We start from the raw sequence: 115343 nt of genomic DNA, 5'->3' as shown, positions 1-115343 counted from the left end.
CTAATTCCCTTATTGTTAACTTGCTGCGCATTATATCCCGCCTCACATGACTCACCAGAATACAAACGATTCCACTCTGATATTGGTGATTTTTTCTAAGTACTCATCATCAGACAATGCAGGGTATTTATAATCACTGAAATGCATATTGCATGCATAAAAACTGGATGACGAAGAAATATCTACGTTAGGATCTGATGTCAACGCCCTGGTTATTGAGGCACCCTCAAATTTAACAACTGGAGCAGAGACCATAGCGAAGGCGTTTACACAAAGAAAAACTGTTATCAATGATTTCATTTAGGCATGGAACTGGCAAAGTTATTTAATATCTATTCATTCATCCAGTTGTCTAAACCTATTTCAATAATTTCAAGGGTCTTTAGCACGCAAGGGATCTAACTGCTATTTAAAGTAAGACTACCAGAACCAAAAAGCGCACTATAAGTAGAGTCTTAAATTAAGCAAAGCTAATCAGTTCCTCTGCATTTTTATAGGTATCCTTAGTAAGCCTCCCATCAAAAGCCACCTATCCTTTAGCATTCTTTTCTTTATTTCTGAAATAACTACAGCCAACGAAAAACTGCATAAAAAGAGCATCTAAAACAAGGTGTTTCCCTTTACCTCCATTAACTCCGAAAAAAATCATTTCGTATCGATAAGTTCCCCACCTAACTCGCTCAGGGTCTTATCTCCCGAAAAAAGTTCTTTGCATTTACTTTCAATAATTTCATCATCCTTACCTTCTGGGAATATCACCTTCTTTTTTTGGGCTATATCCCACACACCGGAAAAGAATTTACAGAGCAATCAAGATCGTTAGGAGCAACATACATCCCATTCGCTGATATTTTTCCAATATAAAAGTCATCACTCACAGGAAATGCATCATTCGTTGCATTTACTTTTTTAACCACATCACTCCAAAAGCCCTTTCCTGTAAGAAGGTTATTTTTATCTCCGAAGTACGCCACTTTAGCTTGATAAATGCTTGAATCAACGTCTATTAGATAGAGGGATAAATATATTTTCTTCTCAAAATTAACATCGATAACGCTATCAATGTTCCCATCAAAATCTGGTATGCTATATAAGTTTATTGGGTTGCTGTCGCAATGCAATACTTCAGATGTCTTAAGATAATTTTTGCCGGGATACAAAAGTAAGCCTATTTCATCACTAGTCAATGAAATCATACCTGCACCTTTAGAAAGGCGCTTGCTCCAGTTACTTATTTTGCACCTTGATACCTTTCCTGATGCCATATCATCGACTGTGATATAACCTATCTTGTCATTGCTCAATTTAACAATGTGATCGTTTATTTTCACTGAATTATAACTCCCAGCAAAAACCATAGACGCGCCACTAATTAATATAGTAAAAACAATATAATTATTAAACTTGATCATCAATTAATACCTTTGCCTTTTTGGTTGATATTTTACGTTCTTTGATACCTTTATTTGCACCGTTAATACCTTTGGTTACATTTTCTATTATTTCATCGTCACCTGTGTTTTCCGGGAGGTCTGAATCCATTATTTTCAACACTTTCCCTTTAAAGCATGCAATAAAAAAACCACCTGTATCAATACAGTTATATGGACTCTCAGTGACTTTCTGTGGAAACTCAATGTCAGGAGGTCTTTTTTCATTTTTGATTTATGGTGCTTAATATACTCAGGATCCGTCCACCAAGAGCTATCGAAATCAATTTTCTTTAACCATCCTCTATAAACCCAATAACTAGAATATGTGTCCAATCCGGTGAGCATTTTAAATCCTCTACCACGAAACTTCTGGGCATCTACATCTCCACAATTACCGTTTTTCCAGCTGTATGATCCAGCTATCACAGTCCCTTTTGAGTTATATTTCTTACCAGAGAAATAGTCATCTTGCTCTTCACTAATAGCTCCATACCAATGACCAAGATCTGTATTTTCGTCGCGCTTGGAATCACCTACGATCCCACCACCAACGTGGACTCCATTTTTAATAAATTGTTCCTGGCTTAACTCTTGCATTACTAATAAATAACCTGACTCGACAGCGCCTTGCCCCAGAAAATGATATTTTCTCTTCGCACTATAAAGATTGTATTTATTCATGATCATATTTATAGCAAAGTAATACTCTGTAGCCTTCTCTTTTATTTTGGCGAGTTGAGATTTAATCGTTGACTTAGTGTTTGCCGCCATTACCTTTTCAATTACGTCACAATCAAGCCAACCACACTTCCGGAAGTGTCTAATAAATGTTTTTGGCTCGAAATGCCATAGCCTTTCGCTGCTAAAATCCCCAGAATCAAAGCATAACATTTCTGTATGAGCCTTGAATTTTGCATACTCTTCTTTCGTCATCGGATGATGTTCGTCACTTCCTGTTTCCAGCCATGAAAAACGGGTGTCGATCGTATTTTTTTCCCATTCGAACGGGAAATAACATATTAGCTTACCGCACTGGTTATCGAACTCACCCTTTTCCTGCAGTTTCTTGATAACGGCTGAATTACACTGGCTGTCACTGTCACTATCGTCATCAACTATCTGCCAGCCCGTCCAGTGAGGAAAATCAGCGTCACTAAACTTTTTAATATTGCAATCAGCAAGATTGACTACCCCTTTTCCACCGGGGTAATTGACCGTCATCCACAATGGCGCATCTGCCGGCACCAGTGTTTCATGGTCCGTATTGATCACCCGCCCAAAGCGAAGTAATTCGAACCCGGCGCTCGGGCTCTCCTTATAATTCCGCATAGCGGTTTTATAGAGATTGTATTCGTAGTCTTTGCCATCCGCATTTACCAGTGGTCTACCCAGCAGATCATATTTTCCGTCAATCTGTGAGTTCTTCTGCCGAGTAACCATCGTACAATTACCCTCTGCCAGAGTCATGCTGACATACAGAGGCACATTGCTGGTATAAGCTTCAGCAATCCCATCTATTGAAGCACTGTTATTTGCAGGCGCCCGGGCGTAAAACTTCGTTTGCAGTGGCAGATAAAAATGGATATCACCGTAAACCGCATCAGTGCGGCCATCTGTCGAAATATCCAGCTCCCCGTTCTTCTGCCCGTCAGCCTGCTGATATTGTCGTCATCGCAGAAAATTTGGAAATGGAACGCATTCACCCCATCCACCATACCGGGAAGGCCTAAAGGATCCTTCCGGTAGACTTTCTCACCGATTACAACGGTTGCAGCCAGCGATTTCAGGTGCATGTAAAGGGAGTAGAAAACCACTTTTGCTTCATCACCGCTGCCGATTTCGGTTTCATGCTTTATCAGCACATAACCATCATCACTCCCCTTCGCATTGGGCTTATCGGCGTTAATGTTAAAGGGTGCCAGATCGCGTTTGTCTGAGCTTTTACGGAGTGAAACGATAGTACCATCAGCTATCGCCCGCACGCTCTCAGCAGGTCTTCCTTCGTCAGTCTGACGAATGTGGATCCCCCATGCCACGATCCATGACCGTTAACGGGGTACCCACGGCGATCAACTACGGTCATGACTCTTTCAATCCAGGCCGCATCAGTTTCACGGGCTTCTTTCGCTTTCAGAAGGGGTGGGCTGATAATCATAAACTGACTCCTTGTCAGGAAAAGCTGAATTTACTGGAAGGTTCTGTGGTTTCAGGCGCCACATTCGGAAAGTCTTCTGGCTTGTTGGCCTTTTCTTTCCGCCCGTAGTGCCCGGCTTTAGTCCGGTATTCCCCCTGGGTGGCAGATTCAATGCCATTGGCATGAAGGGTGATATAGCTTCCCCCTCCGTTGATCGTGACCTGTTTCCTGGCAATAATTTCGATACGATCTTCGGTACTGACTACGCTGATTTCCCCACGAGCGATGAGTTCCATCAAATCATTCTGTGCCTGAATCCTCACCGGACCCTGGTTCGCGATGAGCTTGATCCCCAGCTTACGAACAAACACGCTCAGCGCATTGCCTACCCCGATGAAAAGATTTTTCACCACACTGACGTCAGCATTTTTACCGGCTGTGGCAATCAGGTTCTGACCGGCCGATACCTGCAGATGTTTCCCGCTGGTCATCGCCATACCATCCGGCGCACTGAGCAGCAGCACCGATTTTTTGAGGTCCGTCAGGTGCTGTTCCAGCAGTTTGATTTGCGCCTGAAGATCGGCCGGGTTCGCGGTCGCCTTCTGCGCGTCATCGGAGATGGATGTCATCTGCTCCCGGGCATCACCCAGATTGCTGACAGCCGGATGCATTTCCAGCACCTGGCCCTGTGCTTTCTTCTGGCCATCAGCGGCTGATAAATATCCCTTTCTGCGCCCGGATAGCGCCCCAGCTGTCGGTTCTGAGTTCAAAACCCTCACCGCGCTTCTGCTTGTCGGCATCAACTAAATGTCCGAGATTCAGCTGACTCTTGCCGCCGTACTCGGTGGAGACCTTGATATGCTCCTGGTCACGGCTGTCATCAAGGCGAATTTTGTTGTTCGCAGGCGTGCGCAGGACGTTGCGTTTGTAGTTTCGAATGGTGACATGGTCACCGTGCGCCGAGTCATGCAGCACGCCGGAGATGTACGGTCTGTCCGGGTTACCGACTTCAAAGCCAATAGCCACTTCGGTTCCCGCCAGGAGTGGCAGGTGCAGGCCGTAAGTGTCTCCGGCATACGTGCGGGACTGACGCACCCACAGGCTTTCGAATCCGGTCTCCCAGTTATCACGGTCAAACAGCATTTTGACGCGATAGCGACCCTCTTTATCGATATGGCCATAGGTGTCATTTTCGGTGGTACTGGTGACGCGGGCCGGTAATGTGCCAGCCATAACCGGGCGTGAGCCGCGCTCAGGACGGAAACTAACATCTGTGCTGTCCGGGATACCGTCAAACCTGACACCTAAGTCCTCATTACGCCGCGCATGGCTGTGCATTGCTGTGACGACCACACCCTGAGCAAACACGTCTGCCACTTCATGACCACCGGTGACTTTTAGCACCACGCCTGGAGAGAGCGTCGGGCAACTGGTAATGGCATGGGTCTGCGTCTGGCCAGTCAGGTAGCGTTCATGACGAATGCGGGCATAAAATGCTCCGGACTCCGGCGCCGGATTGCGGTCATAGGTACTGCCTGGTGTCAGATAGTTATCAGCATAATGATAGGCATCACCGTAAGTGGTGGCATCACCGCAGGTTGCGTCAACCTGGGTATCCATGTCTTCGGTGGCCTGACGGTAGTTGTAATCACGGGTGCTGACCTGTTTCTGCACCACGTTATGATGACTCTCCATTCCCCACACCGAATCCACACCTTCCGAGTGCTGCCCTGACGGTGGCACCGACGGCAAGATCAGGCCTTTTTCGTAACCCTGCTGACTGTCATAAAATTCCACCACGTCGATGTTCAGGCGTGTATCGGTGGTAAAGCGGAACCAGATGCCGATCTCACCCAGCAGGCGGGTGATAAAGTGCAGATCGTTCTCTCCGTACTGCATCACCTGCTCACGGCGCGGGTACTCTTTTGAAAGCGAGAACAGAAAATCCTGACCGCGCATGTTGTGGCGCTCACGCAAGATTTTTTCCACGATTTGTGGGGCTGACATGTCCTGGTAAATGGCGTTCTGGTGCGAACGTTCAAGCAGCGCCAGGCGTGGCCGGAGCGTCAGGGCGTAATGGGTTTGATCCTTTGACGTGCTGAGGCGCTCAAAACCGCTCACCACCCCTGAAGGGTACGCAGGGCCTGCTGCATTTTGATGCCGTAACCCTGGTCAACCGGGGCCTGCAGCGTCAGGGAGGCAGCTTTCATCAGCATCATTTCTTTGCAGATGGCATGGTCACCGCTAGTGAATTCAATACGGTAGCTGAACGGCGTGCTCAGGGCTTCATCGCCTTCAAATGCCAGCACATCAAGCTCTGCTTCACATCCCTTCACCGCCAGCAGGTGATGGTTGTGGCTGAATCTTATCGGCAGGCTGATGCTCATACGTTCACTCCTTGTATCCGGTTAAATTCCAGCACAATCCCTTCTTTCTCACTCCAGCTAAGGCGTAATGACAGTGGTTTCTGTCTGGCGGCCATTTGGGCCAGCAGCTGCTGGCTCAGTACCGGCAGGATTTGCTGGTTGAGTATGCTGTCGACGTTGCGCGCACCGGTATCCGGCAGCAGACAGGCGGAAGTGAGTGCGTCATACAGACTTTCACCAATATTCGTAGCCAGGCCATAATGGCGGTGCAGACGCTTGCTGACCTGCGCCAGTTTCATCTTCACAATCGTGCGCATGGCAGGTTCCGCTAACGGTCGGTAGATGACAGTCTGGAAGCGGGCCAGCAATGCAGGCTGAAAGTGGTCACGCAGGATCGGCCGCAGCAGTTCGTGCAGGTCTGCTTCGGTGGCGTCCGGCTGCTCATCAAGCAGTTGCATCAGAGGGTCGCTGCCGAGGTTGGAGGTCATCAGGATAACCGTGTTACGAAAGTCAATTTCCCGACCTTCTCCATCACGCATAAAACCGCGATCGAAGACCTGATAGAACAGGTTCATCACGTCACGGTGCGCCTTTTCCACTTCATCGAGCAACACCACGCTGTACGGACATTTGCGTACCGCTTCGGTCAGAATACCGCCCTGACCATAACCCACGTAGCCCGGCGGCGAGCCTTTCAACTGCGAGACGGTATGCGGCTCCTGATATTCCGACAAATTGATGGTGATGAGGGACTTCTCGCCGCCGTACAGCACATCCGCCAGTGCCAGCGCGGTTTCGGTTTTACCCACACCGCTCGGACCGACCAGCAGAAACACGCCCTGGGGCCATTCTCGGACGTGAGTCCGGTTTTGGCCGCGCGCAGACGCTGCGCGATGGCGTTGAGGGCAACATCCTGACCGACCACGCGCTTGCCGATTTCATTTTCAAGGCTCAGCAATTCGGTCTGCTCGTCCTTCATCAGCGAGGAGAGCGGCACGCCCGTCCAGTCGGCAATCACGTTGGCGACGGTGCGTACATCCACATCCACGGAGAGTAACGGGTTACTGTGCTGCATGCTGCTCAGTTCCTGTCGCAGCTTATGAGCCTCACTCTGGCGGGAGATATCCTGGCGGCTTTCCAGTACCTGTCTGGTGAGCGTGAGTTCCTGATCGTACTGGGTCTTCAGCTCTGCCAGTGCAACAATAAGGCTGTTCTCTTCCTGCTCAATGACAGTCATACGTTCACCGTGGATCTGATTACCCACAGTGATATCTTCCAGCAGCGCCTGCTTCTCCATTTCCAGAGAGGTCATTTGCGAGCGGATGCGGGTCAGCTGTTCCGGTACGGTGTCGAGGCTCATGCGCACGCGGGCGCTCGCGGTATCCAGTAAATCCACCGCCTTGTCCGGCAGCTGGCGGCCTGTTAAATAGCGGCGGGACAGCGTGACGGCGGCGCGCACGGCCTCGTCAGTGATATGCACGACGTGGTGTTCGGCGTAGCGGGATTTCAGGCCACGCAGCATCAGACACGCCAAGTCATCATCCGGCTCATCCACTTTGACCCTCTGGAAGCGGCGCTCCAGTGCGGCATCGCGTTCGAAGTACTGCTTATATTCGGACCAGGTGGTGGCAGCGATGGTGCGCAGTTCGCCACGGGCGAGTGCCGGTTTCAGCAGGTTAGCCGCATCCGTACCCCCGCCTGGTTGCCCGCGCCAATGATGGTGTGGGCTTCATCGATAAACAGCAGGATCGGCACTGGCGACTGCTGCACGGCGTCGATGACATTTTTCAGGCGCTGTTCAAATTCACCTTTCACGCCAGCGCCTGCCTGTAACAGGCCGAGGTCAAGGGCGCGCAGGATAACCGGTTTGAGGGATTCAGGTACGTTGCCTTCAGCAATACGCAGCGCCAGGCCCTCCACCAGCGCGGTTTTGCCGACACCGGGTTCCCCAACCAGAATCGGGTTGTTTTTGCGGCGACGTGAGAGAATATCCACCATCTGGCGAATTTCGGTGTCACGGCCGAACACCGGATCAATCTTGCCTTCTCTGGCTTTGGCGGTGACGTCGAGGGTGAATTTATCCAGCGCGTTCTGAAGAGCCGGGGTCAGTTCACCCTCTTTCAGTTCTGCTCCGATGGGACGTCCGACAAACGCCACTTCACCGCCGTAGCTCTGCGCCAGTTCCGCTTCCTGCTGCATCTCAGGACGCTCATCTGACTGCGCATCGAGCAGCGGGCGCAGACGTTCCAGTTGACTCTGGCCCAGGGTCAGCAATGGCCACAGACCATCACAGCAGGCCAGTCGTGGGTTGTCCGTCAGCGCCATCAGCAGGTGAACACTGCGGATATTCTCCTCCCCGGCAAGCGAGGCCAGCAGCCAGGCTTCCTGCATCAGTTTCTGGATATCGGCGGATAACTGCGGGCGGCTGCGTACCGAGCGCGGTTGATTATCCAGCCAGCCGAGCAAATCCTGCCACAGCGCATCCATATCCCACTCATAACGGCGCGCCAGCACCATCAGGTCACCTTCCCCCTGCTCAAGCAATTTCAGCAGCCAGTGCTCAGGCAAAATTTCCGCATGCGCGCGGGTCTGGCAAAGCGAGGCCGCCCCTTCCATCGCTCGGGCACAGTAAGGGTTCAGACGTCGCAACAGGATGGCTGGATTTTCCATGAATCTCTCTCTTTGTCGGTTGCTGGACACGCTACCGCCCATCGCTGTTTCCCGTGATGGGGACCAAAGCGCATACGGTCAGGCTGGCAGTTTGTGGGTTCTTTGCTGAATGTCCGCGCAGACAGGCATTCAGCAAAAAAAAAAGCGGACAGAGAAGCTCTGTCCGCTCGTGACTTACGCGGTGGCGCGTTCGTTCCAGGAATCGGAATGAATGATGTTGCCGTCTTTGTAGGTCCAGGTGATTTTTTCGTAGCGCAGTTCGATCTGCTCGAGGTGGTTATGCTTCTCGTAAGCAGGATCCTTGATGTCATGCATTACAGGCGCTACTTTCACCACTTTCACGTTCTCGAGTTTGGTGTTGAAGTACTCCACTTCCTGACCCGCGTCGTTGATTTTGTACCACTTGAATTCAGCAGACTTCAGGGTCTGACCGGTGGTCACTGCCTTGAACAGATATGGGCTGGAGGAGTCGATTTCCTTGGTAAATTTGAACGGCGTGTGGATACGGGTGCCGGTCAGCTTACCGGTGTTGTTGTCGGTCGGGATGTACAGGTTATGCGCCTGTGCCACCACCTCAATGCTGCCGTCACGATCCTGAACGTCCACAGACCCTTTGATGTCTGCGCCACCGTCGTCTTTCAGCCAAAGATAAACAGGAATTGCCATCGGATTTACTCTCCATTGTGTTGAGAAACGTCATCATCCTGCGATGACGCCGGGGTTTTGCCGGGTATCTGACAGGCGTTAGCCTGCGGTACCAGACTGATTTCGACACGGCGGTTAAGCGCACGCCCTTCCGGGGTGTCGTTGGTTGCGATCGGACGGCTTTCACCATAGCCCTGCACCGCAAAACAGCTTTCCGGCACCTCACCGGTGTCACGCATCCAGTCGCGCACCGCTGCGGCACGTTTCAGGGAGAGCGTCTGGTTCAGCTGCGGATTGCCGGTGTGATCGGTATGGCCGGACACGACAATCAGCCAGCCCGGTTTGGCCTTAACACCCACCAAAGAATTGACCAGCATTTTGGTGGAGCCGGCTTTCAGCGCCGATTTGCCGGAATCGAACAGCGACATGCTGTCGAGGCGGATAATTTTCGGGATTGGTTTGGGTTTTGGTGGCGGTTTTGGCGGTGGAGGGGGCACCCAGGAGCGGATCGCATCCAGCACCGGCATTCGCAGACGCTCTCCCTGATACAGACCGAGGCTCATCCGCGCCGGTACGCCATTGCGCGCCTGGTCATCAAGCTCTGCCGCATCGTCACGCAGGACGGCAACGGCGTCGGCTTTTGGTCCGAAATCATGCATCGGAATACGGTCATAGCGGACAATATCGAAGCTCACACGCTGCAGCAGCTGGCGATTGTTCCAGCCACTGCTGAGCAGCGCAGCAATGGCCGCCAGCGTGAAGATCCCGAGTGCACAACGCCAGGTGCGCCCACGCGGCGTCAGGCCTCGCCCTTCCGGCAACAGCGGCAGGATAAAATCCGGGAATGGGGAAATTACCGTACTGTCCGTTCCCACCGGCTGCCAGCCAGTCACTTGCTGCATCGCAGTATGACGGGAAAGCCACCTCGTCCAGGCCGATGTGACCAGGCTTCCGGCAAGGATCGGTCCCATTCCCCACAGCACCACAACAGGTGCAATGACAGGAACATCGGGGTTCTCATCCATAAAGACAGCTTTGACATGCTGATGGAACCAGCTCATCAGGCTGTTCATCAGCACCTGTTGCTGCATCGCAGGCGCCCCACCGGTGGTGACCCATGCAGCGATTGAGTCCGATGCTGAAGACTCACGCCAGACCCTCACCCCTTCTCCCGGGATAGCCGCCTGCCAGAGCATGCCATTCATCATTGCGCTGCCAACCTGACCATTCAGAACCAGCGGCACAGAATGACCCGTTTCTTTACGCAGCTGGCTGATTTGCCAGCGCAGGGCCAGCAGGCGACTGGTCAGGGCTTCGCTGTTGGCGTGTGTCTGCGGGCAGACACTGACCATTACCGACAGCTGACGACCCCAGTCAGGGCGCAGCCACAGTACCTGACGGGCTGCCTGCTCCGGATCCTGATGCTCCTCCACGCGGATCCAGCATCCCTGTGTGACAGTGAGCACCGATGACTGCTGCGGCCAGGCCAGCGGCAGATCGCCACAGACCAGCACCACGGGCTGACGGTAAGTGGCTTCAGGCAGATCATCCAGACGCAGAGTGACGTCATACTGCACACGATGACTGGCGACATACCAGAACGCCAGGATAAGCCCCAGCATCGTCAGCAGAGCGAGCACAGAAACCAGTCGGGATACTGGCAGGAAACTCAGACAGACCACTGCACTCAGCAGGGCGGCCCACAGCGCAAGCCCGCGCTGTTGTGCAGGACTCATTTCACGGCTCCCGGCAACAGGGTCAGCAGCGTCCGATCCAGCCAGTTGCTTAGTCCCCACCAGAGCGCGGCAACCACCACCACGCTCAGGCCAATACGCACGGGCCATGACGCCAGCCAGCCTCCTATTCCTCGTCCGGCACGGCTTTCCGTCAGTACCGGATGGGTTTGTGGATAGCTGAACGGCGTGACATGCTCACTGAGTGCGTTGACGAGTTTCTGGCGATCCGGGTCGTTCAGGGAGCGGAAACTGCCGAGGAATCCCAACATCATGACTCGCTGGAAGCAGGTCACAACGGCATTATCAGGATCCGGTTCATGCAGCACACCACGCATCCGGGCGCACAGCGTATCACCGGCGTCCATGGTGCCGAGGAAGTGCCCCTGCAGGGGAATGTCATACCACTGCACACAGGCGTCATCCTCCACACCGCGACCTTTGACCGCCTCATCAAGCAGCGCACACTGTGCGGTAAGAATATGCTGACAGCTGACTTCATCGAGTTCGCTGGCTTTCAGCTCATGCTGCACACGTTCGACATCAGCAATGCAGCACTCCCACAGCGTACGCCCTTCTCCATCCTGAAATTTCGGGCCGTGACGCAGGCTGATAACCTGCAGCCAGGTGTCCTGCAGCAGGGCATCAATATCAATGGACGCGGCAGCGCCACGTTTACACTCACTCATGTTCTCAGTACCGCAAAGAGTTCAAGTTCAGGCTCGCCAAGCATTCCCGGAACGTAAAACATACAGGTTCCGCTCTGGAGCATTTCGGTGGCCAGAGAATGAGAAACATCAAGGCTGAAGTACTGGTTTTCCAGGCGCAGTGGAATGGCTGCCGGCACATGACGCAGTGGCGTCAGAGGTACGCCCACCCGCGATGAATTGACGATACTCCTGACATGATCGGGGCTGCCGACTTTGCACTGGCGCGGGAACTGTTCCTGCAGCTGTGCCACCGGCATCGGGGAGCGCACGGAGAGATAGTAATCAGCCCCTTCACGCAAACGTGGGTCATGCAGGCGGGCCTGCCAGAAGTGAAGCCGGGCATTATGCTCAAGCTTAATCACCACCACCCGCGACGGCAGGCTGGCTTCCAGCAGGTCGCCCAGTAAATCAAACAGCGGCGGGAAGACGTTATTCAGTTGCTCATGCTGCCAGACCGGGATTGCACTTACCTGGTGTTCCAGCGAGAAGGTCAGCAGGCTGCCCGCAAGCCGAGCCAGTTCCGGATACAAACGTTCAGGCGGGCTTTGCGAGTGGCGCTGAAAATGTCCGAGCACCGGCTCGGCACTGTTCAGGGCATTGAGCAACCAGAACAGAGACACGTCGGCCACGGCAAAATCGGCCATCCGCTCGTTACTTTCCCGGCGCATATCCATCAGGCGACTCAGACGTGCGCGTAGCTGGGTCATCAGTTGCCCGAGCTGGGTCACCAGCCAACGGCTGCCCTGCAGAGCCAGCAGTGGCGGAAGATAATTTTCATCGAATGCCCAGCTCCCCTGCGAATCCTGCTGTAGTCGGACGACCGGACAGGTCAGGTAATCGCTGTTGTTCTGATGGGCAAACCGCAGCGTCAGCTCTGGTTGCATAACCGCAATCTGGCGGGTATCGCCTCCGAAAGTATTACGGACATCCCGCCAGCACTGGCGATAACGCACTGGTCGATCAGCCACTTCATCGGGTTTAAGGCAGTTACCGCCATTCGCCCGCAACAGAGGAAGGGCCAGAAGTACCACCACCTTATGCAAAACGCTTTCAAGCGACAGCACTGGTGGCAGGGCATCTGCATTGTCTGTATCAATCAGCGTGCCGTCCTGAAAACGGACATGCAGATGACGGGCCTGCAGGCGGCCCAGCTTCAGTGTTTCCGGTTCGAAAGCGACATTTATCACGCCCCAGGGCTGTGCTAACCCCATCCGGGCGATACTTTCGGCAGACCAGGCCGCATACGCGACCTGTTGCTGGAAGTGCTGGGGAGAGACCATAACGCCCCTGCCCCATAACGGTTGTTCCGTTTTCATCGGCTTCCTGCCTTAAGTTACGATTTCGCCTTCGGCATCTGAGAAACCAGTGACAGGTTGACGTCCATGCCTTCCACCTGGAAATGCGGTACGGCATAGAGTTTCACGCGGAAAAAGCCCGGGTTGTCCTCAATATCTTCCACCACAACTTTCGCATCACGCAGCGGGTGAGATGCCTGCAGTTCGTCGCCCGGATCGGTCATTTCCGTCACCAGACTGCGAACCCAGGTGTTCAGCTCCAGTTCGAGCAGACGGCGATCCTTGGTGGTACCGATGTTTTCACGCTGGATAAGCTTCAGGTAATGCGCGATACGTGACAGCAGGAAAATATACGGCAGACGGGCGTTGATGCGGCTGTTGGCGGTCGCATCGGCGGTATCGTACAGTGCAGGTTTCTGGGTGGAATTAGCAGAGAAAAAGCACGCATAATCGCGGTTCTTGTAGTAGCTGAGCGGAATAAAGCCCAGGTTCGCAAATTCGAATTCACGGGTTTCAGGGATCATCACCTCACTTGGGATTTTGACCTGATTACCGGTACCCAGATCGTACAGATGGATTGGCAGATCCTGAACAGCACCCCCAGCCTGCGGGCCACGGATCTGCACACACCAGCCGTTGTTGATGAAACTGCGCACCATGTTGGCCGCAAACGCGAAAGAGGCATTGGTCCACAGGTATTTATCGTGTTCGGGGCCTTTGACCTCTTCCACATAGTTGAAGCTGCGTACCGGTACGGTATCAGGGCCATACGGCAGACGCCCCAGTACACGCGGCATCACCAGACCGATATAACGGGCATCATCCGTCTCACGGAAAGATTTCCACTTGATGTACTCGGCACGGTCAAAGTAGTTACCGATATCTTTGATGGCCGCCACCTGTTCCATTGACGCTTTGAGGAAGAATTTCGGGCCTGCAGAGCCGATAAATGGCATATGCGCTGCGGCAGAGACTTTAGAAATATTGCGCAACAGGGCAACATCCTGCGCAGAGGCATCGAACTCGTAGGCGGAAATCAGCGCAGCAATCGGCTCGCCACCCGGCGTGTCGTACTCATCAATGTATGTATGCTTATACAATCCGCTCTGGATGATTTCCGGACTGTCTTCAAAGTCCTGTCGCAGATCCTCTTTAGCGATATCCAGCAGCTCAATTTTTACGTTCTGGCGAAAATCCGTTTTATCCACCAGCGATGTTAACCCGCGCCAGAGACTTTCTGTTCGCTGAAACGCTTCGTGATGCATCACCTCGTCGAGCTGGCGACTAATCTGGTAGTCCAGTTCTGCGATATGCTGATCAATCAGATTTTTATCGAGTTTTTCAACTTTTGAGCCTGCTTTAGTCAGGCATTCCAGAAACACCTGCATTCCGGCAGTCAGACGCTCATCGGCGGTCGCATCCGACATCGCCTGCGCATCCTGCCAGATATCCAGTGCACTGAGTTCAGAAACAGGGTTGAGATTGATTTTTTCAAACAGGGATGCGTAAACCCCGCCAGCAGGGGTATGCGCCGACACTACACTCTCGCGACCCGCAACATTCTCATTTTTTACAGACATCAGCATTCCTCAATTAATCCGTTAATCATCGTGGCCGTTTATGGCTGTTTCGGGGCCAGAACTGAGAGTTCGGCTCTGAGTTCTGCGCTTAATGCCGGGTCAAGGAGAATTTTTTCCAGCTCTTTTCGAAAATCCTGGTTATCCAGCAGATTTGCCTTGAGGTCACGGAGAAGATTGCGCATGGCAAGCATGGCTTTAAGCTGGGGTATCTGGCGGGCCACCTGCTCTGGTGTAAAATCTTTCATAGCCCGGAAAGTCAGGCTGATATTTTCCTCACTACCGTCACAGGCAAGCATATTTTTTACGGTGAGATTAATGCCTGGAGAATATTCTGAAAGAACACTGTCGATGTTATTTTTGTTAATATTGACTTTGTTGCGTTCGGATAATGCTGCGGTTTGCTGCCCATGACTAAAATCACCTGCAACCAGTAATTTCAACGGCAACTCTGTTTTCTTACTCGCCCCACCGGTATGCAGATCAAGCTTTAAATTAATACGTGCTTTCGGCACCTCACTCTGGAAACTATCAGCCATCTAAATATCCCTCTTTTTATCGCTTTGTGTTATTTAAACTTATAATGGATAGTAAGGCTGCCGACAGAAAAAACGAGAATTTTTAGATTACAAATCTCGCAATATAGATTTATTAAGAACTCACATCGCGCTATTAATGCTATTCCCTCAAGCACGAAAATTAACTTCCACCTTTTTTCTTTTTAAGATGGAAGCATACCCACAAGCCCAAATTAATAAAAATTATCAATTAGAACAAAAGCTTAAAATACGATACCCGCCATTTCTCACTCAGCATGCAGACATGCCTGAATACCTTAACTTTAGCCGCCGACGGGTAATAAGAAACAAAAAAACAGCTTAATAAAAACAAAAACATTAAGAATAATATTTTCTCTGGTTTATTCGCTTAATTTTATCTGAGTAAGCCTGAGATATCCCTGATGAAAAGATATTTTAATTTTTCTCATTATTTATGGCAGACATTCACACCAGCCACCGCCAGTAACCTTTTCAGATAGCGAGGTAGCGCCTGTGAACGTCTATGATAAAACCTGTTCAGAAAATCTGCAGACCTGAACTCTTGCCCGGTTTCAGACCACGATTTTAAGCGCCATAAACACCAGAGTATTAATTACCACAAGCGCAGCTGAATACATGCTTTGCCTCAGACCTAATAACGCCTGCCCGGCATGGTTAAACGCTTTTTTTCTGAGGTTATCCCAAAGGCGTTACGCCGTTGGCCTGACGAAAGCGATGGCTGAAAGGACCTGAAGAATGAACACCACAGCGTAAGGCGATCTCAGCGCCATCCCCTGGCTTATTGATGATTTTGCTGGGCAATTTAGTGAGGTTTACCCGCTGGTCGCTGATGCGTTATCGCGCTATCGTCTGACAGGAAAACGGGCTGCAGCCCGCTTTCTCAAGGGCATCGTGCCCTTTTTTGCTGATTAAAATTGACGGCTTGTGGCTGGTTGATTGCTTTACGCGCAATCCAGTAGAGCAGAACACGAGCATCATCTTCGTCACGATCGGCCATCGACAGCAGCTTTAATGCCAGCGTCGATTTTGTCACCGGTTGTTGCTCTACGCTCAGCTCCATTACAGCCTGACCAATAATGCAGTAAACTTCATTCTCACTGGTAACGGATTCATATGTCCGATCTTTCATATTTCCTCCTGTAAAGTGAACCTTTAGCCTGGCAAAAAAACTGCAAAGCTGCTGTAACAAAGCGGCTAAGGAAACATTAACTTACGGCTAATTACCCTTACTTAAGCATCTGCCTCCTTGGTTACTTATGGATCAATGCCGTTCATACCCGCTGAATGGCATTTCATGCCGCGCTTCGTTCCGTTCATGCCGTTATTTCTCGCCCGCGCGTAACCGTGCATTACTCTGCTTACAGTTTCCGCATTCCCGAACGGGAGAGAAAAATATGAATCAGTCTCAACTTACGTCTTACCCGCGTACCCGCTGGCTTACCCTGACTGGCACGGTCATTACGCAGTTCGCTCTGGGTTCGGTTTACACGTGGAGTTTGTTTAATGGACAACTGTCTCAAAAGCTGGATGCTCCCGTCAGTCAGGTTGCCTTTTCATTTGGTTTGTTGAGTTTAGGTCTCGCTATCGCCTCGTCGCTGGCGGGTAAGCTACAGGAGCGTTTTGGTGTACGTAACGTGACCATTGGCGCAGGCATATTAATGGCGCTGGGCTTTTGGCTTACTGCCCACGCTGATAATTTAATGATGCTTTACCTTAGCGCAGGTGTATTAGTCGGCCTGGCTGATGGCGCTGGTTATCTGATGACGCTGTCAAACTGCGTTAAGTGGTTCCCGGAACGCAAAGGCATGATTTCCGCCTGTGCAATAGGCGCCTACGGTTTAGGCAGCCTGGGTTTTAAATTTATTTGCGGCGCACTGCTGGCTAATTTCGGCTTAGAGCAGACGTTTGTCATTTGGGGATTGCTGGCGATGTCGATGATTATCGTCGGCGCACTGTTAATGCGGGATGCTCCGCAACAAACGGCAATCAACTCAGCGCGTGAATGTACCGACTACACGCTGGCACAATCGGTACGTCTGCCGCAGTACTGGATGCTGGCGCTGATGTTCCTGACTGCCTGTATGAGCGGACTGTATGTTATCGGCGTGGCGAAGGATATTGGTGAAGGGCTGGTACATCTGACAACACAAACTGCAGCAAATGCGGTGACGGTTATTGCGATTGCTAACCTGAGTGGCCGCCTGATCCTTGGCATCTTGTCAGACAAAATGGCACGTATTCGGGTAATTTCACTGGCACAGCTTATTTCACTGACGGGCATGGCGGTATTGCTGTTTACCCACATGAATGAGACGTCGTTCTTCTTCTCGCTGGCTTGTGTGGCGTTTAGCTTTGGCGGCACGATCACCGTCTTCCCGTCGTTAGTCAGTGACTTCTTTGGACTAAACAATCTCACCAAAAACTACGGCCTGATTTATCTCGGCTTTGGTATTGGGAGCGTGATGGGATCGTTAGTGGCCTCGCTGTTTGGTGGGTTTACCGTCACCTTTAGTTTGATTATGACACTGCTGGTGATTTCCCTCTTCCTGTCGCTGACGATTCGGCTGCCGCTGCGTCAGGCCCTGAGCCAGCCACTGTTACAGCAACGCAATTAAAACATTATGGGCCGCAATCTGTGCGGCCCATTAGCATTAGCCGCGGAACAGCGGCTCAGCCATACCGGCCACCTCAACATCTACCGCTAAGATATCCCCCGATTGGGGATAACGCGCCAGCTCTTCCTCTGTACGATTTTCCCGCGAGCTGGTGATATAAAGCGTTTTCAAATCTGCGCCACCAAATGCCACCATGGTTGGCCATTTCACCGGCAGTGTTATCTCATCAACGATCTCTGCGCTTTGCGGATCGATACGCACTACTCGCCCGCCGTCAAATTGTGCTGACCAGTAAAAACCCTCGCTGTCCAGCGCCGCGCCGTCAGGCAGGCCGCCACTGGCGTCAAAGCGACGGAAGATTTCGCGCTCGCCCGGCTCACCGCCGCGGTCTAACGGATAACGATACAGCACTTCATTTGGCGTATCGCTCTGGTACATCCAGCGGCGGTCGGCCGAAAAAGCGAGTCCGTTAGAAATTTTCACATCGCGCGCTTTCACTTCCAGTTTAAGGTCAGGCGTGACGCGGCACAGTAAGCCACCATTTTTGTCCTGCGGTTCCCACAAACTGCCACACCAGAAGTTGCCCCACGGATCGACACGTCCATCATTGAAGCGACTTTGTTCAGCGATACCGGGATTATCCGCCACTTTACGCTGCGGTTTGCCTTGTGCATTTAAGAGCCAAACGCCGCTACGTAACGCCGCAATAACCCCCCTGTTCGCGCAGCCCGATACAACCGACCTCTTCAGCCTGAGGAAACGTCTGCAGCTCACCGCTACGCGGATCGAAACGGTGTATAGCAGGGGCCAGAATATCGACGCACCATAAAACCTGTTCCTGTACTGACCACAGGGGACACTCACCTAACTCCGCTTGTAATGCCAGAACATTTTTAACGTCGTGTGACATTGTTAACTCCTCATAAACAGCCCTGTTAATAATGTAGCGGCAAACGGATATTAAATGAGAATTATTTTAGGCGGTTTTTTCAGAGGGTTCCTGGCGAGGTTATTTAATATTCGGTCAATTCTGATATAAATAAATCCACAAAACAGAAAATCGATATTTAAGAAACATTACGAAATATTTATATAAATAAATCTACATTTACTGCATCGTCACTTCACTTTTCCGGCGTAATGTTGCACCCATCGGAAAAGAGGAGGACTTTCCATGAAAAAAATAATTAAAGTCGCGTCGGTGTGTGCGCTTATTACCTTGCTGAGCGGTTGTATCATCGGACCCAGACATGGCGGTGGCTGGCACCACGGGGGAGGCTATCACGGCGGGCATCATGGCGGTTATCACGGTGGACATCATCACCGCTAATGGGCAAAGACACTACACAGCATAAAATAAAAATATAAACAGGGGCGGGATAATTATCCCGCCCTTTTACATTAACTTCTTACCGCGTAATTACACTGAAACCAGGCTTTCTTCAAGCCTGGAATATGGCTTTCTTGTGCGGGTAAAGATTCCACTTTATCGAATCCTTTCTTATTACAATATTCAGCCAGATCGAGTTTCATGGCATCCTGATTGACGGTTTCCGGATCATAACGATATTGCACTGTATTTGAGCTCGGATCTTCATCAATGCGTTCAAATGCGCCTGGTTTGCTGGCGGTACATCCGCTGAGCAAAAGTAGCGCCAGCGCGCCAGCTAATTGTTTTTTCATTTTAATTCCTCACTTTGCTGCGCAGTGTAAGGCGCAGCACCTGGTGCATCTATAGGATTTATGCACGAATTAAAGCCAGCAGAAGCGTTTCTGCCAATTGATTTGATAAGATTAAACGGCTATATCTATCAGAGATAGCGTGAGAGGATGTATCCAGACAAAACGATGTCTGCACCACACCAGGTAATACTAAGAAAAAAACACATCTTGACCTTTGTGCCCGCGCTGAGCGGCGCTTTTTTTAGCCTGAAAGCGCAATCATTCTACGAAGCAAGTTAGCGGCTTGCTTGTCAGGTAATGCGAGGATCGCGCTGTAAAGATCAATCGACATAGCACACATTGATGAACGGTCTACAGCGGTATCGGCAGGCATATTTAACTGCTGAAGCCTGTCGCCCCATTTTTTATAAAGCCCGGCAACCACATTTTGCAGATCGCGCTGGGCGGCTTCCTTATCGACAGGCAGATCCGCCTGAACACTGCTCAGAAGTAACACTTCCATCGCCTGCGCATCGAGTTGATTTAATGCGGGCGAAAGGGTTTTTATCAGATTCACTCCGCCGTTGACTTGCGGGTAGAGATAACGGAAGCAGAGCTGGGCATTGATCTTGTTAAGTGCCTGCATCTCCTGCACCGACACTCGAATATAATTGACTACCGCCGCGTCTGGCGCACGCATCAAGCGTTGGTTAATCACCTCTGCAAGCCAGCCACGCAGTTCGCCAGTGGCCTGTTGAGCGGATTCGCCAGCACGAATTTTATGCAGTAACTCTTGTACCAAAAGCTGCCACAGCGCGGGTTCCTGCTGTTGCAATACCCGATAACCCGGCGTTTGCGCCAGTTGCTCTTCCGCCAGCATTTGTTGCTGTGCACGCTGCTGCCTGGGGTGCATCCAGCTGAACCACAATAAATTGGCCAGGATAACAGGCAGCAGGAAAATCAGTACGCCCTGCCACACGCGCAACCGGGTCGTTTTAATCAGGCCAAAAATGATTAACGCCAGCAGCACAAAGGCCGCCAGCGTAATTAAAAACAGTGTCATGCCGCGTGGTTATTCCTTTCGTACATCAATAAGTACCGGACAATGAGCACGCTCAATCACGGCAGCACTCACCGATCCTTTTAACAGGCGATTAAATGAAGAGAGATGCCGACGGCCCATGATAATCATACTGGCCTTAAGCTGCTCCGATTGCGCAATAATAGTATCCGCCGCCTCACCCGCTAAAATCATGCCCCGGGCATCAATGCCAGCACGCAACAGCGGCGCGAGCGCATGGCGTACCACCATTTCAGCCGTATTTTGCTCATCCTGCGCTGCGACAAAATCAGACGGATCTTCAGCCGCATCAATCTCAATCGGCTGATTACAGGATGAGTATGCGGGATCAATACAGCACAACACCACTACCTGTGCCTTGTGCGCCAACGCTTCGTCCATCGTCAGCGAGATGACTTTTTCAGCGACCGGCGAATTATCAACGGCCATTAATATGGTTTTCATCGAATGGTTATCCTTCTACAGCAGCGATTTTGCCAATTTCACGTATCAGCGCCTCTTTGCACTTGAGTATTTCCTCACGATAACGCGCTTCATGTTTGAGAAAACGTGCAGTGGGCACCAGCAGAGAGACGGAAAAACGACCAAACAGCGTATCCAGTGCTACAGCCATGGTTGAAATACCTTCCAGCGTTTCACCACGATCGTAGGAGATACCGCTTTCGCGCACTTCCGCTATGCGTTGAAGCAGTTGCGGCAAGGTTTTTACTGTCATCTCAGTCAGTTCGCGATAAGCCTCACCAACCATTACCCGTACATCTTCGTCACTCTCCAGCGCCAGCAGCGCCCGACCACCAGAGGTGCTGTAAAGCGGCAGGTTTAGCCCAATGCGCGGTACGACACGTAGCTCGCGCGAGGCAACCACATAATGGATGATGGCCAGTTGCGTACCGCTGGCACGCGCCAGCGAAACCGTTTCATTGGTATCCGCGCACAGTTTTTCCAGTAAGGGTTTCGCTAAATCTACGACGTCTGTATGTACGCTTGAGATCAGTTTAAGTAAAGCGGGGCCGAGCCGCAGCCCGCCTGCGCCACTGCTGCGTACCAGTTGAGCACTGTCCAACGCCGCCACGATGCGTTGTACCGTTGAGCGCGGTAAATCAACGGCCTGGGCAATTTCGCCGAGACTCATACCCCTGGGATGTTCACCTAATGCGTTCAAAATTTTTGCTGCGCGAGCGATGACCTGAATGCCACCGGTTTTTTCATCCTCGCGGCTGGATGGAAGTTGAGCCATAGCGTCGTCCTGTTTGAGCTGCCTTACTGTAGCGTGATTAAGGCACTTTTTACAGCATGTACCACATTGCAATACATCATACCGGGATGTAAGATTGTGATCTGTATCACATCGCAATACACCGCATCAAATTATAAGAGAAATGTTATGAACGCTACGCCTGCCTCCGCGCCGGCCCCGCATCCTTTTACCCTGCGTCTGGCACTGGGCTTAGTCGGTGTGCTGATCGCTGCGCTGACTTCAGGGTTAAACGATCGCGTTACGGATATCGCGCTGGCTGATATTCGGGCAGCAACCGGCATCAGTTACGATCAGGGTAGCTGGATTATTTCCGCTTATCAGGCAGCCGAAGTGGCGGCGATGATGATTGCGCCGTGGTTTGCCGTCACCTTCTCGCTACGCCGTTTTACCCTGACGGCATCGGCTGGTTTTATGCTGACCGGCATACTGCTGCCGATGATGCCGACGCCAACACTGTTTATTGCACTGCGCGTGGTACAGGGTTTATTTGGGGGCGCACTGCCGCCAATGCTGATGACCGTGGCGCTGCGTTTTCTGCCGCCCCCGCTAAAACTTTATGGTCTTGGTGGCTATGCCTTAACGGCGACTTTTGGGCCGAACATGGCCGCGTCGCTGGCCGCCTTCTGGACCGATGAAGTGAGCTGGATGTTTGTATTCTGGCAAGTCGTGCCGGCGATGTTAATTGGGATGCTGCTGATCGGCTGGGGCTTACCTCAGGATCCGTTGCGTACTGAGCGTTTCAAACAGATCGATCTCTTCGGCATGCTGACCGGCTGCAGCGCGATCGCTTTGCTGATTTTGGCGTTGACGCAAGGCGAGCGTCTCGACTGGCTTAATTCGCCGCTGTTTGTTGGCTTACTGCTGACTGCCCTGCCGCTGTTCGTGGTGTTCCTGATTAATGAATGGTTTCATCCGCTGCCGTTGTTTAAGTTGCAAATGCTGCAACGGCGCAATCTGACACACGGATTACTGGCGTTAGCCGGTGTGCTGATCGTGTCACTTTCTGGCTCTGCCCTGCCCTCCGCTTATTTTGCGCAGGTCGAAGGTTTTCGCACGCTCGAGTTTGCGCCGCTGGCGTTAGCCATTGGTCTGCCGCAGCTGCTGATCGCGCCGCTGGTTGCGGCATTACTCAATATCCGCTGGATTGACTGCCGCTGGGTGCTGGCAGCCGGTCTTGGTTTGCTCGTGACTTCCTGTGGGCTGGGAATGCACATTACCAGCGACTGGGCGCGACAAAACTTCTGGCTGATCCAGATTTTGCAGGCTTTTGGGCAGCCAATGGTGATTTTGCCGATATTGATGAGCGCCACCAGCGTAGTCGCTCCGCCAGAAGGGCCGTTTGCCTCCGCGATGTTTAATACCGTGCGCGGCTTTTCCAGTATTGCGGCGTCGACCTTAGTGAGCTGGTTTGTCAGTCACCGCGAGCAGTTTCATTCCAACGTGCTGATTAACCATGCAGTCAGCCGCCCGTGGCTGATGACGGCTCTTGACAGCAGTCAGGCAAACCGTAGCCAGCCGCTGTTGCCGGATGGCAGCGTAAGCAGTAGCGAAAACCTGAGCGGTTTTGCCACCCTGGTGAAACATCAGGCGCTGGTTCTGAGCCTGAGCGATACCTGGATGCTGCTGATTGGCTTTGCTGCTTTCATGCTTTTATTGACGGCCATTTTGCCGAAGCGCGTATGGCCGCCACAAACCCTGATTCAACCCGTAACACCGACGTCGAGATAACTGAATATGCGTGCTTTAGTAATGAGAAGAACCGTGCTGCTGAGCCTGTTGCTGCTGGTTTTACTGGCGATAGCGTTTTTTATCTGGTCAGCCATGACCAGTAACGATCACCGCACTGATGATGCTTATGTGAACGCCGACTACACACTGGTCGCGCCGAAAGTATCGGGCTATATCGCCAGCGTCAACGTGCAGGATAACCAGCAAGTGAAAGCCGGTGAACTGCTGGCAACGCTGGACGATCGTGACTATCGCGTGGCGCTGGAGAGTGCCGAAGCCGCCCTGCAAGTCAGCCAGGCTAAGCTCATGAGCAGCCAGGCGCAACTGGAGCAGCAGCAGTCGGTGATTGAGCAACAAAAAGCCAGCTTAGCGGCCAACCAGGCATCAGCACAGTACGCCGGACAAAGTGCCGATCGCTATAATCGCCTGTATAAAAGCGGGACCGTTGCCGCCGACGATCAACAGAAGGCCAGCTCGACGCAGCGTTCAGCATTAGCGGCAGTTCGTCAGAGTCAGGCCGCGTTAGCGTCAGCTATAAAAGAAGTCGGCGTGTTAAAAGCAGCGGTGCGTTCAGCCGAAGCGGACGTAGCAGCGGCCAAAGCCAGCGTCGATCAGGCGCGCCTGAACCTTTCTTATACGCGCATCGTCGCGCCAGTTGATGGCATGGTCGGACAGCGTTCAGTGCGTATTGGCGCTTACGTCTCTGCCGGGACACGCCTGCTGGCGGTGGTGCCGTTACAGCAAACCTACATCACCGCCAACTATCTTGAGACGCAATTAACGGATGTTCGCCAGGGGCAGCGTGTGCTGGTGAAGGTGGATGCCCTGCCTGGCAAAACCTTTATTGGCCACGTTGACAGTATTGCGCCAGCAACAGGCGCGACTTTTTCAGCCATTTCTCCTGATAACGCAACGGGCAACTACACTAAAGTGGTTCAACGTCTGCCGGTGAAAATTGTGCTGGAGAGCAATCAACAAGATCTGGCGCAATTGCGTGTCGGCATGTCGGCGATCCCTGAAATCCAGGTGCACTAAATTTTGTGAGGAATATCTCAGTAACGCCCTATTTCATTTACGCTCGATTCCGCGTAAATTAGCGGCCGATCCTGTTCTGAGTTCCTCAGATCGCCCCGGGAAGAAGCGTACTGTTGCGATAAACAGAGACCTTTTCCCATCTGTTCGCGTTGCGCTGGTCCGGGATCGCCATCATCGTAGCCGCTCAGAGGAGTTGTTTTGTGAAATATGCCTTAATGGGAATTTCTTTTTCGTGTTGCTTTGGGTCGGCACCTTTGTGCTGATGCTGAAATAGTGTAAAGCGCCGTAAAAAGCTGCCAGGGGCGACGTTTATGTCGCCCCGATTGGCTTTTAAGCCTCTTCTTCCAGACTTTTTACGCTGCCAGGCAGAATGCCGTCGGCACGGAACATCGCTTTAATTCCCCGCACTGCCTGACGAATACGATCGCTGTTTTCAATCAGCGCAAAACGCACATGGGTATCGCCGTAATCACCAAAGCCAATGCCTGGTGACACGCATACTTTCGCTTCCTGCAGCATATGCTTGGCGAATTCCAGTGAGCCGAGGTGGGCATAGTGATCAGGGATTTTGGCCCAGACGTACATCGAAGCCTTTGGATTTTCCACCATCCAGCCCGCTTCATGCAGTCCTTTTACCAGCACATCACGTCGACGCTTATACTGCTCAGCAATATCGCGCACGCACTGCTGATCGCCTTCCAGCGCAGCAATTGCCGCCACCTGTAGCGGTGTAAACGTGCCGTAATCGTGATAGCTTTTGATACGTGCCAGCGCCGCTACCAGCTCTTTGTTACCCACCATAAAGCCGATACGCCAACCCGCCATGTTGTAGCTTTTAGACAGCGTAAAAAATTCAACTGCTACATCACGCGCACCGGGCACCTGCATAATAGAGGGCGCTTTCCAGCCGTCATAAACGATATCAGCATAGGCCAGATCGTGGATCACCAGCACGTTGTACTGCTTCGCCAGCGCAATGACGCGCTCGAAAAAGTCCAGCTCGACGCACTGTGCTGTAGGATTTGAAGGAAAACCCAAAATCATCATCTTCGGCTTGGGATAGCTTTCACGAATCGCACGTTCCAGCTCATTGAAAAAATCAACGCCTGCAACCAGCGGCACTGAGCGCACCTGCGCACCCGCAATCACCGCGCCGTAAATATGAATGGGATAACTGGGGTTCGGCACCAGAACAGTATCGCCATGATCGAGCGTAGCCAGCATCAGATGCGCCAGCCCCTCTTTCGAGCCGATAGTGACAATGGCTTCCGATTCAGGATCGATATCAACCTGATAACGATCGGCGTACCAGCGTGAAATAGCACGGCGCAGCCGGGGAATACCTTTAGAGGTTGAGTAACCGTGGGTATCGTCGCGTTGAGCAACCTGACACAGCTTCTCTACGATGTGCGGCGGCGTTGCGCCATCAGGATTACCCATCGAAAAGTCGATAATATCTTCGCCGCGCCGACGCGCAGCCATCTTCAATTCAGCGGTGATGTTGAAAACATAAGGCGGTAGACGTTCAATACGCGAAAAACGGCGGGGTGTGCTGTTATCAGCCATAGTGTCCTCTGGATTACGTAAGCGCCCGGACCGTCCGAGCGACGCTGGTCACTGTTGTGACCTGAACAAGAACATAACGTGACGATAACAACCTTGTCGAGAGCGGTAGAAAATTATTTTATTTTTTCGAATTCAGTCGTCCTAACACCCAATCGTTTACCCAGCGTCCTTTCAGCAGATAATTATCCCGTAGCGTGCCTTCAAGTTGAAAACCGTTTTTCTCAAGAATGCAGCGCGAAGGCCAGTTGCCCTCGATCACCATCGCTTTGAGCTTATGAAAATCAGCTTTAAGCAAAAACTCACACAGCGCCGCCAGCGCCTCCTGACCAAACCCCTGGCCGCAGTGGCGATGAAGCAGCATGTAACCGACTTCGGCCTGGCGATAGGGCTCCCATTCCGGGCTACAGCCAAACAAACCAATCGCTTCACCATTATCGCGGCGGCGCGCAACCAGACACAGCATGTGGAAACTGGTTACCTGCCACGGCGCGAGGCGCTCATTGAAACGCTGACGTAAATCGACTTCATCCGGGATCTCACTGACCCAGGTCATGGTTTCGCTGTCTTCGTGTACGGCCCGAAACAGTTGCCAGTCTTCGGGCTTCAACGTACTCAGAATTAATCTTGGTGTGGTTAAGTGCATTCCTCTGCTCCCGTTCGCGGCAGTTCAGTTGTCGCCGACTCGCGTCATCCTGGCAACATAGCAAACCGACCCTGTACCGACCAGCCGTTGACGAGGAAAAAAGAGATCCCCTTATTGACAGTCAACTTTTCCTCTTTTTTATTCTTAATGGATTTGATCTAAAACATAAACACCCGTTCTGACGAAGATGTGTGCTAGCGGATCGCGATCACATTTTTTATCATAGGCGCTACTTTTTTCTATCAAAGAGTCGCCTGTGTCTTCCCACTTCACGATGTTACTGGCCGTGTTCGACCGTGCCGCGTTAATGTTGATCTGTCTGTTCTTCCTGACACGCACGCGCCCGTTTCGCCAACTGTTGCAGAAGGATGAGCATACGCCGCTGGAGAAGCTGGCGGTTACCGCTGTTTTCTCACTGTTTGCGCTGTTCAGTACCTGGTCTGGCGTTGACGTTGACGGCTCGCTGCTTAACGTTCGGGTAATAGCCGTCATGGCGGGTGGCATCCTGTTTGGTCCGTGGGTGGGCATCGCAACCGGCATCATTGCGGGCGTACATCGCTTTCTGATCGATATTCATGGCGTGACTTCGGTGCCTTGCCTGATTACCAGCATCGTTGCCGGTATCGTTGCGGGTGGTATTAATCGTCGGGTGTTAAAGAACATCGCTGGCGCGTCGGAATAATAGGCGGGATGCTGTGTGAAAGCCTGACCATGTTGCTGATTGTCGTCTGGGCGCGCCCGACCGCGTTGGGCTTAGCCATTGTCTCTGAAATTGCCCTGCCGATGATCCTCGGCGCATCCAGCATAGGTTTGATTGTCTTACTGGTGCAAAGCGTTGAAGGGGAAAAAGAGGCCATCGCGGCACGTCAGGCCAAACTCGCGCTGGAAATTGCCAATAAAACATTGCCCCTTTTTCGTCAGGTGAACAGCGATTCGCTGCGTAATATCTGTGACATTATCCGACGTGATATCAAAGCCGATGCGGTAGCGATGACCAATAAGCAACAGATTTTGGCCTATGTCGGTTACGGCGAAAAAATTATCAACAGGGGGATGATGACATCAGTCCAACCACGGCACAGGCAATTGCCAGTGGTAAAATCATCATCAAAAACAATGATGAAGCTCACCGCACTAAAGATATTCACTCCATGATTGTCATTCCGCTGTGGGAAAAAGGCAAAGTCACCGGCACGCTAAAAATTTATTATCGCCGCGCGCATCGCATCACCGGTTCTTTAAAAGAGATGGCGATTGGCCTGTCACAAATCATCTCTACCCAGCTGGAGGTGTCTCGTGCTGAACAGCTGCGTGAAATGGCGAATAAAGCGGAACTGCGTGCGCTGCAAAGCAAAATAAATCCCCATTTCCTGTTTAATGCGCTTAATGCCATCTCCTCTTCGATTCGGTTAAATCCCGATACGGCGCGTCAGTTAGTGATCAATCTTTCACGTTATTTGCGCTACAACCTCGAATTAAATGATGACGAACTGATCGATATTAAACAGGAGCTGTGGCAGGTCAAAGATTACATCGCCATTGAGCAGGCTCGCTTTGGCGATAAGCTGTCGATGATTTATGACGTAGATGAAGATCTGCACTTTTCGCTACCGAGTCTGCTGATTCAGCCCCTGGTTGAAAATGCGATTGTGCATGGCATACAGCCTTGCCGCGGTAAGGGTGTTGTGACCTTAAGCGTCAGAGATTTAGGCGATCGGGTGCGTATAGCCGTTCGGGATACCGGCCAGGGTATCAGCGATGAGGTGATGGCGCGCGTGGCACGAGATGACATGCCGGGCAATAAAATTGGCCTGCTTAATGTCCATCATCGGGTGAAATTACTCTCTGGTCAGGGATTGAGCATTGTACGTCACCAGCCTGGTACTGAAATTTCCTTCACTCTGAGTAAAAACGGTCAGCTGCTGACGGGGAGCCTGGTGTGAAAGCTATCATTGTCGAAGATGAGTTTTTAGCCCAACAAGAGTTAAGCTGGATGATTCAGCAGCACAGCCAGATCCAGATAGAAGCCTGCTTTGATGACGGACTGGATGTGCTGAAATATCTGCAACAGCATCGTGTCGATGTGATTTTCCTGGATATTAATATCCCCTCACTGGATGGCATGTTGCTGGCACAAAATATTCATCAGTTCGCTCATAAACCCTTAATTGTGTTTATTACTGCCTGGAAAGAGCATGCGGTGGATGCGTTTGAACTGGAAGCATTTGATTATATTCTCAAGCCGTATCATGAATCGCGTATCATCACCATGCTCAGCAAACTGGAAGCTACCTGGCAACAGCAACATGCACAAACGCCCGCCGCGCATGTCTCTCACACTGTTAATTTGCACAAAGATGAGCGCATCATCGTCACTGATGTGAATGATATCTATTATGTTGAAGCGCACGAAAAGCTGACGTTTGTTTATACCCGCCGCGAAGCCTATGTGATGTCGATGAACATCAGCGAGTTTTGCTCACGCCTGCCAGAACAGCAATTTTTTCGCTGCCATCGTTCTTACTGCGTTAACCTCAACAAAATCCGCGAGATAGAACCGTGGTTCAACAATACCTATCTATTAAAGCTGCGCGATTTAGAATTTCAGGTGCCAGTCAGCCGCAGTAAAGTAAAAATTTTTCGCCAGCTGATGCGTTTATAAAAAAACGGCCCGCAGGCCGTTTTTTGTTTTGACTTAAAGCTGGCACCCCAGCGTCTGACGCAGATGCGCGCCCGCGCCCAGTAAGCCGGGCTGATCGTGCGTGATCATATAAACCGGAATAGTCGAGACATAGTCACGGAAGCGGCCTTTATCTTCAAACGCCGCGCGGAAGCCAGAGGCTTTAAAAAATTCCAGGAAGCGTGGAACGATGCCGCCTGCGATATAAACCCCGCCAAAGGTGCCCAAATTTAATGCCAGATTGCCGCCAAAACGTCCCATTATCACACAGAACAGTGATAAGGCGCGGCGGCAATCGAGGCAGCTATCAGCCAGTGCACGCTCGCTGACATCTTTCGGCTTGAGATTTTCAGGCACGCGGTTATCGCATTTGACGATGGCACGATACAGGTTTACCAGTCCAGCCCCCGACAGTACGCGCTCTGCCGAAACGTGGCCCAACTCTTCGCGCAGCACTTCCAGGATCTGATCTTCCTCTTCGCTGTTAGCCGCTAAATCGACATGACCGCCTTCGCCCGGCAGGCTGACCCAACGTTTGTCAACGTGAACCAAATGGCTGACGCCCAAACCCGTGCCTGCACCATAAATCGCAATCGGCTTATCTTTTACCGGCTCTGTGCCGCCAAACTGAATGACGTGGTCGGCCGTTAACATCGGAATCGCCATCGATACCGCAGTGAAGTCGTTGATAATTTCCAGGTGTTCAAAACCGAGATTCTCTTTCAACTGGCGCGTGGAGAATGCCCAGTCGTGGTTGGTCATTTCAACCCAGTCTTCGGTAATGGGGCAGGCAATGGCAATACAACCATCTTTAATGTCCTGCTGTTGTTCATCAAGATAATGGCGGATGACAGCTTCGAGGCTGTCGTACTCTGATGTTGAGAATGTTTTGGCCTGGGAGATGCTGCCGCTTTCCACCTCACACAGTGCGAGGCGGGCGTTAGTTCCGCCGACATCGCCGACCAAGGCATAGGTTGTCATTCTTCTGTTGCTCCGCTTGGGGTCTTTAAGAGTTGGAGGAGACTATATACCCAAAATAAGTCAGGTTGCATGGAGGCAGTAAACGCATTATTCCCGACGCTTATTGACTAAGTGAGCCGGGTGAGCGTAAGCAGCCAACGTACATGCAGCCTGAAGTATGACGGATAAAATTCTGCCAATAAAACAATAACGCCCACCGGTGCGAAAGGTGAGCGTTTAACGCAAGTGTGATGCACAGCCTAACCGCGTTAATCCGCACTGCACAGCGGCAACTATCTGAAACTTAGCCGCCGTTACGTTGATTCAGGCAGGCCGTCACTTTACGCAGCAGTGGCGGCAAATCATCCTTTTTCATCACCACTTCCACCAGCGATAAATATCGCGGCGGGTTAAGGCGCTTCATCACTTCCTGCAACTGCACGGTTTCGCTGATACGCCAGCACTGTGCCTGGCTGTGCAGGCTAAAGGCCTGGGGCAGTGCCGTCCAGTTCCATTGGGCAATATCATTGTAACGCTGTGTTGCGCCATGAATCGCACGTTCAACGGTATAACCTTCATTATTCAGCACAAAAATCACCAGACGCTGATTATCGCGCAGCATCGAACCCAATTCCTGAATGGTCAACTGGGCCGAACCGTCACCAATAATCAGGATGACGCGACTATTGTGCTTCGCCGTTTGTGCGCCAAAGGCTGCCGGTAAAGTATAGCCGATTGAGCCCCACAATGGCTGCACCAACAGTTGCGCCTGATGCGGCAAACGCAGGGCGGCAGCGCCAAAGGCAGCCGTTCCCTGATCGGCAAGAATGATATCGCCCGGCTGGAGAAATGCCTGCATCGCCCGCCAAAAAGCGTTTTGGCTGATAAAGGCCGCATCTTCTACCGGTATACCGGGCAAGGCGGCAGGCGCTAAGGCCCAGCGCGCCGCATAGCGTGAGAACAACGTATGCAACTCACTCAATGCATCAGCCATACTGAGCGGCGCGAATAACTCTCCCGCCACGCTGGCGCTGTTGGGTTGCAGCTCAATAAGCTGAGCGGAGCTGAATTGCTGTGTAAAGCCTGCGGTTAAGGTGTCGGTGAAGCGCACGCCTGCACAAATCGTGACATCGGCCTGTTCAATCAGCTCGCGTATTTTGCCCTCACTGGCTTCAGCGGCATACGTGCCCACGTAGCCTGGCTGCTGCTCATCCAGCACGCCCTTTCCCATCAACAAACTGGCACAGGGAATGGCACGCTCGGCCCGTAATGCGGCCAGGGCGGCTTGTTGCTGACAACGTAGCGCAAGAAAATCCGCTAATAATGAGACGCGCTGGGCCGACGCTAACCGCTTTTCAGCCGCCAGGCGAAATGCCTCACGCACCCGGGGCGCGGCAGACTGGGTAATGTTTAAGGCGTCTGCTGGCGGCTCGACGGCAACCTGAGCCACATCCACCGCCAGCATCAAATAGCCTGGCCGGTGCGATTGCAGGGCACAGGTGATCACACGATCAATTTCCGCTGTGGCATTTTCTGCGCTGAGTTGTGCCGTTGCCACGCAGACTTCCTGCGCCATACGGATAAAATGGCAAAAATCCCCGTCACCCAATGAGTGATGAACGCAATCGCCCTGCTGCTGCGCCTGACTGGCAGGCGCGCCAACAATATGAATCACCGGCAGGTATTCTGCGTAGCTGCCTGCGATGCCATTGATGGCGCTAAGCTCCCCAACGCCAAAAGTGGTCAACAGGGCGGCAGCACCGTTGCATCGCGCGTAGCCATCGGCAGCATAGGCGGCATTAAGCTCATTGGCGCAGCCGACCCAGCCAATCTCAGGATGATCGATGACGCGGTCAAGAAATTGCAGATTGTAGTCACCCGGTACGCCAAACAGGTGTTTAACACCAACTTCCTGCAAGCGCGCCAGTAAATAATCGCCAACGGTAAAACAGGTCATGGGCCGTTCCTCTCAAAGAATGCTCTCTTTGAGTATCCCTCAAAGCCCAAAACAGGCGAGAAATGCGCCATCTTCGCCGGAGATCCCTTGGCAAGCTAACGTTACGATGGCAGAGAATTCCGCAAATGTGTGATTTGTAGTGTCTTGTCACTGAGTGTAACCGCATACACTGCTACGATTTCGGTTCATTATCTTGTTTGAGACAGGAACGCTGTATGACCTTTTTCCCGCATCCCGACCGTTATCAACAGATGGAATACCGCCGCAGCGGACGCAGTGGACTTAAATTACCCGCTATTTCCCTTGGTCTCTGGCACAATTTTGGCGATAGCACGCGCGTCGATAACAGCCGCGAGCTGTTACGGCACGCTTTTGATCGTGGCATCACGCACTTCGATTTAGCGAATAACTACGGTCCACCACCGGGATCGGCTGAAGAGAACTTTGGTCGTATTCTGCGCGAAGATTTTCGTGCTTTTCGTGACGAGTTAATTATCTCAACTAAAGCGGGTTACACCATGTGGGATGGCCCTTACGGCGACTGGGGATCGCGAAAATATCTGGTGTCCAGCCTGGACCAGAGTCTGAAGCGCATGGGGCTGGAATATGTCGATATTTTCTATCATCACCGCCCGGATCCAGAAACGCCGCTGGAAGAGACCATGCTGGCGCTGGATCATCTGGTGCGCCAGGGCAAAGCCTTGTATGCCGCGATCTCAAATTATCCGGCTGAGCTCGCCGCCCAGGCAATAGCGATATTACGCGATCTTGGCACCCCATGCCTGATTCATCAGCCACGCTATTCACTGTTTGAACGCACGCCTGAAAAAGGCTTACTGCAAACGCTGGGCGACAACGGCGTTGGCTGCATCGCCTTTTCACCGCTGGCGGGAGGCGTATTAACAGATCGTTATTTGCAGGGTATCCCGGAAGATTCACGCGCCGCGAGCGGCAGCAAATTTTTGCGTGAAGAACAGTTAACCGATGAGAAAATGAGCAAGGTACGCAAGCTACATGCCCTCGCTCAGCAGCGCGATCAGAAGCTGGCGCAAATGGCTCTGGCGTGGGTACTGCGTGATGATCGCGTAACGTCGGTACTGATTGGTGCCAGCAAAACAGCGCAAATCGACGATGCAGTGAATATGCTGGCCCAACGCTCGTTCAGTGAAGAAGAGCTGACGGCCATTGAAGCGGCAGTAAAGTGATGACGTAACTGCTTTCTCGCCCGGCGTCCGCCGGGCAATTTCCGCGCCAGATAATTCTCAATCCTCACTCTCTCCAGAATTTCCTCACAATTATCATTCAAAATCTAAACGCAACACTGGCATTAAACCGGCACAATAGTGCGACGGCAGCAGAGGTAAGCTGTCGATAAGGAGATAATTATGAAACGCGCAATGTTAGTTGCTGCCTTGCTGACAACGTTGTTGTCACCGCTGGCAATTCACACAGCTCAGGCATCCAGTGCCTCTATCGATTTACTGCCTGGCGTCACACTGCATCTTGGCGATCGCGATCGTCGCGGTTATTACTGGGATGGCGGGCGCTGGCGCGAACCCCGCTGGTGGAATGATCGTTACTCTTATAATGAGCGCCGCTGGTGGCGACATGAAGAGTGGCGTCGTCATAAAGAATGGGAACGCGAGCGCCGCTGGCATGCTAAAGAGCGTGAGCGTCGCTGGAAACATGAGCATCGCCACGATCGCGACCGCCATCACGGCCATTGGGAGCATCATCACTAAGCAAAACGCCCGGTATTAACCGGGCATTTTTCTGTTACAGACCGAGCGCCTCACCCACCAGCAGATAGAGGTTCAACGCCACCACCAGTAAAACAATCAAACGTCCTGCATTTTGCATCAGACGTGAATTGACCATTTCGTTCCCCATGATTTCGCGATTACCGGTGAACGACAGCAGCGGAATTAATGCCAGCGCAATGCCGAAACTCAGCAATACCTGGCTGAAGACTAAAATCCGCGTCGGATCCCAGCCCGCCCAGATGACGATAAACGAAGGCAACATGGTGATGGTTCGGCGCACCCATAATGGAATGTGGAAGCGAATAAAGCCCTGCATTACCACCTGCCCTGCCAGCGTTCCAACCACAGTTGATGACAAACCGGCTGCGACCAGACTCAAACCAAACACCGTTGCGGCGGCATGGCCCAGCAACGGCTGCAGCGTCAGGTAGGCTTTATCCAGATCGGCGATGCTGCTGTTACCACTAAAATGAAATGCCGCCGCAGCCGTCGCCATCATCGCCAGATTGACGAATCCAGCAATCGTCATGGCAATCGCCACATCCAGCTTGGTTGATGAATAACGTTCGGCCTGGCTACCGCCGGTGCCGCCCTGCGTCAACGCCGAATGCAGATAGATCACGTGTGGCATGATGGTTGCGCCCAGCACGCCGGCCGCTAAAAAGACGGCATCGGACGTTGGCAGCGAAGGCAATGCCATGCCAGCCACTAACGCGCTAACCTTGGGCTGCGAAAAGAACAGCTCGACAATATAAGAGGCTGCGACAAACAGCAGCAGGCCGCCAATGACCAGTTCCAGCGGCTTTTGTCCCCGGCTTTGCAGCATAAGAATCAAAAAAGTGGCGATACCGGTCAGCACCGCGCCCTGTAGCAGAGAGATGCCCAGCAATAACTTAAAGCCCAGCGCCGCCCCGATAAATTCGGCCAGATCGGTCGCCATGGCGATGATTTCTGCCTGTACCCAGTAAAACCACACCGCCGGACGCGGAAAACGATCGCGAATATGTTCCGCCAGGTTTTTACCGGTAGCGATACCGAGTTTGGCGGACATAAGCTGAATCAACATCGCCATGATGTTAGCCCAGACCACCACCCACAGCAGTTTATAGCCGTAAGCCGCCCCGGCCTGGATATTGGTGGCAAAGTTACCCGGATCGATATAGCCAATGGCGGCAATGAAGGCGGGCCCTAACAGCGCGAGTTTGACTTTTCTTGCTCCGCGAGCGGCACGCTCGGCGGTACGACTTTCAAACATATTTTCTACCCTGTCTGAACGTGAGTTCACTCATGCAGCTTACGGGGCCGCTGTTATAAACAGAATTCGGTTGTAGTTATCAATCTAATAGATAGTGCTATAAAGTATAGCCTTTGCTATACCTTGCCGTAAAGAAAGTCACTGTTAAAAACCTGAGCGACGGTTTCACTCTACGCGCGGTTCAAATTATAGACAATAAATTTGTGGGTAATAGGTGTGAATGTTTTGTAAACGAGACGTGACCAGTAAGTCTTTTCTGAAAAATACCCTGATAGGTAATACTTATATTGTGGTTCAGATCTCGTTTTTCGGTAACGCGTTACATAGAATACGCAGCAAAATACAACCCTCCTCAAATTTGGAGCAAACATGTCCCATATTTTGCACTTCCTTTTAGCCTTGGTGGTGGTCGGCGTGTTGGCCTTACTGGTCAGTCACGATCGTAGAAGTATTCGCGTTCGCTACATTATACAGCTTTTGGTCATTGAAATAGTGCTGGCCTGGTTCTTTCTTAACTCTGAAGCGGGTCTTGGCTTTGTACAAGGCTTTGCCGGTGTGTTTGATCATCTGCTGAAATATGCTGCTGAAGGAACGAACTTTGTCTTCGGCAAAATGAATGAACAAGGCCTGGCCTTCTTCTTCCTGAATGTGCTGTGTCCGATCGTGTTTATCTCTGCCCTGATCGGTATTTTGCAGCACTTCCGCATTCTGCCATGGGTGATTCGTGGCATTGGCACCGTGCTGTCAAAGATTAATGGCATGGGCAAGCTGGAATCCTTTAACGCCGTTAGTTCTCTGATTTTGGGACAGTCAGAAAACTTCATCGCCTATAAGGATATTCTGGGCAAAATTTCACAGCGCCGCATGTACACCATGGCAGCAACCGCGATGTCGACCGTTTCGATGTCAATTGTTGGTGCTTACATGACGATGCTGCAGCCTAAATATGTTGTGGCTGCGCTGGTTCTTAACATGTTCAGTACCTTTATCGTGCTGTCGCTGATTAACCCTTATCGCGTTGACAGCGAGGAAGATTTGCAGTTGCAGGACCTGCATAAAGGCCAGAGCTTCTTTGAGATGCTGGGTGAATATATCCTCGCCGGTTTCCGCGTGGCTATCATCGTAGCGGCCATGCTGATTGGCTTTATCGCGCTGATTTCCGGCCTGAATGCCCTGTTTGACTTCATCTTTGGCATCAGTTTCCAGGGCGTGCTGGGTTACGTCTTCTTCCCGTTTGCATGGGTGATGGGCGTGCCGTCAAATGAAGCCCTGCAAGTTGGCAGCATCATGGCGACCAAACTGGTATCAAACGAGTTTGTGGCGATGATGGATTTGCAGAAAATTGCCGGACAATTGTCACCGCATGCGGAAGGCATTTTGTCGGTATTCCTGGTTTCATTTGCCAACTTCTCTTCCATTGGTATTGTTGCCGGTGCTATCAAAGGCCTGAATGAAGAGCAAGGTAACGTTGTTTCCCGCTTTGGCCTGAAGCTGCTGTATGGCTCAACGCTGGTCAGTGTGCTCTCTGCCGCTATCGCAGGCCTGGTGCTTGCCTGGTAATCTGATAAAGGGCGAGCTTGTCTCGCCCTTTTCTTATTTATATATCCCCTGCTTTTCACGATCCTGCCGCGCCACATCGCGCTTCGCCAGATAACGCAAAACCTTTGCACAATTACGAAGTTCCCTCGTACACGCCTTAACCCGTAGTTTTTCTCTGTGACTTATTCTCAGGAGAAAAGCATGAGCATCCAGTTTCTCGGTATGATCGGCCATCGTCTGGCTTCTGAAATCATTCCGGCCAGTGGCCCGCTGTTTGATAAAAATTATATAGCTGACTTTGCCCGCGCCCATGAGCAAGCCGGATTCGACCGCATTCTGGTGGGTTACTGGTCTGATCAACCCGACGGGTTTATGGTGACTGCGCATGCAGCGGCTAATACCTCGCGCATTAAATTCTTGCTGGCACATCGCCCCGGTTTCGTTGCCCCAACGCTGGCGGCGCGTAAGCTGGCCACCCTCGATCATTTGACCGATGGCCGACTCGCCGTTCATATCATCAGCGGCGGCAGCGACAGTGAGCAGCGCCGTGATGGTGACTACCTGACCAAAGCCGAACGCTATGCACGCACGGATGAGTTTCTCAGCGTGCTGAAAAAAGCCTGACCTCTGGCGAAGCCTACGATCATGACGGTCATTTTTACCAGGCCGGACAGGCGTTTTCGGCCATCAAGCCGTTACAACACCGGCTGCCGATCTACTTTGGCGGCTCATCGGACGAGGCAATTGATGTTGCATCACGTCATGCCGATGTGTTTGCTCTGTGGGGCGAACCGCTGGCGGGCGCGGCTGAAACGGTACGCAACGTGCGTGCAGCAGCGGCAAAGCAGAACCGTGCTATTAAATTTAATATCTCCTTCCGTCCGATCCTCGGCAGCAGCGAAAAAGAGGCGTGGGAGCGCGCCGAATATATTTACGAAACGGCACGTAAGCAACTGGCAGAAACGGGGCATACCTTTGGCCTGCCTGAGCCGCAAAGCGTAGGTGCGCAGCGCCTGTTGGCCGCCGCCCGTCAAAGCGATCGGCACGATAAAGTGTTATGGACTGGCGTGGCAAAACTGGTGAGCGGCGGCTACAACTCTACCGCTCTGGTTGGCACGCCCGATCAGGTTTCCGATGCGCTGCTTGATTATTATGGTTTGGGGATCGACAGCGTACTGATCCGTGGCTTCGATCCGCTGAAAGATGCGCTGGCGTATGGTCGCGAGCTGATTCCGTTAACGCGGGAAAAAGTCGCGGCGCTGGGCAGTGAAAGGAGGCGCGCCTGATGCAACACAATCAGCAGCATCACCATCAGCAGCATCACCGGCTGCGCAATTTTGTTACACAACTCGCCGCTCTGTTGGATAGCCAGCCGCCGGAAGCGGAGATCCTGGAAAAAGGCAGCGCGTTGCTGCGACCGCTGCTGCAACACGATGACTGGCTGGATGAAAAGTTTACCCGCCCTCATGCAGAACACTATCAACAATATTTACTCTATACCGACGCACAACAGCGGTTTTCGGTGGTGAGCTTTGTCTGGGGACCCGGCCAGCAAACCCCCATTCACGATCATCGCGTATGGGGTTTAATTGGCATGCTGCGAGGCGCAGAGCTGTCGCAGTCTTTTACACGCGGCCCGCAGGGCCTCAAAGAAAAAGGTGTGCCAGTAAGGCTGGAGCCGGGACAAATCGACGCCGTTTCGCCGCGTGTTGGGGATATTCATCGCGTCAGCAATGCGTTCACCGATCGCGTCTCAATGAGTATCCATGTTTATGGCGCCAATATCGGTGCCGTTAGGCGCGCGGTCTACCGCGAGGACGGCAGTGAGAAGACCTTCATTTCAGGCTACAGCAACCGTTACTTACCTAATATTTGGGATCTTTCACATGGCTGAACATGCGTTTCCGCTGCGCGACGCCGCAGACATTATGCAGGCACTCCGTCAGCAGCAGGAAGTGGCCCTGGTGGACGTGCGCGATGAGGCGCTTTACGCACAGGGCCACCCTTTGTTTGCCGTTAATCTGCCGCTATCCAGACTGGAACTGGAGTGGCTTGATCGTATTCCTCGCCGTGATACAGCCATTACGCTGTATGACAACGGTGAAGGCCTGGCGCAGGCCGCCGCAGAGCGTGTGGCAGCCTGGGGATACCCTAATATTTCGCTGCTAAAAGACGATTTATCGGGTTGGCAAGCGGCAGGCGGGGAGCTGTTTATCGACGTCAATTCACCCAGCAAAGCGTTTGGGGAATTAGTCGAACATCATAACCGCACACCGTCGCTGGCAGCCGAACAGCTGAATGCATTGTTTGTTGATAAAGCGGATGTCGTGGTGCTGGATGTGCGCCGCTATGACGAATATCACACCATGAATATTCCCAACAGCATCAGCGTGCCAGGCGGCGAACTGGCGCTACGGATACGCGATCTGGCACCTTCGCCAGCAACCACCGTTATCGTGAACTGCGCCGGGCGCACACGCAGCATCATCGGAACACAGTCACTGGTCAATGTCGGCACTCGTAATCCGGTGTTTGCCCTGCGCAACGGCACTATCGGCTGGACGCTGGCAGGTTTGCCGCTTGAGCATCAGCAGACCCGGCGCTACGGTGCAGTCAGCGAAACCGCACAGCGGCACGCAGCCGCGCAGGCGCGTCGCGTGGCCGATCGGGCGGGCGTTTTGCGCCTTGATAAAAACGCATGGGCACAGTGGCAGCAGCAGTCCCGCACCAGTTACCTGTTTGACGTGCGTGATAATGAGGAGTTTGCCGCCGGACATCTGCCCGGCAGCCGTCCGATACCCGGAGGGCAACTGATACAAGAAACTGACCACTATGCCAGTGTGCGCGGTGCACGCATTGTCTTAACTGATAATGATGGTGTGCGTGCCAATATCACCGCCTCCTGGCTGGCGCAATCAGGCTGGGAAGTTGCGGTACTGGAAGTCTTAACCGCAGCTGATTTCAGCCAACAGGGTGGATGGCAGCCTCATCTGCCTGCGGCACCTGCAGCAGAAGAGGTTACGCCCGCACAATTAGCGGACTGGCTGAGTCAGGGTCATAGCCAGGTGCTGGATTTCACCACGCGAGCGAATTACCTGAAAAGCCATATTCCCGGCGCAGCCTGGTTGTTGCGCTCAACGCTGCAGCAGCAAGGCATTAACGCTCTTCCCGATGCGGAACGCTATGTTTTAACCTGCGGCAGCAGTTTACTGGCCCGCTATGCGTTACAGCAGGTTGCAGCACTGACTGACAAGCCCGTCTTTCTACTGGAAGGGGGAAACGCCGCCTGGCGCAGTGCTGGTTTACCCACCGAAGCGGGAGAGCAACACCTGCTTTCACCCGCTATCGATCGCTATCGTCGCCCTTATGAAGGCACCGATATTGAGCCTGCCGTCATGCAAGCCTACCTTGAGTGGGAATATGGTTTGGTGGCGCAGCTGGATCGTGACGGCACCCACGGTTTTCGTGTGCTGAATCTGCAACAGGAAACTGAGGTGTGATAAGAGGGGCGAAAGCCCCTTGTTTTATGATTCTGGCGTGACAGAAATAAGTGTGTAAGTGGCAACGCCATCCACTCCGATACCGGGACGCTGACGTTTTGCCATATCCTCTAATACCGCCTGATGCACTTCACTTTGTGATGGCTCACCCTCGCTTTCCAGCATCACCTCTTCTGAACGGTTTTCATTGCCATCTTTAGGTTCATAAGTGATTTTATATTTTTCGCTCATCTGACATCCTCCTTTGTTCGGGAGATATCATTTTAGTCGATAGAGAGCAGTAAGCCCGGCGGCAACAGGCGCAGAAAGGCAGCATTCAGAGCGTTATCAAAGCAGAAAAGCAGATGACAGAGTGCGAAAAAGCGATTTTTAGCTTTTCAGCGCAGATAAAAAGAGATGTTTAATGCAGACAGAATGATTGGTGGAGATAAGCGGGATCGAACCGCTGACCTCTTGCATGCCATGCAAGCGCTCTCCCAGCTGAGCTATACCCCCACATCTGGAATCGTTTTTTCAGTGCCAAACTTTTGGGAAGAAGTTTGGTGGAGCTAAGCGGGATCGAACCGCTGACCTCCTGCATGCCATGCAGGCGCTCTCCCAGCTGAGCTATAGCCCCGAACCGAAAAAACCGTCGTGTTAAGCGACGGACGGCATCATATGCAACCCCTTTAAGAGTGTCAACGGCAAAATGATTTTCTGCGTCTGATCGCTGAAAAAGGCGGCAACTGTAACGCAGCCAGGGTTAACGCATGCGGTAACGTCTTCAGCTTAATCAATTTTCTGCTTTCTTAAAGCAAAATAAACAGAGAATCTTCCGGCAACATCACGTTAAATAGACGTTAAATATGTTATGGGAATTTTCTTGTTTTCCCTGAATTGCCATGTAAAACTTAGCGCGCTAATCAAGTGGCTGCTGGGTTTTTGTCCTCTGCTCCACGCTTCACCAGGCGCTTTACGCTTCATTATTAAAAAACTATTGAGATACTATGTCGCTGCATACACCTAAAGAGATCGCCCAACTGGCGATTCAGGCTGGCGTGGTTAAAAGCCGTGCATCCGTCAGCACCTTATTAATTCTTGGATTTATGGCTGGTGCTTTTATCGCCACTGGCTTCCTGCTTGATCTTCACGTCATTAACTCTTTACCTGCTGGCTGGGGCTCCTTCGGCGGCCTGTTGGGTGCCGCGGTTTTCCCGGTGGGATTAATTCTGACAGTGCTGGCTGGCGGTGAGTTACTCACCGGAAACATGATGGTGCTGCCAATGGCATGGTTTGCACGTCGTATTAGCTTAGCGGATGTGCTGCGTAACTGGCTTTGGGTGACTTTTGCTAACTTTCTTGGCAGCGTCGCAGTAGCCTGGTTCTTTGGTCATATGCTTGGCATGACCGAAGGTGACTACCTGAAAAAAACGGTGGCAATAGCCTCAGCTAAAGTGAATGCCGATTTCCTGCATGCCTTTATTTCAGGTATCGGGTGTAACTGGCTGGTGTGTCTTGCGGTCTGGCTGGCTTTTGCCAGTAAAGATGTGGTGGGCAAAATCTTTGGCATGTGGTTCCCGGTTATGGCCTTTGTCGCTATCGGTTTCCAGCACGTCGTCGCGAATATGTTTATCATTCCGGCTGCTATCTTTGCCGGTCAGATGAGCTGGACCGAATATCTGCCGAACTTTGTTGCAGTTTTCCTGGGCAATGGTGTGGGTGGTGCAATTTTCGTTGGCCTTACCTACTTCCTCGCTTTCCGTCCTGCTGCCGATCAGGTCAGTTCCGTTCAGTAACGTTTTCTGCCTTTTGTCGCAAAGACAAAAGGCAATTTCCTCTTCAGTTACTTTCCCGCGTTACAATTTCCTGTAATATGTACAACTAATGTATTTAACAGGGAAAGCATCGTGAAAAAGGAATGGCTTACACCCGAAGAGCTGGCGCTGGAAACGGGCTATAGTCGCCAGACAGTCAATAAATGGATTAAACGCGAGAACTGGACAACCACGCCAAAGCCCGGTGTACAAGGCGGTAAGGCAAGATTAATCCATATTGATGAGCGCGTTAAAACGTTTATTCAGTCAACACGAAATCTCAATGAACCCGCAGCAACTTATGGTGCTCAACCGAATTCATTACCTGCGTTATTAATAAGTTCAGTTCAGCAAATGACGGCAGTTGAACAAGATTTGTTCGCTGCATTGCTCTTGCGGGAAGGAATTAAAGGCGTATTACAGCGTTTGGGAATTAGCGAAGAGTAAAAAGCCGGAAGCATGATGCTTCCGGCTCTGTGTTTAAGCCTGTGCTTCGCGCTCGCTAATAAAGGCCAGTGCTTTATCGATACGCGCAACGCTACGGCTGCGACCAATCGCTTCCACCGTAACATCAAGACCAGGTGACTGACCCGCGCCCGTCACGGCTACACGCAGTGGCATGCCGACTTTGCCCATTCCCACTTCCAGTTCATCAGCGGTAGCCTGAATAGCCTGATGGACATTCTCCGCCGTCCAGTCAGTAATAGCTGCCAGTTTGTCGCGCACCACTTCCAGCGGTTGACGCGCCACGGGACGCAGGTGCTTTTTCGCCGCGTCTGCATCAAATTCAGTGAAATCTTCATAGAAATAGCGGCATGAAGCGGCAATCTCTTTCAGCGTTTTACAACGCTCGCCCAGCAAGGTCACCAGCTTCGCCAACTCTGGCCCGGTACGGGTATCAATCTTCTGCTCTTCGATATGCCACTGAAGATGCGTTGCCACGTATTCAGGCGGCAGCGCATTAATATAGTGGTGATTCAGCCACTGTAGCTTTTCAGTATTGAAGGCACTGGCTGATTTGCTCACGGCATCCAGCGTAAACAGTTCCGTCATTTCCGGGACAGTGAAAATTTCCTGGTCGCCGTGTGACCAGCCCAGGCGCACCAGATAATTAAGCAGCGCCTCTGGCAGATAGCCATCATCACGATACTGCATGACGCCAACGGCACCGTGGCGTTTCGACAGTTTTTTACCGTCGTCGCCAAGGATCATTGAAACGTGCGCATAAACCGGTACTTCAGCGCCAATCGCTTTAAGGATGTTGATCTGTCGCGGCGTATTATTGATATGATCTTCGCCACGGATGACGTGCGTAATTCCCATATCCCAGTCATCAACCACAACGCAGAAGTTATAAGTCGGTGATCCATCGGTACGGCGGATGATCAGATCATCTAACTCCTGGTTGCTAAATTCGATCGGCCCACGGATCTGATCGTCAAAGATCACCGACCCTTCCTGCGGATTGCGGAAACGTACCACGCAAGGCTCATCAGCAGCATGATGTTCATGGCTGTCGCGGCAGCGGCCGTCATAGCGCGGCTTCTCACCGTTAGCCATTTGCGTTTCGCGCAGTGCTTCCAGACGCTCTTTAGAGCAATAACATTTATAAGCGGTGCCCGCCTCCAGCATTTCATCAATCACCGCGTTATAGCGATCAAAGCGTTTGGTCTGGTAATAAGGGCCTTCATTCCAGTCCAGGCTCAGCCAGTTCATGCCATCCATGATGGCTTCAATAGCTTCCGGCGTGGATCGCTCCAAATCAGTATCTTCAATACGCAGGACAAATTCACCCTGGCTGTGACGAGCAAAAAGCCAGGAATAGAGTGCGGTACGAGCGCCGCCCACATGTAAATAGCCAGTCGGGCTTGGCGCGAAGCGAGTTTTGATTTTCATTGAGCATTGCCTTAAATGCGCGGGTTCTCTGTCTGAATGACAAAAAACGGGTTAGACGCGAAAAAACAGTGGGCACATTCTAGCACCTGGCGATGAATCCTCAATGCGTGCAAGCCAACTGGACCGCTGTAATCGCCAGGTTTCTGCTAATAAAACCAGCACATTGGCTAAAAGGGCCGCAGGGTGTTTAATTTTAAACCGAACGCACATTTTAGTTTTAAAAAGCGTTGACTCACTATCCCTATAATGCGACTCCACACAGCGGGGGTGATTAGCTCAGTTGGTAGAGCATCTCCCTTACAAGGAGGGGGTCGGCGGTTCGAGCCCGTCATCACCCACCACTCTTAAGGTGGCCCGCAGTGAACAAGAGATAAGATATGGGTGATTAGCTCAGTTGGTAGAGCATCTCCCTTACAAGGAGGGGGTCGGCGGTTCGAGCCCGTCATCACCCACCATATCTCTGTCAGATGACACTCTTGTTAAGCAGTACCGAAGTGGGTGATTAGCTCAGTTGGTAGAGCATCTCCCTTACAAGGAGGGGGTCGGCGGTTCGAGCCCGTCATCACCCACCACTTCGGGTCGTTAGCTCAGTTGGTAGAGCAGTTGACTTTTAATCAATTGGTCGCAGGTTCGAATCCTGCACGACCCACCAGTGTAAAAAGGCGCCCTAAAGGCGCCTTTTTGCTATACGAAATTTATGCAGTTTCAATTGCACTGCCCTCCTCCATCTTTTCTAAACCTTAACATTTTATAACCTCAAGCCCTTGCTCCTTGCGACGATAACGATAAAGAACCTATGCAAGGAGAAAACCATGACCACAATATCAAGTGCAACCAGCGGAAGCGTCAGTAGCAGCAGTAGTAGCAGTAGCGGCAATGACCTTTCTTCACAAATTGCCAGCCTGACCAAACAGATCCAAACAGCCACGAAAGAGCTTAAGGATCTTTCAACGAACAGCGATTTAACCGATCAGGAGAAACTGCAACAGCAGCAGCAGCTTCAACAGCAAATCCAGCTGTTACAGGCGCAGCTTGCCCAGTTACAGCAGAAACAAGCGGAACAGGCTGCTGAGAAAAATAAAGATGTAAAAAACCTGATGAAATTAAAGCGGATGGCATCAACCGTCCGACAGAACAAAATCAAATCAACGTTTACGTCTAGAACGCGGGCCTGAGCTTGCGTTGTTGCGTCAGTAGCGCCGCCTGCTGACGCACCTCCTGCCAAATCGCTTCGCCCGCCGGTGTGAGCGAGCGATTTTTACGTTTAATCAATGTCAGGCTGCGGTTAATCTCAGGATACAAACGCCGCACAGTTAACGCGCGTCCCGCCGGTAATGGTAACGCCAGCGCGGGTAATATACTGATACCAATCCCGGCTTCCACCATTGGAAACAGCGTGGCGGGATGACCAATTTCCTGCACAACATCCACTTTTATACTCTGTTCTCGCATCGCGGCATCTATCAAAACCCGGCTGCCGGAGGCATAGTCCTGTAACACCATCGTGCGTCTACTTAGCATTGACCACTGCGCCTGCTCCACCTGAGCCAGCGGATCGTCATCGCGACAAAGCAATAAAAAGGGTTCATCGAGAATAGCGAGGCAATCAAAATCGGCGTTGCTCAGTGGGCCGATCACAATGCCAAAATCGACTTCTGCATTGCGCACACTCTGTAGTACCCACTGCTGCACGCGGTCGTGCAAAATCACCTTAATATCTGGAAAATGTTGCTGGCTCGACGCCAGGCACTGCGGCATCAAATGGGCCGAAATGGTTTGGCTGGCTGCGATGCGTACTGTCCCGCTGCGCTGTTCGCCATAGCTACGAATATCTAACAGTGTGGTGTTGATCTCTTCCAGTAGAGGCGCCATGCGCGAAGCCAGTTGCTTGCCCGCTTCAGTGAGCTGCACTTCGCGCGTGGTTCGGTCTAATAAGCGCACACCGATTTCCGCTTCGAGTTCTTTGATGCTGTGGCTCACCGCTGACTGACTCAGACCAATTGCCTGCCCGGCCAGACTGAAACCACCGTAGTGAGCAACCGCCACAAAGGTACGTAACTGACGCAGCGTGTAATTCATCGAAAACACTCATAGATTGATGCAATAAATCAATTTTATTTCTAAACCCAGTTCACGCACAATCACTGCATTAAATTTTTAACCGGATTGTAACAATGGGATTTTTGCGAATCGACCCGATGATGATCAAACTCATCATCACGGTACTGTTAGCCTCTTTTCTGCCCGCTAAAGGCGGCTTCGTCGATTTCTTCGAGTATCTGACGACTGCCGCTATCGCCCTGCTGTTCTTTATGCACGGTGCCAAGCTGTCACGGGAAAAAATCATTGCTGGCAGCAGCCACTGGCAGCTTCACTTATGGATTATGTGCAGCACCTTTGTGTTATTCCCGGTACTGGGTTTGCTGCTGGTGTGGTGGCATCCGGTCAATGTCGGCCCTGAAATTTATACCGGTTTCCTCTATTTATGCATTTTGCCTGCAACCGTACAGTCAGCTATTGCGTTTACCTCTATGGCAGGCGGAAATGTTGCCGCAGCGGTGTGTAGTGCCTCAGCATCCAGTTTGCTGGGCGTCTTTATCTCGCCGCTGTTAGTCAATTTGGTAATGGATGTTCACAGCAGCGCACCAACGGATGGCCTTGAGCAGGTTGGCAAAATTATGCTGCAACTGCTGGTGCCGTTTGTCATTGGTCACCTGTCGCGTCGCTGGATTGCTGGCTGGGTTGAAAAACATCGCAGCCTGATTGGTAAAACTGACCAGACTTCTATTCTGCTGGTGGTCTATTCCGCCTTCAGTGAAGCGGTAGTGAACGGTATCTGGCATCGCGTTGGCATCGATACTCTGTTGTGGATCCTGGCAGGCTGTCTGCTGCTGCTGTTTGTGGCACTGGCGATCAATTTTCTGGCCGCGCGTCTGTTTGGTTTCAGCCGTGCCGATCAAATCGTGGTGCTGTTCTGCGGCTCGAAGAAAAGCCTGGCGAATGGCGTGCCGATGGCGAACATTCTGTTTCCGGCCAGCGCGGTGGGAATTATTGTTCTGCCGCTGATGATCTTTCATCAGGTGCAGTTGATGGTGTGCTCATTCATTGCTGGCCGCTATAAGAAAACCCATGATAAGCAGCTGGCACAGCCGGTAAAAAGCGTGGTGGTTGAATCACAGAAGTAATCTCCGGCCATAAAAAAACCCGCCAGCGCGGGTTTTTTTATTCGCTGCGCTTCAGAGGCTTCACCAGCCCTTCTAATCCTTCAATTTTAATTGCCAGCGTAAATTGCATTAGCTCGCCTAAGCGGCCTGAAGGAAAATCTCCATTGCGAGCAAACCACAGCAGATAAGGTTCGGGCAAGTCGATCAGCATCTGACCTTTATATTTGCCGAACGGCATCGCCGTGTTGGCAATTTCAATCAGTTGCTGCTTATCCATTTTACTCTCCCAGCAGGCGAATCATTTCAGCTTCATCAATCACTGCAATGCCCAGTTCCTGCGCTTTTGCCAGCTTGGAACCGGCGGCTTCACCCGCAATCAGCAAATCCGTTTTCTTTGAAACGCTGCCGCTAACTTTTGCGCCAAGCGCCATCAAACGCTCTTTAGCATCATCACGGTTCATCTGTGATAATGAGCCGGTTAAAACCACGGTTTTCCCGGCAAACGGGCTGTCGATGGTTTCTGCGTTAACGACCTTAACCTGCGGCCAGTGAATACCAATGTCATCAACGAGCTGGCGAATCACTTCGCGATTGCTCTCTTCTTCCAGGAAGTTGCGCACGTGAGAGGCAACGACTTTGCCTACATCCTGCACGGCAATCAACGCATCCAGATCGGCATCCATGACCTTTTGCAGCTCGGCAAAATGGCTGGCCAGGTTAGCCGCTGTTGCTTCACCCACTTCACGGATCCCCAGCGCATACAGGAAACGCGCTAAGGTAGTTGATTTGGCTTTTTCCAGCGCATCAACCACGTTTTGCGCCGATTTCGGCCCCATGCGATCAAGGCCTGTGAGCTTGCCTGCGGTGAGGCGAAACAGATCCGCTGGCGTTTTGACATACTCTTTCTCCACCAGCTGATCGATAATTTTGTCGCCCATGCCATCCACATCCATGGCGCGGCGTGAAACAAAGTGTTTAAGGGCTTCTTTGCGCTGCGCGCCGCAAATCAGACCACCCGTACAACGTGCTACGGCTTCACCTTCCACGCGCTCAACATCTGAGCCACAAACCGGACAATGGGTGGGGAACACCACTTCGCGCGCATCCGCTGGACGTTCCGACGTCACAACGTTGACAACTTGCGGAATCACATCCCCGGCGCGGCGGATCACAACCTTATCGCCAATGCGTAAGCCAAGCCGTTCGATTTCATCGGCATTATGCAGCGTGGCGTTGCTGACAATGACGCCAGCTACCTGAACCGGCTCAAGACGGGCAACCGGCGTGATGGCGCCGGTACGACCCACCTGAAACTCGACATCGCGTACCAGCGTCATCTGCTCTTGCGCCGGGAATTTAAACGCAATCGCCCAACGCGGTGCGCGCGCGACAAAGCCCAGACGCTCTTGTAATGCCTGGGAATCAACTTTGATCACAACACCGTCAATATCGAATCCGAGCGTTGGACGCTGCGCTTCAACTTCGCGGTAGAAAGCCAGCGCCTCTTCAGCATTATGTGCAATGCGAATACGATTGCTTACCGGCAGCCCCCAGGCTTTAAACTGTTGCAGACGCGCCATATGACTGTGCGGCATTTCGCCCCCTTCCAGCAGGCCGAATCCATAACAGAAGAACGTTAACGGACGCTTAGCCGTGATGCGCGGATCGAGCTGGCGCAGTGAACCGGCGGCAGCGTTACGTGGGTTGGCAAACACTTTACCGTCGGTGCGGCGCGCTTCGTCGTTTAACTTTTCAAAGCCGCGCTGCGTCATAAAAACTTCGCCGCGCACTTCAAGGCGAGCCGGAATATTGTCGCCTTTGAGACGCAAAGGAATAGCATGAATGGTGCGCACGTTGGTCGTGATATTTTCACCTGTGGTGCCGTCACCGCGTGTCGCTGCCCGCACCAGCAACCCATTTTCATACAACAAGCTGACAGCAAGGCCATCCAGTTTGAGTTCGCAACAGTAGGTGATGTCATCGCCGTTTTTCAAACGGTCTTTCACGCGCTTATCAAATGCCAGGAAGCTGGCTTCATCAAAGGCGTTATCCAGCGAGAGCATCGGTACTTCATGTCGCACCTGCTCGAACACCGTAAGCGGCGCTGCACCTACACGTTGAGTTGGCGAATCGGGGGTGATCAGATCGGGGTGTTTCTCTTCTAACGCGCGCAGCTCACGCATCAGGCGATCATATTCAGCGTCCGGCACTTCCGGCGCGTCCATGACGTGATAAAGATATTCATGATGGCGCAGCGTGGTGCGCAGTTCGGTGATTTGATCCTGGACAGATTTCATAAAGCCCCATCAGATAAAAAACCCCCGACAGGCGGGGGTTTGCTAAAGTAATGTAAAATGTACGTCAGTCTCAGACGTCGACTACATCGCGAATGCGCGCTTTGTAGGTTTCCAGCTTCTGCGGTGTCATCATGCGGCGTTCGTCATCCAGGACAACACCACCAACATCATCAGCGATGCGCTGTGCCGATTGCAGCATCAGCTTGAAGTTCTGATTCGCATCACCGTATGACGGCACCATCATAAAGATGGAGACGCCTGGCGTAGTAAAATCGGTCATCGCATCAGGATTAAAAGATCCCGGTTTCACCATATTTGCCAGGCTAAATAACACCGGGCCGCTACCTGCCGGGCTTAAATGGCGGTGGAAGATGTTCATTTCACCAAACTGGAAGCCCGCCTGCAGAATGCCCTGCAACAACGCCTCACCATTCAGCTCACCACCCGAATGTGCTGCTACGTGCAGTACCAGTACTGCTTCTTTCGGCTTGGTGGGTGCCGCTTTTGCAGCTGGCGCGGGTTCAGATTTAGGCGCTACAACAACCTCTGGTTCTGGTTCAGCCTGATATTCCGGTTCTGGCTGCACCGCTTCTAGCGGATCCAGATCAAGCAGCGGATCGGCCTGAACAGGCTGCGGTACAAACTGCGGTTCTGCTTGCTGCTGGCGCACTGGCTCAGGATGCGGCTGCTGGGGCTGCGCTTTTGGCTGCGGCGCCGGCGTTAACAGCGGATCGCTTTCCGGCTGAGGTGCCGGACGCGGCGCAGGCTGGCGCGCAGGTTCTACCGGCGCAGGCTGGCGCGGCGCTTCGGGAGTATCAGGAATGTTATCGAAACGCGGTTCCTGATGGCTGGGACGCGGGTTGCGCACACGAACTTCGCCGACGCCTTCTTCATCGTCGTCGCTCAACTCATCATCATGTTCGTCACGCTGTTTAAGACGTTTGTGAGGGCGATCGCGGAACACTGATGAACGCTCTTTACGGCTGGTCCACAGTCCGTGAAGAAGAAGCGCTATAATGGCGATCGCGCCAACAACGATTAATATCAGACGCAAATCCTGCATCATTGTATTCTCTGTTGTTCCAATACCTTGCCACCGCGGCAAACTTTATCCTCTAACTGTATTTGCCCTGCTACACAAGTGCAAGTCTGTGCACTATTTTCTGACAAATAAGATAGGCCAGCCACGCTTTTTTGCTGCTTTTTTACCCAAACGGCACCTGGTCAGGGGAAAAAGCCAGGTTATGATGGTTGTGCCTCAACATTTTCAGGAGAGTTGGCTTTATGGCCCATGAGAAATCTGTCTCATCATTCAACGGCGTCTATTACTTCAGCCAGGGCTGGAAACTGGTAAGGATGCCGGGCATTCGACGCTTTGTGGTTATCCCTTTAATTGTCAATATTGTGATGTTAGGCGGTGCGTTTATCTGGCTATTCTATCGCCTCGGCAACTGGATCCCGGCGTTGATGACTCACATCCCGGATTGGCTACAGTGGTTAAGTTATCTGCTTTGGCCATTATCTGTTATTTCGATTGTCCTGGTGTTTAGCTATTTCTTTTCCACAATAGCGAACTGGATCGCAGCGCCCTTTTGCGGCTTGCTGGCCGAACAGCTCGAAGGGCGTCTCACTGGTAAACCCCTGCCGGATAGCGGCTGGCTTGGCATGGCGAAAGACGTTCCACGCATCATGAAGCGTGAGCTACAAAAGCTGGGTTATTACTTACCGCGGGCGATTGGCCTACTGCTGCTCTACTTTATTCCCGGCTTTGGCCAAACTGTCGCCCCGCTGCTGTGGTTCCTGTTTAGCGCCTGGATGCTGTCGGTGCAGTATTGTGATTATCCGTTCGATAACCATAAAGTCAGCTTCCCGCAAATGCGTAACGCGTTGCGCCAGCATAAAACAGCCAATATGCAGTTTGGTGCGCTGGTGAGTTTATTTACCATGATTCCCATTTTAAACCTCGCCATCATGCCAGTCGCGGTTTGTGGCGCGACCGCAATGTGGGTAGACCGCTATCGCTTTCAGCTCGCACGTGAAGAACTCAGGTAATCATCAGTAGCCCTTATGCATTTTTTGTCAGGGCTTATTGCCACCTGACATATAGATATGCGATTTCTTTCCTTCCGCACGAGGTCAGAAAGGGTATGCTCTGAGGGTTCCCAATAATTCATACAGTTAAGGACAGGCCATGAGTAAGATCTACGAAGACAACTCTTTGACAATTGGTCATACGCCATTGGTTCGACTGAACCGCATCGGTAACGGCCGCATCCTGGCGAAGGTAGAATCCCGTAACCCAAGCTTCAGCGTGAAATGCCGTATCGGTGCCAATATGATTTGGGATGCAGAAAAACGCGGTATTCTGAAGCCGGGCGTTGAGCTGGTTGAACCAACCAGCGGCAACACCGGGATTGCGCTGGCTTACGTGGCCGCAGCGCGTGGTTACAAATTAACCTTAACCATGCCTGAAACCATGTCGGTTGAACGTCGTAAGTTGTTAAAAGCCCTGGGCGCTAAACTTGAGCTAACAGAGGGCGCAAAAGGCATGAAAGGCGCGATTGCCAAAGCCGAAGAGATCGTCGCCAGCAATCCAGACAAATATGTGTTACTGCAACAGTTCAGCAACCCGGCGAACCCGGAAATTCATGAAAAAACCACTGGCCCGGAAATCTGGGAAGATACTGACGGCGAAGTTGATGTGTTCATCGCAGGTGTAGGTACTGGCGGTACGCTCACCGGCGTGAGCCGCTATATTAAAAACACCCAGGGCAAGAAAGATTTGATTTCTGTCGCGGTTGAGCCAACAGATTCGCCGGTCATCGCTCAGGCGCTGGCAGGTGAAGAGATCAAGCCTGGCCCGCACAAAATCCAGGGCATCGGCGCTGGCTTTATCCCAGGCAACCTCGATCTAAACCTGATTGACCGTGTAGTAGCGGTTTCCAATGAGGAAGCCATCAGTACAGCCCGTAAGCTAATGGAAGAAGAAGGCATCCTGGCGGGCATCTCATCGGGTGCTGCTATCGCTGCTGCGCTCAAGCTGCAAGAAGATGAAGCCTTTGCCAACAAAAATATTGTTGTGATTCTCCCCTCTTCCGGCGAGCGTTATCTCAGCACCGCCCTGTTTGCCGATCTCTTCACTGAAAAAGAGCTTCAGCAGTAAGGCTGATTGTCTGAAATTGCCGCAAAAAGCACCCAAATGGGTGCTTTTTTGTGGTGCAGATCTCACTTTCACCACCCTGCAGATTGATTTCAGTGACGTGGCTCTGGTATTTAGACAGCCAATTATTTCGATGCCTGAAATTAATCCTCTGTTGAAGTGGATCAAGCTGAATCGATTTACGGATTTGGCGAAATGGCGAATCGCGGCATAATTACTACAGCAAGTGCTCAAACCGTTTTTGACACTTACAGGAATGAAAACTCATTCAAGCGCACCAAATGGCTAGCATGACGCTATACCAGCGCACCTACACAGGCTAAAGTGAAGGCTCCAGGCTAGACTTTAGATTCATAACACCAAACCTGATAACGTTGGGGAAATAGAATGTTCCAGCAAGAAGTTACCATTACCGCGCCAAACGGTCTGCATACTCGCCCAGCTGCGCAATTCGTAAAAGAAGCCAAAGCTTTCCAGTCTGAAATCACCGTGACCTCTAACGGTAAATCAGCAAGCGCAAAAAGCCTGTTCAAACTCCAGACTCTGGGTCTGACGCAAGGTACCGTTGTAACTCTTTCTGCGGAAGGTGAAGACGAGCAAAAAGCCGTTGAGCATTTAGTCAAACTGATGGCTGAACTGGAGTAATCTCCTCCCAGCTTTCAGAAAACCGACTTCTCTGCGCCATTGAGTGCAAACATCTTGATCGCGGACAACCTGTCCGCGATATTGCTTTCGTAGAGTACGTGTCCCACGACACGCAGCAATGGCACCGCACAGAGTCAATCAGCCATCGTGATTAAAAGGTAGGGTTATGATTTCAGGCATTTTAGCATCACCAGGTATCGCTTTCGGCAAAGCACTGCTGCTGAAAGAAGACGAGATCGTCATCAACCGCAAAAAGATTTCTGATGACCAGGTTGAGCAGGAAGTGCAGCGCTTCCTTGATGGCCGTAGCAAAGCGGCGATTCAACTGGAAGCAATTCGAGTCAAAGCGGGTGAATCCCTCGGTGAAGAGAAAGCTGCCATCTTCGAAGGCCACATCATGTTGCTGGAAGACGAAGAGCTGGAGCAGGAAATCATTGACCTGATCAAAAAGATCACGCGACTGCCGATGCCGCTGCGTATTCTGTCATTGATGGTCAGGCAAAGGCACTGGAAGAGCTGGATGACGAATACCTGAAAGAGCGTGCCGCTGACGTACGTGACATTGGTAAGCGTTTACTCCAAAACATTCTGGGTCTGCATATTGTTGACCTGAGCGCAATTCAGGACGAATCCATTTTGGTGGCAAAAGACTTAACGCCATCAGAAACGGCACAGCTCAACCTGAAAAAGGTGCTGGGCTTTATTACCGATCTCGGTGGACGTACTTCTCATACCTCAATCATGGCGCGCTCTCTGGAGATCCCTGCAATTGTCGGTACGGGTAATGTCACCACCTCTATCAAAAACGGCGATTTTCTGATCCTTGATGGCGTTAACAACACCATTTACGTCAATCCGAGCGAAGAGGTTCAGGAAGAGTTAAAAGCCGTTCAGACGCAATACCTGTCTGAAAAGCATGAATTAGCCAAGCTGAAAGATCTGCCAGCCGTCACGCTGGATGGTCATCAGGTTGAAGTCTGTGCCAACATCGGTACGGTCCGCGATATTGCCGGTGCTGAGCGTAACGGTGCAGAAGGTGTTGGCCTGTATCGTACTGAATTCCTGTTTATGGATCGCGACTCGCTGCCAACGGAAGAAGAGCAGTTCCAGGCTTACAAAGCTGTTGCGGAAGCGATGGGTTCACAAGCGGTTATCGTGCGCACCATGGACATCGGCGGCGACAAAGATCTGCCGTACATGAACCTGCCAAAAGAAGAAAACCCCTTCCTCGGCTGGCGTGCTATTCGTATCGCAATGGATCGCAAAGAAATTCTGCATGCTCAGCTGCGTGCCATTCTGCGCGCCTCCTCTTTCGGCAAACTGCGCATTATGTTCCCGATGATTATTTCGGTTGAAGAAGTGCGTAGCCTGAAAGCTGAGCTGGAGATCCTGAAAGCGCAGCTGCGTGAAGAAGGCAAAGCATTTGATGAGTCCATTGAAGTGGGCATCATGGTAGAAACACCCGCATCGGCGGTTATTGCTCGTCACCTGGCGAAAGAAGTTGATTTCTTCAGTATTGGGACAAATGACCTGACGCAGTATACTCTGGCGGTCGATCGTGGTAATGATTTGATATCGCACCTGTATAACCCAATGACACCATCAGTCTTGGGATTAATTAAGCAAGTCATTGATGCTTCTCACGCTGAAGGTAAGTGGACAGGCATGTGTGGTGAGCTGGCAGGTGATGAACGTGCTACACTACTGTTACTGGGAATGGGGCTGGACGAATTCAGCATGAGTGCCATTTCTATCCCAAGCATCAAGAAGATTATTCGTAATACACATTTCGAAGATGCGAAGGAGTTGGCGGAGCAGGCTCTGGCTCAACCGACAGCGGAAGATTTAATGAACCTGGTTAACAAGTTCATCAAAGAAAAAACGCTCTGCTGATCTGCGAGATGCTGGCCCCAAATTACTGCTTAGGAGAAGATCATGGGTTTGTTTTCTAAACTTTTTGGCGAAAAAACAGATAGCGCAGGGACAATTGATATCGTAGCGCCTCTGTCAGGCGAAATCGTGAACATTGAAGACGTACCAGATGTGGTGTTTGCAGAAAAAATCGTGGGTGACGGAATTGCGATCAAACCAAGCGGCAACAAAATGGTTGCACCGGTTGATGGTACCATCGGCAAGATTTTCGAAACGAACCACGCTTTTTCAATCGAGTCTGATAACGGTATCGAGCTGTTTGTTCACTTCGGTATCGACACGGTTGAACTAAAAGGTGAAGGCTTCAAACGTATCGCTGAAGAAGGCCAAAAGGTCAAAAAAGGCGATGTGGTTATCGAGTTCGATTTGCCGTTGCTGGAAGAGAAAGCAAAATCAACCCTGACGCCAGTTGTCATCTCTAACATGGATGAGATCAAGGACTTGATCAAGCTGTCTGGCCAGGTCACCGTCGGTGAAACACCGGTGATTCGCATCAAGAAGTAAGCGACATCAAATATGAAAAACGGCACCCTGGGGTGCCGTTTTTTTGCTTACTGTCAGCCTGCGCGTTACGACTGTTGCCAGCGTGGCAAGCGAATCGTCAGTTCCAGTCCCCCTTCCGGGCGGTTCACCGCTTTAACCTCACCGTGATGCGCCAGCACGACTTTACGTACGATAGCTAAACCCAGACCATATCCCTTTCCCATCAGCGGTGAATTCACCCGCACAAAGGGATCGAAAATACTGGAGAGCTTCTCATCATCAACGCCAGGCCCTTGATCGCGCACGCGAATTGCCAGCCATTGATTCTCGGCGCGCAAGCGCACCTGAATATGCTGTCCTGACATTGAGAAACGCAGCGCATTACGCAACACATTTTCTACACCACGGCGGATCAGCTCCGCATTGCCGCGCACGGTATAATCCGCGTTTTCATCTACGTGAAAATCGATTATTACCTTAGGGATCTGTGCTTCATAGCGCACGTCAGTTACCACTGCATGCAGCAAACCGGTCAGGTCAAAATATTGCTCATCCGGGATGCTTTCATGTTCAGCGCGTGACAGGGTAAGCAACTCGCCAATCATTTTGTCCAGCCGTCGCGCCTCCTCGTCAATACGATCCAGCGAGACATTTACGCTGGCGGGTGTTTGACGTGCCAGACCGGTAGCGAGCTGCAAACGCGCCAGCGGTGAACGCAGCTCATGAGAAATATCATGCAGCAGCTCTTCACGAGCGCGTACCAGGGTATCCAGTCGCTCAACCATCGCATCAAACGCCTGCGCCACATTAGAAAGCTCATCGTGGCGCTTACGCATCATGGGATAAAGCCGCACGCTTAAATCACCATCTGCCACGCGAGAAAAGCCTTCACGTAGCTGGCGCATCGGGCGTGTCAGGTTCCATGCCAGCAGCAAACTGAACAGCAGACCAACCGATCCGGCAAAAATAAACATCGGTTCAGGAATGTTTAGGAAATGACGCGGTAACTCCATGCGACTGTCTTCTCGCATGCCTTTCACGTCATAGCGCAGCTCGTACTCTTTGCCATCTGCGCTTTTTACCCAGCGCACAATGACATCCGGTATATGGCCTTCGAAAGGAGGATTAAATCCTTCTGGTAACGTTTCGCCTTGAGCGGGCTTTTGATGCTGAATGATTTTAAAAAACTGACGATCGTTAGGTTCCCAGTCCGCCATCATATCATCCAGCGAGGTCAGCCCACCTCGTTTCAGCACCGATACCGCAGAGGCCATCTGCAAATTCACGATGCGCCGAATAGCGACAATCTCTGGCGGTTCGTGACGATTTCCCGATAGCGAAAAACCCAGCCAGATTAACTGGCTGATAATGACGAACACGATCCAGAAGCCGATCAAAATCTTCCAGAACATGCGTCCGCGATAAATATAATTCATCGAATACGATAACCGATACTGCGTACTGTCTCTATATTGACGCTATCTGCTGTCAACGCGCTTAATTTTTGACGGATATTACTGATATGGACATCAACACTGCGATCGTAAGCTTCACGCGGGCGTCCTAAACCTTTTTCCGACAGCTCATCTTTCGACACCACCCGATCGGGCGCGCGCAGCAGGAGATCAAGCAGGTTGAATTCGGATGCAGTAAGATCAAAAGGTTTTCCCTGCCACTCAGTAATACGTGTGGCGGGATTGAGCGTCAGTTCGCCCCAGCGTAACGCTTCTTTTTTATCTGACTGCGGTGCCTGCTCTTCGAAACGACGCAATACCGCACGCAAACGCGCCACCAGCTCACGCGGATAACACGGTTTTGGCACGTAATCATCAGCCCCCATTTCCAGACCGATAACGCGATCAATGTTGTCGCCTTTTGCCGTCAGCATAATGACTGGCAGGCGGCTGTTCTGCCGAACCTGGCGCAGCACATCAATGCCGCTCATATCGGGCAGCATGATATCGAGGATCATGGCGGTATATTGGCCGGAAAGCGCGCCTTCGATACCCGCGCTTCCGGTTAAAACCAGTTGTGCATCAAAGCCTTCCGCAATCAGGTATTGGCTTAACATCGTACCCAGTTCTACATCATCATCAACCAGCAGAATTTTCATTTTTATCTCTCGTACAAAATTGCGGCTATTTTGTCCTGAGCCAGCGTCGGGCGCAGCCTGTTTTACGCGATCCTTACAGATTTAACGGCAGCGTATTCTCAGGCAGACTATAGACAAAAATGGCCGGTCGCGGTGCGGCAAGCCATTTATCAGGGAAGGGATTTATTGATAGACGCCCGTGGAGAGGTAACGGTCGCCGCGATCGCAGATAATCGCCACAACCACGCTGCCCGGTTGCGCTGTCGCAATACGTAAAGCACCGGCCACCGCGCCGCCTGAACTGACGCCACAGAAGATGCCTTCGCGCCGCGCCAGCGCCCGCATGGTCTCTTCTGCTTCGTGCTGAGACATATCCATCACGTCATCAACTAAATCGGGGCGATAGATGCCCGGCAGATAAGCCAGCGGCCAGCGACGAATACCGGGAATGCTGCTGCCCTCGCTCGGCTGTAAGCCAATGACTTTAACGCCCGTTTTATGCTCTTTGAGATAGCGTCCCACACCGGTAATGGTGCCGGTGGTGCCCATACTGGAGACAAAGTGAGTCATGCGCTGACCGGACTGTTGCCATAATTCTGGCCCGGTGGTCTGATAATGACCTAACGGGTTATCAGGATTGTTGAATTGATCTAACACGAAGCCTTCTCCGCGTGACGCCATCTCCTGCGCCAAATCCCGTGCGCCTTCCATGCCCTGCTCGCGGCTGACTAACACCAGTTCTGCGCCGTAGGCACGCATGGCTGCCTGACGTTCCTGGCTCATGTTATCGGGCATCAGTAAGCGCATGTCATAACCTTTCATCGCGGCAATCATTGCCAGCGCAATGCCGGTATTACCGCTGGTGGCTTCAATCAGCCGATCGCCAGGTTTGATGTCCCCGCGCAACTCAGCCTGATGAATCATCGACCAGGCTGCACGATCCTTCACCGAGCCAGCCGGATTATTTCCTTCCAGCTTTAGCCAGACTTCACTGCCGTTAGCAGGCGTCAGGCGCTGTAATTTGATCAGCGGCGTGTTGCCGATGGTATCTTCAAGTGTTGTCACACTGCGTTTCCTGGTCAGGTAGGAAAAAGAATTAAAGCAAAAAAAGGGCGGGATTTATTCCCGCCCTGTGATTGAAAGAAAATATCAGGCACTTTCGGCAAAGGCAACAGCGCGCAGTGGGGTATTACCCTGATAAAGCCGCGCCTGTTGTAATCCAACGTAGAGACGTTCGCCGCGAATCGGCGCTGCCTGCTCGCCGTCAAACACCAGCGAGAACGGCTCGCTCTGCCAGCCGCCTGGCTGAACCACCAGCTGCCAGAAATGACCGCGTGGGCTGACTTCGAGAATGTGTACCGGCAGCGGCGTTTCAAGGCTGCTTTGACGCGAGGCGTTGATCTCCCAGGGGCGCAGGAACAGATCGACCTTACCCTGATGCGCGGGGGTATAGCCCAGCGGCCAGTGGTGGGCACCAACGTGGAACTGCGAACCGTGCACTTCACCGTCAAAGCGGTTCACTTCACCCAGGAACTCCAGCACAAAACGGGTAGCCGGATCGCGCCAGACCTCATCGGGTGTGCCAACCTGTTCGATATTGCCCTGACTCATGACCACAATACGATCGGCGACTTCCATCGCTTCTTCCTGATCGTGAGTAACAAACACGCTGGTGAACTTTAACTCTTCATGGAGCTGACGCAGCCAGCGACGCAGCTCTTTGCGCACCTGCGCATCCAGTGCGCCAAAGGGTTCATCCAGCAGCAGAATTTGAGGCTCTACCGCTAACGCACGCGCCAGCGCCACACGCTGCTTCTGACCACCCGAAAGCTGAGCCGGGAAACGGTTTGCCAGATGAGCAAGCTGTACCATCTCCAGCAAACGCATCACGCGCTGTTTGATTTCAGCGGTTGACGGGCGCTCACGACGCGGCAGCACCGTCAGGCCAAAAGCGATGTTGTCGAACACCGTCATGTGGCGGAACAGCGCATAATGCTGGAAAACGAATCCAACCTGACGATCGCGCGCATGTAAGGTGCTCACGTCTTTGTTGTGGAAACGGATCTGCCCGCTGTTTTGGTGCTCCAGGCCTGCGATAATACGCAGCAGCGTGGTTTTACCCGAACCGGATGGTCCCAGCAGCGCCACCATTTGGCCAGAAGGAATATCCAGAGAGATATCGTTCAGCACCGGTGTGCGACCAAATGATTTATTGATCTGGTTAATCTCAATGCTCATGATTTTCCTCCTGTTGCAAACGCGAGTGCTGTTGCTCTAAGCGCCATTGCACAAAACTTTTCAGAAACAGTGTCACTATGGCCATCAGGGTCAGCAGCGCGGCCGCCGTAAAGGCGCCCACCGTGTTGTAATCCTGATGCAGTAATTCAACCTGAAGCGGTAAGGTATAGGTTTCACCGCGAATCGATCCCGAAACCACCGAGACCGCACCAAATTCACCAATCGCGCGGGCATTGGTCAGCACCACGCCATACAACATTGCCCAGCGAATGTTAGGCAGCGTCACGCGGCGAAACATCTGCCAGCCTGAAGCGCCGAGTAAAATGGCGGCTTCATCTTCCTGGCTGCCCTGGCTCAGCATCACCGGCACCAGTTCACGCACCACAAACGGACAGGTCACAAATACCGTTGCCAGCACCATTCCCGGCCAGGAGAACATGATTTGAATGCTATGTTCGTCCAGCCAGCCGCCTGCCGGGCCGTTGATGCCCCAGAACAGCAAATACATTAAACCTGCAACAACCGGCGAAACGGCAAACGGAATGTCAAACATCGTCAGCAGCAACTGGCGTCCTGGGAAAGTGAAGCGTGTCACCAGCCATGCCAGCAGCGTACCGAATACCAGATTGACCGGTACGGTAATCAACGCAACCAGCACTGTCAGCCAGATAGCGTGCAACATGTCGCTGTCGGTCAGGTTGCTGAAGGTCATGCCCAATCCCTGACTGAGCGCCTCATAGAATATGGAGGCCATCGGCACCACCAGCAGCAGAATGGAGACCAGCGCACCGATGCCAATTAACAGCCATTTACCCCAGTTAAACGGCTGGCGGTCGGCATGATTAAGTTGCGTAATCTCAGCCATTAGTGACCTCCCAAACGGCGACCAAAGCGGCTCTGTAAGGTGTTGATCGCGAACAGCAGCAGCAGCGAAGCTGCCAGAATCACCGAGGCGATGGCGCTGGCTGCCGGATAGTCAAACTCTTGCAGACGCACGAAAATCATCAGTGAGGTCACCTCGGTTTTCCAGGCGATGTTACCGGCAATAAAGATAACGGCGCCAAACTCTCCCAGGCTGCGGGTAAACGACAGTGCCGTTCCGGCCAGCAGCGCAGGTGCAACTTCCGGCAACACCACGCGGCGAAAGCTCTGCCACGGCGTCGCACCCAGCGTCTGAGCCGCCTCTTCATACTCCGGGCCTAACTCTTCCAGCACCGGCTGTACGGTACGCACCACAAACGGAATACTGGTAAACGCCATAGCGATAGCGATACCAATCCAGGTGTAAGAAATTTTAATGTCGAAATGGGCAAACCACTGACCATACCAACCGTTGACTGAAAACAGCCCCGCCAGCGTTAAACCGGCCACGGCAGTGGGCAATGCAAACGGCAAATCCATCAGGCCATCAAGAATGGTACGGCCTGGAAAACGATAGCGGGTCAGGATCCACGCCATCAACATGCCAAACACGGCATTGAACAGCGACGCCACGCCAGCAGAAAGCAGGGTGACCTGATAAGCAGCAATCAGCTGCGGATTGGTGATCACATCCCAGTATTGCGCCAGCGTCATCTGCGAAAGCTGCATGATTACCGCGCTGACAGGCAGCAGCAGGATCAGGCAGGTAAACAGCAGGCTGGTGCCAAGACTGAGACCGAAGCCGGGCAGAACCCGTTTTTGGCTGGCTGCAAACATTATCTGCGCCCCGCCGCTAACAATTTATCGAGTTCGCCACCGCTGACGAAATGCGTTTTCATGACGTTATCCCAGCCGCCAAAGGTCTCTTCGACGCGGAACAGCTCAGTCTGCGGAAAGCGATCTTTCTGCTCGGCCATCAGTTGAGGATTGTTCACGCGGTAATAGAATTGAGTGATAATTTTCTGCGCTTCTGGCGTATACAAATAGTTCAGGTAGGCTTTCGCCGCGTCGGCGCTGTTATTGTGCTCAACGTTTTTATCGACCCATGCCACCGGGAACTCAGCCAGAATATCGGTTTTAGGCACCACCACTTCGTACTCATCTTTACCGTACTGATTGCGGATGTTGTTCACTTCTGATTCAAAACTGATCAACACATCGCCCAGGTTACGTTCGGCAAATGTTGTGGTCGCTCCGCGACCACCGGTATCAAACACTTCAACGTTTTTCAGAAACTGCGTCATAAAGGCTTCTGTTTTCGCCTTATCGCCGCCGTTTGCTTTGTTTGCTGCGCCCCAGGCGGCCAGATAGGTGTAGCGACCATTACCGGACGTTTTAGGATTCGGGAAAATCAGCTTCACCTCTTTGCGGGTCAAATCTGCCCAGTCATGGATCTGCTTTGGGTTTCCTTTGCGCACCAGAAACGCCATGGTGGAGTAAAACGGCGAGCTGTTATTGGGCAAGCGCGTTTTCCAGTCAGCCGCAATCAGCTTGCCTTTGTCGTGCAGCACCTGCACGTCAGTAACCTGGTTGTAGGTCACCACGTCCGCACGTAGCCCTTGCAGGATGGCTAACGCTTGTTTGGATGAACCGGCATGAGACATTTTGATCGACAGCTTGTCGTCCGGATGGCTGGCATCCCACTGTTTTTCGAATGGCGCATTCAGGGCAACAAACAGCTCACGTGAAACATCATATGAGCTGTTGAGCAATTCAGTTGCGTTAGCTGCGCCTGCCAGGCTCAGCGACAACGCGATACCGCTAACGATTTTTTTCATCGCTTGATAAGTCATTTGGCACCCTGAAAAAGTGTGATGCGGATTCCACCCGCTGTTTCACCAGTTTATTTATAACTCAGGGAAAACCAGTAACGGTTTTATATATCGTTTGATGATTTCAAAGTCGAAAAAGGCATAAGCCAGCGGCAATCTTTATGAAGCATTTGGGAAAGGAAAAACAGGCAGATTTCTCTGCCCTTACGCCTTAACGCCGCCAGATAATTTTGCTCATTTTCCAGCTTTTCAGCGTATCGTCTGACGGCATCAGACCTTCTGGCCCATGCCATTCACCGCTGTAGACATAGCGCAAATGCTCACTGGCGGGCACACGACATTCAACGTCACGGTTATCCAGCCCGGCACTCAGCGTACAGTTGTTGTAAGCTTTGCTGTATTTGTCGCCAAACGCATCACCGATTTTACTGCCATCGCTGCTGGTGATGTTCCTGTCCATCACCTCAATACGTTCAACCTGACTTTGACCGTAAATTACCAGCTGAACTTTGTCATCTTCCCGCGCCTGCCAGAAAGAGACCACCTGGCCATTTTGGCTGCGCATACCCTGACGTAAATCATATTGGCCGTTCAGTGCCTCTTTAATCGCGCTTTCTGTCATGGCGGTTGTCGCGTTAAGGCCACCAACGCCCTGATCTGTTACCGTAAGGGAGGCACCAAACCAGTTCCACGGCAATGCGGAAGACCAGTGATAACTTAATGGATTCCACCAGCTCACCTGTTGACTGCTGTCAGTGCCGGAGCCGGAACTGGCGCAACCGCCCAGAGTCACGGCGGCAATCAGTAGCGTGGAACGAACAGCTTTCATGGAAACTCCTGTTAATAACATGCCCGATGGCGAAACTGATTGGAGTCGCAAAGCGACAAAAAGTTTATTCCAAATGTTCTGGCACAAAGCAGTCACGCAACCGGTGATTAAACTGAAGCCAGCCGAGCGCCAGCAAATCAAACAGCGACAGCAGCAGCGGCAAGGGTGAGCTGAGCAGATCGCCCTGCACAAACTGAACGCCTTGCCACAGCAAATTAACCAGCAGTGACAGCACCAGTACGCTCTTCCAGGCGCGCCATAATCGTGGCCAGCGCAGGCGGTAACCGGTGAGTAACAGCCCCAACAGCGCAGGCGCACCGAGTGCCAGCCCGATCCAGAACGCCTGCCTGTCGGGATAGAACAGTGCCAGCAGATCGTTGCCCTGCTGTCGCGATGCGCCAGCCATCACCAGCAGTAACCAGGTGCGCGCCTGCAATAACAGGATCAGCCAAAGAAACGGCAGCCGAAGCTGCCCTTTGCCGTCATATTCATCCGGCAGATATTTGTGTCCGTTAATACTCACGATCTTCGATCAACCGTTTGCCCAGCAGCATCGCGTCCACGGGCTCGTAATCGAGCTTCTCATAAAACGCGACCACCTGATCGTTCTCTTCACGCACCATTAAATGGATTTTCGGGCATCCCCGCGCAATCAGCTTTTTCTCCAGGCGGTTCATGAGCGCATTGGCGAAGCCGCGTCCCTGATAATCGGGATGGACCGCCAGATAATAGGCAGAGCCACGGTGGCCGTCGTAGCCGCCCATCAGCGAGCCGACCACTTCGCCGCCGACTTCAGCCACCAGGAAAAGCTCTGGGTCGTGATTCATCTTTCGTTCGATATCCAGTTCAGGATCGTTCCATGGGCGTAACAAATCGCAACGCTCCCAAAGCGTAATCACTTCTTCAAAATCTTCCTGGCGGAAGGCGCGGATTTCCATCATCTTTACCTGCAAATAACCACAATTTGCTGATTATCACGCATTTTTCATATCGCGCAACCTTTGACAGCCGGGGCCTGGCGAAAAAATGTGGATTTTTTTGTTAGCGGGCTGAAATACAAAGTAAAGCCCTGAAATGGTTCCGTACTCGCGAGCGGCAGAACGTTACGATATAACACCCGGCACGATTCTCTCCAGGGACCTGCTCATGAAGTTACTCAAGCATTTGACCACCCGCCGCCAGCTGTTGCTGTCTGGAATGGCGCTGGCCGTTTTGTCGCCACGCGCCGTGATGGCAAAAGAAGATAATGGCACGCTGCCTGTTTCAGCACGTCACACGCCGCCTGCGCCAGCCGCGAAGAACGGCAAGCGCATCGTGATGATCGATCCGGGCCATGGCGGGATTGATTCTGGCGCGGTTGGCGAAGCGGGAGCGGAAGAGAAACATATCGTGTTAGAGATTGCTAATAGCGTGCGGCAGCAATTGCAGGATCATGCTCATATAGACGTGCGCCTGACGCGCGACAGCGATCACTTTATTCCGCTTTATCAGCGGGTGGAAATTGCGCATCAACACGGTGCCAGCCTGTTTATGTCAATTCATGCTGACGGCTTCACCAGCCCCGACGCTAACGGTGCGTCGGTTTTTGCCCTCTCGAATCGGGGTGCCAGCAGCAGCATGGCGCGCTATTTGTCCCAGCGAGAGAATGACGCCGATAAAATTGGCGGCGCAAAAATCGCGCAGCAGGATCACTATTTGCAGCAAATTCTGTTCGATCTGGTGCAAACCGACACCATTAAAAACAGCCTGACGCTGGGTAAACATGTGCTGGATCAGATCCGTCCGGTACACCATTTACACAGCCAGCACACCGAGCAGGCGGCATTTGCAGTATTAAAGTCGCCATCGATTCCGTCGGTGCTGGTGGAAACCTCTTTTATTACGAATCCTCGCGAAGAACAATTGCTCGGCACACATGCGTTTCGGCAAAAAATTGCCAGCGCCATTGCGGAGGGTATCGTTAATTACTTTGATGAGTACGATCGCCGCAGGGCGTAATTGAGTATAATCAGGACAATATTTTAAAAGAGTAAGCGAATAATATGCCTGATATTTCCCGCGTAAAAGCCTTTCTGCTGCAATTGCAGGAGGATATTTGTCACCGTCTCGCTGCTGAGGACGGCGGCGCGCAATTTGCTGAAGATAGCTGGCAGCGGCCTGGCGGTGGCGGCGGGCAAAGCCGCGTATTGCGCGATGGCACGGTGTTTGAACAGGCGGGCGTCAACTTTTCTCACGTGCATGGTGACCAAATGCCCGCTTCCGCAACGGCGCATCGCCCTGAACTGGCGGGACGCAGCTTCGAAGCAATGGGGGTGTCGTTGGTTATCCACCCGCGCAATCCTTATGTGCCGACGTCACATGCTAATGTGCGTTTTTTATCGCTGAGAAGCCGGGTGCTGATCCGGTGTGGTGGTTTGGCGGTGGCTTTGACCTGACGCCTTTCTACGGCTTTGAAGAGGATGCGATTCACTGGCATCAGACTGCGGCGGATTTGTGTCAGCCGTTCGGTGAGAATGTCTACGCGCGTTATAAAAAATGGTGCGATGACTATTTCTATATCAAGCATCGCGATGAACAGCGCGGCATTGGCGGGCTGTTTTTTGACGATCTCAACACCCCCGATTTTGAACACTGCTTTAGCTTTATGCAGGCGGTGGGCAACGGTTTTATGGACGCTTACCAGCCAATTGTGGCGCGACGCAAAGATCACCTTTGGGGCGAGCGCGAGCGCAATTTCCAGCTCTACCGTCGCGGACGCTACGTAGAGTTTAATCTGGTGTGGGATCGCGGCACGCTGTTTGGTTTGCAGACCGGTGGTCGCACCGAATCGATCCTGATGTCGATGCCACCGCTGGTTCGCTGGGAATATGATTACCAGCCTGAACCGGATTCAGCAGAAGCCGCGCTGTATCGCGATTTCCTGCCGGTTCGCGACTGGATTAAATAGCGAATCGCCAAAATAGTTGACGCTAAATCAAGGCGGCAAGCTTACTCATCCCTAAATCTTCCCGTAAGTGATTCGGGTGAGTCAGCGCAGCCAACGCATAGATAGCGTCTACCATGACGGCGATTTACAAAGGCTTGGTTTGGGCTTCAACCACTGCAAGCGCCACCATATTAACGATGCGTCGCACCGAGGCGATGGGCGTTAATATATGCACGGGCCTGGTGATCCCCATCAGCACTGGCCCTACCGTGACCCCTTCTGAACAGGAGACTCTGAGTAGGTTGTAACTAATACGCGCCGCTTCGACATTTGGCATGATGAGCACATTGGCGGTGCCTTTTAGCGGGCTGTCGGGCATTAAATCACGCCGTATGCTTTCTATTAATGCTGCATCACCATGCATTTCACCATCAATTTCCAGCTCTGGCGCACGCGCTTTTATCAAAGCCAGGGCATCACGCATTTTGCGGGCGCCAGGTGCATTTGAGGTACCAAAACTGGAGTGCGACAGCAACGCCACGCGCGGCTCAATGCCGAAGCGCCGCACCGTTTCAGCCGCCATGAGGGTGATATCGGTAAGCTGTTCCGGGGTCGGATCTTCATTTACGTAGGTGTCAGCAATAAAGGTGTTGCCGCTCGGCAGCAGCAGCGCATTCATCGCGCCCGCCACTTTCACGTCATCACGAAAACCAAAGACTTTTTCAATGACTTCATAATGCTCACGATAATCACCAACAGTGCCGCAAATCAGCGCATCCGCTTCACCGCGATGAACCATGATGGCACCGATCAGCGTTGGGTTGCCAATTACTGCGCGCTGCGCCTGTTCAGGCGATACGCCGCGTCGCTTCATAATCTGGTAATACTCATTCCAGTAAGCTTTAAAACGCGGGTCAGATTCATTATTTACTATCTCAAAATCTTTTCCTGCTTCGATTTTCAGCCCCTGCTTTTGCAGACGCATGGCAATCACATTGGGCCGGCCAATCAAAATCGGCTTTGCCAGCCCCAGCGAAACTAATTCCTGAGTCGCATGCAGCACGCGCACCTCTTCGCCTTCCGCCAGCACGACACGCTTCGGTGATTTACGCGCCTGCGAAAAGATTGGCTTCATAAACAGATTGGTTTTGTAGACGAACTCAGTGAGTTTTTCGCGATATGCCTCGAAATCCTCTATGGGACGGGTAGCGACGCCGGAATCCATTGCGGCTTTGGCAACCGCGGGCGCGATCTGCACGATCAGGCGTGGATCGAACGGTTTTGGGATCAGATATTCCGGGCCGAAACTGAGATCCTGATCGTCATATGCTGAGGCGACCACATCGTTCTGTTCCGCCTGCGCCAGTGCCGCTATTGCATGCACGGCTGCCAGTTTCATCTCTTCATTGATTGCTGTTGCCCCGACATCCAGCGCGCCACGGAAGATAAACGGGAAGCACAGAACATTGTTTACCTGATTCGGGAAGTCGGAGCGTCCGGTACAGATAATCGCGTCGGGGCGTACAGCTTTGGCCTGCGGTGGCATGATTTCCGGTTCCGGGTTAGCCAGCGCCAGAATCAGCGGATCGGTGGCCATTTTTTTCACCATCTCTGGCGTCAGGACATTGGGACCTGAACAGCCAAGGAAAATATCCGCATCCGCAATTACGTCATCCAGTGACCGTTTGCCGTTGTCCTCAATGGCGTAATCCGCTTTGGTTTGCGCCATGCTGGCTTCGCGGCCGCGGTAAATGACGCCTTTTGAATCGCAGACCACAATGTTGTGCTTCTGCATACCCAGCGCCACCAGCAAATTCATGCAGGCAATCGCTGATGCCCCTGCGCCAGAAACCACCAGCCGCACGTCTGAAATGGCTTTTTTACGATGCTCAGGCCATTTAAGACCGCGGCGGTGCAGATGATGGCGGTACCGTGCTGATCGTCGTGAAACACCGGTATCTTCATGCGTTTGCGCAACTGCTGTTCGATGTAGAAACACTCCGGCGCTTTAATATCTTCAAGATTAATGCCGCCAAAAGTTGGCTCCAGCGCGGCGATGACTTCGATCAGCTTGTCGGGATCCCGCTCATCAATCTCAATATCAATATCAAACACATCGATACCGGCGAATTTTTTAAATAATACGCCTTTACCTTCCATTACGGGTTTTCCGGCCAGTGCGCCAATGTTGCCTAAACCCAGCACCGCCGTGCCGTTGGAAATCACGGCGACCAGATTACCGCGTGCCGTGTACTTATGCGCAGCCAGGGGTCTTTTGCAATTTCCAGGCACGGTGCCGCAACGCCTGGCGAGTAGGCCAGGGCTAAATCACGCTGGGTCGCCAACGGTTTAGTGGGCGACACCTGAATCTTGCCGGGTGTCGGATATTGATGAAAATCAAGCGCGCTCTGCTTCAGTTGATCATCCATTGGGCATCCTTAGTCGCCGCGAAAAGTTGCACCAGTATAAGAATCAACCTGCAGCAAGAGGGTGAAGGAGCTCAAAGAACCTCATTGTTTAACGGCACAGAATGCTACAGGTGAGCCTGCGTCATTGATTTCGGCTGCTATGCTTAGGAATGGATATGGCGCACCCCACGGTTTAACACCGCATGAAGGCACCTCGCTCCGCTCTCCACGGCAACAATCAGAGAATCCGCATTTTCATATGAAAGTCTCTGTTGCAATGTGATGGGTCCGCGTTACCGGAAGCAGCCCTGCAAGGCTCAAGGTGTTCCTTTTCGCTTTAATGTTTTTATTCAAGGAGTTTAGAGATGAACCAGCTAGAAGCCCTTAAACAGTTCACCACCGTGGTGGCGGACAGTGGCGACATTGAATCGATTCGTCATTATCACCCCCAGGACGCCACTACCAACCCTTCCCTCATTCTCAAAGCTTCCAGTCTCGACGCCTACAAACATCTGATTGACGACGCCATTGAATACGCCAAAAAACAAGGTGGCAGCAAAGAGACGCAAATTATTAACGCCAGCGACAAAGTGGCGATCAACCTCGGTATGGAAATTCTGAAAAGCATACCAGGCCGTGTTTCGACCGAAGTAGATGCGCGCCTCTCTTTCGATCGTGGCATGTGTGTCACTAAAGCGGAAAAGCTGGTTCGCCTGTACGAAGAGCACGGTATCGATCGCTCACGTATTCTGATCAAACTGGCCTCGACCTGGGAAGGGATCCGCGCGGCAGAAGAGCTGGAGAAAAACGGCATCAACTGTAACCTGACGCTGCTTTTCTCTTTTGCTCAGGCGCGTGCCTGTGCGGAAGCGGGCGTGTTCCTGATTTCGCCGTTCGTGGGGCGTATTTATGACTGGTACAACACGCGCAAACCAATGGATCCGTATGTGGTTGATGAAGATCCAGGCGTGAAATCTGTGCGTCGTATTTATGACTACTACAAAAGCATCGTTATAACACCGTCATCATGGGTGCCAGCTTCCGTAAAGTAGAACAGGTTCTGGCGCTGGCGGGCTGCGATCGTCTGACCCTTTCACCAAATCTGCTGGAAGAGCTGCAAAACAGCGATGCGCCGGTAGAACGTAAGCTGGAACCTTCCACTGAAGGCTTCCATCAACCCGCTTCACTGTCAGAAGCGGAGTTCCGCTGGGAACACAACCAGGATCCGATGGCGGTAGAAAAACTGTCTGAAGGTATTCGTCAGTTCGCTGTTGATCAGCAGAAACTGGAAGATGTTCTTTCCGCCCGACTGTAGTTTTAAACATTTTATTGATGGATGGGAGATTTCCCATCCACAGAGTTAACAAGGGAGAACCCTATGTCATCACGCAGAGAGTTGGCGAACGCGATTCGTGCATTAAGTATGGATGCGGTACAAAAAGCAAACTCAGGCCATCCCGGCGCACCGATGGGTATGGCAGATATCGCCGAAGTGTTATGGCGCGACTTCCTGAAACATAACCCAACCAACCCCGCGTGGCTCGATCGTGACCGTTTTATTCTGTCTAACGGCCACGGCTCAATGCTGCTGTATAGCCTGCTGCACCTGACCGGCTACGACCTGCCGATGGAAGAGCTAAAAAACTTCCGTCAGTTGCATTCAAAAACGCCAGGCCACCCGGAAATTGGTTATACGCCAGGCGTAGAAACCACCACCGGTCCACTCGGTCAGGGCCTGGCCAACGCGGTGGGTTTAGCCATTGCTGAACGTACGCTGGCTGCCCAGTTCAACCGTCCGGATCATGAAATCATCGACCACTTTACCTACGTGTTTATGGGTGACGGTTGCCTGATGGAGGGTATCTCTCATGAAGTCTGCTCACTGGCAGGCACCCTGGGTCTGGGCAAACTGATCGGTTTCTACGATCACAACGGTATTTCCATTGACGGTGAAATCGAAGGCTGGTTTACCGATGATACCCACAAACGTTTTGAAGCCTATAACTGGCATGTGATTGGCGACATCGACGGACACGATCCTGAAGCGGTTAGCCAGGCGATCAAAGAGGCACAAAGCGTCACTGATAAACCGTCGCTGATTATTTGCCGCACTGTTATCGGCTTTGGCTCGCCGAATAAAGCCGGTAAAGAAGAAGCGCACGGCGCGGCGCTGGGCGAAGAAGAAGTGGCATTAACGCGTAAAAAGCTCGACTGGCATTATCCACCGTTTGAGATCCCCGGTGAAATTTATCAGCAGTGGGATGCAAAGGAAGCGGGTGCTGAGCGCGAAAAAGCCTGGGACGCCAGGCTGGAAGCCTATAAGCAGGCTCACCCGGAACTGGCGCAGGAATATTTGCGGCGCATGAACGGTGAAATGCCCTCAACCTGGGAAACTGACACGGCGAAATTCATTGCCGAACTGCAGGCGAATCCGCAAAAAATCGCCAGCCGCAAAGCCTCGCAAAACACGCTGGAATACTACGGCAAAATGTTGCCAGAGTTTTTGGGCGGCTCCGCTGACCTTGCGCCAAGCAACCTGACTATCTGGTCAGGCTCCACGCCGATTAAAGAAGATCCGGCCGGTAACTATATTCACTACGGTGTACGTGAATTCGGTATGACAGCCATCGCTAACGGCATTGCACATCATGGTGGCTTTGTCCCTTACACCGCGACTTTCTTGATGTTTGTCGAATATGCCCGTAATGCGGCCCGTATGGCGGCGCTGATGAAGGCGCGTCATATTATGGTTTATACCCATGACTCAATTGGACTGGGCGAAGATGGCCCGACGCACCAGCCGGTAGAGCAGCTCGCCAGCCTGCGTTTGACGCCAAACATGAGCGTCTGGCGTCCCTGCGATCAGGTAGAAACCGCCGTGGCGTGGAAAGCCGCCGTTGAGCGTCATCACGGACCTACCGCGTTGATTCTTTCACGTCAGAATCTGGCACAGCCGGAACGCACACAGGCGCAGATTGAAAATATCGCGCGCGGCGGCTATGTGCTGAAAGATTGCGACGGTACGCCGGAAGTGATCCTGATCGCCACCGGTTCAGAAATGGAAATTACACTGGGCGCGGCAGAGAAGCTGACGACTGGCGGGCACAAAGTGCGCGTGGTCTCGCTGCCATCGACCGATCTGTTTGATGCGCAAGACAGGGCCTATCGTGAATCGGTGTTGCCATCAACGGTGAAAGCACGTGTTGCGGTTGAAGCGGGTATCGCTGATTACTGGTTTAAGTACGTGGGCCTTGATGGTGCCATTGTCGGTATGACCACCTTCGGCGAATCTGCGCCTGCCAGCAAACTGTTTACCGAATTTGGCTTCACGATTGAAAACATCGTTGCCCATGCGGAAACGTTACTCAAGCCGGTGTAATGCGTTGGCCCTTCTCACCTCTGTGAGAAGGGCCATTACGCTCTCACGCCTGTTTCACTGGTAAGTAAACGTTAAATTCACCACTGAATTAAAGGTGCCACTGCTTGCCCCGCCTGTTGGGGTATACATACGCGCTGAAAGCGGAAAATAGGCTTTATGGGTTTTTGCATCAATAGGTGACTGGAGAGACATTCCGTTACCATAGAGGGTATCTTGCGCTTTAAGTTGTAATGCAATGTTCTTGCTGGTGCCGTTATTTTTAAAAGCCTTGCTGTCGTTATTGTCGGGCGTACCTGAGAAATTCACCGTCGCCTGGGTTAAATAGGCGGGACATTCATTTAACTGTAACTGGAAGTCGACCCACTCCCTCCCGTTCCTGCGGTGGCTAAACGGCGTATCTGGCCTTTAGGCAACTCAACCTGTTTGCTGCGCGTATTGGTATCAACAATACACGGATTCGCGATGACTTTGCCCGTCAGGCTTATTTCGCTGGCATCGGTCATGCAGACCATGAGGCAGAATGGCAAACCAGCGAGGTAACGATATTTAGGCATAATATATTCCTTACTGGACTGAGTTACTGATATTCAAACGTCGCAGTGATAACAGATGAAATATCACCAGGCGTAGCCGAACCTAATGCAGAATAGGCGCGAGCCTGAAGATTAAATTGAGTGCTGTTACTTCCCGATGCGATAAACGAGATTAACGTGGAACCATTGCTGACCAGCGTATTTGACGAGCGTTCAGTAATTTCCACCGCTGTATTAGACGCAGGAGAGCGCGCGATATTTTTCCAACGCTGCGGTGATTGAGGATCTGCCTGGCCCGAAAAACGCGCGGTAACGCTGGTCGTTCCCGCTGGACAATTAATCAGCCTGAGCTGAAAAGGAACCATTGCCGAGCCCGCACCCGATGAAGCCAGAGAAGATGCCTGAAGGGTTTGGCCTAAATCAACACTGACTCTCTCTTCAGAAACGACACAGGGAGAAGCCGTTATTCTTCCGCTCACATTGATATTCACGCTGTCTGCCAGACAAACATCTGCGGTAAATAGCCCCCTGCCAGAGCACAGGCTAAAGGCAATAATTTATTTCCCATTTTTATTTACCCGAACCTCTGTTAAAAGATGAAATATTACTGATAAGTCAGCACTAACGTTGCAGAAGCATTCGCAACGCCGGCTTGCACGACTGGTTTTGTCTGAATGTAGCGCGCTGTTAAAGGTAAACTTTCCTGGCCGCCTGCCATCTTTTTTAAATATACCTTTTTATTCACTGGATAAGGCTGGCCGTTATAATACAAACGAATCCCGACACCAGACGCAGTTCCTTTTTCTCCCTGGTTATCCAGTGCCATTACCGTTGGGGCATCGGGTAAGTCTGGATGTTGCCTGCCCATAATCTGAACATAAACATTTGCATCAGCATCACAGTTCAAACCTAAATCTTGTGTATTACTGGCAGGAGGGCTAAATCCTATTGTAGAACCGAAAGAAGTCACTGGAACATTGCCTAAAGGGAAGATCAAAGCAGGGGTTGTTATTGAACAGGCTACGGTTCTGACATTAAATGAATTTAGGGTTATCAGACTGTGATTTATGTTTCCGCTGTTATTAACATCTGTTAACAGGCTCATAAAACTGCCAACATCCACTCGAGCAACTCTGCCAGAATCCGTTGGACCTGTTTTATAAAAAATAATCGTTGAATGTAATGTGACATTCCCTCCACCTATAAATTTTCCCTTTTCCTCATAATGGACAGCTGAATCGGGAAATCCAGGAAAAACATTAACATCGTTAACATACGTATCGGCTGCATAGCCGCCTACCCCAATTGAATAGCCTACACCCGGAAAACCTGTAGGATAAATTTTGCCGTATATTGAATTCCCGACTGAACTCCCCGTTACGAGTATTCCTACCTGATGACGAGGTTCAGGATCACCACTACATATAAAACGCACAGCATCAGGAGAACGCATTCTAAATAACTCCGCCCCTACAGGAGTATCCCGCTGAATGACTAATGTAGGAATGGTAAAGGCCAGTGAATTTTGCCCGTTACATACACCAGCAAATAAGGGTGACGAGACTAAAGTTAAAAACAATAGCATTATTTTTTTCATTACAGACATTTTCCTGAAAGCAATTGCACACCCGATTTTGTTCTGTCCAGTACATATTTAGCCTGACAAACGCCACTGTTATCTTTTCCCCAGCGCAACGTTATTTCCCCTTCAGGCTTTAAGCCTGAAAGATAAATTTGACCATTGTCACCCACAACAGACATTTGTTGCGTCACGCCATTCACTGTTGCCATCGCGCCAAATGGCACTGGCTGACCATTCAAACGCGTCAGTGTCATAATGATACGATGCCCCACATTTGCACGGTATTCTGCCAGGGCTATCGCGCCACGAGTTGGAATAACACTTTTCGTGGTCAACTGCAGTTCTACATCATCAGCGAGAGTTTCAGTATCAAGTGAGATATCATTTTTACGATAAGGTGAGACATTACTGACAACGGTGTAACCCCGGAAATCCGTTCTGGCACCGGTTTGATTAGTTACACTTACCGCTTTTGCGCCCGGTGCTTTTACCAGCGCGATAGTTTCGCCAAAAGGTTGCGCAAACGTTACGCCATCAGCATGCGCGATAATACCGCCGTTCAGGCCGTAGTTTATTCGTTGGCTATTTTTATCATAACTGTAGCCCGCCGTGACTTCAGCGTAGGTTCCTCTATACGTTGCGTTTAGATTACCGCTGTGCCCGCTTTGACGGGTGCCGTAACCTTGTTGCGCATTCCAGCTTAGTGCATTACCCGCCAACGCGAGGCCGCTAACGCCAACCGTATGGGTGGTATTTCCTTGCTTGCTGGTGCTGAGGTTGTAGTTCGCCCAGCTGTTAGCCAGAAAACGCGCCAGCGGTACGCTGACATTCAGTGCAAAGATCTGGTCCTTGTCATATCTTTTGCTGCTCCTGCCTGTGCCGTAGGAATTTTTGCTGTAGGTGTAGTTGACGCCAAAAGAAATTCCCTGCCATGAGTTGTTATAACTCAGGCCGTAAGATTCCATGCGCTTGTTTGTTTGCCAGTAATCTTCCCGGACTGCACTTCCCGTTACTGCTCCATAGGCAGAACCCAGGGTCTGGCTAACGGTTAATTCGGTGCGGTTACGGCGGCGCTCTTGCAGTGCATTGATGTCACCATAGGAATTCAGTACTTCCTGCATGCCGTAATAGCCCGCTGTTGAATAGCGATAGCCTGCAATAGCAAAATTCGTGCCGCTGGCGGTAAAATTTTTGCTGTATCGTATTCGCCATGACTCTCCTCTTGTCTTATCCAGATAGTGTGGACGAGACCAGGCTTGCGTGACATCAGTAGAGAGTGCGCCAATCCCCCCATGTTTTTACCCACGCCCAGGGCCAGCGATTGATATTTGCTGGAAGACTGGAGGCCGCCATAAATTGTAAACCCGTTGGGAAGCCCATAAATCGCCGTCCCCTGACCAATCGGTGTTTTATCTATGCGGCTGTTATAGGCGCGATACTGACCGCCCGTGATACTGTATTTGAGCCGCCCCTCGCGCTGTAAGACAGGTATAGAGGCAAAGGGCACTAAAAAGTTTTGCTCGCTGCCGTCGGCTTCTTTAATCGTGACATTGAGGTCACCCGAGCCGCCAGTGGGATACATATCAGTAATTTCAAACGCGCCCGCCGCAACATAGCTTTGGTAAATGGTGTAACCGTTCTGGCGAATAATCACTTGCGCATTTGTTCGCGCAATACCGCGCACAACGGGTGCGTAACCTTTCAGACTGTCTGGCATCATTTCATCATCAGAAGCCAGTTGACCACCGCGAAACGGAATGCTGTCAAAGACTTCGGAGGGCGATGAACTGTCCCCCAACGTCAACTGGCTTTTTAGCGCAATGATATTGCGTTGGGCATAGGTATAAATTGAATCCCATCGGGACTCACCGTAAATATCACGGTTCCAGGTGGAATAATTGCGTATGCGCCATGCGCCAAGATTTATGCCGGGGCGCAAATTTGCATACTGGCTGTTGCTGTCTGCTGAGTTACCACTACGATCCCAGCTATTATTAGCACTAACGCTATAGTTTAATAAAACAGCATTCACGCCTTCGCTCCACATTTCAGGCGCAACATAGCCACGTGGCTGAGAAGATAATGCAGCCTGCGGAATGCTTAATATCAGCTTTTGTGCTGAAAACAGAAAATCTGCTGTTGCCTGCGGAATAGCGGTAATATTAGCGCAATCGCCTCCTTTATTCAGTGCAGGAAAAAGCGCAGTCTTTATACCGTAACTTTGCAATAATTCTGTTGAAAGACAGGGTTTAATGAGTGCTTGATCATTACCCGCCGCGAAAAATTCAATCTCACGCGTATCTACCATCTGGTTATTAATAATAATATCAACGCGGTATTTCCCTGGTGCCTGAGAGCCTTTTTCAAAGAAAGAGAGATCGATCTCGTGTGTCACTGGATTATCCAGCTCCAGTAACGCCGGATTAAAATAGTCTCGCGCATGCGCTAAATGCACCGTACCAGAGATCGTCAACGTAATGAGAGTAGCAAGTGAGCTTAATACAAATACATGAGTTTGTTTTGTTATATTCATAAAGTCTGTACTTCCTTATTGTACACATACGTTGCAACAACGTCCTGATCTGAGTGCAACTTTCAGTGCCCATAAAGAATCAAATAGACCCTTGATAAGCCATGCTTATTCCGCCAAAGTCATTAATGATTTTATACATGACCGGCCCTGAGGTGATGCCTGTCGGCAATTTAAAGCGCGCTTCACCGCCGGGTGAAACATAGGTAGGTTCAGCTATTTTCATTCCTGCAACGGTAATTTCATTGAAGTTTATGTAATAGCTTGTCGGGTTCGTCACCAGGATTTGATCCCCGGATTTTTGCCAGGTCAGTTTTCCTGCTACATCGTCCAAAGAGATGACTTTCAAAGCATCCGGCCGATAAATCAGTTTAATACGTGTTTTCACCGCCACTTGTAACGTGTTCTCTTTTTTCTCTGTTGCGGGAATGGATTTAATGTTGAGCCAATACATTGACTCTTTATTTTCAGGCAATATTCCTGTCAGAACAATTCGCATAACATTTTGCTGTTTTTGATCCAGGCGATAAAGCGGCGGCGTAATAATAAAAGGCGTTTTTTCATTATCGCCTTTTTGTGTTTCAACCCATGACTGAATAAGATAGGGAATACTGTCAGGGTTACTAATACTTAATGAGGCTTCTTTCTTACCGCCATCATAAATGACCCGCGTACCGCCAACAATTATGCCAGCACTGACGTAATTCGCACTCAATGAAATGAGCAATCCCATTAGCAATGATTTACATGTTATTTTCATTTTAAACCTTAAAAGATTCTTCGGGCTGTCGTCACACAGCCCGCCTCCTCAATAATCATTGGGTTAGTTATAATTCAATGTAAATTGAGCAACGGCATTTGCCGGGCCTGCGGTAACGGTGGAGGCCATTTGAATATAGCGAGCTAAAAACGGTATGTTATTTACGCCTTCAGACAAAGAAATATTGCTGGAAGCAGAGAACAAAGGCAGTACAAGTTGATTATGATCTGAAAGCTGAACGGCGACGCCTGTTGCGACGCCCGTTCCGCTGTTGAGCGCCAAAACTCTATTATCACCATTGAAAGCATTGCCGTCGAATTTCACTGTCGCGTTGGTCACACTGCTCGGACAAGATTTAAGAATCATCATGAATTTAGTGGTAGCCGCGACAGAACCCACCCCCGTAAAGGAACTTTTAGCCACTTTACCTAAATTCACCGTCATCGTGTTGCTACTTCCTATATCTACTGTGCAGGCAGTATCGACGATTTCACCGGTAAAATTAACAGTACCGTCAATAGCAAGTACAGAGGTTGAAAACAGTAAAACCACAGAAGCAGTCGTGGTGGCAATAAATTGCCGTGGCAATAATTTTAAACTTTCATTCATTTTATTTACTCGTTTAGTTAAAGACTTAAAGATGAAAATATAAACATCCCGTCAAGAAACAACGACATTAGACAAAAAAAATGAGCAGTTTAAAACGATTATTCCCTTAAAAAAGAACAAACTATAATTTAATGAAAAAAACGAGAAACCAAAATCACATCTTTGATATCAAAAGAGAAAACACCTCTTAATAAGAAAAATTAAGATGGCTAAAATCTTCATTAATCTGTGAGAAATTAACATCCAAACATATCGAGTGCTTATTTATACCCGCCAGCGATTAAACATCGTTGCTTTATATTTATAGGTTTTCAGCACGACCGTCCCGTTCACGTCAGGTTCAGGATACAACAGGAACGCTCAACCATCGGCTATGCGGAAACGTGACTCAAGCGAGTGTCGTGCGTTGGCTCTTTTTCATTTCTGTGGGAAGAGCCACGTTAAGCCGCGATATACGGCAGAAAAAAATCCCATTTCCCCTCTTCACCTCAAAGGCAAACTGATTACTATAGTTTTCCTCTGACCCTTACAGCGAACTCACCCACGTTGAAAATGCGCATACCTTCTTTACTGGCCTTAATAGTTTCTCTGCTTCCGTTAAAAACCATGGCGCAAATAGCGCCCGATCCGCTTCTCTCGTCGCAAATCGTTGATCGCTATGCTGAACATATCTTTTATGGCAGCGGCGCAACCGGCATGGCACTGGTCGCTATTGATGGCAATCAGCGCGTTTTTACCAGCTTTGGCGAAACCCGCCCCGGTAACAATGTCCGGCCGCAAAAAGATTCACTGATTCGTATCGCCTCGCTCAGCAAGCTAATGACCAGCGAAGTGATGGTAAAAATGGCTGAGCGCGGGGTAATTCGCCTTGACGACCCACTGAGCAAATATGCCCCGCCCGGCACACGCGTTCCTGACTACAACGGTCAGCCGATTCGGCTAATTAACCTTTCTACCCATACCAGCGGCCTGCCGCGTGAGCAGCCTGGCGGTAAACCGCATCGCCCGGTATTTATCTGGCCAACGCGCAGCGAACGCTGGGAATGGCTTTCTCGCGCTAACTTAAAAGCCACACCTGGCACTGATGCCGCCTATTCCAACCTCGGCTACGATTTGCTGGGTGATGCGTTATCGCGTGCGGCGGGCAAGCCCTATCCGGCGCTGCTCCAGCAGTTGATTACCCGTCCTCTGGGGATGAAAGACACTACGTTTACGCCGTCACCCGAGCAGTGTGGTCGTCTGATGGTGGCAGAAAAAGGTGCCAGTCCGTGTAACAACACCCTGGCTGCGATTGGCAGCGGGGGCGTCTATTCTACGCCAGATGATATGAGCCGCTGGATGCAGCAGTTTCTGAATTCCGCAGTGAGCCAGCGCACACCGCAGGCCGATCGGCTGCAAACGCTGATTTATCGTCGCGATCAGCTTCATAAAGTGGAAGGCATGGATGTGCCGGGCAAGGCTGACGCATTAGGCATGGGATGGGTTTACATGGCACCGAAAGCGGGCCGTCCAGGTATTATTCAAAAAACGGGCGGCGGCGGTGGGTTCATCACCTATCTGGCGATGGTGCCGCAGTACAACGTGGGAGTTTTTGTCGTTGTGACGCGCTCACCGCTGACCCGCTTCACCGCCATGAGTGACGGCGTCAATAATATGCTGGCTGAACTGGTGGGTAATCAGATCGGTTCACCGATGATGGTGCAGGCGATGCGCTAACGCTGCTGGGCTGCGGTGCCTGACTGGCTCACCCACAGAGTGGGCCAGTCATCGCTGCTGTGCCAGGCATCGCACGTCGACTCTTGTGCATACTCCGCCAGCACAAAGTTGTTGCCGTTAAACTGCCAGCGCGTTGCCGTGCCGCAGTCGCCTAAGCCGCGCCCTTTGCTGAAGGTATAAAGCAGTCCGGTCGAGGCATCATATTCCGCATTAATCAGCTCTAACTGACGTTCCGTGGTGGCAGGTGGCGTAAAGGGTAGCGTCAGGCTTAAGCCCCGGGCGACGTAAGGCGGCGTTCGGGTCACTTCAAACGCTAAATCGATAACGTTATAAGCGCCCATTTCACAACTCACCAGCAGCAAGGCCTTATGATCGGTCAGTGGCGAGACGCTCACTTCGCGCCGCATAGGATCGAGCGAACAGGAATCAGTATTCACGCGCCATGTGCCGAAATCGATCAGGCCGCTGGTCTCTTCCTGCGTCAGCGCAGCCGGTTGCGACGGTACCACAGGCAGTTGCGGTAAGACCGGCTGGGGCGGCACGTCCCAACTGGCACGATCGCCACGCTTGATCCAGGCGCTCATGCCGTTGACCCGCCCTTGCACGTCATCCATCAGTAACAGCGCAGCTTTCATACCCCGCAGAGAAATCATGGCGTTGGGATCGTAGGTGAGTTGCAGAGTTTTAGCCTCCATCACCAGATCGAGAAATTCATCAATGGCGATAGCATTGCTGGTAGCAAGATGATGCGGTTCTACTGTCCAGTGCTTCAGGTCGGGTTTGAGACGACGCTGATCAATTAGCAGGTTGTCTTTCAGATTACCGCCAGGCAACTCGCCGCTGTAGGCGCTGCCGTAGTCGATACGCAGCAACGGGCGATCGTTCACCCCGGCATGGCGCGAAATCGTCATCACTAATCCGTTGTCGCCCGGAATATTGCGTGCCACGCAAAATGCCGCGTTGTTACAGGTCATCTGCCAGTCAGAAAATGACTTTTGCAGTGGCTCGGCCTGCACAGTAGCAACACAAAGAAAAGACAACCCAAACAGCGATTTCGTCCAGTAAGGCATTAAGAAAACCGATCCCTAAGTATTTAGAGTAGAGATGATAGCGCAACGACGCCCCCGACGAAGATCGGAAATTGTGACCCCGCCCGGAAAGCGCAATTAACTGCTTAAAAAGCCGTCATCATCGTGTGCAATCACAAAAGGTGAAGCATAGAAAACAATCATCAGATGCGCACGGTTCTGGCTCAATCGGATTTATCGGACAAATTTTATCCAGCAGTACAAGAGGTTAGCACCATTTTTTAATGAGGTATTTCGCGCGAAATATATGACATAAAGCGTGATGAAACGCGCCGTTTATAAACAGCGCGATGCAATCCTGAACAAACTGTTAAACGTAACCAACAACGGCAGGCAGGCAGGCAGGCAGGCAGGCAGGCAAATTTTACGGGCACTCAGGCTTTCAGCCATCCTGCCAACTGCGCATGTTGCAGCAACATAATGGTTTTGCCATCACGAATACGCCCATCTTTTACCATTGCCAGTGCTTCAGGGAATGTCATCTCCAGGACGTCGATGGATTCATCCTCAACCCCACCGCCCGCGTTGTCACGCAGGGATTCGTTATACTCGGCTGCAAAGAAGTGAATCAACTCAGTCACGCCGCCAGGTGACATGTAGCATTCATACAATTTTTCGACTTCGCCAATCGCATAGCCGGTCTCTTCAATGGCTTCTTTGCGAATGCAATCTTCTGGCGAATCATCATCAAGCAACCCGGCACAGGCTTCGATTAGCATGCCGCTTTCATTACCATTCACGTAGGTTGCGATTCGGAACTGGCGCGTCAGCACGACACTGTTTTTTACACGGTTATAGAGCAGGATCGTGGCACCATTGCCGCGATCGTAAACTTCGCGTTTATGGCGCAGCACATCGCCTTTATGATCGGTGATTTCGTAGGTGAAGTTGCGTAAAACAAACCAGTTTTCTGACAGCAACTTATCTTTAATGATATTGATCTTAAACGACATGATATCTCCGCTACGTCTTGAAGGGAGCCTGTCATAGTAGGAGGATGTGAGCGGGAAAACTATCCGAATTAACGAAACGCACCGGATTTTTCTGGTGCGTTTCGCGGATTAAAAACCGTTTGGCTCATCTTTCATATCAGGCAAGTGGTGTGCAATACCTTTATGACAGTCGATACAGGTTTGCCCGGTTTCCACCGCTTTGGCGTGCATTTTTGATGCGACCGTTTTTTGCTGTGTGAAGTCCATATATTCAAAATTGTGACAGTTGCGGCACGCCTGAGAATTATTGTTTTTCATCCTGCGCCACTCGTTACGCGCCAGTTCAATACGGTGCTCTTCGAACTTTTGCGGCGTATCCACCAGGCCGAAAATTTTGGCGTAGACTTCTTTACTGGCTTCAATTTTACGCAGCATTTTCGGGCCCCACTCATGCGGCACATGGCAATCCGGACAGGTAGCGCGTACGCCGCTGCGGTTGGTGTAATGTACCGTCTGCTGGTATTCCTGATAAACATTGTTGCGCATTTCATGACAGCCAATACAAAACTCCTCGCGGTTGGTCATCTCCATGCCAGTATTAAAACCGCCCCAAAAAAGAATGCCCGCGCCAAAACCAAGCAAAAGCAAGGTGCCAAGCGCCAGGCGACTCGGGCGTCGCCACCAGCGCCATAACCGTATTATTCGCTGTTTCATCGTCGCCTCACTGACCAAAACCGGCGGCTGGCCGGAAGCTGTTTTCAACAATAGGCTTAGCGTCAGTTTGCGGTGCGTGGCACTGTAAACAGAAGTAGCGGCGTGGTGAAACGCTGCTGCTGACGTTGCCATCACGATCGGTGAAATGCGTTGGGCTGACGCGCGGCGCACCAGTGGTCAGATAGCTTTGCGTACCGTGACATTGCAGGCAGCGATTCACATTTTTTGTCACCTGATAGCCCTCAACGCTGTGCGGAATCAACGGCGGTTGATTGACATAATTCAGCGGCATTCGGCTCTGCTGCTTTGGCTGGAAAATGGCGCCATGTTGCGCGGCGCTCACCTCAGGCGACGCCGACAGATCGGCGCTTTTATTGGCCCAGACGGTGCCGCCCAGCATCAGGGCAGCAAGGGTAATCAGCGTAATGATCGGTTTCATTGCATCCTGCCTTAAATTTTAATCAGCTTAACCGCGCATTTTTTATAATCGGTCTGCTTTGAGAGCGGATCGGTCGCATCCAGCGTGATGTTGTTAGCCAGCACGCCAGCGTCAAAAAACGGCATAAACACCAGCCCTTGCGGCGGCTGGTTACGTCCCCGGGTTTCGACGTTAGCAATGGTTTCACCCCGGCGCGACACCACGCGGACTTTCTCGCCCCGGCGTAAGCCGCGCGCTTTAGCATCAAGTGGATGGATATAGAGCAGAGCCTGCGGCACGGCGCGATGTAATTCCGGTACGCGGCGCGTCATGGTGCCGGTGTGCCAGTGCTCCAGCACGCGACCGGTGCAGAACCAGAGATCAAATTCCTGATCCGGTTGTTCGGCAGGTGGTTCATAAGGCAGAGCAAAGATCACCGCCTTGCCGTCCGGCTGGCCGTAAAAACGCACACTTTCTCCCGCTTTGACATAGCTGTCATGGCCTTCACGATAGCGCCAGCGCGTCTCTTTGCCGTTAACCACTGGCCAGCGCAGACCACGTTCCTGATGATAAAGATCAAACGGTGCCAGATCGTGCCCGTGGCCCCGGCCAAAGCTGGCGTACTCTTCAAACAGACCCTTTTGCAGATAGAAGCCAAACTCACGCGCCTCATCATTCAGGCGATCGTCTGCCACTTCGCTCAGCGGATAGCGATCAACCTGACCGTTGGCATAGAGCACGTCATACAAGGTCTTACCGCTCAGTTCTGGCTGCTGCGCCAGCAATGCTTCCGGCCAGACCTCTTCTACTTTGAAGCGTTTGGAAAAGGTCACTAATTGCCACAGATCGGATTTCGCATCCCCTGGTGCTTTGACCTGCTGATGCCAGAACTGGGTACGGCGCTCAGCGTTGCCGTATGCGCCCTCTTTTTCTACCCACATTGCGGTTGGCAGGATCAGATCGGCAGAGAGCGCGCTGATGGTAGGGTAAGGATCAGAGACCACAATGAAATTCTGCGGATCGCGCCAGCCTGGCATACGTTCCTGGGTAAGATTCGGCCCCGCCTGCATGTTGTTATTACACATCACCCAGTAGGCATTGATTTTGCCATCTTTCAGCGCACGATCTTGCGCCACCGCATGCAGACCGACTTTCGCTGGAAGCGTCCCGTCTGGCAGTTTCCACAACGCCTCAGCCTTTGCGCGGTGCTTGTCGTTATTCACTACCATGTCGGCAGGCAAGCGGTGAGAAAAAGTGCCGACTTCACGCGCTGTGCCGCAGGCCGAAGGCTGGCCTGTCAGAGAGAACGGACCGGTGCCCGGACGGGAAATCTTGCCGGTCAGTAAATGCAGGTTGTAGCAAAGGTTGTTGGCCCACACGCCACGCGTGTGCTGGTTGAAGCCCATCGTCCAGAACGAGACCACTTTTACGTTCGGGTCGGCGTATAGCTCGGCCAGCGCCAGCAGCTGATCCTGCTCTACCCCGCTCATCTGGCTGGCTTTTTCGACAGTATATTCCGCAACGTGCTGTGCAAAGGCGTCAAAGGTGATCGGCGTTGATTCACCACTGTCTGGATTCTTCGCGGAACGCTGGCGGGGATCTGTAGGACGCAAACCGTAGCCAATGTCCGTTACGCCTTTGCGTAGCGTGACGTGGCGCGCCAAAAATGCTTTATCAACCTTGTTATTTTGAATGATGTAGTTGGCGATAAAGTTAAGGATCACTAAATCGGTTTGTGGCGTGAAGACAATGGCGTTATCAGCCAGCTCAAAGCTGCGATGACGATAGGTTGACAGCACGGCCACCTTAACATTGTCATGACTTAACCGACGTGCCGTCAGGCGTGACCAGAGAATGGGGTGCATCTCTGCCATGTTCGAGCCCCAGAGTACAAATGCGTCGGCCTGTTCGATATCGTCATAGCAGCCCATCGGCTCATCCATGCCAAAAGTGCGCATAAAGCCGACCACCGCCGATGCCATGCAGTGCCGCGCATTGGGATCGAGATTATTGGTGCGAAAACCCGCCTTCATTAATTTAGAGGCAGCATAACCTTCCCAGACCGTCCATTGACCTGAACCGAACATGCCGACGGCATCAGGCCCTTTGGCCTTAAGTGCGGCTTTGAACTTCTCTTCCATGATGTCAAACGCCTGATCCCAGCTAACCGGCGCAAACTCACCGTTCTTGTCATAGCGTCCCTCCGTCATACGTAACAGCGGCTGCGTCAGGCGATCTTTTCCGTACATAATTTTCGGCAGAAAATAGCCTTTTATGCAGTTCAGGCCCCGGTTCACTTCTGCTTGCGGATCGCCTTGTGAGGCCACGACGCGACCATTTTGCGTGCCGACCAGCACACCACATCCCGTCCCGCAAAAGCGGCACGGGGCTTTTTCCCAGCGAATCGGCTCACCCATACCCGGTGTGGCTTGCGTTACGGTCGGAATGGTTAAACCCGCTGCGATTGCGGCGGCCGCCGCCGCATTGGCTTTCATAAAATCACGACGACTTAAACTCATGAGACTTCCTTACACTGTTCCTGCCCTTCATCCTGCTGGTGATACACCAGCGAAACAGCCAACACGCCGGGAATGTCTCGCGTTGACTCAATATTCCTCAGCAAGCTGGCTGCGTCGGGTGCGCCCAACGTCACGGCCAGCGTGCCTTTTTCATGTGATGCTGCGGCAATATCAGCGTCATCCAGCACCAGTAATGCTGACTGAACTGCCGGAAAATCCGCTGCTCGCGCCTGGATCACCAGGCCACACACGTGCCAGCAAGTGCGATCATCCATGCTGTAATCCTGTTGCAGAGACCGGGCAAGGCGCGAGACAGGCGCCACAACCGGTGCAGTTTTCGGGGTGGATTTTCGGCTGCGCGACGCCCAACCAATTGAAATGAAAAGTGATGGCTTGTTGCTCACAGCTTTCCTGACAGCTGCGGCAGTTCACGCCCTGAAAAGCCACGCAGCGGTCATCAATTTTGATGCTGAGTCTCCAGGGTTGTGTGTCACGCGGCGCGAACAGCGGTTGTGGGCAAATATCCGCACAGGCAGCGCAAAAGGTGCATTCGCCGTGGGAAAAATCGATGAAAGGTAATGTTTGAAGGACGATGATTTGCGTATCACATGCATTTACACAGCGGCCACAGCCATCACAGCCGGGTTGATGCAGCCACCAGGGTAATGGGAAACCGTCCGGCATATTTTGCCTTTGTCCGGTTAAAAATCCCCTGCGTGACAGCGTCATCGCGCCCTCGTCTGAGTCATAGAGTGATGGCGCGTAAAATAGCCCGACAAACTACAGGGATATATCACTCGAAGGGAGTATTTCCCGAAGGTGGATCAAAGGGTAACGGAACGGGGTAGGCAGAAAGAAAAAAGCCAGCGCGAAGGCTGGCTTTAGCGGATTTTAAGACAAATTAATGCGAGGGTTCATCCGCCAGTTTGGCTGGCTGCGCATCATCATCGTGAGTATGCAGATGATCGTGTTCTGTCTGCGCAACAGCGTTGACCCGTTTACGCACACCGAACCAACCCAGCACCAAAATCACGGCGATTAGTGGAATCGAGGCGATGGTATAGGTGCCGTTTGGATAATCAAACGCCATCAACACCAGCACACTGGCGAGGAACAGCAGCGTCAACCATGAGGTAAATGGTGCGCCTGGCAGCTTAAAGCTGACATCATCGGCTTTACCTTCTTTGATCGCTTTACGCAGGCGTAACTGGCACACCACGATAAAGGCCCAGGAAGAAATGATGCCCAGCGATGCAACATTCAGCACGATTTCAAATACCTGTGATGGCACGTAGTAGTTGAGCACCACACCAATCACATAAACCCCGATAGTCACCAGGATACCGGCATACGGAACTTGCTGGCTACTCATCTTCGACATGAATTTTGGTGCTGATCCCCCATCGACATCGAACGCAGAATACGACCGGTTGAGTAGAGACCCGAGTTCAGGCTGGAGAGCGCGGCACTCAGCACCACGATATTCATGATGCTGCCAATATAAGGTACGCCCAGCTTTGAGAAGAAGGTAACGAACGGGCTCTGCCCTGCCTGATAAGCATTCCACGGCAGCAGCATGACCAGCAGCACCACCGAACCGACATAGAACAAGCCGATACGCCAGATCACGCTATTGATCGCTTTGGGCAGCATGGTTTGCGGATCCTTACACTCTCCTGCCGCTGTACCAACCAGTTCAATCGAGGCAAAGGCGAATACTACCCCCTGAATCAACACCAGTGCAGGCAACAAGCCGTGCGGGAACAGTCCGCCGTTATCGGTAATCAAATGGAAGCCGGTGGTATTGCCGTCGAGCGGTTTGCCCGTGCCGAGGAACACTACGCCCACCACCAAAAACAGGGCTATCGCCAATACTTTGACCAGGGCGAACCAGAATTCCATTTCAGCGAACCACTTAACACCGATCATATTCATGGTGCCAACAATGGCTAACGCGCCGAGGGCAAACACCCATTGCGGTACATCACCAAATGCGCCCCAGTAGTGCATATAGAGTGCAACTGCGGTGATATCCACAATACCGGTCATGGCCCAGTTAACGAAGTACATCCAGCCCGCCACATAGGAGGCTTTTTCGCCCAAAAATTCGCGTGCGTAAGAGACAAAACTGCCGCTGCTTGGGCGATGCAAAACCAGCTCACCCAACGCACGTAAGATAAAGAACGAAAAAATACCACAGACTAAATAGATGATAGCCAGCGCAGGGCCGGCGGCTTGTAAACGGGCACCTGCACCAAGAAATAGCCCCGTACCAATGGCGCCGCCAATAGCAATCATTTGTACGTGACGGTTACCCATCGCTTTCTGGTAGCCGGTGTCGTGAGAGTTCAGCCAGCGTCTTTTCGCAGCACGTAGCTCGGCTGCGCTTTTTTACTAGATTTCATAGCCTTCCTGTTTGTCCTGACCATCAATCCACGGCAAAACAAACGTTTGCGTTAAGCCGTGTGAAAGGGGTTATTTTCCTCTGTGCGCCAACTGTGAGTGAGAAGAGCGTGGCGTGGGAATTTACGGCGATGAATCCTACCCGTTCTGCGTGAACGAAGCAAAATATACCGAGGATACGCACAGGTTGATTTGTAAGAATCGATCGTAAAGCACAAAAAAACCGGCCATTGGCGGGCCGGTAAATGCTACAGGGATGGAAACGGGTAGAAATTAGCGATAAATCTCTGCGGTGCCGGTCCACTGGCTTGAATCGCCGGGATTTTCAACGCCGATAATACGGTAATGACTGGCACCCATCTCTTCTGCTTTTTGTGAAAGCTGTTCGGTGGCGTCATCAAATGAACCTCTTACATTGGAGACAGAGACATTACCTATACTTTGCATATTTTGCGCTTGCTCTTTATCTACCAGTGTCGCGGCCAGGGTTGAAAATGAGGCGGTGGCTAGCAGGGCACCGGCCAGAACTACGGTCAGTTTTTTTCATGGAGATGCTCCTCAGCAATAACGTTTTTATTAATTACCGTTTGAATTATTAGTGTGGCAATGAAAGCCAACATTAGTGAGGCGTAAACATGGTTAATCTTTAGCCACTTTGCGCAGCGAAATCCTGGGAAGTGTCAGTTCTGGTCTTTTTTCGTGCAACTTGTAACGTATTATTTATTTTTTTAGCCGGACAGACTGTTTAACGCATCGGCTTCTGTGCTTTATGATTCCACGCTAAAAACAAGGTTATTAATGTGATTGTAAAACGTTCTGTGACGCGTAGCATTGCCCAGGCCCTGTCCGCCATTGTGCTGCTGTCGCTGTTAAGTACCGGGCTTGCATTAGTTACGCTTTCCAGCAGTCTGCGGGATGCTGAAGCTATTAATCTGGCCGGTTCGTTACGTATGCAAAGCTATCGCCTTGCATGGGACGCAACGCGTGAGTCGCATCAGTTAGCGCAACACCTGATGCTTTATCAACAAACGCTGGACGCCCCGGTATTACAAAATCTGGATCGCCCCTGGGTTCCAGGCGAAGTCATTAATCGCTATCACCGGCTGCGCAACGCCTGGCCGCAACTACAACAAAAACTGCAACAAGGCGAAGCCGTAACCTACCAGCAACAAGTGGCCATTTACGTCAATGAAATTGACCGCTTTGTTTTAGGTTTACAGCATTATGCTGAGTTAAAAATGCACCTGGTTGTCGCCAGCAGTTTGATCGGTGTGATTGCCATTGTGGCGCTGGCTTTAATGACGATTCGCTTTACCCGACAGCAGGTGGTGCGCCCGTTAAACGCACTGGTCACCGCCAGCCGCTATATCGAAAATGGCAATTTCTCATTCCCGCCGCTGGCTGTTGCCCAGGAAAATGAACTAAAGGTTCTGTCACAAACCTTCAGCGACATGGCTGCACGCCTGAAATCACATTATCAACTGCTGGAAAGCACCGTACGCGCGAAAACAGAAGATTTAACCGAAGCTAACCGCACGCTCTCTTTATTATATGAAAGCTCACAAATGCTGGCTGCCAGCCCGCTTCATCCGGCACTGTTTGAAAAAGTATTAAATAAGGTGCTGATACATGAGGATCTTGCCGCTATTCATCTCGAAGGCGATAACTACTCTTTCCGGGCGGGTCACTGCGATCGCGCCCGTTGCTGGCAGCGCATTCCTTTACTGCAGGAAGATCACAGGATCGGTGAGCTGCGCTGGCAGACCAAAAAGGGTGATCCGCCGGAAACATTAACCGGTAGCCTGGCGTCGATATTTGGGCGCTCAATCTGGATATGGCAAACGCAGAAACAGTATCAGCAGATGCTATTAATTGAAGAGCGCGCCACCATTGCCCGTGAATTACATGATTCTCTGGCTCAGGCCCTCTCATTTTTACGCATTCAACTCACCTTACTACGCCGCACTGTCGATAAAAATGACTGCGCTGCACATGCAATCATCGCAGACTTTGATCGTGCGCTATCCGAAGCCAGCTGTCAGCTGAGAGAATTGCTGACCACATTTCGCCTGACCATTGAGCAAGCCGATCTGGTCGCTGCAATGCAGGCGATGATCGCGCCGCTTCAGGAGCAGGTTGATGTACAGATCCGTTTCGATTACCAGCCGGGGCTGGAAAGTCTTGAGGCGCAACAGCAGGTGCATGTATTACAAATCGCGCGTGAAGCGTTAATCAATGCCATTCGTCACGCTAATGCGCGCATGATAGCAGTAGATTACCAGCGCACCGCTGAAGGTGAGCACTTGCTAACAATTACAGATGATGGCACGGGCATCGCCAGTTGTGATGAGCCGCCCGGCCATTTTGGATTAACCACGATGGCAGAACGCGCCGCACGATTATCAGGTAGCCTGAACATCAGTGCGCAGAAACGCGGCACGCAGGTAGCGTTGCGCTTTCCGCCGCGACCGGCTCATCCGCTCGAATAAAGTGACCTTGCGTAACCGCAAACCGATTATTTAAAGTGGCAGCCGCCGTTACCGGGAGAAAACATGCAAAAAACGTCGATGACCGTCATGATTGTGGATGACCATCCACTGATGCGTCGTGGCATCCGTCAGTTGCTGGCACTTGAGCCACGGCTGCAAGTGGTAGCCGAAGCCAATAATGGCACCGAAGCGTTAGCCGAGGCGCGTCGCCTGACACCCGACGTCATCCTGCTCGATCTGAATATGAAAGGCATGTCTGGCCTCGATACGCTGAAAGCTTTGCGTCGTGAAGGTATTTCCTCACGCATTTTAGTGTTAACCGTTTCCGATGCGCGTGCAGATATTTACGCCATGGTCGATGCCGGTGCCGATGGCTATCTGTTGAAAGACAGCGAACCTGAGCTGCTGTTGAACCATATTTTGCACCTCGCCGGGGGAGAACGGGTGTTCAGTGAGGCGGTGGAAAATACGCTTGCCACTCGCCAGTATAGCGCCGACCCGTTTCGCCAGCTGACCGAGCGGGAAATGGATGTGTTACACGAAGTCGCGCGCGGTCTCTCTAATAAAGAGATCGCCACGCTACTCCATATTTCAGAAGAAACAGTGAAAGTGCATATTCGCAATTTATTGCGCAAACTGAATGTGCGTTCACGGGTTGCCGCCACCGTCATGTGGCTGGAAAGCCGAAATAATTAACCTGCCGGGCTGTTTTACACTTTCTCCATAATTTCTCCACGATTTCCTTATCTGTCGCACGTAGAGTAAGTTACGGCGGCAGATCGTGAATTCATCCTTCTCTGTTACCCGCCGCCCTTATCAATAAAAAAACGATACGCTGCTGAGGAGTGTCGACTCAATGTCGAATTTTTTTATCGACCGTCCTATTTTTGCCTGGGTACTGGCAATTTTGCTGTGTCTTTGCGGCACGCTCGCTATCATTTCGCTACCCATTGAACAATATCCCGATCTGGCACCGCCTAACGTTCGTATTACTGCCAACTACCCCGGCGCATCAGCGGAAACCCTGGAGAATACCGTCACGCAGGTGATCGAGCAGAACATGACCGGCATCGATAACCTGATGTATATGTCCTCGAACAGCAGCAATACTGGCCAGGCACAGATCACCCTGACGTTTACCGCCGGAACCGATCCTGATGAAGCACGCCAACAGGTACAAAATCAGTTGCAGTCGGCGCTGCGCAAGCTGCCGCAGGCAGTACAGTCGCAGGGTGTCACGGTGAATAAAACCGGCGACAGTAATATTTTGATGGTCGCTTTTGTGTCAACCGACGGCAGTATGGATAAGCAGGATATTGCAGATTATGTCGCCAGTAACATTCAGGATCCGCTGAGCCGCATCGACGGTGTCGGACAGGTGGATGCTTATGGTTCGCAATATGCCATGCGTATCTGGCTCGATGCCAACAAGCTGATCGCCTACTCACTCACAACGGATGATGTCGTGAGTGCCATTGAATCGCAAAACGCACAGGTCGCGGTGGGCCAGGTAGGCGGCCTGCCCTCGGTAGAGAAACAGGCATTAAATGCCACGGTGAATGCGCAGTCGATGCTGCAAACCCCTGAGCAGTTCAAAGCCATTACTTTAAAAAACAATCCAGATGGTTCAGTGGTCACGCTGGCTGATGTGGCTGAAGTGGCGCTCGGGGCTGAAAAGTATGATTATCTCAGCCGCTACAACGGTCAGCCCGCTTCAGGTTTAGGCATCAAGCTCGCCTCTGGCGCGAATGAGATGAATACCGACACGCTGGTGCGTGCGCGTATAGAAGAGCTTTCACACTATTTTCCGCAAGGCCTCGAAGCCAAAATAGCTTATGAAACGACACCTTTCGTTAAAGCCTCAATTGAAGACGTAGTGAAAACCCTGCTGGAAGCCGTTGTGCTGGTTTTTGGCGTCATGTACCTGTTCATGCAGAATTTTCGCGCCACGTTGATCCCAACCATCGCCGTGCCCGTCGTGCTGTTGGGGACTTTTTGCGTGCTTTATTTGTGTGGGTTTAGCATCAACACCCTGACGATGTTTGCCATGGTGTTAGCGATTGGCCTGCTGGTAGACGATGCCATCGTGGTGGTTGAAAACGTCGAACGCCTGATGAGCGAAGAGGGATTATCACCCCGCGCTGCTACGCGAAAGTCGATGGGACAAATTCAGGGCGCCCTGGTCGGTATTGCGCTGGTGCTCTCTGCCGTGTTCGTCCCCATGGCATTTTTTGGCGGTACCGTTGGTGCGATCTATCGCCAGTTTTCCATTACCATCGTTTCGGCAATGGTACTGTCGGTGCTGGTGGCAATGATCCTGACGCCTGCGCTGTGTGCTGCGCTACTGAAGCCGGTTACGCCGGGCGAACATCATGAGCGTCGTGGTTTTTTTGGCTGGTTCAACCGTCATTTCAACCGCAATGCGGCTCGCTATGAACAGGGTGTGGGACGCTTGTTAAAAAGAGCGGACGCTGGCTGCTGCTCTATTTAGCCATCATTGTGGTGATGGCATTTTTGTTTATTCGCCTGCCTACATCCTTCCTGCCGCTGGAAGATCGCGGTGTCTTTTTGACCCAGGTACAACTGCCAGCGGGCGCAACCTTGCAGCAAACCTCAAGCGTGGTGGCAAAGGTTGAAGATTATTATATGACCCACGAAAAGGATAACGTGCTGTCGGTGTTTTCTACTATCGGTGCCGGGCCAGGAGGCAACGGCCAAAACGTCGCCCGCCTGTTTGTTCGCTTAAAAGACTGGGGAGATCGTCCCGGTGCCGATCGCACCTCATTCGCCATTATTGAACGCGCAACAAAAGCGTTTCAGAAGATTAAAGAAGGTCGCGTTATTGCCAGCAGCCCGCCCGCGATCAGCGGCATGGGCAGCTCATCGGGCTTTGATTTGCAATTGCAGGATCACGCAGGTATTGGGCACACGCAACTGATGGCGATGCGTGACAAACTGCTGGAAATGGCAGGCAAGGACAGCGCGCTTTCACGGGTACGCCACAACGGCCTGGACGACAGCCCGCAGCTACAAATTGATGTTGACGAACGCAAAGCGCAGGCGCTCGGGGTGTCGATTGATACTATCAACGATACATTAACCACCGCGTGGGGCTCAACTTACGTCAATGATTTTCTCGATCGTGGACGTGTGAAAAAGTCTACGTACAGGCAGCGCCTGAATATCGCATGCTGCCTGGCGATATTAATAAATGGTATGCCCGCAGCAGCAGCGGCAGCATGGTGCCTTTCTCCGCCTTTGCGACCAGCCGCTGGGAAACGGGCTCACCCCGCCTGGAGCGTTACAATGGCTATTCCTCTCTGGAGATTATGGGTGAAGCCGCTTCTGGTGTCAGCAGCGGCACGGCGATGGACGAGATGGAGAAGCTGGTGAATGCACTGCCGCTCGGCGTAGGCTTCCAGTGGTCTGGTGCGTCGTATCAGGAACGTCTGTCTGGATCGCAGGCTCCTGCGCTTTATGCGATCTCTTTGCTGGTCGTGTTCCTCTGTCTGGCGGCGCTGTATGAGAGCTGGTCGATTCCTTTCTCTGTCATGCTGGTGGTGCCACTTGGCGTGGTAGGCGCCTTGATTGCAACCTGGGGACGCGGGCTGGAGAACGATGTTTACTTCCAGGTCGGATTACTGACGGTGGTGGGTTTGTCGGCCAAAAACGCCATTTTGATCGTAGAGTTCGCTAACGAAATCAACAGCAAAGGCCATGAGCTGATTAGCGCAACGCTGGAAGCGGCGCGCCAGCGCCTGCGGCCAATCTTAATGACATCGCTGGCCTTTATTTTTGGTGTCTTACCGATGGCCATCAGCAGCGGTGCAGGTTCGGGGAGCCAGCATTCGGTCGGCACGGGTGTGATGGGCGGCATGATTTCTGCCACGATTTTAGCCATCTTTTTTGTACCGCTGTTTTTTGTTCTGGTGCGCCGCCGCTTCCCGCTGCGAGAAAAGCCGCATGATTAACCTGCTTTACCGCAATGCAAAAAGGCGTCAAGCCCGGGCATTGTCATACGCAGCGAACCCACCTGTGGCGTGAAGTATGGGTAATAAAAAAGGCAGCCATAACGGGCTGCCTTTTTACTCTATTACTGTGTGGTCAGAATCAAAGCAAGCGGGGAAATAGCCTGCTTATATCGCTGCGGGTTACTTACGTAACATCGATTCGATAAATTCTTTCCAGTTCCCCATTTCAACGTCAATCATAAAACCCTCTCTTATTGTGCAGCTAATTTTACGCTTAATTTTTCTTCAGGTGAATACGTTTACACCTGTTATCACTATCGGCACGGGTAATTAAATGCTGTAGTTTTTCGGATTTGTTTGCTGACGCACATTTCAGCAATCCCTTACCCGCTCTGGGATTAAAACTTTTTTAGCCAGACGGTAGACGCTTTTTTGCACATAAGGAAATTCTTAGAAAACGCCCTCTGCGTAACGGGATAATTTCAGCGGAAACTGAAACCGATTACCCGACGTTACATAAGTCAAATTAATAGAAATTTTGCCTTTGCGTCTTGTTGCCACACGGATGCCGCAAAGGATCACACTATGTTAAACTCTCGCTTTGAATTTTTGACAGGGATCAGCGATGACAGCGAAGTGGGTAATGTTTGGGATAAAAAATTGCGACACGATTAAAAAAGCACGCCGTTTTTTAGACGCTGCCAACATCGATTATCGCTTTCACGATTACCGTGCAGAGGGTCTGAGCGATGAACTGTTGCAGCAATTTATTGATGCTCTGGGCTACCAGGCTTTACTCAACACCCGCGGCACAACCTGGCGAAAATTGCCAGAAGCTGAGCGCGAAGCGATAACAAATGCATCCCAGGCAAAGCGTTAATGCTGGCGCAACCGGCAATCATCAAACGTCCGCTGTTGCGCGCGCCTGATGGTTCGATACTGTCCGGCTTTAATGAAACCACTTACCAGAACGTTATTCAGGAGAAGTCATAACATGTTTTGTCCGGTCATTGAGCTGACGCAGCAGCTTATTCGTCGTCCTTCTCTCAGCCCCGATGATGCCGGATGCCAGGCGCTGTTAATTGCGCGTCTGGAAGCCATTGGTTTTCACATCGAACCAATGAACATCGACGATACCCTGAATGTCTGGGCCACACGCGGTCAGGGCGAAACGCTGGCGTTTGCAGGGCACACGGATGTTGTGCCGCCAGGCGACGCAAACCGCTGGATCAACCCCCTTTTGAGCCCACCATTCGTGACGGCATGCTGTTTGGTCGCGGCGCTGCGGATATGAAAGGTTCGCTGGCGGCAATGGTTGTCGCGGCTGAACGTTTCGTCGCAGCACATCCGCAGCATAAAGGTCGCCTGGCCTTCCTTATTACTTCAGATGAAGAAGCCAGCGCCACTAATGGCACAGTCAAAGTCGTTGAGCGCCTGATGGCAAGAAATGAGCGGCTCGATTATTGCCTGGTCGGTGAACCTTCCAGCACTGAAGTTGTGGGCGATGTGGTAAAAAATGGTCGCCGTGGCTCAATGACCGCAAACCTTACCGTGCACGGCGTTCAGGGCCACGTTGCTTATCCACATCTGGCTGATAATCCAGTGCATCGCGCAATGCCCGCGCTAAATGAACTGGTCGCGGTGGAGTGGGATCAGGGCAATGAATTTTTCCCACCGACCAGTATGCAGATTGCCAACGTACAAGCCGGAACCGGCAGCAACAACGTGATCCCGGGTGAGCTGTTTGTTCAGTTCAACTTCCGTTTCAGCACAGAACTGACCGATGCAATGATTCGCCAGCGCGTGGCTGAACTGCTAGATCGCCATCAGCTGCGTTACACCATTGAGTGGAAATTGTCGGGTCAGCCCTTCCTGACATCGCGCGGTAAGCTGGTGGATGCCGTAGTGAATGCGGTAGCGCACTATAATGAGATCAAGCCACAACTGCTTACCACCGGCGGAACGTCGGATGGCCGTTTCATCGCACGGATGGGCACGCAAGTGGTGGAGTTAGGTCCGGTGAATGCCACCATTCATAAAATCAATGAGTGCGTGAAGGCATCCGATCTTCAAATGCTGAGTCGGATGTATCAGCGCATCATGGAACAATTGATCGCCTGATCGCGATCGTAAGGAGCGGGCAAATGGCGTTTATTAAAGATTACTGGTGGATCCCGGTGATCCTGCTGATGGTCGGCGTGCTGATGAATGTTTATAAAGATCTGAAGCGTATCGATCATAAAAAATATATGGAAAACAAACCCGACCTGCCGCCGCATCGTGATTTCAACGATAAATGGGACGATGACGACGACTGGCCAAAGCAAAATAAAAAGTAAATGACTTGCCCTCGCAAGCTGCGAGGGCTGTTTACATCATAACGATAACGTCGTCATCGCCAGGTTTCGCCCCGCTTAGCGCCTCATCAAAATAGCGTTTCGGCACGGTATAACGCAGATGATTTAACGCCAGTTGCATGCTGCGCTCGTCAATGGCGTGCGCCAAATCTTCAACGATATCCAGCGTCACATCACCGCCTAACTCCATTAAACGCTGCGCCCCCTCTTCTGCATAATGCACGGGGATATATTCATCATATTCACCGTGGATCAAATGAACCGTGGTACGGGTGCTGGCTTTTTCCGGCAGGGTAATAAAGCGTCCGTTGAAAATCACTGCCCGTCCGGCCAAATCGGCATGCGCTTTGACCGCTTCTAAAACCATGCTGCCACCCTGTGAAAAGCCTATCAGGGCCGTTGCGTTGGGCTGCACGCCACTTTCTTGCTGCCAGTGCTGTACTGACTCAACAAACTGCGGCATCGCCAGATCCACTCGCTGCTGCACGCTTTGATCGTGCATTTTTGCCTCAGCAAACCACTGGCGCCCCGGCCCCGGTGAGCCAACAGAAATCACCAGTCCTTCAGGAAAAGTGCGTGCAAACCAGCTGCCAATTTCGCCCATTGAATCAGGGTTATCACCGACGCCGTGATAGAGCAAAAAAGCTGTGCAGCCTTTACCGGCTGTTGAACGATAACGTATTGCAGTGCCATATTAACCTCCTTCATTCACTCTACGCCCTCGGGCGATAAAAGCGATGCGAAGCATTGAATGAGTCAGTGGATTTATTACAACTGCCGCCGCAGAGCTTCCGCATACTCCTGATTATGGGCCAGAAGCGCCTCTGCTGCCTGCTGGCGCAGTGCGGCAATCAGCGTTTTGCGTCCGCTCAGCCCCGCCTCTCTCGCCAGTAAGCTGAGTTCAGCGGGCGCAGCGACGGCAGCCCGCAATAGCGGGGCCGGGAAAGGCGTGACGCTTAACAGACGCGTTAATACCGGCAGGCTGGCGTCAAAAGGCCGTTGTGCCCAGGCAAACCCCGCCGCCAGCCAGGCATCCTGCGCGATGTAAGCGCCCTCAGAAAGCGGAAAACAGTCCAGATCCAGATGAATATGCTGACGTAAAACCGGCCAGTCTCGCGCCAGTTGATGTGCTGCGGCATCCTGCAAATCTTTTCCGGCTGGCGTAATGGCACACATTGCCATCGCGGCATAGCAGCCGCTGCTGGCTTCTCGCTGGCTGCCAATGCGCACTAACGTGAAACCGCACGCGCGCCAGAAGGCCCAAAGTGATTCAGTGTAGCCAAAACTGACTGAAAGGTAGTCGCACTGCGCTGATGCACGCGCGGCGTTGATGAGGGTTAATCCCAGCCCCTGACGACGACATTCAGCCGCGACCGCAATGCGACTGATGCGCAGCGAACGCAGCGTGGCTGCATCGGTGAATCCACCGTGTGCCGCCAGCGATTGCGCGACTAAGTTACCGCGCGGTCGCCGCCAGCCAGCCCAGACGGCATGCGCCAGTTCAGAAGATAACCCGCCCTCTTCCACCAGCCATAATGCGCCTTGCAAAGCAGGCGCATCGCCCGCCAGCCATAAGTGCATGCCTGGCGCGTCAAGCAGGCGGCGTAAATCGAGCGGTGAGGTGCGATAGTGGGCGCTGGTAAGTAATCGATAAGCGGCTTCAATCGGAACAGGATTATCTCCGCTGTTGCTGTCGGGCTGTCGAACCGATCTGTCACCACACGTCGGTGCCGGTAACGCATCTTCAAACATCAGCGCCTGATTAAGCCACTCTTCGAGCGGATCGGCACGCGACCAGCGCAGCGGCTCATCAAGCGTGAAATAGCTTACCTGTGGCAATCCGGCACAAAACTTCAGCATGAACCCACGTCCGGTGCCTTCGTAGCCCTGTACTGTGGTCGTCAGCAAAACACGTGGGTAACGTTTGACCAGCGTTTGCAGTAATGGCGCAGGAATAGCCGCGGCTTCATCAATAATTAACCAGTCAACATTCGCTGCTGCTGCCTGCTGGATAATGGCGTCTGGCGCCATAAAGTTAAAGTTTTCGCCTGCAAAGGCCGCAAGTACCTCTGTTGAGGCTTTTGCCGGTGCGGTAATCAAACAGCGGCCATTTTGCTGCGCCAGCATTCCCGCCAGCGCAGACTTACCGCGCCCGCGTGCGGCGGTAATGACCGCCACGCCGCGATACATTGAGTGTAACGCACTGAGAATAGTTTGCTGCTGTTGCGGGGCCTGACAGTGCCAGTCGGGCAGCGGCGCGAGTGGCTCAACGCTGAGGGCATGATGCTGGCGATGCAGCAAAACCCGATCATCCGCCTCAATGCGTCGCTGAAGATGATGGATAAAGTGCGGTGTAGCAATAGGCTCGGCAACATCGGCCCAGCGCAAACTGTCAGCATCCGGCTTCTGCGGCCATGTTTGCCATTCAGGCACCAGCAACAGTAACCAACTGCCCGCCTTTAGCGTGCCCGCCAGGGCAGCAAAGGCTTCAGCATGCAGGCCCTGGCGGGCGTCGAAGACAGCATGCAAAAATTCTCGCCCCAGCAAAGTGCGTAATGCGCCCGGAGAGCAGTGCGGGGTCGGGAATAGCGGCGACTCGCTGATACAGAGCCAGTCGCCGGTTAGTTTAGCGATCCACTCAGCTGCGGTCTGCTGGCACCATCCGGCTTCGCCACTGATCACACAAAGCCGACGCACGCCTGCCTGCTGCATAGTGCGAATCGTTTCTGGGGTCATCCGTTATTCGCGAAGGTGTTGCATTGCCCCGGATTGCCGCTGTCGTAACCCTGTTTAAACCAGGTATAACGCTGCTGCGAGGTGCCGTGAGTAAAGCTGTCTGGCACGACGCGCCCCTGACTTTGCTGTTGCAAACGGTCATCGCCAATCGCTTCTGCTGCGTTCAGTGCCTCTTGCAGATCACCAACGTCGAGGATATTTTCCTGCTCCATATAATGTCCCCATACGCCAGCAAAGCAATCCGCCTGTAGCTCCATTTTCACTGACAGCTGATTGGCTTGCGCCTGGCTGGCACTCTGCTGCATTTGGCGGACTCTGGGTTCAATACCCAGCAGTTTCTGCACGTGGTGACCCACTTCATGCGCAATGACGTAGCCCTGAGCGAAATCACCGCCCGCGCCAAGTTTGCTTTTCATCTCATCATAAAAAGAGAGATCGATATAGACGGTTTGGTCCGTTGGACAGTAAAACGGTCCCATGACCGACTGCCCGGTGCCACAACCCGTGCGCGTTGCACCGCGATACATCACCAGCTTCGGCGGCACATAATCTTTATTCATCTGCTGGAAAACTTTGCCCCAGGTATCTTCCGTAGTGGCGAGTATCACAGAAGTGAATTTTGCCGCTTCGTCCTGATTACTGTTCACGCTGCGCGTTTGCTGTTGGCTGGTGGTGGTCACCTGCTCACCGGTTAACAGTGCCGTCAGGTCATAGCCGTAATAACCCGCCACCGCGACGATAACCAGCAATATAATGCCACCTTTGCCACGCGGCAGGCGAATATGGCGACCCGTTCCATAACCCGACGACTGATTGCGTCGGTCTTCTACATTGTCGCTTTCACGACGCCCTTGCCAGCGCATACTGCACTCCCTTTCGCGTTTTGCTTAGATGTCATGATTTTAGTTGCGCGCGGGGGCAAGCACCAGCTTTACGCCAAAATGAAAAAGGAGAGCCGTCGCTCTCCTTTCCATGCATCAGGCAATGGGTACTCAGTCGAGTTTCACACCCAGACGCTGGGCAACCGCTTCATAGGCTTCAACAACGCCGCCAAGGCTCTGACGGAAACGATCTTTATCCATTTTATCCAGCGTCTCTTTGTCCCACAGTCGGGCGCCATCTGGCGAGAATTCATCGCCCAGCACCACTTCACCGTTGAACAGACCAAACTCCAGTTTGAAATCGACCAAAATCAGGCCCGCATCATCAAACAGTTTGCTCAGCACCTCGTTGGCTTTGTAGGTCAGTTCCTGCATACGCGCCAGGTTCTGTTTGCTTACCCAGCCAAAAGTCTCACAGTAAGATTCGTTGACCATTGGGTCGTGTTTGGCGTCATCTTTGAGGAAAAGATCGAACAGCGGTGGATTGAGGATCATGCCCTCTTCCACGCCCAGACGCTTAACCAGTGAACCTGCTGCACGGTTACGCACTACGCATTCAACCGGCACCATTTCCAGCTTTTTCACCAGTGCTTCGTTGTCAGAAAGCAGAGCTTCCATCTGGGTCGGAATACCCGCTTCCTGCAGTTTGGTCATGATGAAATGGTTGAATTTGTTATTGACCATTCCCTTACGATCGAACTGCTCGATTCGAGCCCCGTCACCTGCTGACGTATCGTTGCGGAATTCAAGTACCAGCAGATCCGGATTGTCGGTGCTGTATACGGTTTTCGCTTTACCGCGATACAACTCAGCGCGCTTTTGCATCTTGATTAACTCCAAACATGAAATATCGGGTGTTCAACGGCCTGAGCCGCTGCGGCGATTGCAGGGACGCAATCGTTTACTTCGCCGCGCGCTATTATGCCAAAAACAAAATAAAAAGGCCGGAGAATCTCCGGCCTGTGATGATTTATTTGTTCAGCGCGCCCTGGAACACGGCCACCAGCGCGTCGTTTTGCGACTGGGTGAGCACGTGGCCTTTTGGATCGATGAACTGCAGGCTGCTGCGGTTGTCGAGATCGCCGACCTGAACTTTATAATCACCGTTTGGTAATTCAGGATCTTTGGCGCCTACTTCATCCCACGTGCTGCTGCCTGGTGATTTGTAGGTGACGTTCATGCTGCCTTGTGAGCGATTGGTGTCGGTCACTTCCATGCCCACACGCTGCATGGCGCCTGGCAAACGTTGCCACGCGACGTTGAACGGCGTGCGCAGCACCAGCATTGGCAAACCGGTGTCATCGGCACCGCTCTGGACATCAATAGCACCACTGACGCGACCTGCTGCGGCATTTTCATTTGCCGTGTCGATCTTATCCAGACCGGTACTGATGTCATTCATCATTTGGGCAGTGTAACGCTGGATCTGTACTGGCGAGGTAATGGTTTTACCTTCCTGTTGCAGTTCAAGCAGACGAACCGTCAGCACTTGCTGATAGCTTTGTGACTGAACGCTGAGTTGGTAACGGCCACGATACTGGTTATCTTCATCAGCACGGTTCCACTGCACCCAGTCGGTGGTCAACTCCTGACCTGCATCGTTGCGCGATGCAATCGGGAATTTATAGGACTGCACAACGTTAACCACTTGCGGCCAGACTAAACCACGGCTGTTTTCAATCATCAGTGCGCCAGTGTTACGACTGTATTGCGCTCGGGTGCCGTTCATCAGCGCCAGAGGCTGCGCTGGTGGGCGGATATCGAGCTGTTTACCGACGGGCGCATTACTGGCGGTACGCGGCACATCGTAATCTCCGCGCTGCACCGGCAAAATCATACCGGCTGGCGCTTTCAGTTCGTGCAATTCGCTGGCCTGCAGATAAGATTCATCACCACTGACCTGACGCTTATAACGCTGATCGCTCGAACATGCCGACAGCAGCATCAGCGTGGAAAGCCCCACCACTGTTGCCACTGTTGACCGCTTAACTGAATAATTCATTCATTCTCCCTAAATTATCGCAAACCCGCTTTAACCAGCGCCTGCTCCACCTTCGGCTGGCCTGCTGCTGTCAGTGGCGTCATCGGCAGACGCAGCGTGTCGTTAGCGATTAATCCTAGCTGTTTTGCTGCCCATTTCACCGGGATAGGATTGGGTTCACTAAAAAGCGTCTGGTGCAGGTGCATCAGACGCTGATTCAAACGGCGTGCTTCGGCAAAATTGCCCTGCTGCGCCAGTGCGCAGAGTTCAACCATTTCGCGTGCAGCGATATTTGCCGTCACGGAAATAACGCCTTTGCCGCCCAGTTGCATGAAATCCAGAGCGGTACCATCGTCGCCGCTCACCAGGATGAATTCATCATCAACCAGCTCTTGGATCTGACTAACACGCGATAAGTTCCCGGTTGCCTCTTTGATTCCGATAATATTTTTTATTTCAGCGAGGCGCGCGACGGTTTCCGGCAGCATGTCACAGCCGGTGCGCGACGGAACGTTGTAGAGCATTTGCGGCAGGCTGGTGCTTTCAGCAATCGCTTTGAAGTGTTGATACAACCCTTCCTGCGTCGGACGGTTGTAATAGGGCGTAACGGTCAGACAGCCCACTACACCGGAATTTTCGAAACGTTTAGTGAGAGAGATCCCTTCTGCGGTGGCGTTTGCGCCGGTTCCGGCAATCACCGGGATGCGGCCCTCAGCTAACTCCAGCGTTTGCAGAACCACATCGCCATGCTCATCATGGCTGAGCGTGGCCGATTCGCCGGTGGTGCCGACGGAAACAATCGCCGCGGTGCCACTGGCGACATGATAATCAACTAGTTTTTTCAGACTCGCACGGCAGACATTACCTTTGTCATCCATCGGCGTGATGAGTGCAACAATACTTCCCGTAAACATTGGCGATCCCCTCGGCAAACAAGTGCCTCATGGTACGTTTTACGCTTAGTGAAAAGCAAGCAAGCCACGCCATTCCGGCGCTTGTCAGCAGTTTTTTTATGTTTACCTTATGGTTATTAGCGAATGCACAGGAAATCCCATTTTGCCGCAATCTCAGCCCCACCATTTGGTTATTACCGCACTTGGCGTTGACCGCCCGGGTATCGTCAATACTATTACCCGCCATGTCAGCAGCTGCGGTTGCAACATTGAAGACAGCCGTCTTGCAATGCTCGGGGATGAGTTCACTTTTATCATGTTGCTTTCAGGTAGCTGGAACGCCATCACCTTGATTGAGTCGACGCTGCCGCTGAAGGGCGCCGAGCTGGAATTGCTGATTGTCATGAAGCGAACCAATGCGAAAGCGCGTCCGCCGATGCCCGATACGGCGCTGGTGCAGGTTGAAGTCCCCGATTCGCCGCACATCATCGAACGCTTTACCGATCTGATTGATAAACATCAGATGAATATTGCCGAACTGGTGTCGCGGATTACGCCCGCCCAACACGATCAGCCGCCAACGCTCTATATTCAAATGACCGCACACAGCCCAACGCGGACAGCAGGCGCGCCATTTGAGCAGGCATTTAATGCGCTTTGTCAGGAATTAAATGCACAAGGTACGCTGCGCCTTTATAGTCTGGCAGAGACAGACAGCGGTGAGCAGGTAACCTCCTCGCGCTAAGCTGTGCGCGTGGTAAACCGGAGCTATTTCCCCACATTACTGTTGCGCCAGTGCGGACAGCTATGTGGTGAAATACCCCTGATGGTAATTTTCTGTTTGGCAGTTTCTCGCCTGATGGTGTATTACCCACAGCATGATTAAAAAATGGAGAGATGTGATGAATCCACTGAAAGCCGGTGATACCGCACCGAAATTTAGCTTGCCCGATCAGGACGGCGAACAAGTAAATTTGACCGACTTCCAGGGACAGCGCGTTCTGGTGTACTTCTACCCGAAAGCGATGACGCCAGGCTGCACCGTACAAGCCTGTGGTCTGCGCGATAATATGGACGAGTTGAAAAAGGCCGGTGTGGAAGTGCTGGGCATCAGCACTGACAAACCCGAAAAGCTGTCGCGTTTTGCTGAAAAAGAGCTACTCAACTTCACGTTGCTTTCTGATGAAGATCATCAGGTTTGTGAGCAATTTGGTATTTGGGGTGAGAAATCTTTTATGGGCAAATCTTACGATGGCATCCATCGCATCAGCTTTTTAATCGATGCAAATGGCAAAATTGAGAAAGTGTTCGACGATTTTAAAACCGCAAACCACCATGACATCGTGCTGGATTATGTAAAAACTGCCTGATGGCGTGCGGGCGCGGCATCTGTTGCCGCCGCGCCCCTCTTTCTTTCTATTGTTGAGGTGACTCTTCCAGTAATCCATCTGGCCAGGCGTGCACCACGGCTTTTACCAGCGTGGCGAGTGGAATGGCAAAGAACACCCCCCAGAATCCCCACAGCCCGCCAAAAATAACCACCGACAGAATAATCACCAGCGGATGCAGATTGACTGCCTCTGAGAACAGGATCGGCACCAGAATGTTGCCATCTAACGCCTGAATAACCAGATAGACGATGAACATCGTCCAAAAATCGCTTCCTAATCCCCACTGAAACAGGCCGACACCCACCACCGGAAGAGTGACTAACATTGCGCCGATATAAGGGATCAGCACCGAAATCCCGACCAGCACTGCCAGTAACAGCGCGTAGTTAAGCCCCAAAAACAGGAATGCCAGCCAACTGGCGATACCTACCACCACCATTTCCAGCACTTTCCCGCGAATGTAATTGGTGATTTGCTGGTTCATTTCTTGCCAGACTACGCCCGCCAGCCCGCGATTGCGCGGCAGTATACGCCGCACTGCGTTCAGCATCTGCTCTTTGTCTTTCAACAAGAAGAAAACCATCAGCGGCACCAGCACCAGATAGATCATCAGCGTCATCAATCCCACCAGGGAGGCCAGTGAATATTTCACGACGGAATCCCCTACGCCGGTTAAACGACCCCGCAAATTCTCCACGATCAGATCGATAATGCCTGCATCCATCAATGCAGGAAAACGCTTTGGCAATCCGGCCGCGAACAGATAGAGCTTGTTGAGCATATTTGGCAGGTCACGCGTCAGGTTGATGCCCTGTTGCCAGGCAACCGGCGCGACAATCAGTACCATGACCAACAAAATACCGGCAAACAGCACCAGCACAATCGAGGTGGCCCAACTGCGTGTGCAGCCAATACGCTGTAAGCGTGTGGTTGGCCACTCCAGCAAGTAAGCCAGGACAACGGCGACCAGCAGCGGTGCGAGTAATCCGCTCAGAAAGAAAAGGATACAGAATCCCGCCAGCAAAATCACTAACAGGGCGATTGCCTGTGGATCGCTGAAACGGCGTTTGTACCATTGAATCAATAAAGCCAGCATACCTTTCTGTCCTTGACCACTTAAAGGACGACGATTGTACCGGATATTACTGGCCTGAAAAGACGCTTAGTGCGACAGGCTTCCTGACAGAGAAAGCGTAGCACCCGCGACAATCACACAGTTACGGCCTGCATGCTTGGCCTGATACAGCGCCGCATCTGCCTGCTTAAGTGTGGTCTCAAAGGACTTCTCTTCGCCGCACCAGGCCGTTACGCCAACAGAAATCGTGATATTACCCACGTCGTCAATCGCGGTGTCGGCGATGCTTTTACGCACGCGCTCGGCTATCTCTCTCGCCTCTTCTGCTGAGCTGCCCGGCAGTAGCATCAAAAATTCCTCTCCTCCACTGCGACAGATCACATCGGTCTGACGTGCGCTGACGCGGAGCGTGCGGGCCACCTGCTGAATAACCCGATCGCCGACATCGTGGCCCCACGTATCGTTGACCTGTTTGAAATGATCGATATCCAGCGCCAGCACGGCAAAGGGTTGCCGCATCGTTTGGTAAAAATTGAGTACGGCGCTTAACCCGCGACGGTTCATTAGCTGTGTCAGCGGATCCGTCTGCGCTTCAGAGTTAAGGCGGCCAATTTTATCCTGCACCAGCCCAATACCGGTCAGCAGTGCCTTTTTGACCTGTGCCGCTTCATAATACCAGGCGCGTATAGCGCCAATCTCTTTCGATACGCCTTGCGCATCCATCTTGCTGGCTTTACGCGCCAGTTGCCACAACGGCAGCGCGATTAATCGCGCCAGGATCACCGCCAGTAACAGTGTTAACAGCGCAAACGGCACCGAATGCTTAATCACTTTCATCAACAAACCCGACAGTGGCTCAAGGGTGACATCCATCGGTTTAAACGCCACCACCATCCAGCCGGTTGTGGGCACAGTGGCGAAACCGGCCAGCCGGGTAGCGTTATCGGCATCGGTAATTTGCAGCGAGCCGTTATTTTTTTCTTCGCGCTCATGTTCGCTGATAAGGGCGGGCACCATTTTACCGATAAGCAGGCTGTTTTGGTGATAGAGCACTTGATTGTTGCTGTCTACCACATAGACGCTGGAGCCATCGCGATAAAATTGCTGACCCAACAGCGCATTCAGGATGCTTTTTTCTTTAAATAAATGGTGCCGCCCACATAGCCAAGATACTGCCCGTCGCGACGCCATACTGGCCATGAGACAAAAACGAGCAAGTTATTGGCTGCGGAAAGGGTTGGCTTGCTAATCATCGGCTGGCGCGTTGCCAGGGCTTCGCGTGAGGCGTCGCTGGTGAGATGCATCCCTTTTAAGGTGAGCGATTCCGGTGAAATGGCTTTGACAGTGCCCTTGCTGTCAACCACGGCCACCGAGTTAAAACTGCTGGTCTGTTCGCGCAATCGGTTAACTTCGGTTGTCAGCAAGGCGTCACTCTCAAAGTCGTTGCCTAACTGAACGGCGCTGTAGTGCAGTTGCGACTGTGCCAGTTGAAAAAAGATTTCGGTCGTCGATGCCAGCTTAGCCGCATAGGCGCGATTGGCTTCCAGCGTACTGTCAATCAGTACCATGCGCTGCACGCGCCACGTTGCATACATCGCATTAGTTAAGGTCACCACAATGCTGGCGATAACCAGCAAAGCGATTAAGGTACGCAGATCCGTTTTTGGACGTAGGCGCATTAGCATGGCGTTGCCGCCACAGTAAATTTCATCATTGGTGTGCCCGACTCTATTGTTTTTGTTGGTGTTTATAACGTGCCCTGGTCATACGGGGAGTAATTGTACACCCTGAAATAAACTTAGAGCACATTTAAGGCGGTCGGCACCGCTGAAAAGTTTTGCTTTTACTGGCGCTAATCGATTAATCCGTTTTTATCATAAAATGGCCAGGGGCCGGAATAGCTGCCGATGGCACACTGATGCGTTGTCATCCCTTGCCGGGGATGCCAGCGATGCAGTAAAAAGCCCGGCGGTTCCAGCACAAAGTGGGCGGGACCGTCACTCTGCAAATCAAACGCCACCTGATGTGATACACCCGGTGCGCTACACGCCAGCGTTCCCGCAAAACGCATCTGCATGCTGCGATGCAAATGCCCGCATAACACGCGCTCTACCTGCGGATGCTGATTGATCACTGCCGCCAGCGCATCCGGATTGCGCAACCGCTGGCGATCCATATGATCGATACCGCTGGCGAAAGGCGGATGGTGCAGCATCACCAGCGTGGGCAGTTTCGGCTCATGCAGCAAGGCCTCTGCCAGCCAGTTCAGTTGTTCTTCATCGACATAACCCCAGGGCTGTTGCGGTACGCTGGAGTCAAGCGCCAGCAGCTTTACGCCATTGACGGTGAGTTGCCAGTTAAGCGTGGCGCCGCGTTGCAAATAGGCATGATCGGGAAACGCATCCCGTAGCGCCTGGCGATCGTCATGATTACCGGGCATCAGATAAAAAGGCAACTGCAAGCGACGCAGTATTTGCCACAGCGTTTGATACTCCTCGGCTGTGCCGAAATCGACTAAATCACCGGTAATCACAACGATATCGGGACGCGGTTGCAGTGCATTTAACGTCCCGATGGCACGCAGTAACGCGGCCTGCGTATCTACTTTTTTATAAGACAGGCGGCCCTGCGCCTTGATGTGCAAATCACTAATTTGCGCAATCAACGTTGGTTGAACAGACACGTTCCCTTCCTCACAATATTCTGAATTCAAGTGCGGCGTTTTCGGCCAGTGACCAGGTAATGCATTGCCCGGCATGCCAGGGCTCTCGTGCATGTCGATCAACCTGAATCGGCTTATCCATACCAATATCAATCAGTAAGCGTTGGGTCGCGCCCAAAAAAGTACTGCCGATAACGAAACCGTGCTGGTTGTAGCGCCTGTCTTCTGCCAGCAGCACATCTTCGGGACGGCAAAACCGACGCGGAAAGCCGTGTCGATCAACATCAATGCAGTTAATCGCGCCGACAAAATCAGCGACAAAACGTGAAGCCGGGCGTTGATAAATCGCTTGTGGTGTGTCGAGCTGTACCAGTTTGCCCTGCTCCATTACCGCGATACGATCGCCCAGCGCCATCGCTTCCTGCTGGTCGTGGGTAACGTAGACGGCGGTGATCGCCAGTTTCTTGAGCAAAGTACCGATCTCCAGTCGCAGACGCTCACGCAGTCTGGCGTCAAGCGCCGCCAGCGGTTCATCAAACAGCAGGACTTTAGGCCGCGCAGCCAGGGCACGCGCCAGGGCTACCCGCTGTTTTTGTCCGCCAGAGAGCTTGTCGATGCTGCGATGCGCCAGATGTGTCAGATCCACCAGCGCCAGCATCTCTGTGACACGCGCTTCCCGTTCGATGCGCGGAATGCCCTGTACTTTGAGTCCGTAAGCGACGTTTTGCGCCACGTTGAGGTTAGGAAACAGCGCGTAGTTTTGAAAAACCATGCCGACATTGCGTCGCTCAATGGGCAAATCCGTGACGTTACGATCGTCAAACCACACCTGGCCTTGATCGTCACTCCTTTCCAGTCCGCTGATGATGCGCAGCGTTGTGGTCTTACCACAGCCAGACGGCCCCAGCAGCACCAGGGTTTCACCTGCCTGAATAGTAAGATCCAGCGGATGCAGCGCAACATGTTCATTGAAGCGGCGCGAACAGTCGCGCAGCGTGACGGTAACGGCATCGTTCATCATGCCTTCTCCTTAATTTCGTGTCGCAAAGATTGCCGATCCAGCCAGTGATTACAGGCATTTAGCATCAGTAACAGCGGTAATATCATTAAAATAAACACCAGCGTATAAGCAGAACCGACTTCCAGACGCAGAGAGGCGTAGCTGTCTGCCAGACCAACGGGCAAAGTTTTGGTGAGCGGCGTGTGCAGCATCCAGGTGATATTGAATTCACCTACCGATAAGGTGATCACCATAAAAGCGCCCGCCAGGATGCCGTTACGGCAGTTGGGTATCACGACGGTAAAAAAACGGCGCCAGAACCCGGCGCCCAGGCTGGCTGCCGCTTCTTCCATGCGTGGCAGTTGAATCGCCTGCATTACCGCCAGAACCGGACGGATCATAAAGGGCAAGGTAAACAGCACATGGCCAATCAGGATGAACAGCCAGCTATCACGCAGTGCGTTGAACTGGCCATACAGTAAAATGATGCCGAGTGCCGTGGCTAAACCCGGTAGCGCCACCGGCAACATCAGGCACTCTTCAATGCGGGCGGCCCAGCGAGAGGGCGATTTAAGCAGTCCCCATGCCGCCGGCACGCCAATGATCACCGTGACCAGTAAACAGCTCACGGCGATCAGCAGTGATAACCAGAAAGTGTCGGCGTACATCTCCCAGACCTGTTCAACCCATTTCAGCGTCAGGCCACTGCGCAGGCCGATAAAATAGTTTTGCGTGACGCCCGCCAGCATTGATAGCAGCACCGGCACAATCATGAAGAGTACCGTCAGTACGGTGACGGTGATTTGCAGATAAAACAGTCCACGGCGCTTCATCAGCTATTCTCTTCTTTCGTGTGCGTGAGCATCCGCGTCAGCATTAATCCCAGCCAGGCTACTCCGCCCATCACCACTGACAGCGCGGCAGCAGTGGCAAAATTGGCATAATTAGTGAACTCACCATAAATCGTTAGCGGCAGGACGTTCAGATCGGTGCCGAGCGTAAAAGCGGTGCCAAACGCGCCCATGCTGGTGGCAAAGCAGAGTGCGCCACTGGAGAGCAGCGCGGGTTTTAATCCGGGCACAATCACATCCCACACGATGCGCCACTGGCTGGCCCCAAGCGAACGCGCTGCCTCTTCTAATGAGCGATCCAGTTTTTCGCTCGCTGCAACCAGCGTGACAATGGCGCGTGGCAGAGAGAAATAGAGATACCCCATAAACAGGCCGCTTAACGAATAGGCCAGCGTCCAGCGTTCATGAAACAGCCCCAGGCTTAGCTGGGCGAGCACGCCCTGACGTCCGGCTAACATCACCACCAGAAAACCCACCACTACGCCTGGAAATGCCAGCGGAAACGTCAGTAAAGCCAGCAGCGTGCCGCGCCCCACAAAGTGCTGGCGCGCCAGAAAACAGCCCACTATTGCGGCGATTGCTAAGGTCATCAGCGTGACCGCCAGCGATAGCAGGACGGTATTCACCAGACTTTGCAAATATTGCGGCTGGCTGATTACGGTCCAGTAGCCGCTGTGCTGCGTGCTGCGATCGAGTGTCATGCCAGTTTGTACCAGGCGGGCAAAAGGCAGCAGCCAGAAAGCCGCAAAAAAAAGCAATGCAGGCAACAGCATCCATGGCCAGCGTGCCGCTGACTGGCGGTGACGGGGCCGACGGCGCAAGGCCGTCGGTAAACCGCTGCGGGCGTCAAACATCGCCATCAGCGGATCTCGCTCAGATAGCGGGCTGAGAAAGCTTTCTGCGCTTCTGCCATTTGTTGGTAGTCAACCGTCTGCGCGCGGGCGTAATCACTGTCCGGCAGGAAACGTTTTTTAGCTTCCGCCGATATAGCCGATGGACGGACCGGACGTAACCAGGCATTGGCCCAAATAGCCTGGCCTTTATCAGACAAAACGTAATCAATCACTTTTTTGCCGTTGTCCGGATGAGGCGCGCCTTTTACCAGGCTGATAACGTAAGGCACTGTTACCGTGCCTTCCTGAGGGATCACAAAGGCGACGTTGGCATGATCTTTGTACTTAGCGCGGTAGGCGTTGAAATCGTAATCGAGCAGAATCGGGATCTCGCCGGAGATCAGGCGCGCATAGGCGGTTTGCTTAGGAACGATCGGCTGGTTTGCCTGTAATTTTTTAAACCAGGTCAGCGCAGGCGTGAAATCCTTCATGTTGCCGCCTTTGGCCTGATTCACCGCAACTGCTGCAACATAACCCACAAAGGCGCTGGCCGGGTCCAGATACCCCACCATGCCTTTGTATTCCGGCTTCAGCAAATCGTCCCATGATTGAGGCACAGGCGCGCCACCCAGCGCATCGACATTCACCATAAATCCCATAGTGCCGGAATGCAGCGCAACCCATTTGCCGTCGGGATCTTTCATGCCGGCCGGAATGTGATCCCAGTTTGCGGGTTTGTAATCAGCAATGACTCCGGTTGCGGCCGCCTGTATACCAAAGCTGACGCCGTAATAGACCACGTCGGCGACCGGATTGTTTTTCTCTGCGACTAATTGCGCCAGCGACTGGCCAGAGTTTTTATTATCCTGTGGCACCTGAATGCCGGTATCTTTAGCGATCGCTTTTAACTGAGTGCCCCAGTCAGCCCATTCCGGCGGGCAGTTGTAGCAGATGGCATTTTCAGCCGCCTGCGTCAGGGGAGTAAACAGACTGCAAGCGGCAAACAGCGCCGCGCCCATTCTCATTTTATTTTGTGATGACATGATGTTTCCCTGGTGTTGACGAAATAAACGCGGGGGCGATGCTCTCGCCTAATCGCAGATGATGTGCCAGCAGGCGCGTGCCTGCCTGACTGGGCTGTAAAAGTATGTCAATGGCACAGGCACCCAACATATCGCCGGGCTGAACGATGCTCGCTAAGGAAGGAGAGAGCTGCTCGCCAATATCGGTGCCATCGAAACCCATCACTGAAAGCTGTTGCGGCACCTTAACGCCAGCACGCGCAGCCGCACCCACCAGGCTGATTGCCAGCAAATCGTTACTGCAAATCACGGCGGTAAGCGGCGTTGCGCTGTTAATCAGCGGCAGTAAGGGGTGAAAATCGGATCGGGTATGGCTGGGCATTTCAACCAGGGCTTGTGGCGTAACGCCAGCCTGCTGCATGGCATCGCAATATCCCAGATAACGCTGTCGCGCGCGGTCTGACTGCAATACTGGCCCGGCGGCCATGACAATGTGTCGGTGACCGAGCGCCAGTAAATGTGCCGTAGCCTCCGCCATCGCCCGACGGTTATCGACACAAACCGCAGGCCAGGGCTGGGTTTGCGGAACGTTATGCGCCAGTACAAACGGCATTTGCGCATCGGCCAGCTTAGGCAATACCGCGCTGCTGTCAGCGTCTGCAACCGTTAACACCAGGCCTGCAACCCGCTGGCGTAGCATGTGTTCAACAATTTCAGCTTCACGATCGGGTTGATAATCACTGGTCGCGACCAGCAAACCGTAACCCGCCTGCCGAGCCTGCCGCTCCATCGCCTGCAGTTGTTGAGCAAAGATTGGATTAAGCAAAGAAGGCAGCAGCACGCCAAGCGTGGTTGAGCTTTGAGTACGTAACTGACGCGCAATGTGGTTAGGACGAAAGCCGAGCTGCTCAGACGCATCAAGCACTTTCTGTCTGGTGCTCTCTTTTAACAGATGAGGATCGGAGAAAGCGCGCGCGGCTGTGGCGCGTGATACCCCTGCCAGTCTGGCTACGCTGTTTAAATCGGTCATGTCGCCCCTGTTTACCGTTAATGAGATCGATCTCATTGGCGCTTAAACTAGCGGCGATTCATGACAGCTCAATCGCGGAAAAATGACAAATCAATGACAGCGGCGAAGACGCCGCTGGAGGATTTACAGCATCAAAAAGGCATAACCTTCGTTTTGCAGCGTAGCAACGGTGGTGCCGCTTGAGAGCGTGTGGGTCACCATTGGGTCAATCCAGTCACGCTCCAGCTTGTGGAAAGCCACCGACTGATCGCAAATGGAGACCTGAATGCCCGCTTTTTTCAACTCGCTGATCAGTTTCAGGTTTGGGTTATCGACGCCATATGCTTTACGGAACTGTTCGTTATTCAGCGCGGCCGGTACGGCATCACTATTAATTGACACGACAAATTTCAACTGGTCGAGCGGAACACCGGCAGCATAATAAAGGTTTGTCACTCGCGCTACGCGTTCCAGACCTAAATTAGGCTGACGAATATCGCCTTCGCTACGGTTAATTTGAAAAACGACTTTATTACTTAAGCCCTCCACCGTTCCCGGTTTATAGGCTGGCGCATCGACATAATGTATTTTACCGAACCCTTCAATGGCGGGCGTGATCCAGAAATTAGCGGGCTCTGCTTTATTATCAGCAAATTTCCCACTGAACTTATCGACTAATTCCGGGAGTTGTAAAACATTGCCACCTATAAATCCGGCTACGGCAGCGACTACAATACAGGCTGCTGGACGCATCGCTTGTTCTCCTGCTAATGAAATAAATTACATTTGCAACCATGCATAGCCCTGATTTTGCAGGGTTGAAACGGTGGTTGGGCTGGAAAGCGCATGAACAACTGATTTATCTATCCACTCATTGGGATAATGATGAAAAGCGACTGACTGATCGCAGACAGATACTTTTACGCCAAGCTTATTTAATTGATTAATTAATTTAAGATTAGGGTTATCCGCGCCATAAAGCTGCCTGAAATGATGATTATCAAGCATTGCGGGTGTCGCATCGCCGGTGACTGATACCACAAAATTTAACTGATCAGCGGGTACACCAGAAGCAATATATAAATTCACCACGCGCGCGACACGCTCCAGGCCAAGATTGGTTTTGGTCATTGCCCCGTCGCTACGGGTAATTTGAAATACAATCTTATTACTTAATCCCACCACGGGTTTAAATGCAGCATCCGCTTCATAATGAATTTTTCCATAACCGTCGACGGCAGGCGTACTCCAGAAATCTGCCGGATCCTCGGGCTGTTCAGAAAAATGCTGCAGGACTTTATCGTAAATAACGCCACTTTGGATGATACCTGCGCCAATAACACCGCCGATGATGGCAATGAGCGCATAGGATAGAGCTGAACGCATAAAGACTTTCTCCAGCTAACAACGCATTCAAGTTTGATAGTAAAAAAGCGTCGCTTATCTATATCACAGCGTATCGAAATTGAGCGCACCGATAAAATCGCGCCACAGGAAAATTAGTTTTAATTGAAATTATCAACAAGGATTATCAAGTAATTTTTTAAATGGTAATCAGCGCATCGCAAATTAAATCCTGGCACTTAAAAAGACCCAATAAAAAGAGAAACAGTGGCGAGTGGAGAAATTTTATCAGGCCATATTTTTGTAGATATAAATATTATTGCCTCTCTCTTCGATAAAAATCATTAAGCCTGCGTCGGGCCTTGCCTTAACAATTTGCGCTATTTTTTCAGAGTAAACCTGGAAAATTTCATGCCATCTTCAGTTTTTTTGAGTAATTTTACATAACTTTAAAAATGGTATCATGAGCTTTGGGTGTAATCCGAGGCCGCTATAACGTCAATTAACGCGATTATTTATTAAGCGATACGGTTTTAACTGAACAGATCGTTCAGTTTGTTTCATTCACCGGGAAAATATCTTTTTGTTGAGGTTTTTTCGACATTCAATTTTTTGCTACAAGCTGACGATAATGTCAGTTGATTTCAGCCCGGTTAAGCAGAAATGCACATTTCTTTATCATCTGGCTGTGGTTAAGATACGCACCTTGTGTGATGACTTCTTACTAAAAAGAACATTGCCGCT

At 52.0% G+C, this 115343-nt stretch carries 89 protein-coding genes, 6 tRNA genes and 19 pseudogenes (1 of these 114 only partly in view); 39 read left to right on the top strand and 75 right to left on the bottom strand.

The window, feature by feature from the left end:
- The 13 genes and pseudogenes from O3W44_RS17880 to O3W44_RS17825 all read right to left on the bottom strand — a co-directional run.
- Window positions 1–65: the beginning of a hypothetical protein gene (locus tag O3W44_RS17880; protein WP_269294099.1), read on the bottom strand. 289 nt of this gene lie to the left of the window's left edge; only the first 65 of its 354 coding nucleotides appear in the window; the start codon lies at window positions 63–65; the stop codon falls past the left edge of the window.
- A gap of 708 nt (window positions 66–773) precedes the next feature.
- Entirely contained in the window at window positions 774–1412 is a 639-nt protein-coding gene (locus tag O3W44_RS17875; protein ID WP_269294098.1) for a hypothetical protein, read from the bottom strand.
- Window positions 1399–1551: a hypothetical protein gene (locus O3W44_RS25025; RefSeq protein WP_442954651.1), complete on the bottom strand. Its 153-nt coding sequence runs from the start codon at window positions 1549–1551 to the stop codon at window positions 1399–1401. The genes O3W44_RS17875 and O3W44_RS25025 overlap by 14 nt, the downstream gene beginning before the upstream one ends.
- A 752-nt stretch (window positions 1552–2303) precedes the next feature.
- Window positions 2304–3588 (bottom strand): annotated as a pseudogene (locus tag O3W44_RS25020) (M23 family metallopeptidase); the annotation flags it as partial.
- Window positions 3589–3602: 14 nt separating this feature from the next.
- Window positions 3603–5954, bottom strand: a pseudogene (locus O3W44_RS17865) (type VI secretion system Vgr family protein).
- Window positions 5951–8603 (bottom strand): annotated as a pseudogene (gene tssH / locus O3W44_RS17860) (type VI secretion system ATPase TssH). The pseudogenes O3W44_RS17865 and tssH overlap by 4 nt, the downstream one beginning before the upstream one ends.
- Before the next feature lie 174 nt (window positions 8604–8777).
- On the bottom strand, window positions 8778–9269 hold the full coding sequence (hcp, locus tag O3W44_RS17855; RefSeq protein WP_269294097.1) for a type VI secretion system effector Hcp: 492 nt from the start codon (window positions 9267–9269) through the stop codon (window positions 8778–8780).
- Between the two features lie 5 nt (window positions 9270–9274).
- Window positions 9275–10984 (bottom strand): OmpA family protein, encoded by a 1710-nt coding sequence (locus O3W44_RS17850; protein ID WP_269294096.1) that lies wholly within the window; start codon window positions 10982–10984, stop codon window positions 9275–9277.
- On the bottom strand, window positions 10981–11670 hold the full coding sequence (gene tssL, locus O3W44_RS17845; RefSeq protein ID WP_269294095.1) for a type VI secretion system protein TssL, short form: 690 nt from the start codon (window positions 11668–11670) through the stop codon (window positions 10981–10983). Before tssL ends, O3W44_RS17850 begins: the two co-directional genes overlap by 4 nt.
- Entirely contained in the window at window positions 11667–13007 is a 1341-nt protein-coding gene (gene tssK, locus O3W44_RS17840; RefSeq protein WP_269294094.1) for a type VI secretion system baseplate subunit TssK, read from the bottom strand. The genes tssL and tssK overlap by 4 nt, the downstream gene beginning before the upstream one ends.
- 17 nt (window positions 13008–13024) lie before the next feature.
- Complete coding sequence (tssC, locus tag O3W44_RS17835) at window positions 13025–14572, bottom strand: type VI secretion system contractile sheath large subunit (protein ID WP_269294093.1); 1548 nt, start codon at window positions 14570–14572, stop codon at window positions 13025–13027.
- Window positions 14573–14604: 32 nt separating this feature from the next.
- Window positions 14605–15102 (bottom strand): type VI secretion system contractile sheath small subunit, encoded by a 498-nt coding sequence (tssB, locus tag O3W44_RS17830; protein WP_269294092.1) that lies wholly within the window; start codon window positions 15100–15102, stop codon window positions 14605–14607.
- 901 nt (window positions 15103–16003) lie between these two features.
- A complete protein-coding gene (locus O3W44_RS17825) occupies window positions 16004–16252 on the bottom strand; it encodes a hypothetical protein (RefSeq protein ID WP_269294091.1) in 249 nt (82 codons plus the stop codon).
- Between the two features lie 265 nt (window positions 16253–16517).
- Here O3W44_RS17825 and O3W44_RS17820 point away from each other — a divergent pair, with 265 nt between their 5' ends.
- Entirely contained in the window at window positions 16518–17738 is a 1221-nt protein-coding gene (locus tag O3W44_RS17820) for an L-lactate MFS transporter (RefSeq protein ID WP_269294090.1), read from the top strand.
- Between the two features lie 36 nt (window positions 17739–17774).
- Here the strand turns inward: O3W44_RS17820 and O3W44_RS17815 are convergent.
- Window positions 17775–18648, bottom strand: a pseudogene (locus tag O3W44_RS17815) (SMP-30/gluconolactonase/LRE family protein).
- Window positions 18649–18912: 264 nt separating this feature from the next.
- On the opposite strand from O3W44_RS17815, the gene O3W44_RS17810 reads away from it, so the two are divergent.
- On the top strand, window positions 18913–19068 hold the full coding sequence (locus O3W44_RS17810) for a hypothetical protein (RefSeq protein WP_269294089.1): 156 nt from the start codon (window positions 18913–18915) through the stop codon (window positions 19066–19068).
- 71 nt (window positions 19069–19139) lie between these two features.
- Here O3W44_RS17810 and O3W44_RS17805 read toward each other — a convergent pair whose 3' ends face one another.
- The 4 genes from O3W44_RS17805 to O3W44_RS17790 all read right to left on the bottom strand — a co-directional run bounded on the left by O3W44_RS17805 (window position 19140) and on the right by O3W44_RS17790 (window position 21718).
- Complete coding sequence (locus tag O3W44_RS17805; protein WP_269294088.1) at window positions 19140–19421, bottom strand: hypothetical protein; 282 nt, start codon at window positions 19419–19421, stop codon at window positions 19140–19142.
- Between the two features lie 241 nt (window positions 19422–19662).
- Window positions 19663–20463 (bottom strand): hypothetical protein, encoded by an 801-nt coding sequence (locus tag O3W44_RS17800; protein ID WP_269294087.1) that lies wholly within the window; start codon window positions 20461–20463, stop codon window positions 19663–19665.
- A 9-nt stretch (window positions 20464–20472) separates the two neighbouring features.
- On the bottom strand, window positions 20473–20925 hold the full coding sequence (locus tag O3W44_RS17795; protein WP_269294086.1) for a universal stress protein: 453 nt from the start codon (window positions 20923–20925) through the stop codon (window positions 20473–20475).
- Window positions 20926–20932: 7 nt separating this feature from the next.
- Window positions 20933–21718 carry an IclR family transcriptional regulator gene (locus O3W44_RS17790; RefSeq protein WP_269294085.1) on the bottom strand — a complete coding sequence of 262 codons (786 nt, stop codon included), beginning with the start codon at window positions 21716–21718 and terminating at the stop codon, window positions 20933–20935.
- Window positions 21719–21865: 147 nt separating this feature from the next.
- Between O3W44_RS17790 and O3W44_RS17785 the strand changes: the two genes are divergently transcribed.
- The 3 genes and pseudogenes from O3W44_RS17785 (at window position 21866) to ypdK (ending at window position 24776) form a co-directional block, all read left to right on the top strand.
- Complete coding sequence (locus tag O3W44_RS17785) at window positions 21866–23467, top strand: MFS transporter (RefSeq protein WP_269294084.1); 1602 nt, start codon at window positions 21866–21868, stop codon at window positions 23465–23467.
- Between the two features lie 6 nt (window positions 23468–23473).
- Window positions 23474–24502, top strand: a complete 1029-nt coding sequence (locus tag O3W44_RS17780) for an HlyD family secretion protein (RefSeq protein ID WP_269294083.1) — start codon at window positions 23474–23476, stop codon at window positions 24500–24502.
- 200 nt (window positions 24503–24702) lie between these two features.
- Window positions 24703–24776 (top strand): annotated as a pseudogene (gene ypdK / locus O3W44_RS17775) (membrane protein YpdK).
- A 56-nt stretch (window positions 24777–24832) separates the two neighbouring features.
- Here the strand turns inward: ypdK and alaC are convergent.
- Entirely contained in the window at window positions 24833–26068 is a 1236-nt protein-coding gene (alaC, locus tag O3W44_RS17770) for an alanine transaminase (protein WP_269294082.1), read from the bottom strand.
- A gap of 118 nt (window positions 26069–26186) precedes the next feature.
- Complete coding sequence (locus O3W44_RS17765) at window positions 26187–26711, bottom strand: GNAT family N-acetyltransferase (protein WP_269294081.1); 525 nt, start codon at window positions 26709–26711, stop codon at window positions 26187–26189.
- A gap of 274 nt (window positions 26712–26985) precedes the next feature.
- Here O3W44_RS17765 and O3W44_RS17760 point away from each other — a divergent pair.
- Window positions 26986–28654: pseudogene (locus O3W44_RS17760) on the top strand (LytS/YhcK type 5TM receptor domain-containing protein).
- Window positions 28651–29373 carry a LytR/AlgR family response regulator transcription factor gene (locus O3W44_RS17755; RefSeq protein ID WP_269294080.1) on the top strand — a complete coding sequence of 241 codons (723 nt, stop codon included), beginning with the start codon at window positions 28651–28653 and terminating at the stop codon, window positions 29371–29373. The pseudogene O3W44_RS17760 and the gene O3W44_RS17755 overlap by 4 nt, the downstream one beginning before the upstream one ends.
- Window positions 29374–29406: 33 nt before the next feature.
- Here O3W44_RS17755 and glk read toward each other — a convergent pair whose 3' ends face one another.
- Window positions 29407–30372, bottom strand: coding sequence for a glucokinase (gene glk / locus O3W44_RS17750; RefSeq protein WP_269294079.1), 966 nt, complete (start codon window positions 30370–30372; stop codon window positions 29407–29409).
- 283 nt (window positions 30373–30655) lie between these two features.
- Entirely contained in the window at window positions 30656–32308 is a 1653-nt protein-coding gene (locus O3W44_RS17745; RefSeq protein ID WP_269294078.1) for a thiamine pyrophosphate-binding protein, read from the bottom strand.
- Window positions 32309–32523: 215 nt separating this feature from the next.
- On the opposite strand from O3W44_RS17745, the gene mgrA reads away from it, so the two are divergent.
- Together mgrA and O3W44_RS17735 are read left to right on the top strand one after the other, a co-directional pair.
- Complete coding sequence (gene mgrA, locus O3W44_RS17740) at window positions 32524–33513, top strand: L-glyceraldehyde 3-phosphate reductase (RefSeq protein ID WP_269294077.1); 990 nt, start codon at window positions 32524–32526, stop codon at window positions 33511–33513.
- Window positions 33514–33693: 180 nt separating this feature from the next.
- Window positions 33694–34050: a DUF2502 domain-containing protein gene (locus O3W44_RS17735; protein ID WP_269294076.1), complete on the top strand. Its 357-nt coding sequence runs from the start codon at window positions 33694–33696 to the stop codon at window positions 34048–34050.
- Between the two features lie 34 nt (window positions 34051–34084).
- On the opposite strand, the gene O3W44_RS17730 is transcribed toward O3W44_RS17735, so the two are convergent.
- A complete protein-coding gene (locus O3W44_RS17730) occupies window positions 34085–35326 on the bottom strand; it encodes an Nramp family divalent metal transporter (protein WP_269294075.1) in 1242 nt (413 codons plus the stop codon).
- A gap of 369 nt (window positions 35327–35695) precedes the next feature.
- Between O3W44_RS17730 and O3W44_RS17725 the strand changes: the two genes are divergently transcribed.
- The 4 genes and pseudogenes from O3W44_RS17725 (at window position 35696) to O3W44_RS17710 (ending at window position 40365) form a co-directional block, all read left to right on the top strand.
- Window positions 35696–36886 (top strand): NupC/NupG family nucleoside CNT transporter, encoded by a 1191-nt coding sequence (locus O3W44_RS17725; RefSeq protein WP_269294074.1) that lies wholly within the window; start codon window positions 35696–35698, stop codon window positions 36884–36886.
- A gap of 180 nt (window positions 36887–37066) precedes the next feature.
- Window positions 37067–38151 (top strand): annotated as a pseudogene (locus tag O3W44_RS17720) (LLM class flavin-dependent oxidoreductase).
- The gene (locus O3W44_RS17715; protein WP_269294073.1) at window positions 38151–38759 is read left to right on the top strand and encodes a cysteine dioxygenase; all 609 of its coding nucleotides are present in this window, start codon (window positions 38151–38153) and stop codon (window positions 38757–38759) included. Before O3W44_RS17720 ends, O3W44_RS17715 begins: the two are co-directional and overlap by 1 nt.
- Window positions 38752–40365 carry a rhodanese homology domain-containing protein gene (locus tag O3W44_RS17710; protein ID WP_269294072.1) on the top strand — a complete coding sequence of 538 codons (1614 nt, stop codon included), beginning with the start codon at window positions 38752–38754 and terminating at the stop codon, window positions 40363–40365. Before O3W44_RS17715 ends, O3W44_RS17710 begins: the two co-directional genes overlap by 8 nt.
- 24 nt (window positions 40366–40389) lie before the next feature.
- On the opposite strand, the gene O3W44_RS17705 is transcribed toward O3W44_RS17710, so the two are convergent.
- The 3 genes from O3W44_RS17705 to O3W44_RS17695 all read right to left on the bottom strand — a co-directional run bounded on the left by O3W44_RS17705 (window position 40390) and on the right by O3W44_RS17695 (window position 40981).
- The gene (locus tag O3W44_RS17705; RefSeq protein WP_269294071.1) at window positions 40390–40596 is read right to left on the bottom strand and encodes a hypothetical protein; all 207 of its coding nucleotides are present in this window, start codon (window positions 40594–40596) and stop codon (window positions 40390–40392) included.
- Between the two features lie 188 nt (window positions 40597–40784).
- Window positions 40785–40860: transfer RNA gene (locus O3W44_RS17700), tRNA-Ala, on the bottom strand.
- 45 nt (window positions 40861–40905) lie between these two features.
- Window positions 40906–40981 (bottom strand) — tRNA-Ala (locus O3W44_RS17695).
- Between the two features lie 370 nt (window positions 40982–41351).
- Between O3W44_RS17695 and O3W44_RS17690 the strand changes: the two genes are divergently transcribed.
- Window positions 41352–42140 (top strand): formate/nitrite transporter family protein, encoded by a 789-nt coding sequence (locus O3W44_RS17690; RefSeq protein ID WP_269294070.1) that lies wholly within the window; start codon window positions 41352–41354, stop codon window positions 42138–42140.
- A 111-nt stretch (window positions 42141–42251) separates the two neighbouring features.
- Entirely contained in the window at window positions 42252–42605 is a 354-nt protein-coding gene (locus O3W44_RS17685) for a YfeC-like transcriptional regulator (RefSeq protein ID WP_269294069.1), read from the top strand.
- A gap of 33 nt (window positions 42606–42638) precedes the next feature.
- Here O3W44_RS17685 and gltX read toward each other — a convergent pair whose 3' ends face one another.
- A complete protein-coding gene (gltX, locus tag O3W44_RS17680) occupies window positions 42639–44054 on the bottom strand; it encodes a glutamate--tRNA ligase (protein ID WP_269294068.1) in 1416 nt (471 codons plus the stop codon).
- Between the two features lie 265 nt (window positions 44055–44319).
- Between gltX and O3W44_RS17675 the strand changes: the two genes are divergently transcribed.
- The 5 genes from O3W44_RS17675 to O3W44_RS17655 all read left to right on the top strand — a co-directional run bounded on the left by O3W44_RS17675 (window position 44320) and on the right by O3W44_RS17655 (window position 45229).
- A tRNA-Val gene (locus O3W44_RS17675) sits at window positions 44320–44395 on the top strand.
- 38 nt (window positions 44396–44433) lie between these two features.
- Window positions 44434–44509: transfer RNA gene (locus O3W44_RS17670), tRNA-Val, on the top strand.
- 41 nt (window positions 44510–44550) lie between these two features.
- Window positions 44551–44626, top strand: a tRNA-Val gene (locus O3W44_RS17665).
- Between the two features lie 4 nt (window positions 44627–44630).
- Window positions 44631–44706 (top strand) — tRNA-Lys (locus O3W44_RS17660).
- A 160-nt stretch (window positions 44707–44866) separates the two neighbouring features.
- Complete coding sequence (locus O3W44_RS17655; RefSeq protein WP_269294067.1) at window positions 44867–45229, top strand: FlxA-like family protein; 363 nt, start codon at window positions 44867–44869, stop codon at window positions 45227–45229.
- On the opposite strand, the gene O3W44_RS17650 is transcribed toward O3W44_RS17655, so the two are convergent.
- Window positions 45213–46133, bottom strand: a complete 921-nt coding sequence (locus O3W44_RS17650; RefSeq protein WP_269294066.1) for a LysR family transcriptional regulator — start codon at window positions 46131–46133, stop codon at window positions 45213–45215. The two genes, O3W44_RS17655 and O3W44_RS17650, sit on opposite strands and share 17 nt — an antisense overlap.
- A gap of 95 nt (window positions 46134–46228) precedes the next feature.
- Here O3W44_RS17650 and O3W44_RS17645 point away from each other — a divergent pair, with 95 nt between their 5' ends.
- The gene (locus tag O3W44_RS17645; protein ID WP_269294065.1) at window positions 46229–47239 is read left to right on the top strand and encodes a bile acid:sodium symporter family protein; all 1011 of its coding nucleotides are present in this window, start codon (window positions 46229–46231) and stop codon (window positions 47237–47239) included.
- Between the two features lie 37 nt (window positions 47240–47276).
- Here O3W44_RS17645 and O3W44_RS17640 read toward each other — a convergent pair whose 3' ends face one another.
- From O3W44_RS17640 to zipA, 3 genes are all read right to left on the bottom strand, one after another.
- Window positions 47277–47495 carry a DUF3820 family protein gene (locus tag O3W44_RS17640; protein ID WP_269294064.1) on the bottom strand — a complete coding sequence of 73 codons (219 nt, stop codon included), beginning with the start codon at window positions 47493–47495 and terminating at the stop codon, window positions 47277–47279.
- Window position 47496: 1 nt separating this feature from the next.
- The gene (gene ligA / locus O3W44_RS17635) at window positions 47497–49515 is read right to left on the bottom strand and encodes an NAD-dependent DNA ligase LigA (RefSeq protein WP_269294063.1); all 2019 of its coding nucleotides are present in this window, start codon (window positions 49513–49515) and stop codon (window positions 47497–47499) included.
- 70 nt (window positions 49516–49585) lie between these two features.
- Window positions 49586–50581: a cell division protein ZipA gene (gene zipA / locus O3W44_RS17630; RefSeq protein WP_269294061.1), complete on the bottom strand. Its 996-nt coding sequence runs from the start codon at window positions 50579–50581 to the stop codon at window positions 49586–49588.
- A gap of 218 nt (window positions 50582–50799) precedes the next feature.
- On the opposite strand from zipA, the gene cysZ reads away from it, so the two are divergent.
- The 5 genes and pseudogenes from cysZ to crr all read left to right on the top strand — a co-directional run bounded on the left by cysZ (window position 50800) and on the right by crr (window position 55756).
- Entirely contained in the window at window positions 50800–51567 is a 768-nt protein-coding gene (gene cysZ / locus O3W44_RS17625; RefSeq protein ID WP_269294060.1) for a sulfate transporter CysZ, read from the top strand.
- Between the two features lie 139 nt (window positions 51568–51706).
- Complete coding sequence (gene cysK, locus O3W44_RS17620) at window positions 51707–52678, top strand: cysteine synthase A (protein ID WP_269294059.1); 972 nt, start codon at window positions 51707–51709, stop codon at window positions 52676–52678.
- A gap of 384 nt (window positions 52679–53062) precedes the next feature.
- Complete coding sequence (gene ptsH, locus O3W44_RS17615) at window positions 53063–53320, top strand: phosphocarrier protein Hpr (protein WP_003848868.1); 258 nt, start codon at window positions 53063–53065, stop codon at window positions 53318–53320.
- Between the two features lie 166 nt (window positions 53321–53486).
- A pseudogene (gene ptsI, locus O3W44_RS17610) lies at window positions 53487–55213 on the top strand (phosphoenolpyruvate-protein phosphotransferase PtsI).
- 42 nt (window positions 55214–55255) lie between these two features.
- Entirely contained in the window at window positions 55256–55756 is a 501-nt protein-coding gene (gene crr / locus O3W44_RS17605; protein WP_269294058.1) for a PTS glucose transporter subunit IIA, read from the top strand.
- 65 nt (window positions 55757–55821) lie between these two features.
- Here the strand turns inward: crr and O3W44_RS17600 are convergent, their stop codons facing one another.
- The 10 genes from O3W44_RS17600 to O3W44_RS17555 all read right to left on the bottom strand — a co-directional run bounded on the left by O3W44_RS17600 (window position 55822) and on the right by O3W44_RS17555 (window position 64525).
- Complete coding sequence (locus tag O3W44_RS17600) at window positions 55822–57171, bottom strand: ATP-binding protein (RefSeq protein WP_269294057.1); 1350 nt, start codon at window positions 57169–57171, stop codon at window positions 55822–55824.
- Entirely contained in the window at window positions 57168–57848 is a 681-nt protein-coding gene (locus O3W44_RS17595; protein WP_269294056.1) for a response regulator transcription factor, read from the bottom strand. Before O3W44_RS17595 ends, O3W44_RS17600 begins: the two co-directional genes overlap by 4 nt.
- Before the next feature lie 162 nt (window positions 57849–58010).
- Entirely contained in the window at window positions 58011–58892 is an 882-nt protein-coding gene (gene cysM, locus O3W44_RS17590) for a cysteine synthase CysM (RefSeq protein WP_269294054.1), read from the bottom strand.
- An 84-nt stretch (window positions 58893–58976) separates the two neighbouring features.
- Window positions 58977–60065 carry a sulfate/thiosulfate ABC transporter ATP-binding protein CysA gene (gene cysA / locus O3W44_RS17585; protein ID WP_269294053.1) on the bottom strand — a complete coding sequence of 363 codons (1089 nt, stop codon included), beginning with the start codon at window positions 60063–60065 and terminating at the stop codon, window positions 58977–58979.
- Window positions 60055–60930 (bottom strand): sulfate/thiosulfate ABC transporter permease CysW, encoded by an 876-nt coding sequence (gene cysW, locus O3W44_RS17580; RefSeq protein ID WP_269294052.1) that lies wholly within the window; start codon window positions 60928–60930, stop codon window positions 60055–60057. The genes cysA and cysW overlap by 11 nt, the downstream gene beginning before the upstream one ends.
- Window positions 60930–61763: a sulfate/thiosulfate ABC transporter permease CysT gene (cysT, locus tag O3W44_RS17575; protein WP_269294051.1), complete on the bottom strand. Its 834-nt coding sequence runs from the start codon at window positions 61761–61763 to the stop codon at window positions 60930–60932. Before cysT ends, cysW begins: the two co-directional genes overlap by 1 nt.
- Window positions 61763–62779 (bottom strand): sulfate ABC transporter substrate-binding protein, encoded by a 1017-nt coding sequence (locus O3W44_RS17570; protein WP_269294050.1) that lies wholly within the window; start codon window positions 62777–62779, stop codon window positions 61763–61765. The genes cysT and O3W44_RS17570 overlap by 1 nt, the downstream gene beginning before the upstream one ends.
- Window positions 62780–62969: 190 nt before the next feature.
- The gene (locus O3W44_RS17565; protein WP_269294049.1) at window positions 62970–63587 is read right to left on the bottom strand and encodes an RpoE-regulated lipoprotein; all 618 of its coding nucleotides are present in this window, start codon (window positions 63585–63587) and stop codon (window positions 62970–62972) included.
- A 64-nt stretch (window positions 63588–63651) separates the two neighbouring features.
- Window positions 63652–64104: a DUF2919 family protein gene (locus tag O3W44_RS17560; RefSeq protein WP_442954673.1), complete on the bottom strand. Its 453-nt coding sequence runs from the start codon at window positions 64102–64104 to the stop codon at window positions 63652–63654.
- Window positions 64100–64525 carry a GNAT family acetyltransferase gene (locus O3W44_RS17555; RefSeq protein WP_269294480.1) on the bottom strand — a complete coding sequence of 142 codons (426 nt, stop codon included), beginning with the start codon at window positions 64523–64525 and terminating at the stop codon, window positions 64100–64102. The genes O3W44_RS17560 and O3W44_RS17555 overlap by 5 nt, the downstream gene beginning before the upstream one ends.
- Window positions 64526–64733: 208 nt before the next feature.
- Here O3W44_RS17555 and amiA point away from each other — a divergent pair, with 208 nt between their 5' ends.
- A complete protein-coding gene (gene amiA, locus O3W44_RS17550) occupies window positions 64734–65585 on the top strand; it encodes an N-acetylmuramoyl-L-alanine amidase AmiA (protein ID WP_269294046.1) in 852 nt (283 codons plus the stop codon).
- A 44-nt stretch (window positions 65586–65629) separates the two neighbouring features.
- Window positions 65630–66534: pseudogene (hemF, locus tag O3W44_RS17545) on the top strand (oxygen-dependent coproporphyrinogen oxidase).
- A 124-nt stretch (window positions 66535–66658) separates the two neighbouring features.
- Here hemF and maeB read toward each other — a convergent pair.
- Window positions 66659–68942, bottom strand: a pseudogene (gene maeB / locus O3W44_RS17540) (NADP-dependent oxaloacetate-decarboxylating malate dehydrogenase).
- Between the two features lie 344 nt (window positions 68943–69286).
- On the opposite strand from maeB, the pseudogene tal reads away from it, so the two are divergent.
- Both tal and tkt read left to right on the top strand, forming a co-directional pair.
- Window positions 69287–70236: pseudogene (tal, locus tag O3W44_RS17535) on the top strand (transaldolase).
- Between the two features lie 63 nt (window positions 70237–70299).
- Window positions 70300–72300: a transketolase gene (gene tkt / locus O3W44_RS17530; protein ID WP_269294045.1), complete on the top strand. Its 2001-nt coding sequence runs from the start codon at window positions 70300–70302 to the stop codon at window positions 72298–72300.
- Between the two features lie 54 nt (window positions 72301–72354).
- Here the strand turns inward: tkt and O3W44_RS17525 are convergent.
- The 7 genes and pseudogenes from O3W44_RS17525 to O3W44_RS17495 form a co-directional block, all read right to left on the bottom strand.
- Window positions 72355–72621 (bottom strand): annotated as a pseudogene (locus O3W44_RS17525) (fimbrial protein); the annotation flags it as partial.
- 17 nt (window positions 72622–72638) lie between these two features.
- Window positions 72639–72854 carry a hypothetical protein gene (locus O3W44_RS17520; protein WP_269294044.1) on the bottom strand — a complete coding sequence of 72 codons (216 nt, stop codon included), beginning with the start codon at window positions 72852–72854 and terminating at the stop codon, window positions 72639–72641.
- 23 nt (window positions 72855–72877) lie between these two features.
- Complete coding sequence (locus O3W44_RS17515; RefSeq protein WP_269294043.1) at window positions 72878–73324, bottom strand: fimbrial protein; 447 nt, start codon at window positions 73322–73324, stop codon at window positions 72878–72880.
- Between the two features lie 113 nt (window positions 73325–73437).
- Window positions 73438–74430: a fimbrial protein gene (locus tag O3W44_RS17510; protein ID WP_269294042.1), complete on the bottom strand. Its 993-nt coding sequence runs from the start codon at window positions 74428–74430 to the stop codon at window positions 73438–73440.
- Window positions 74430–76948 (bottom strand): annotated as a pseudogene (locus O3W44_RS17505) (fimbria/pilus outer membrane usher protein). Before O3W44_RS17505 ends, O3W44_RS17510 begins: the two are co-directional and overlap by 1 nt.
- 79 nt (window positions 76949–77027) lie before the next feature.
- Complete coding sequence (locus O3W44_RS17500; RefSeq protein ID WP_442954650.1) at window positions 77028–77705, bottom strand: fimbrial biogenesis chaperone; 678 nt, start codon at window positions 77703–77705, stop codon at window positions 77028–77030.
- A 63-nt stretch (window positions 77706–77768) separates the two neighbouring features.
- Window positions 77769–78314 (bottom strand): fimbrial protein, encoded by a 546-nt coding sequence (locus tag O3W44_RS17495; protein WP_269294040.1) that lies wholly within the window; start codon window positions 78312–78314, stop codon window positions 77769–77771.
- Between the two features lie 552 nt (window positions 78315–78866).
- Here O3W44_RS17495 and ampH point away from each other — a divergent pair.
- Window positions 78867–80030, top strand: coding sequence for a D-alanyl-D-alanine-carboxypeptidase/endopeptidase AmpH (ampH, locus tag O3W44_RS17490; RefSeq protein ID WP_269294039.1), 1164 nt, complete (start codon window positions 78867–78869; stop codon window positions 80028–80030).
- Here ampH and O3W44_RS17485 read toward each other — a convergent pair.
- From O3W44_RS17485 to O3W44_RS17445, 9 genes and pseudogenes are all read right to left on the bottom strand, one after another.
- Window positions 80027–81100 carry a DUF1176 domain-containing protein gene (locus O3W44_RS17485; protein WP_269294038.1) on the bottom strand — a complete coding sequence of 358 codons (1074 nt, stop codon included), beginning with the start codon at window positions 81098–81100 and terminating at the stop codon, window positions 80027–80029. The two genes, ampH and O3W44_RS17485, sit on opposite strands and share 4 nt — an antisense overlap.
- Window positions 81101–81492: 392 nt before the next feature.
- Window positions 81493–82071 (bottom strand): GDP-mannose pyrophosphatase NudK, encoded by a 579-nt coding sequence (gene nudK, locus O3W44_RS17480; protein ID WP_269294037.1) that lies wholly within the window; start codon window positions 82069–82071, stop codon window positions 81493–81495.
- A 108-nt stretch (window positions 82072–82179) separates the two neighbouring features.
- Window positions 82180–82764 (bottom strand): cytochrome c-type protein NapC, encoded by a 585-nt coding sequence (gene napC / locus O3W44_RS17475; protein ID WP_269294036.1) that lies wholly within the window; start codon window positions 82762–82764, stop codon window positions 82180–82182.
- Window positions 82765–82771: 7 nt separating this feature from the next.
- The gene (gene napB / locus O3W44_RS17470) at window positions 82772–83203 is read right to left on the bottom strand and encodes a nitrate reductase cytochrome c-type subunit (RefSeq protein ID WP_269294034.1); all 432 of its coding nucleotides are present in this window, start codon (window positions 83201–83203) and stop codon (window positions 82772–82774) included.
- A gap of 11 nt (window positions 83204–83214) precedes the next feature.
- Window positions 83215–85701: a nitrate reductase catalytic subunit NapA gene (gene napA / locus O3W44_RS17465; RefSeq protein WP_269294033.1), complete on the bottom strand. Its 2487-nt coding sequence runs from the start codon at window positions 85699–85701 to the stop codon at window positions 83215–83217.
- The gene (locus O3W44_RS17460; RefSeq protein WP_269294032.1) at window positions 85698–85976 is read right to left on the bottom strand and encodes a chaperone NapD; all 279 of its coding nucleotides are present in this window, start codon (window positions 85974–85976) and stop codon (window positions 85698–85700) included. Before O3W44_RS17460 ends, napA begins: the two co-directional genes overlap by 4 nt.
- Entirely contained in the window at window positions 85969–86385 is a 417-nt protein-coding gene (gene napF / locus O3W44_RS17455) for a ferredoxin-type protein NapF (protein WP_269294479.1), read from the bottom strand. The genes O3W44_RS17460 and napF overlap by 8 nt, the downstream gene beginning before the upstream one ends.
- Before the next feature lie 217 nt (window positions 86386–86602).
- Window positions 86603–88020, bottom strand: a pseudogene (ansP, locus tag O3W44_RS17450) (L-asparagine permease).
- 357 nt (window positions 88021–88377) lie between these two features.
- Window positions 88378–88641 (bottom strand): YdgH/BhsA/McbA-like domain containing protein, encoded by a 264-nt coding sequence (locus O3W44_RS17445; protein ID WP_269294478.1) that lies wholly within the window; start codon window positions 88639–88641, stop codon window positions 88378–88380.
- 263 nt (window positions 88642–88904) lie between these two features.
- Between O3W44_RS17445 and narQ the strand changes: the two genes are divergently transcribed.
- The 3 genes and pseudogenes from narQ to acrD all read left to right on the top strand — a co-directional run bounded on the left by narQ (window position 88905) and on the right by acrD (window position 94564).
- Complete coding sequence (narQ, locus tag O3W44_RS17440) at window positions 88905–90593, top strand: nitrate/nitrite two-component system sensor histidine kinase NarQ (protein WP_269294031.1); 1689 nt, start codon at window positions 88905–88907, stop codon at window positions 90591–90593.
- Window positions 90594–90656: 63 nt separating this feature from the next.
- On the top strand, window positions 90657–91289 hold the full coding sequence (locus O3W44_RS17435; protein ID WP_269294029.1) for a response regulator: 633 nt from the start codon (window positions 90657–90659) through the stop codon (window positions 91287–91289).
- A 160-nt stretch (window positions 91290–91449) separates the two neighbouring features.
- Window positions 91450–94564: pseudogene (gene acrD, locus O3W44_RS17430) on the top strand (multidrug efflux RND transporter permease AcrD).
- A gap of 180 nt (window positions 94565–94744) precedes the next feature.
- Here acrD and ypfM read toward each other — a convergent pair.
- The gene (gene ypfM / locus O3W44_RS25015) at window positions 94745–94804 is read right to left on the bottom strand and encodes a protein YpfM (protein WP_442954672.1); all 60 of its coding nucleotides are present in this window, start codon (window positions 94802–94804) and stop codon (window positions 94745–94747) included.
- Window positions 94805–95189: 385 nt separating this feature from the next.
- On the opposite strand from ypfM, the pseudogene O3W44_RS17425 reads away from it, so the two are divergent.
- The 3 genes and pseudogenes from O3W44_RS17425 to O3W44_RS17415 all read left to right on the top strand — a co-directional run bounded on the left by O3W44_RS17425 (window position 95190) and on the right by O3W44_RS17415 (window position 96903).
- Window positions 95190–95557, top strand: a pseudogene (locus O3W44_RS17425) (ArsC family reductase).
- 1 nt (window position 95558) lies between these two features.
- Window positions 95559–96685 (top strand): annotated as a pseudogene (dapE, locus tag O3W44_RS17420) (succinyl-diaminopimelate desuccinylase).
- A gap of 23 nt (window positions 96686–96708) precedes the next feature.
- Window positions 96709–96903, top strand: a complete 195-nt coding sequence (locus O3W44_RS17415; protein WP_269294028.1) for a YpfN family protein — start codon at window positions 96709–96711, stop codon at window positions 96901–96903.
- Between the two features lie 31 nt (window positions 96904–96934).
- Here O3W44_RS17415 and ypfH read toward each other — a convergent pair.
- The 6 genes and pseudogenes from ypfH to dapA form a co-directional block, all read right to left on the bottom strand.
- Window positions 96935–97614 (bottom strand): annotated as a pseudogene (gene ypfH, locus O3W44_RS17410) (esterase).
- A 75-nt stretch (window positions 97615–97689) separates the two neighbouring features.
- Entirely contained in the window at window positions 97690–99657 is a 1968-nt protein-coding gene (locus O3W44_RS17405; RefSeq protein WP_269294027.1) for a tRNA(Met) cytidine acetyltransferase TmcA, read from the bottom strand.
- Complete coding sequence (gene ypfJ, locus O3W44_RS17400) at window positions 99654–100520, bottom strand: KPN_02809 family neutral zinc metallopeptidase (RefSeq protein WP_269294026.1); 867 nt, start codon at window positions 100518–100520, stop codon at window positions 99654–99656. Before ypfJ ends, O3W44_RS17405 begins: the two co-directional genes overlap by 4 nt.
- Before the next feature lie 129 nt (window positions 100521–100649).
- On the bottom strand, window positions 100650–101363 hold the full coding sequence (purC, locus tag O3W44_RS17395) for a phosphoribosylaminoimidazolesuccinocarboxamide synthase (protein WP_269294025.1): 714 nt from the start codon (window positions 101361–101363) through the stop codon (window positions 100650–100652).
- A gap of 145 nt (window positions 101364–101508) precedes the next feature.
- Window positions 101509–102540 carry an outer membrane protein assembly factor BamC gene (bamC, locus tag O3W44_RS17390; RefSeq protein WP_269294024.1) on the bottom strand — a complete coding sequence of 344 codons (1032 nt, stop codon included), beginning with the start codon at window positions 102538–102540 and terminating at the stop codon, window positions 101509–101511.
- Between the two features lie 14 nt (window positions 102541–102554).
- Window positions 102555–103433, bottom strand: a complete 879-nt coding sequence (gene dapA, locus O3W44_RS17385; protein WP_269294023.1) for a 4-hydroxy-tetrahydrodipicolinate synthase — start codon at window positions 103431–103433, stop codon at window positions 102555–102557.
- A 142-nt stretch (window positions 103434–103575) separates the two neighbouring features.
- On the opposite strand from dapA, the gene O3W44_RS17380 reads away from it, so the two are divergent.
- The gene (locus O3W44_RS17380; RefSeq protein ID WP_442954649.1) at window positions 103576–104157 is read left to right on the top strand and encodes a glycine cleavage system transcriptional repressor; all 582 of its coding nucleotides are present in this window, start codon (window positions 103576–103578) and stop codon (window positions 104155–104157) included.
- Between the two features lie 157 nt (window positions 104158–104314).
- Window positions 104315–104782 (top strand): thioredoxin-dependent thiol peroxidase, encoded by a 468-nt coding sequence (gene bcp / locus O3W44_RS17375; protein ID WP_269294022.1) that lies wholly within the window; start codon window positions 104315–104317, stop codon window positions 104780–104782.
- Between the two features lie 46 nt (window positions 104783–104828).
- Here bcp and O3W44_RS17370 read toward each other — a convergent pair whose 3' ends face one another.
- From O3W44_RS17370 to O3W44_RS17325, 10 genes and pseudogenes are all read right to left on the bottom strand, one after another.
- Complete coding sequence (locus O3W44_RS17370; protein WP_269294021.1) at window positions 104829–105899, bottom strand: AI-2E family transporter; 1071 nt, start codon at window positions 105897–105899, stop codon at window positions 104829–104831.
- Between the two features lie 66 nt (window positions 105900–105965).
- Window positions 105966–107563: pseudogene (locus O3W44_RS17365) on the bottom strand (sensor domain-containing diguanylate cyclase).
- 167 nt (window positions 107564–107730) lie between these two features.
- Entirely contained in the window at window positions 107731–108561 is an 831-nt protein-coding gene (locus O3W44_RS17360) for a phosphodiesterase (protein WP_269294019.1), read from the bottom strand.
- Between the two features lie 10 nt (window positions 108562–108571).
- Window positions 108572–109561: an ABC transporter ATP-binding protein gene (locus O3W44_RS17355; RefSeq protein WP_269294018.1), complete on the bottom strand. Its 990-nt coding sequence runs from the start codon at window positions 109559–109561 to the stop codon at window positions 108572–108574.
- Window positions 109558–110373: an ABC transporter permease gene (locus tag O3W44_RS17350; RefSeq protein ID WP_269294017.1), complete on the bottom strand. Its 816-nt coding sequence runs from the start codon at window positions 110371–110373 to the stop codon at window positions 109558–109560. Before O3W44_RS17350 ends, O3W44_RS17355 begins: the two co-directional genes overlap by 4 nt.
- Entirely contained in the window at window positions 110373–111251 is an 879-nt protein-coding gene (locus tag O3W44_RS17345; RefSeq protein ID WP_269294016.1) for an ABC transporter permease, read from the bottom strand. Before O3W44_RS17345 ends, O3W44_RS17350 begins: the two co-directional genes overlap by 1 nt.
- Complete coding sequence (locus O3W44_RS17340; protein WP_269294015.1) at window positions 111251–112267, bottom strand: ABC transporter substrate-binding protein; 1017 nt, start codon at window positions 112265–112267, stop codon at window positions 111251–111253. Before O3W44_RS17340 ends, O3W44_RS17345 begins: the two co-directional genes overlap by 1 nt.
- Complete coding sequence (locus tag O3W44_RS17335; RefSeq protein ID WP_269294014.1) at window positions 112251–113276, bottom strand: LacI family DNA-binding transcriptional regulator; 1026 nt, start codon at window positions 113274–113276, stop codon at window positions 112251–112253. The genes O3W44_RS17340 and O3W44_RS17335 overlap by 17 nt, the downstream gene beginning before the upstream one ends.
- Window positions 113277–113399: 123 nt before the next feature.
- On the bottom strand, window positions 113400–114008 hold the full coding sequence (locus O3W44_RS17330; protein ID WP_269294013.1) for a DsrE family protein: 609 nt from the start codon (window positions 114006–114008) through the stop codon (window positions 113400–113402).
- A 27-nt stretch (window positions 114009–114035) separates the two neighbouring features.
- The gene (locus O3W44_RS17325) at window positions 114036–114641 is read right to left on the bottom strand and encodes a DsrE family protein (RefSeq protein ID WP_269294012.1); all 606 of its coding nucleotides are present in this window, start codon (window positions 114639–114641) and stop codon (window positions 114036–114038) included.
- Between the last annotated feature and the right edge of the window lie 702 nt (window positions 114642–115343).

The sequence above is a fragment of the Pantoea sp. LMR881 genome (assembly GCF_027157825.1).
Lineage (GTDB): Bacteria > Pseudomonadota > Gammaproteobacteria > Enterobacterales > Enterobacteriaceae > Pantoea > Pantoea haifensis.
Note: the sequence above shows the minus strand (reverse complement) of the source record. Positions and strands in the feature narration are given on the sequence as shown.

Coding starts and splice junctions, on each gene's coding strand:
- O3W44_RS17790 (WP_269294085.1), bottom strand. CDS start 21,718: ATGGCTCAACTTCCATCCAGCCGCGAGGATGAAAAAACCGGTGGCATT.
- O3W44_RS17640 (WP_269294064.1), bottom strand. CDS start 47,495: ATGGATAAGCAGCAACTGATTGAAATTGCCAACACGGCGATGCCGTTC.
- O3W44_RS17875 (WP_269294098.1), bottom strand. CDS start 1,412: ATGATCAAGTTTAATAATTATATTGTTTTTACTATATTAATTAGTGGC.
- cysZ (WP_269294060.1), top strand. CDS start 50,800: ATGGCCCATGAGAAATCTGTCTCATCATTCAACGGCGTCTATTACTTC.
- O3W44_RS17435 (WP_269294029.1), top strand. CDS start 90,657: ATGCAAAAAACGTCGATGACCGTCATGATTGTGGATGACCATCCACTG.
- bamC (WP_269294024.1), bottom strand. CDS start 102,540: ATGAATTATTCAGTTAAGCGGTCAACAGTGGCAACAGTGGTGGGGCTT.
- O3W44_RS17345 (WP_269294016.1), bottom strand. CDS start 111,251: ATGGCGATGTTTGACGCCCGCAGCGGTTTACCGACGGCCTTGCGCCGT.
- O3W44_RS17460 (WP_269294032.1), bottom strand. CDS start 85,976: ATGGATGATCGCACTTGCTGGCACGTGTGTGGCCTGGTGATCCAGGCG.
- O3W44_RS17335 (WP_269294014.1), bottom strand. CDS start 113,276: ATGACCGATTTAAACAGCGTAGCCAGACTGGCAGGGGTATCACGCGCC.
- dapA (WP_269294023.1), bottom strand. CDS start 103,433: ATGTTTACGGGAAGTATTGTTGCACTCATCACGCCGATGGATGACAAA.
- O3W44_RS17805 (WP_269294088.1), bottom strand. CDS start 19,421: ATGAAAAAACAATTAGCTGGCGCGCTGGCGCTACTTTTGCTCAGCGGA.
- O3W44_RS17325 (WP_269294012.1), bottom strand. CDS start 114,641: ATGCGTTCAGCTCTATCCTATGCGCTCATTGCCATCATCGGCGGTGTT.
- tssC (WP_269294093.1), bottom strand. CDS start 14,572: ATGCTGATGTCTGTAAAAAATGAGAATGTTGCGGGTCGCGAGAGTGTA.
- O3W44_RS17690 (WP_269294070.1), top strand. CDS start 41,352: ATGTCGCTGCATACACCTAAAGAGATCGCCCAACTGGCGATTCAGGCT.
- tssB (WP_269294092.1), bottom strand. CDS start 15,102: ATGGCTGATAGTTTCCAGAGTGAGGTGCCGAAAGCACGTATTAATTTA.
- amiA (WP_269294046.1), top strand. CDS start 64,734: ATGAAGTTACTCAAGCATTTGACCACCCGCCGCCAGCTGTTGCTGTCT.
- gltX (WP_269294068.1), bottom strand. CDS start 44,054: ATGAAAATCAAAACTCGCTTCGCGCCAAGCCCGACTGGCTATTTACAT.
- O3W44_RS17340 (WP_269294015.1), bottom strand. CDS start 112,267: ATGTCATCACAAAATAAAATGAGAATGGGCGCGGCGCTGTTTGCCGCT.
- tkt (WP_269294045.1), top strand. CDS start 70,300: ATGTCATCACGCAGAGAGTTGGCGAACGCGATTCGTGCATTAAGTATG.
- O3W44_RS17510 (WP_269294042.1), bottom strand. CDS start 74,430: ATGAAAAAAATAATGCTATTGTTTTTAACTTTAGTCTCGTCACCCTTA.
- O3W44_RS17485 (WP_269294038.1), bottom strand. CDS start 81,100: ATGCCTTACTGGACGAAATCGCTGTTTGGGTTGTCTTTTCTTTGTGTT.
- O3W44_RS17780 (WP_269294083.1), top strand. CDS start 23,474: ATGCGTGCTTTAGTAATGAGAAGAACCGTGCTGCTGAGCCTGTTGCTG.
- ptsH (WP_003848868.1), top strand. CDS start 53,063: ATGTTCCAGCAAGAAGTTACCATTACCGCGCCAAACGGTCTGCATACT.
- O3W44_RS17500 (WP_442954650.1), bottom strand. CDS start 77,705: ATGAAAATAACATGTAAATCATTGCTAATGGGATTGCTCATTTCATTG.
- O3W44_RS17570 (WP_269294050.1), bottom strand. CDS start 62,779: ATGACTTATCAAGCGATGAAAAAAATCGTTAGCGGTATCGCGTTGTCG.
- O3W44_RS17710 (WP_269294072.1), top strand. CDS start 38,752: ATGGCTGAACATGCGTTTCCGCTGCGCGACGCCGCAGACATTATGCAG.
- cysW (WP_269294052.1), bottom strand. CDS start 60,930: ATGGCTGAGATTACGCAACTTAATCATGCCGACCGCCAGCCGTTTAAC.
- O3W44_RS17730 (WP_269294075.1), bottom strand. CDS start 35,326: ATGTTTGAAAGTCGTACCGCCGAGCGTGCCGCTCGCGGAGCAAGAAAA.
- O3W44_RS17495 (WP_269294040.1), bottom strand. CDS start 78,314: ATGAATGAAAGTTTAAAATTATTGCCACGGCAATTTATTGCCACCACG.
- O3W44_RS17655 (WP_269294067.1), top strand. CDS start 44,867: ATGACCACAATATCAAGTGCAACCAGCGGAAGCGTCAGTAGCAGCAGT.
- napC (WP_269294036.1), bottom strand. CDS start 82,764: ATGAAACAGCGAATAATACGGTTATGGCGCTGGTGGCGACGCCCGAGT.
- purC (WP_269294025.1), bottom strand. CDS start 101,363: ATGCAAAAGCGCGCTGAGTTGTATCGCGGTAAAGCGAAAACCGTATAC.
- O3W44_RS17650 (WP_269294066.1), bottom strand. CDS start 46,133: ATGAATTACACGCTGCGTCAGTTACGTACCTTTGTGGCGGTTGCTCAC.
- O3W44_RS17705 (WP_269294071.1), bottom strand. CDS start 40,596: ATGAGCGAAAAATATAAAATCACTTATGAACCTAAAGATGGCAATGAA.
- ypfJ (WP_269294026.1), bottom strand. CDS start 100,520: ATGCGCTGGCAAGGGCGTCGTGAAAGCGACAATGTAGAAGACCGACGC.
- O3W44_RS17745 (WP_269294078.1), bottom strand. CDS start 32,308: ATGACCTGTTTTACCGTTGGCGATTATTTACTGGCGCGCTTGCAGGAA.
- O3W44_RS17355 (WP_269294018.1), bottom strand. CDS start 109,561: ATGATGAACGATGCCGTTACCGTCACGCTGCGCGACTGTTCGCGCCGC.
- nudK (WP_269294037.1), bottom strand. CDS start 82,071: ATGTCGTTTAAGATCAATATCATTAAAGATAAGTTGCTGTCAGAAAAC.
- tssK (WP_269294094.1), bottom strand. CDS start 13,007: ATGAAAACGGAACAACCGTTATGGGGCAGGGGCGTTATGGTCTCTCCC.
- O3W44_RS17405 (WP_269294027.1), bottom strand. CDS start 99,657: ATGACCCCAGAAACGATTCGCACTATGCAGCAGGCAGGCGTGCGTCGG.
- napA (WP_269294033.1), bottom strand. CDS start 85,701: ATGAGTTTAAGTCGTCGTGATTTTATGAAAGCCAATGCGGCGGCGGCC.
- napF (WP_269294479.1), bottom strand. CDS start 86,385: ATGCCGGACGGTTTCCCATTACCCTGGTGGCTGCATCAACCCGGCTGT.
- O3W44_RS17715 (WP_269294073.1), top strand. CDS start 38,151: ATGCAACACAATCAGCAGCATCACCATCAGCAGCATCACCGGCTGCGC.
- O3W44_RS17520 (WP_269294044.1), bottom strand. CDS start 72,854: ATGCCTAAATATCGTTACCTCGCTGGTTTGCCATTCTGCCTCATGGTC.
- O3W44_RS17765 (WP_269294081.1), bottom strand. CDS start 26,711: ATGCACTTAACCACACCAAGATTAATTCTGAGTACGTTGAAGCCCGAA.
- O3W44_RS17850 (WP_269294096.1), bottom strand. CDS start 10,984: ATGAGTCCTGCACAACAGCGCGGGCTTGCGCTGTGGGCCGCCCTGCTG.
- O3W44_RS17825 (WP_269294091.1), bottom strand. CDS start 16,252: ATGAAAGATCGGACATATGAATCCGTTACCAGTGAGAATGAAGTTTAC.
- cysT (WP_269294051.1), bottom strand. CDS start 61,763: ATGTTTGCAGCCAGCCAAAAACGGGTTCTGCCCGGCTTCGGTCTCAGT.
- O3W44_RS17595 (WP_269294056.1), bottom strand. CDS start 57,848: ATGAAAATTCTGCTGGTTGATGATGATGTAGAACTGGGTACGATGTTA.
- O3W44_RS17785 (WP_269294084.1), top strand. CDS start 21,866: ATGAACGCTACGCCTGCCTCCGCGCCGGCCCCGCATCCTTTTACCCTG.
- O3W44_RS17565 (WP_269294049.1), bottom strand. CDS start 63,587: ATGAAAGCTGTTCGTTCCACGCTACTGATTGCCGCCGTGACTCTGGGC.
- glk (WP_269294079.1), bottom strand. CDS start 30,372: ATGACAACCTATGCCTTGGTCGGCGATGTCGGCGGAACTAACGCCCGC.
- O3W44_RS17415 (WP_269294028.1), top strand. CDS start 96,709: ATGGCGTTTATTAAAGATTACTGGTGGATCCCGGTGATCCTGCTGATG.
- O3W44_RS17735 (WP_269294076.1), top strand. CDS start 33,694: ATGAAACGCGCAATGTTAGTTGCTGCCTTGCTGACAACGTTGTTGTCA.
- O3W44_RS17810 (WP_269294089.1), top strand. CDS start 18,913: ATGAAAAAAATAATTAAAGTCGCGTCGGTGTGTGCGCTTATTACCTTG.
- O3W44_RS17330 (WP_269294013.1), bottom strand. CDS start 114,008: ATGCGTCCAGCAGCCTGTATTGTAGTCGCTGCCGTAGCCGGATTTATA.
- O3W44_RS17800 (WP_269294087.1), bottom strand. CDS start 20,463: ATGACACTGTTTTTAATTACGCTGGCGGCCTTTGTGCTGCTGGCGTTA.
- crr (WP_269294058.1), top strand. CDS start 55,256: ATGGGTTTGTTTTCTAAACTTTTTGGCGAAAAAACAGATAGCGCAGGG.
- cysK (WP_269294059.1), top strand. CDS start 51,707: ATGAGTAAGATCTACGAAGACAACTCTTTGACAATTGGTCATACGCCA.
- O3W44_RS17555 (WP_269294480.1), bottom strand. CDS start 64,525: ATGGAAATCCGCGCCTTCCGCCAGGAAGATTTTGAAGAAGTGATTACG.
- O3W44_RS17350 (WP_269294017.1), bottom strand. CDS start 110,373: ATGAAGCGCCGTGGACTGTTTTATCTGCAAATCACCGTCACCGTACTG.
- tssL (WP_269294095.1), bottom strand. CDS start 11,670: ATGAGTGAGTGTAAACGTGGCGCTGCCGCGTCCATTGATATTGATGCC.
- ligA (WP_269294063.1), bottom strand. CDS start 49,515: ATGAAATCTGTCCAGGATCAAATCACCGAACTGCGCACCACGCTGCGC.
- ampH (WP_269294039.1), top strand. CDS start 78,867: ATGCGCATACCTTCTTTACTGGCCTTAATAGTTTCTCTGCTTCCGTTA.
- O3W44_RS17725 (WP_269294074.1), top strand. CDS start 35,696: ATGTCCCATATTTTGCACTTCCTTTTAGCCTTGGTGGTGGTCGGCGTG.
- bcp (WP_269294022.1), top strand. CDS start 104,315: ATGAATCCACTGAAAGCCGGTGATACCGCACCGAAATTTAGCTTGCCC.
- O3W44_RS17600 (WP_269294057.1), bottom strand. CDS start 57,171: ATGAATTATATTTATCGCGGACGCATGTTCTGGAAGATTTTGATCGGC.
- O3W44_RS17820 (WP_269294090.1), top strand. CDS start 16,518: ATGAATCAGTCTCAACTTACGTCTTACCCGCGTACCCGCTGGCTTACC.
- O3W44_RS17795 (WP_269294086.1), bottom strand. CDS start 20,925: ATGAAAACCATATTAATGGCCGTTGATAATTCGCCGGTCGCTGAAAAA.
- cysA (WP_269294053.1), bottom strand. CDS start 60,065: ATGAGCATTGAGATTAACCAGATCAATAAATCATTTGGTCGCACACCG.
- napB (WP_269294034.1), bottom strand. CDS start 83,203: ATGAAACCGATCATTACGCTGATTACCCTTGCTGCCCTGATGCTGGGC.
- hcp (WP_269294097.1), bottom strand. CDS start 9,269: ATGGCAATTCCTGTTTATCTTTGGCTGAAAGACGACGGTGGCGCAGAC.
- zipA (WP_269294061.1), bottom strand. CDS start 50,581: ATGATGCAGGATTTGCGTCTGATATTAATCGTTGTTGGCGCGATCGCC.
- O3W44_RS17645 (WP_269294065.1), top strand. CDS start 46,229: ATGGGATTTTTGCGAATCGACCCGATGATGATCAAACTCATCATCACG.
- mgrA (WP_269294077.1), top strand. CDS start 32,524: ATGACCTTTTTCCCGCATCCCGACCGTTATCAACAGATGGAATACCGC.
- alaC (WP_269294082.1), bottom strand. CDS start 26,068: ATGGCTGATAACAGCACACCCCGCCGTTTTTCGCGTATTGAACGTCTA.
- O3W44_RS17370 (WP_269294021.1), bottom strand. CDS start 105,899: ATGCTGGCTTTATTGATTCAATGGTACAAACGCCGTTTCAGCGATCCA.